Raw genomic sequence first — 111071 nt, 5'->3', positions numbered from 1 at the left:
TGACCCGCAACACGATGATCGACGGATGGTACCCTGTCAGCCTTGCTAGCCAGCTCGATGCGCATGGGCGCAGGACGGCCCTGATGGGCGAACCGATCGCGGTGAGACGCGGCGAAGATGGAAACGCGAAGGTGACGGGCGGTAACGGACGTGACCTGCCGACCTGCATCCGCTATGGCCATGTCTGGTCATCGCTCGGCGATCCACAAAAGCCGCTGTTTGCGATCCCCGAGGCCGATCAGCCGGGCCGCCGGCTCGTCGATGTCGGGGTGGTGCGCGTGCGCTGTTCGCCATTGCGTGCGGTGGAGAACTTCCTGGACATCGCGCATTTTCCTTTCGTACACACCGACATACTGGGGGCCGAACCGCATACGGAGGTGCAGAACTACAAGGTCGAGATCCGCGAGGACGAAGACGAGGTTTGGGCGACCCAGGTTAAGTTCTACCAGCCGCAGGCCGCCAAGTCGGCGGAAGGCGGCATAACCACGGAATACATGTATCGCGTGCCTGCGCCGACCTGCTCGATCCTCTACAAGACCTGTCCGCCGCGCCCGGGTGAATGGGACGTCATCACGCTTTTCGTGCAGCCTCTTGCCGAAGACCTCTGCGACGTCTGGCCATGGATGGCGCTGTTCGACGACGAGACGCCCATGACAGACCTGATCCATTTCCAGCAGACGATCTTCGTCCAGGACCGGTCGATCCTTGAAAACCAGATTCCGGGGCTGCTGCCGCTCGATCCCGGCATGGAGATTCCCACGCGAGCCGACCTGACCTCGGTTGCCTACCGGCGCTGGCTGAAACGCCATGGCTACACCTACGGCGCGCAACTGGTGGCGCAATGAAGCTCTACGACTACGTGCTGTCGCCGAGCTGCTACAAGGCGCGCCTGATGGCTGCGCTGGCCGGGGTGAAGCTCGACATCCGGCCCGTCGACTTCCATCCCGGCGCCGAGCATCGCGGTCCCGAACTTATGGCGCTTAACCCGGCGGGTTCGATCCCGATCCTGGAGGATGGCGACCTCGTCCTGACCGAATCCTCGGCCATGCTTGTCTACCTCGCCGCGAAGGCGGCACCGCAATGGCTGGGCAACGATACGGCCGGAGAGGCGGCGCGCGTCCAGCAATGGCTTTCCTTCTCGCATCGGCTGACCGCCAGCCTGGGCGCGGCGCGCCTGCATGAGATGCTGCTGCGTCCGGGCAATATCGATGTCCTTCAGGGACAGGGGACAACGGCCCTGAGGGAGTTGGAAGCCGGCCTCGTCGAACAGCATATCCGCGGCCAGCGTTTCCTCGCGTCGGACCGGCCGAGTGTCGCCGACATCGCCTGCTTTCCCTATGTGGCGCTGGCGCCGGACGGCGGCGTCTCACTCGATCCCTATCCCGCGATCCGGCTGTGGTCGCGGGCGATCCGCGGACTCGACGGCTTCATCGAGATGCCCGGCATCCACCGGCTGCACGAGCTCAGACCCGAGCCCGTCCCAGGCGAGGCCTGACGTGGCGGGCTATCTGTTGAAGAACTGCGCTGCGGTCATCGTGGACGATGGCAACGGTCCGCGCGTCCGTCGCAATGTCGATGTGTTGACCGACGGCCCGGCAATACGGGCCATCGGCGAAGGCCTCGACAAGGGGGAGCTGCCTGTCGGGACCGTCGTGCAGGATGCCGCCGGCTGGTTCGTCTATCCCGGCCTCGTCAACACCCATCACCACTTCTTTCAGTGCTTCGTGCGCAACCGCGCCGATCTGGACTGGACGAAGCTGTCGGTCATCGAATGGCTCGACCGCATCTATCCCATCTTCTCGCGGTTGACCGAGGAGTGCTTCTACCACGCATCGGTCACGGCCATGGCGGAGTTGATAAAGCACGGCTGCACGACGGCGTTCGACCATCAGTATTGCTTTCCGCGGCATGCCGGCAAAAGGCTGATCGACCGGCAGTTCGAGGCGGCCGAACTGCTCGGCATGCGCTTCCATGCCGGACGTGGCGGCAACACGCTGCCGAAATCGGAAGGCTCGACCATCCCCGACGCCATGCTGGAAACGACGGACGAGTTCATCGCCGACTGCGCCCGGCTGATCGACGCCTACCATGATGCCGGTCGCTTCGGCATGCGTCAGGTCGTCGTCGCGCCCTGCCAGCCGGTCAACTGCTGTCGCGAGACATTCGTGGAATCGGTGGCGCTGGCGCGCGATCGCAAGGTGCGCATGCATACCCATGTCGGCGAGGGCGAAAGCTCGGTCATGCGGGCCCGCCATGGCCTGCGCACGGTGGACTATTGCGCGGAGATAGGCTTCTGCGGGTCGGATGCCTTCTATGCCCATTGCTGGGAACTGACCCACGACGAGCTGCGCAAGATGGCCGCCAGCGACACCGGCGTCGCGCACTGCCCGGAGCCGGTCTATCTCGTCGGCGCCGAAATCACCGACATACCGGCGATGTCGGCCCTCGGGCTCATTGTGGGCTTGGGTTGCGACGGCGCCGCCTCGAACGACAATTCCAACCTGATGCACTGCATCCATTCCGCCTACATGCTGCAATGCCTGTCGGCGTCGACACGTGACCATCCGGTTCCGCCGCCGGCCGATTTCCTCGGCTATGCGACAACCGGGGGCGCGGCGCTGCTCGGGCGCGGCGACATCGGCAGGCTGTCGCCCGGCATGGCCGCCGACCTGTTCGCCATCGACACGCGGCGCATGGACTATGTCGGCACGCGGCACGATCCGCTGAGCCTGCTGGCCAAGGTGGGCATCGGCACGCCGACCGACATGACGATGATCAACGGCCGCATCGTCTGGGCCAGGGGAGAGTTCCCGGGGCTCGACGAGGCCAGGCTGTTCGCACAAGCCGAGGCGGCGCTCGCGACCGTGGAATTCTAGAAGCCAAAACCAAAAGCAAGGGGAACCGACATGCTGACAAATCTTACCCGCAGAACATTGATGAAGGGCGCTGCCGCTACCGGGCTCGTCGCCGCGGTGGGTAGCCGCGCGCTTGCCGCCGACGAACCGCTGGGCATCGTGCTTGTGGTCCCCTCGCCGGTCGGCGACGTCGGCTGGGGCCGTGCGCTGGCCGACGGGCTCGAGCCGGTCAAGGCTGCCTACGGCGACAAGGTGAAGGTCACCATCATCGAGAACATTCAGGAAGGCCCCGACGCCGACCGCATCATGAACAAGGCGGTCGCCGACGGGAACAAGTTCCTGATCGCCGGTTCCTTCGGCTACCAGAACGGCGCCCTGCAGATCGCGCGCCGCAATCCCGACGTCACCGTGCTGCACGCTTCCGGTTTCCAGGTGGCGCCGAACTTCTCGCCCTTTGCTGCCCAATATTCCCAGGGCACCTACCTGATGGGCATGGCGGCGGCCGCGCTTTCGAAGACCGGCAAGCTCGGCTCGGTCTCCGCCTTCGCCATTCCCGAGCTGATCACCTCCGTCAACGCTTTCACGCTGGGGGCGCAGGCGGTGAAGCCCGATGTCGAGGTTTCGGTCGTATGGGTGAACTCCTGGTTCGATCCGGCCAAGGAGCAGGAAGCCGCCAAGGCGCTGCTGGCGCAGAAATGCGACGTCATCTTCTCCAACGCGCAGGACACGCCTTCCGTCGTTGCGGCCTGCGAGGAGGCCGGCATCCCCGCCTTCAACCTCAACTCGTCGATGAAGAAATACGCGCCCAAGACCTATCTCGGCTGCGTGGCGACCGATTGGTCGCCCTTCTTCAAAGCCTCGGTCGACGCCCACCTTGCCGGTACCTTCAAGGGCGCCAACGCCTTCTTGGGTGTCGGCGACAAGGTCGTCGAAGTCGTCGATTGGAACCCGGGCATCCCGGCCGACATCATGACCAAGATCAAGGAGGTTGAAGCCAAGATCGCCGACGGCAGCTTCTCGCCCTTTGCCGGTCCGATCGCCAAGGCCGACGGCAGCGAAGGCGTTCCCGCCGGCAAGACAATGACCGAGGCCGAGATCGTCGCCATGGACTGGCACGTCAAGGGTGTCACCACGCCGCTGCCCAAGTAACCATGACCGCCCCGCTTCTGTCGCTGAGCGGCATCTCCAAGAGCTACGGCCAGATCCATGCCAATCGGGACATCGATCTGGACGTGGCTCCGCGCTCGATCCACGCGATCCTCGGAGAGAACGGGGCGGGCAAATCGACGCTGATGAAGCTGATCTACGGCGTCGAGCAGCCGGACGCCGGAACGGCGAGCTGGAAAGGAGAGCCCCTCGCGCTCGCGTCCCCGGCGGATGCGAGACGCAAGGGGATCGGCATGGTCTTCCAGCATTTCTCGTTGTTCGAGACGTTGACGGTGGTGGAGAACATCCGGCTGGTCGTGCCCGGGAAAAAATCGGATCTTGCGCAAGGCATCCGCAAGCTCGGCCGCGACTTCGGCCTGGAGGTCGATCCGCTCGCTCATGTGCACGCGCTCTCGGTTGGAGAGCGGCAGCGGGTGGAAATCATCCGCTGCCTGATGACCCGACCGCAGCTCCTGATCCTCGACGAGCCGACCTCCGTCCTGCCGCCGCAATCGGTGGACAAGCTTTTCGAGACGTTGCGGCGGCTGCGCGACGGCGGCGTGTCCATTCTGTTCATCTCGCACAAGCTGGAGGAGATCCGCGCGGTCTGCGACCGCGCGACCATCCTGCGCGGCGGGCGCATCACCGGCCATGTGGATCCGCGTGACCACGACGCGCACGACCTCGCCCGCATGATGATCGGCCGCGATATGCCGCAGCCCATGCCGGCGGTTGCGCATTCCGGCGGGGAAAAGCGCCTTGAAATCCTCGGCCTCGAGCATCGGCCGGACGATCCCTTCGCCGTGGCGCTTTCCGACGTCAGCCTGACGGTTCGGGCAGGCGAGATCCTCGGTATCGCCGGCATATCGGGCAATGGGCAGAGCGAACTCGCGGCGCTGATCTCGGGCGAGGCGGTACTGCCGCGCGACAAGTCAGAGCGTATCTTCATGATGGGAAGGGATGTCGGCGCGCTCGACGCGGCGGCCCGCCGCCGACTGGGCTTCGCCTTCGTTCCGGAGGAGCGGCTGGGCCGCGGCGCGGTGCCGGAAATGTCGCTCGTCCTCAACAGCCTTCTGACCGCCCATCCCTCCGGCCTCTTGAAACGCGGCCTCGTCGACACGACCCGCGCCAAGGCTTTCACCGATAACTGCATCCGGCAATACGACGTGCGCACGCCCGGGTCCGAAGCGGAGGCCGGCGCGCTTTCAGGGGGCAATCTGCAAAAGTTCATCGTCGGCCGCGAGATCATGCTGTCCCCGAAATTGCTGTTCGTGGCGCAGCCCACCTGGGGCGTGGACATCGGCGCCGCATCCGCCATCCGCCGGCGCCTTGTCGCGCTGCGCAACGAAGGCATGGGCATCCTCGTCATCTCGGAGGAGCTGGAGGAACTGTTCGAACTCTGCGATTCGATCCAGGTGATCCATCAGGGCCGGCTGAGCCCGCCGCTGGTGACGCGCGACACCAGGCCCGAGGAGATCGGCCGCTACATGATCGGCGCGCATTCAACGGCCAGGAAGGTCCCGGCATGAGCGCTCTCTCCAGGCCGTTCCTTCCCGTTCTGGTTCGCCGGGAGCATGCCTCGCTTACGGTGAAGCTGGTCGCCCCGCCCGTGGCGCTCGGCCTGGCGACAATCCTCAATCTCGGGCTCTACCTCCTGATGGGCCGCGATCCGGTCGCTGTTTTCCACGCGATGCTTCTGGAGCCTTTCCTGTCCTGGGCCTCGTTCTCGGAAGTTCTGCTGAAGACGGGGCCGCTCCTGCTGATCGCGCAGGGGCTTGCTATCGGCTTTCGCGCAAAGGTCTTCAACATCGGCGCCGAGGGTCAGTTCATCCTCGGTGCAATCTTCGCATCCGCCATTCCCATCTGGTTCCCGCAGGCAACCGGCCAATGGATCTGGCCCTCCATGCTGGTGATCGGTGCGCTGGGCGGCGCGCTGTGGGCGTCGCTAACGGCCTTCTGGCGCGTGAGGCTCAACGCAAACGAGATTCTCGTGTCGCTCATGCTGGCGCTCGTTGCCGCGCAATTGCTCAACTATCTGCTTCTCGGCCCCTGGAAGGATCCGAACGGCTTCAACTTCCCGCAATCGGTGATGTTCCAGTTTGACGCGATGGTGCCGATCCTGATCCCCGGCACCCGCGTCAACGTCTCGCTGCTTGTCGCCTTCGCCTTCTCCCTCGCGGCCTGGGTGTTCATGCAGAGGAGTTTCGCGGGTTACAAGCTGCAGGTCGGCGGCCTCGCGCCGCGCGCCGCCGGATACGCCGGCTTCAACGAAGGACGCGCGATCTGGCTTTCGCTCCTCATCGGTGGTTTCGCGGCGGGCCTCGCCGGGGCGGCCGAGGTTGCCGGGCCGCTCGGCCAGCTGCAGCGCTCCATCTCGACCGGCTACGGCTACGCGGCCATCATCGTGGCCTATCTCGGTGGCCTTCACCCGATAGGCATCGTTTTTTCCGCGCTGCTCATGGCGGCCCTCTATATCGGTGGCGACAACGCCATGGTCTCGGCAAATCTGCCAGTCGCCGCGGTCCGGGTCTTCCAGGGCAGCCTGCTGCTCGCCTATCTCATCGCCATCGCCTTCGTCCGCTACCGGCTCGAATGGCGCCATGCCGCCCACGGAAGCGCTCCATGAATGCCCTCGAGTTCATCGTTGCCGGAATGCTGGCGGCGGCCACGCCGTTCCTTTTGGCGGCGCTGGGAGAAATGGTGGCCGAGCGGGCCGGCGTCCTCAATCTCGGCGTGGAGGGACTGATGGCCCTGGGGGCGGTCATCGCCTTCATCATCGTCTATCACGGCGGCGGTCACCTCCTGGGTTTCGTCGCCGCGGGCCTCGCCAGCACGGCTCTTTCCCTTGTCTTTGCCGTCATCGCGCTAGGGTTCCGCGCCAACCAGGTCGCGGTGGGTCTCGCCATCGGCATACTCGGCCAGGGTCTCTCGGCACTGTTCGGCAAGAGCTATGAGAGCCTCACGGTCAAAGGCCTACCGAAGCTTTCATTGCCCTGGCTTTCAGATATCCCGGTCATCGGCGGCCTGTTCGTCGAGGACGTCGTCGTGTGGCTCTCGCTTGCTGCGACCGTCGCCATCTGGGCGATATTCGCCTACACCAAGACCGGCCTTGTCGTGCGCGCCGTCGGCGAGAATCCCAAGGCGGCCCGTGCGCTCGGCTATCCGGTAATCGCCGTGCGTTTCGCCGCGGTCGCTTTCGGCGGCGCGTTCGCGGGTTTCGCCGGTGCCTACGCGGCCGTGGTCTACACTCCGCTCTGGGCCGATGGCATGATCGCCGGGCGCGGCTGGATCGCGATCGCGCTCGTGGTCTTCGGCACTTGGCTTACCAGCCGTATCTTCCTCGGCGCTTGCCTCTTCGGCGCCGTGTCCCTCGCAAGCCTCGCGGCCCAGACAACTGGGCTCGACGTTTCCTCGCAACTTCTATCGAGCCTACCTTATCTCGTGACAATCGTCGTGCTGGGCATCATTTCTTCGAACCGGCGTCTGCTCAAGCTCAACGGCGTGGCTTCGCTGGGAGAGCCTTTCGAACAATAGTGTCGCTCGCCGCCCGGGCGCGCAATAACCCGACATCTGAGCGCAGGTCGCACCATATCTGCCGCATGGTGGGCTGCACGCAATCCTCAAGTCCATGCCTTAAAATGCTGAGCTGATCCCGGGCATTGGCGAACCACTTGTCCGATAATTCTCGCCAGTGAACCGACCTCAATCATCCGGTCTGTCATATGCTGGAGTTGGTGGGGCGTTTTCACGATGCCCTCCGCGAGGAAGAGTCTGGTTCCCACGCTTATTGGCAGCTCCATGCAGTTTGCCCCAGGCTGCTATTTGGCAATCTTCAAGGTTCTAGATCACCGCTTCCTCGAGGAAGGGCTCGTTGCGCGGGATGCGCTCGTAGCAGAATGGTGACAGGTCGAGCGTCTGGAAGGCGCCATGGACGATCAGTTCCGACACCGCCCGGCCGACGGCCGGAGACTGCTGCAGCCCGTGGCCCGAGAAGCCGTTGGCGAACATGAAGTTCTTCACCTCGGGGTGGAAGCCGACGATGCCGTTGTGGTCGAGCATGTTGTATTCGTAGTGGCCGGTCCAGCTCGTCTGGACCTTCAGCGCATCGAAGGCCGGGATGCGGTGCCACAGCGCCGGCCAGATATAGTCGTCGAACTCCTCGAAGTGCATTTCGAAGTCGTCGTAGTCGGCGGGACCATCGCCCTGCGGCGTGTTGCCGGTCAGAAAGAGCTCGCCTTCCGGACGCACGAACGTGCCGGACAAGTCGATAACATTTGGCATCCGGCCCGGGATTGGGTTGGCGCTGGCGAAGACGAAGCTGTAGCGCTTGTAGGGCGCGACCGGAATGGAAAGGCCAGCCATTGCGGCCACCTGCTGCGCTCGCGGACCGGCAGCGTTCACCAGGGTTCCGCAGGCCACCGTCTCGCCCGTCGCGAGGCGGGCCGAGATCACTCGCCCATCGACCACATCCAACGCCGTCACGGCATTGTCGATATATTCCACGCCGCTGGCGCGGGCGGCGCGGCGAAAGCCGTTCAACATGCCCATAGAATCGAACCAACCCTCTTCGCGAGCGCCCCACGAACCGCCGCCGAGATCGTCGACGTTGAGCCACGGGAAGCGTTCCTTCAAAGCGCCTGGCTCGAGAAAGACAGTGTGGGCGCCCAGGCTGCGCTGCAGCTCGACCCGTTCGCGCGCTGCTTCCACGCCCTCGGGCGAGCAGCAATAGAGATATCCATGTTCCTTGAAGCCGAGATCGGGGGCCGTCTCATTGGGGTAGAACGGCGCCATCCGCTCCTGGAAGGTTCGGATGATCTCGATGCCGAACTGGCTGATCTTCACATTGATCGGATTGGAATATTGCTGGCGGATGGCGCTGGTGGACAGCGCCGTCGAGGAGAATTCGTAGCTCGAGTCGCGTTCGACGATGAGGATCGATGCGCCGCTGCCAAGTGCCTGGCTCAGCCAGTAGGCCGTCGACGAGCCGATGACCGCGCCGCCGACAATGACGATGTCGTAGGCCCTGCGCGATGGCGCTTTGTACGGAGGAATTGCCATGGTCTTCTCTCGGTCTACTGGTTGAACGACGCGACCAGGGCATCCGAGCCCCGCGCCAGCAAGCCGAGGTCCGAGCCGACGGCCACCATGGTGAAGCCGTCAGCCAGGTAACGGTCGGCATCGGACTTTGCCGGCGCCAGGATGCCGCTGGCCTTGCCGGCGGCAGTTGCGGCCTTGCGTACTGACGAAATCGCCTCCTGCACATGCGCCGCGCCGGGATTGCCCATTGCGCCCATATTCGTGGAAAGATCGCCCGGCCCGACGAAAAGAACATCGACACCATCCACCGCTGCGATCTCGGCCGCATTGGCGACGCCGGACTCATCCTCGATCTGCACGGCGAGAAGCTGCTGCTCGCGCGCCTTGGCGTGATAGCCGGCGATGCGGCCGAAGGCGTTGGCGCGGTGACTGACCGAGAAACCGCGGAAGCCGGCCGGAGCATAGGTCATCGCGGCGACGATGCTGCGCGCCTGATCCGCCGTGCGTACGTTCGGGATCATCAGGCTGCGGGCGCCGATGTCCATCGCCTGCTTGATGAGGTTCGCGTCGTCCGACGGCAGGCGCACCACCGCCTCGCATGGAAAGGCCGCCGCGACCTGCAGCTGCGCCATGATGCTGCGCAGATCGTTCGGGCTGTGCTCGCCATCGATCAGCAACCAGCCGGCCCCAGAGCCTGCCACCACCTCGGTTGTGAGTGCCGAAGCCAGCGAGCACCAGATGCCGATATGCGGCCGCTCAGCCTGCACGGCAGCCTTCAGCGAATTGACGCGCTCCTGCATTTTGCGATCGGTCTCCCAGCCAGAAGAAGGTGCATTGAAATTTGTATGATGTCCTATATCATATGGCTAGCCTGAGCTGCAAGATGGCTCTAACCGCCGCGGGTGTTGTACATGAAGATTGGTTTCATCGGACTGGGCGTCATGGGAGCGCCGATGGCGAGGCATCTCGCCGATGCCGGATATGAGATCGTCACGGTCCTCAATCGCTCCCCTCTTCCGACGGACCTGAACGCATCGGTCGTCACCTCCGCCGCCGAGGTGGCGCGGATGTCCGAGATCGTCATCACCATGCTGCCCGACACACCTGACGTGGAGCGCGTGCTGCTCGGACAGAACGGCGTGCTGGAAGGAACTTCGGCCGGCAAGCTGGTCATCGACATGAGCTCGATCAGCCCGATCGACACGGCCGAATTCGCAGCGAAGTTCAGGCAAGCGGGAACCGGCTATCTCGATGCGCCGGTTTCTGGCGGCGAGGTCGGCGCCAAGGCGGCCAGCCTCACCATCATGGTCGGCGGACCGGCTTCCGAGTTCGAGCGGGCGCTGCCGATTTTCCAGAAGCTCGGCAAGAACATCAATTTGATCGGCGAAACGAACGGCGCCGGCCAGACCTGCAAGATCGCCAACCAGATCATCGTCGCGCTTAACATCGAAGCCGTCGCCGAAGCGCTTGTCTTTGCAAGCAAGGCCGGCTGCGACCCGGCGAAGGTGCGTGCCGCGTTGATGGGCGGCTTCGCCTCGTCGCGCGTGCTTGAAGTGCACGGTGAGCGCATGATCGCCCGCACCTTCGCGCCGGGCTTCCGGATCCGGCTGCACCAGAAGGATCTCAATCTCGCGCTGGAAAGCGCCCGCGCCCTCGGCGTCGCCCTGCCAGGCACGGCAACGGTGCAGCAACTGATGAATGCCTGTTCGGCGCGAACCGGCGGCGCGGACGCTGACCACTCTTCACTCGTAAAGGCGCTCGAGTTTCTCAGCGCTCATGAACTGTCAAACGGAAAGGAATGAACCGATGCGCGGTACCGGCAAGGCCGACGTTTTCGTCATGCTCGCCCACCCCGTGGGCCATGCGAAGAGCCCCGGCATGTTCAACGAAAAATTCGAGCAGAAGGGGCTCGACAGCCTGATGGTGCCGCTGAGCTGCCGTCCGGAGGATTTCGACACCTTCTGGGCCGGTATCACCGCGGCTGAAAACATCCGCGGCGTGATCATCTCGGTGCCGTACAAAGTCGCGGTCTTTCACAAATGCGCCGCCGCTCATGACCGCGCCGCGCGTGTGCAAAGCGCCAACTCGGTGCGCCGGCAGGCGGACGGCACCTGGTACGCCGACAATTTCGACGGTGTCGGCTTCATCGACGGACTGAAAGCCGGCGGGCACCAGATCGCCGACAAGCGAATTCTCCAGGTCGGCGCCGGCGGCGCCGGTGCATCGCTGACCTATTGCCTGGCCGAGGAAGGCGCGGCAGAGATCCGGCTGACCGACATAGACAAGGATCGCGCGGAAAAACTGGCTTCGCTGGTCCGCAAGACCTTCCCCAAATGCCGCATCGAGGTCGGAGAGCCCGATCCGTCGGGAATGGACATGGCGATCAATGCGACGCCGTCCGGCCTGAAGGCCAGCGATCCGCTACCTATGGATGTGAGCAAGCTGAAGCCGGAGATGACCGTGGTCGACATCATCATGGAACCGGCCGAGACAGCGTTGCTCAAGGCTGCGAAAGAGATCGGCTGCCGCATCCAGCCCGGGCGCCCGATGATGGATTTCCAGGTCGAGGCCATGTCCGAATTCTTCGACATCGAGCGGAAGGATCGCGGCAATGGCTGAGGCGCCGATCGCCGTCGTCATCGGCGGCACGTCCGGCATCGGACGCGCCATCGCGCTGCGCTTTGCCGAGGACGGTTATCAGATGGTTGTCGCCGGCAGGGATGCCGAGCGCGGCAAGGAAACGGCTGGCGCCTGCGAGCGTGAGGGCGCACCCCGGGCGCTTTTTGTCCAGACGGATGTCGGCGATCCCAGCTCTGTCGAAGCGCTGGCGCGGACCGTCGGCGATGATCTCGGCACGCCCCGTGTCGTGGTCAACTGCGCCGGCATCCTGCAGAGCGGCAAGCATGTGCTCGACCAGGACCTGGACGAAGACGAGAAGATGTGGCGGATCAACTATCGCGGCACCCTTCTCGGCTGCCAGGTGTTCGGCCGGCTGATGTCTGCGGCCGGACGCGGCGCGATCCTCAACGTCGGCTCGCTCGCCTCCTTCGCGCCACTGTCGCTGCCGGCCTACACGCCCGGAAAGCATGCGGTTCTGGCATTGACGCAGATGCTGGCCGCCGAACTCGGCCCACGCGGCGTTCGCGTCAACGCCGTGGCGCCGGGGTACACGCTTTCCGACGGGCTCAAGGCGAAGATTGCCAAGGGCGAACGCAACCCGGAAGCCATACAGGCCACCACCGCATTGCGCCGCTTCGTCGAGCCGCGCGACGTCGCCGAGGCGGTTTTGTTCCTCTGCTCCGACCGTGCTGCGTCGATCACCGGCGTCACCCTTCCCGTCGATGCCGGCTGGCTCGTGCAGGCGCCTTACGCGCAATACCTGCAGGGCAATCCTATCCGGCAGACGCGGGCAATCTGACAAGGACAATCCAATGAGCGATATCCAGCGCTTCGATTTCGAAACCCGCATCCATCGCGGCGTCATCCACAACGGCACGCTCTACCTGACCGGCCAGGTCGCCCGGCCTGGCCAGTCCGCGGCCGACCAGATGCGAGAGGTGCTTGGCAAGATCGATGCGCTGCTTGCCAAGGCGGGCACCGACAAGACCCGCATCCTTCATGTCCAGATGTGGCTGGACGACGTGCGCGATTTCGATGAGGTCAACACCGTCTGGGACGCCTGAATGCCGAAGGAGCATGCGCCGGCGCGCTCCTCTGGCGAAGGACGGATGGCCAAGCCCGGCATGCTGGTCGAACTCATCGTCACCGCGGCGGTTTGAATGGTCTTGCCGGTTCGGGCATCATCCCGAATCTGGACTTGAGCGAAAGGACGTCAATGACGAAACGCAAGCCGCTTTCTACCCTTGTGGCGGAGAGCCTGGCCGAAAAGATCCGCTCCGGACAGTTGCAGCCCGGCGCGCAACTGCCGACCGAGGCGGAGCTTTGCGCCGAATACGATGTCAGCCGCACCGTCGTACGCGAAGCCGTGGCGCGGCTGCGCTCGGAGGGTATGGTGGTGCCGGAGCAGGGGCGCGGCATGTTCGTCAGCCAAACGCCTGCGCCGCGCAATTTCTCGATACCGGACGAGACGCTGAGGACCTTGCCGGAAACCATTGCTTTGCTTGAGCTCAGGTTAAGCGTCGAAGTGGAATCCGCAGGGCTCTGCGCGGAGCGCCGGACCGACAAGGACGCACGCGATATCCGCGCCATGATGGAACAGGTTGACGCCCAGCAGGCCGATCCCGCAGCCGTCCAGATCCACTACGACTACGACTTCCATCTCGCGATCGCCAAGGCCGCGCGCAACGAATTCATCCACGGCTTCCTGAGCTATCTCGGGCCGATAATCGTGCCGCGCTTCCAGCTCGGCTATGTGGTCGAGCCTGCCCTGAAGGACAGCTATTACGCGCGCATCCACAACGAACACAAGGCAATCGTCGACGCCATCGAAAGGCAGGACGGCCGCGCTGCCCGTCAGGCCATGCGCAAGCACCTGCACAACAGTCTCGGGCGGGTGCGCGCCCTCGCCCGGGCCTCGGGCGTCGAGGCGACGGACGCCGAGCAGAAGGCGGCAGCGGCCTCGCTTTTCACCGATATCAAGCGGCCCGTGCAGACCGGCGGATAAGGCCTGGGTATCAGGGTCTCCTGGAGCAAATACGGCTACACGTCGCGAAAGCCATGTTTTTGCTCCGCCAGCAGTCGCTAACCGCTTCGCTCACACTGAAAACGTCGATTTCTCATTGTTTCCTTGGCTTTTCGGCTTTGGCGACTGCGTGGAGACTCTCACGGGTTTCGGGAACGACGAGCGCTTTCGAAAGTTTATCTTTCCTTTTTGCTGGTTTTCTTGGTTTCGCGGCACCGGCCCAGGCCGCAAACTGAAACCTAGGCAATCGGGGAAGCCCAAGTGACGACAGCCTTCATCACAGGAGCAACGAGCGGCATAGGGCGGGCCATGGCGGTCGCGTTGAGCGACGCCGGCTATGACGTCTATGCCGTCGGGCGCAGCCAGGCCGCGCTCAAGGAGTTGCAGGCCGAACGGCCCGGCATCGTGCCGATCGCCGTCGACGTCACCGACCGCGAGGCGCTGGAATCGGTCGTGGCGGATCTCACCATCGACGTGCTGATCAACAACGCCGGCATCATGCCGCCGCTCGGCAATTTCGCCGACATGAAGATCGCCGACATCGACACCGCGCTCGAGGTGAACGTCAGCGCGGCGATCCTGCTCACCCGGCTCGTCGTGCCGCAGATGCGCGAGCGGCAGTCGGGGCATATCCTGTTCACCGGCTCTTCCGCCGCCCATGCGGCATTCCCCAACGTCGCCGTTTATTCTGCCACCAAGGCGGCACTCGCCGGCTTCGCCGCCGCGTTACGCGCCGACCTTTCCCCCCATGGCATCCGCGTCACCGAGATAGTGCCCGGGCGCGTCGAAACGCAGCTCTACAAGGACATCCTCGACCCGGAGGCGAGAGCCGCCATGTACGCCGGCAACGTCGCCGTGCAGCCGGACGACGTGGCCAAAATGGTCGTCGCCCTGCTCGGCCTACCGGCATCGGTCGACGTGACCCGCTTCGACATCATGCCGACCCGGCCGACCAGCCCGAGCGGCAGCAAGCAAGGAAAATAGGATGAAAGATCTTTCCGTTCTCATCGTTGGTGGCGGCGCCGGCCTCGGCGCGCTTTTGGCTCGCATGGCGGTAGAGGCCGGGGCGGCAAAGATCGGCATCATCGACATCAACCAGGGCGCCGCCGAATCCGCGCTGGAGCCGGCCAAGGCCAAGGGCCTGCCGACGGCCACCGCGACCTGCGACATCCAGGTCGGTCCTCAGTGCCACACCGCCTTCGAGGCCATCGTTTCGACGCTCGGGCGCGTCGACACGCTGATCAACTGCGCCGCGATCTATCCGCGCCGCCCGCTCCTCGAGATTACCGATGCCGAGTGGGACGCCTCCAACGGCATCAACATCAAGGGCACCTATCACATGATGGTGGCGGCGGTTCGCCACATGCAGTCGCAGGAGCCGAAAGCCCAGGTGCGCGGACGGATCGTGAACCTGACTTCGGTGGATGCTTTCAAGGCGCACCCGCAGAACGCCCACTACGCGGCAACCAAGGCGGCGGTCGTCAGCCTGACGCGTTCCTTCGCCCATCACGTGGCCAAGGACGGTATCCTGGTGAATTCGGTGGCGCCGGCCGGCATGGCCACGGAGAAGGCTAAAGCCCTCGGCTTTCTGGAGGAACTGGCCAAGGCGAGCCCCCTCGGCCGCGGCGCCGAGCCGACCGAGATTGCCGAGTGGGTGCTCATGACCGGCGGCCCCAAGAACACCTATATGACTGGCGAAAACGTTATCATTTCAGGTGGTTACGTCTACGCCTGACGCAACTTCGGCTGCCGACAGGCGGCGGAAGATGCGGCAGTGCATGAATGAGCGGAGTCTCGAACAAACGGAGGCGGAACTTAGATGACCGGCAAGCTTCGCCTTCCCTCGCTGAATGCGCTGCGTGTCTTCCACGCCGTTGCGCAGCACAAGAGCTTCCGGCAGGCGGCCGACGAACTGCTGGTCACGCCGCAGGCGGTCGGCCAGCAGATCAAGCTCCTGGAAGACACGCTCCAGGTGACGCTGTTCGAGCGCAAGGGGCGGTCGATCGAGCTGACGGAGTCGGCGATCCTGCTGTCGCACTACGTCAAGGCCGGCTTCGACGAGTTTTCGGAGGGCGTCCGCCGCGTCACCAAGTCGAACTACCGGGACCGCATCAACCTCAATGCGAGCCCGTATTTCGCCACGCACTATCTGCTGCCAAGGCTCTCGCTGTTCCGCGAAATCCTGCCGGGCGCCGACCTGCGCCTGACGACGATGGTCGACCTGCCCGATTTCGGGCGCGACGACATCGATATGACGGTGCAGTGGGGTTACGGCGGCTGGCCCGAATACGAGACCACGCTGCTGGTGCCGGACCCGAAGATCATCTGCTGCACGCCAGCGATCGGCGAAAAGATCAAATCGGCGCAGGACCTGACACGCTTCACGCTGCTCGACACCGTCAAGTCGAAGCGCCTGTGGCCGGACATATTGCGCCACCTCGCCGTCGAGCAGACCGAGGGCGACCGCAGCATCAGCTTCGATGACGCGGCCACCATGCGCCGCGCGACCCTGCAAGGCATCGGCGTGGGCTTGGTCTCGGTGATCGATGCCGAGGAAGATCTGCGGTCGGGCGCACTGGTGGCGCCGATCGGCCGCGACGCCATTGTCGATATGAGGCCGGAGGAAGTTCCAGGCTTCTACCTCGTCGTCCCGCGCGGGCATCTGCGCGTCAAGGCCGTGGCCGCCTTGCATCGGTGGCTCGTGCAGCAGGATTGGGGAAGCGATCTGAAGCTCTCCTCCTTACCGAAACCGACTCCGCTCTCCGAATAGGAGCGGCTTCGCGACTGAGGTCCGAAAGACGGCTTTCGGATCTCCAACAACAAGAAACGGAACAACCTCAACAGTGGAGACAACAGCATGAAAATGATGCAATGGGGGGCTGTGGCCCTGGCCGTTGGCCTGGTTCATTTCGCGGCGCCGGCCGAGGCCGCGGGCGGCAAGACGCTCGAAGCCGTCAAGGCGCGCGGCGTGCTCAACTGCACCGGCCATGACGGCTCCTATCTCGGCTTTGCCGAGGTGGACGACAAGGGCAACTGGAAGGGCATGGACATCGACCTTTGCAGGGCGGTGGCCACCGCCGTGTTCGGCGACCCGGCAAAGCTGAAAGTGGTTCCGATCAGCTGGGCCCAGCGCTGGCCGTCGCTGCAGTCGGGAGATGTCGACATCATCATCAAGGCCTCGGGCGGCACGCTCAGCCGCGACACCGAGCTCGGTCTGCAGTTCTCCATGTCCTATTATCTCGGCACGACCAAGGTGATGGCGCACAAGGAGCTGAACCTGAAGTCGCTCAAGGACGCCAATGGCGGCACGATCTGCATTCCCGCCGGAACGACCATCGAGCAGCAAGTTGCCGCCTATGCGCAGAAGATCGGGATCAAGCTGGAGCCGGTCGTCATCGAAAAGACCGAAGAGCTCGAGCAGGCATACTTCTCGGGCCGATGCGACATGTACGCCCAATGGGGGCCGGTCCTTGCAATCGCGCGTGTCGCTAAGGGCAAGGTGGACGACCACGTGATCCTGCCCGACGTGCTTGCCGTCGAACCCGAAGTCATGATCGTGCGGCAAGGCGACGACAACTGGGTCGACGTCGCCAACTGGACGCTCAGCGCTCTGCTCTTTGCCGAGCAGGAAGGCATCACCTCCAAGAACGTCGACGAGGTCAAGGCCAAGCCCACGTCGCCGGCGGTCGCCAAGTTCCTCGGTGCCTCGCCAGGCATGGGCAAGGGTCTCGGGCTCGCCGACGACTGGGCCTACAACGTGATCAAGAAGGTCGGAAACTACTCGGAGATCTTCGATCGCGATCTCGGCAAGGAGTCGCCCTACAAGATGGATCGCGACCTGACCAACCTCTGGAACAATGGCGGCGTCCTGTTCCCGCTGGTGATCGACTGATCCGCTTCTAGACGTATCCCGCCATGGGTTCCGCCTGGCTGTCGCCGGGTGGAACCGGCGGCTATTCAGGAAGGACTGGGCAGATGATCAGCCTGCTGAGAAATCAGAAGGTCCGCAACGCGCTGTTGCAGGTCTTCTATGTCGGCTCGCTTGCAGCGCTTGTGCTTGCCGGCGTGGTGATCGCGAGGCGCAACCTTGCCGAGCAAGGGATCACTTCGGGATTCGACTTCCTCTACAAATCGACGGGCTGGGATGTGAGCTTCTCGCTCCTGCCCGTCACGGCCAATGATCCTTATTGGTGGTTCTTCCTCATCGGCATCATCAACACGCTGTTCCTGGGGAGCATCGGCCTGCTCCTGGCAACAGTCGTCGGAACGGTCGTCGGTCTCGCACGGACTTCCTCCAACGAATTGGCGCGGCTGCTCGGCCGCACCTATGTCGACATCTTCCGCAACATCCCGCTGATCCTCCAGGCCTTCTTTTGGTATGCGATCATCACCCACCTGCCGACGCCTCGCGCCGCGCATGAAGCCTGGGGCATGCTGCTGACCAGCCGTGGGCTCTACCTGCCTGCTCCCAATGTCGGCGGCGTGGCAATGGCGCTGGCGATTTTGCCCTTGTTCGCGGCCGTCGCGCTGCCGGTCTGGCTGGGCCGGACCTCGCGGCTCAGCCGGCCGGTCGGCGAACGGCTCGTCATCCAGCTCGCCGGGATTGCGGCAGCGCTTGCCTGCGCGGTTCTCATCCTCATAGTCGGTCGCTTGCCCGATGCACCGCTGCTCGACTTCCCTGCCCTGCAAGGCCTCAACCTCAAAGGGGGCTTGCGCATTCCGCCGGAGTTTTCCGCGCTGGCAGTCGCCATCGCTATCTATGGCGGCTCCTACATCGCCGAGATCGTGCGCGGCGGTTTCAAGGCCGTCGGCAAGGGCCAGGTCGAGGCTGCGCTCTCACTGGGGCTCAGCCCCTGGCGTGTCTTCACTCTGGTCAAGCTGCCGCTTGCGCTGCGGGCCATGCTGCCGATCCTCGCCAACCAGTATGTCTGGCTGATCAAGGCGACCACGATGGGCATCGCGGTCGGTTTCACCGACTTCTTCATGATCGTGGCACTGACCATCAACCACTCCGGCCAGACCCTGGAAGCGATCGGCATCCTGATGGCTGGCTTTCTGACCATCAACCTTAGCCTCGCCGCAGTGTTCAACCGCATCAACAAGGCGATTGCCCTCAAGGGCAATCAACTGAGGGGATGAGAAAATGGAAATGGTCGTTGTCGCACCACCTGCTCCTGGAACGCTCGAGGATCTGAGACGACGCTTTTTTGCGACGCCGCTTCAGGCCTTGTTATCGCTGGTCTCCCTGGCGATCATGGTCCTGCTGGCCTGGAAGCTGCTCAACTGGGCGATCTTCTCGGCCGTGTTCACCGCGAGCGGCGGGCCAGAGGCCTGCCAGGCGGCGGCGGGAGCCTGCTGGTCGGTCATCGCCGCCAGGTGGCGCATCATCCTGTTCGGTCTTTATCCCTTCGAGGAACAGTGGCGCTCGGCGCTGGCCTGCGTCACGGTGGTGGTGATGACGGTGCTGAGCTGCATCCCGGCCTTCTGGACCGGACGCCGCATCGGACTGGTCTGGGCAGCCGGGGCAGCCCTCTATTACGTGCTGATGAAAGGCGGCGTGCTTGGCCTTCCCTATGTCGGCGAGGAAGCCTGGGGCGGTCTGGCGCTCACTCTCTTCATCTTCGTCACCACCTGCCTGATCGGTTTCCCGCTGGCGATCTGCCTGGCTTTGCTGCGCCGCTCCGGGCTGCCCTGGATTTCCCGGATCACCGGCATCATCATCGACTCGGTCCGCTCGCTGCCGCTGATCTCGATCCTGTTCACCTTCGCCATCGTCCTGCCGTTCGCGTTGCCGCAGTGGCTGGTGGGCGACAAGCTCTACCGGGTGATCCTGGGTTCGGCCCTGTTCTTCTCCGCCTACCAGGCCGAGATCGTCAGAGGCGGCATGCAGGGCGTGTCGAACGGACAGGAGGAGGCCGCCATGGCGCTCGGCATGAACTATTGGCAGCGCATCGGCCGCATCCTGCTACCGCAGGCCATGCGCAACGCGCTGCCGGCCACGATCAACCAGTTCGTCATCTCCTTCAAGGAAACCTCGCTGGTGGTGATCGTCGGCTTCTTCGAGATCCTGGCCTCCGGCAACGCCGCCTACGGCACCGGCGAATGGCGCTTCGCCTATGTCGAAGTCTACGCCTTCATCGCCTTCATCTACTTCGTCTTCGTCTTCAGCCTGTCCCGCTACGGCGCCTTCTTGGAACGCCGCATGTCGGTCGGCGAACGATAGGAGGCGGGCATGAATTCGACGCAGTCACCCGGCGCCGCCGTGCGCATCGAAAACCTCGACAAATACTATGGGACATTCCACGCGCTGCGGAATGTGAACCTGTCCGTCGAGCGCGGCGAAAAGATCGTCGTCTGCGGTCCCTCGGGCTCGGGCAAATCTACCATGATCCGCTGCATCAACCGGCTGGAGCAGCACAATGGCGGCCGCATCACCGTGCTCGGCACAGAGCTCAACGACGATGTCGGCAACATCGACGGTATCAGGCGCGAGGTCGGCATGGTTTTCCAGCACTTCAACCTGTTTCCGCACATGACGGTGCTGGAGAATTGCATGATTGCTCCGATGATCGTCCGCAAGCGACCCCGAGCGGAAGCCGAGGCAACCGCCCGGCGCTATCTGGAGAAGGTCCGCATTCCCGAGCAGGCGACGAAGTTTCCCGGTCAGCTCTCCGGCGGCCAGCAGCAGCGCGTCGCGATCGCGCGCGCGCTCTGCATGCAGCCGCAGATCATGCTGTTCGACGAGCCGACCTCGGCGCTCGATCCGGAAATGATCGCCGAGGTGCTGGATGTCATGGTCACGCTTGCCTCTGAAGGCATGACGATGATCTGCGTCACGCATGAGATGGGCTTTGCGCGCCGGGTCGCCGACAGGGTGATCTTCATGGACGGCGGCGAGATCGTCGAGGAAGCGCCGCCTGAGGAGTTCTTCACCTCTTGCCGTAACGAGCGCACCCGGCAATTCCTGTCGCAGGTCCTGGGTCATTGATCCGGGTGCCGCCACTGTCTGTACGCGGCGTGCCGCACATGTCAGGTATCTCAATGACCGACCCCGTCACCACGTTGCGCCAAATTCTCGGCCCGAAAGGCTGGCTTTCGGGCCCTGACGCCGAGCCCTACCAGCGCGACTGGCTCAACCGTTATGGCGTTCGGCCCCTTGGCGTCGCCCGGCCGTCGAATACCGCCGAGGTGGCCGCACTCGTCAAGGCGTGCCGCGAGGCAGGACTTGACGTTGTACCGCAAGGTGGCAACACAGGCCTGTGCGGTGGCGCCGTGGCCCAGCAGCCCAACGCGGTGATCGTATCTCTTTCGCGCATGGCGGCAATCGGCGAACCGGATCCGGACGGCGGATCGATCCTTGTCGAGGCTGGCGTCGTGCTCGCCGCGCTGCACGAGGCGCTCGAGCCGCATGGCCTGATGTTCCCAATGCATCTCGGCGCCGAAGGCAGCGCCAGGATCGGCGGCCTGATCGGCACCAATGCCGGTGGCAGCCAGGCGTTTCGCTTCGGCATGATGCAGGATCTTGTGCTCGGCCTCGAAGTCGTGACCCCGGACGGCGCAATATGGGACGGCCTGCGCGCGGTGCAGAAGGACAATGCCGGCTACCAGCTGCGCAAGCTTTACTGCGGCGCCGAAGGCACTCTGGGCATCGTGACGCGCGCGGTGCTGCGGCTTTATCCCACGCCGCGCCAGCAGGCGGGCGCGCTGCTCGTCATGTCCGACTTCACCGCCGCCGTTTCCTTCGGCGCCTACCTGCGCGGCGAGGCCGGCGAGTTCCTCGCCGGGCTCGAGTTCTTCTCCGATATCGGCCTGGCGCTGGCGCTCAAGCACTTGCCCGATCTCGCCTATCAGTTGGAGACACGCGGCGAAGTCTACCTGCTCGTCGAGCTGGCGTCGGGCTCGACGCGCGTTCCGCTCGACGACATCCTGGCTTCGGCGCTGGAATGGGGCATGGAGCAAGGCCTGGTCGTCGATGGCGCGCTGGCCACGTCGGGCGCGCAGCGGGCGCAATTCTGGCGCCTGCGCGAGGAACAGCCCGAGGGGCAGCGGCTCGAAGGCGAGCAGTTGAAGCACGACATCTCGGTGCCGCCGGGCGCGATCGCCCGCTTCATCGAGGTCGGCGCCAAGATTTGCGACGACATCCTGCCCGGCGTCCGGATCAACCCGTTCGGGCATCTCGGCGACGGCAACATCCACTACAATCTGTCGCCACCGGAGAATCGCGCCGATTTCGACGGCAAGGCGGGACGGTTCGCCGAAGCGCTGGCGTCACTTGCCACGGAAATGGGCGGCAGCTTCGCGGCCGAGCATGGGTTGGGCCGCGCCAAGATCGTCATGGCGGAGCGAAACCGCAGCATTGTGGAGCGGGAACTCATGGCACGGCTGAAGGATGCGCTCGACCCGCACGGCACCATGAATCCCGGTGTGCTGGTGCGCTCACCACTATAAAGAAGAACTTTCGAATGGATCGCATTTCTTGATTTCGCCGCGATCCACCAGAGTGCAGGAATAAATCCGAAAAGGCAGGCTCGGTCCGCTTGCCGCAAGTTCCAAGAGGATTTCGAAGCATGGTCCGCAATGGCGGTCACCTTCTTGTCGAGTGCCTGATTGCGCTGGGCGCGACCAAGAGCTTCGGCGTTCCCGGCGAAAGCTATCTGGCCGTCCTCGACGCGCTTCACGACACCCATGGCAAGTTGGATTACGTGCTCTGCCGCAACGAGGGCGGCGCGTCGTTCATGGCCTCGGCTTATGGCAAGCTGACCGGCACGCCGGGTATCTGCTTCGTGACCCGCGGTCCGGGCGTGACCAATGCCGGCATCGGCGTCCATACGGCCATGCAGGACAGTTCGCCGATGATCCTGTTCGTCGGCCAGGTCGGCACCGACATGAAGGGGCGCGAGGCCTTCCAGGAAATCGACTACCGGGCCGTCTTCGGCACCGTCGCCAAATGGGCGGTCGAGATCGACGACGTCGCGCGCCTGCCCGAAATCGTGGCGCGGGCCTGGACCACAGCCTTGACAGGACGGCCCGGCCCCGTCGTCGTTGCGCTGCCGGAAGACATGCTGACAACCATGACGGAAGCTGCGACGCTCAGCGGTCCGGCTGCCGTTTTCGAAGCCGCGCCAGCGCAGGAAGCGATTGGCGCTGCGCTGAAGATGCTGGCGGCGGCCGAAAAGCCGGTCCTGCTCATGGGCGGCGCCAACTGGACGGCGGACGGACGCGCCGCTCTTCAGGCCTTCGCCGAGGCCTCTGACATTCCCGTCGTCGCGGCGTTCCGCTACCAGGACCAGTTCGACAACCACTCGCCGGTCTTCGTCGGCGAGGCCGGCGTCGGCATGGTGCCCCATGTTAAAAACCTGATCCGCGAGGCCGACGTGATCCTCGCCGTCAATGTCCGCTTCGGCGAGATGACAACAGACGGCTACACGTTGTTGTCCGTGCCCGTGCCGCGCCAGAAGCTGATCCATGTCCACGGCTCCGACCGCGAGATCGGCAAGATCTATGTGCCCGCGATCGGCGTCCATGCCGGCCCGAATGCCTTCGCCAGAGCGCTCGCCCCGATTAAAGGCGCTTGGGCGGAATGGCGCGCAGCGGCGCGCGAGGCCTATGAAGGCACCTTCGCCGCGCCCGTCCAGCCCGGCCCGGTCGACATGGTCGCGGTCAGCGCCTGGCTGCGTGAGAACCTGCCGGCCGATGTCATCCTCACCAACGGCGCCGGAAATTTCACCGTATGGCCGAACAAGTTCTTCAAGTTCGGTCCGCGGGCGCGACTGCTCGCGCCGCAGTCGGGAGCGATGGGCTACGGGCTGCCGGCCGCGGTCGCCGCGAAGGTCGCCTATCCGCAGCGCACGGTCGTCTGCTTTGCCGGCGACGGCGACTTCCAGATGAACTGCCAGGAACTGGGGACCGCCATGCAGGCGGGCGCACAGCCCATCGTGCTGATCGTCAACAACGGCATCTATGGCACGATCCGTGCCCATCAGGAGCGCAACTATCCGGCCCGCGTCTCCGGAACCACGATCGAGAACCCTGACTTCGTGGCGCTGGCAAAGGCTTACGGTTTTCACGCCGAGCGGGTCGAAGCCACGCAGGATTTCGCGGCGGCGTTCGAGCGAGCGCTGCAGTCCGGGACAGGCGCCGTCCTCGACATCGCAGTCTCGCCCGAAGCGCTCACACCCCGGCAGACCCTCTCCCAGATGCGCGACGCCGCGCTCGCTTCCCAGAAGGCCAAGGCATGACCTCCAGAACTGACGACATCCGCCTCGGCGCGGACATCGGCGGCACCTTCACCGACATCGCCCTCGACGTCAGGGGGACGATGTTCTCGACCAAGGTGCTGACCAACTACGCGGCTCCCGAGCAGGCGATCCTCGACGGCATCGCCGTCGTCGTCCGCGATGCCGGCATCTTGCCCGCCGAAATCGGCATCATCATCCACGGCACCACGCTCGCAACCAACGCGCTCATCGAGCGGCGCGGGGCCAAGACCGCGCTGGTCACGACGGAAGGATTCCGCGACGTGATCGAGATGCGCACGGAAAACCGCTTCGAGCAATATGACCTCAGCCTGCAACTGCCGACGCCGCTCATCCCGCGCGAGGATCGTTTCACGGTCAAAGGCCGCATCGGCGCCGAAGGCCAGGAGTTGCAGCCGCTCGACGAAGCCGCTCTTGAAGAGATCGCTGACAAGATTGCCGCCGGCGGCTTCGGCTCGGTGGCGATCGGCTTCATCCATGCCTACGCCAACGCGGAGCACGAGCGCCGCGCCCGCGAGATCCTCTCCACGAAGCTCGGCATTCCGATCTCGATCAGCGCGGAAGTCTCGCCACAGATGCGCGAGTTCGAACGCTTCAACACCGTCTGCGCCAACGCCTATGTGCGCCCGCAGATGGCCAACTATCTGGCGCGCCTGCAGACACGACTGAAGGAGATGGGCGCCGAATGCCCGGTCTTCATGATCCATTCGGGCGGCGGGCTGATCTCGGTGGAGACAGCTTCGGAGTTCCCGGTGCGGCTGGTCGAGTCCGGCCCGGCTGGTGGCGCCATCTTCGCCGCCGATATCGCCCAGCGTTTCGGCCTGGAGAAGGTCGTTTCCTACGACATGGGCGGCACGACCGCAAAAATCTGCCTGATCGAGGACTATGCGCCGCGCACGGCCAGAACCTTCGAAGTGGCGCGCACCTACCGCTTCTCGAAAGGCTCCGGCATGCCGATCTCCATCCCGGTGATCGAGATGATCGAGATCGGCGCGGGCGGCGGCTCCATCGCCTGGGTCGACGCCATGGGCCGCATCCAGACCGGGCCCGAAAGCGCCGGATCGGAACCGGGCCCGGCCTGCTATGGCCGCGGCGGCAAGCGCCCGGCGATCACCGATGCCGACCTGGTGCTCGGCAAGCTCGATCCCGACAATTTTGCCGGCGGCGCAATCAAGCTGGACACCATTGCGTCCGAGCAGGCCATCCTGCGCGACGTCGGCGAGCGCCTGTCGCTCGATGCCATGTCGACGGCCTTCGGCATCTGCGAGGTGGTGGACGAAAACATGGCGAACGCGGCACGCGTCCATGCCGTCGAGAACGGCAAGAACATCTCCGACAATCTGATGATCGCGTTCGGCGGCGCGGCCCCGCTTCACGCCGCAAGGCTCTGCGAGAAGCTCGGCATCGACCAGTGCATCGTTCCCCGGGGCGCGGGTGTCGGCTCGGCGATCGGCTTCCTGAAAGCGCCGTTCGGCTATGAGGCGCTGGCGTCGAAACTGACGCGCCTGTCGCGGTTCAAGCCGGCCGAGGTCAACGCGTTGCTTGCGGACCTCAAGGCCTCCGCCGAAGGCTTCGTGCGCAGCGGCGCCAGCGGCAGGATCGTCTGCGAGATCACCGCCTTCATGCGCTATGCCGGCCAGGGCTGGGAAATTCCCGTGCCGCTGGCGGACGAGCCGTTCGGCGACGATGCGGTCGCAAGGCTCAAGGACCGGTTCGAGGAGAACTACCAGCGCTTCTTCGGCCGCGCCATCGAAGGGCTCGACGGGTTGGAGATCGAGATCGTCACTTGGTCGGTCAAGGCGACGGATGTCCGGCCCGCCGTCACCAGGCATGAACTGGCCACCGGCAAAAAGACCAAACAACCAACGACGACGCGCGAGGTCTTCGATCCGGTCAGCGGCGCGCCGCGCAGCTACGGCATTGTCGAGCGCGACACACTTTGCACCGGCGACCGCGTGGCCGGCCCGGCAGTGATCGTCGAGCGTGAGACCTCGACCGTCGTCACCACCAGCTTCGACGCCGTCATCCAGAGCGACGGCGCAATCCTTCTGACCCGCAAAGGCAGCCAGGCATGAGCGACCCAGGCACGAACAGCATTGGCGAAATCCGCATGCAGGTCATGTGGAACCGCTTGATCTCGGTGGTCGAGGAGCAGGCGCTCACCTTGCTGCGCACCGCCTTCTCGACCTCGGTGCGCGAATCCGGAGATCTGTCGGCCGGCGTGTTCGACCCGCGCGGCCAGATGCTGGCGCAGGCCGTGACCGGCACGCCTGGCCACGTCAACACCATGGCCGAGGCCGTGCTGCATTTCATGAACGAAATCCCGCGCGAGGACATGTTCGAGGGCGACACCTATGTCACCAACGATCCCTGGCAGGGCACGGGCCATCTGCACGACATCACCATGGTGTCGCCGTCGTTCCTCAACGGCGAACTGGTGGCGTTCTTCGCCTGCACGGCGCATGTGGTGGATGTCGGCGGGCGCGGTTTCGGCGCCGACGGCAAGTCGGTCTACGAGGAAGGCATCCAGATTCCGATCATGAAGTTCGCGGAGAAGGGCAAGATCAATCTCGACCTGGTCAGGATCCTGCGCGCCAATGTCCGGGAGCCGAACCAGGTCGTCGGTGATTTCTACTCGCTCGCCGCCTGCAACGAAGTCGGCCACCGCCGCCTCGTCGACATGATGAAGGAGATCGGCCTGACCTCGCTCGACGGGCTCGGCGAGTTCATCTTCTCGCGCACCCGCGACGCCATGCTCGAACGCATCAAGGCGCTGCCCAAGGGCAGCTGGTCGAACGAGCTGGTGACCGACGGTTACGACGAGCCGGTCAAGCTCGCGGCCACGGTTTCGGTCCGCGACGACCATGTCGAAGTCGATTTCACCGGCACCGATCCGATGAGCCGCTGGGGCATCAACTGCCCTATCATCTACAGCAAGGCCTATGCCTGCTACGCGCTGAAATGCGTCGTGGCGCCGGACATTCCCAACAACGCCGCCTCGCTTGCCTTCTTCACCGTGTCCTCACCGGTCAACATCCTGAACGCCGTGCGGCCGGCGCCGGTGGCGCTGAGACACATCTTCGGCCACATGGTTCCCGATCTCGTGCTCGGCGCGATCTCTCAGGCTTTGCCGGGCAAGATCCTCGCCGAGGGCGCAGGCGCGCTATGGAACATCCACATCTCGGTTCGCCCGGTCGCGGGCAGCTCGGGCCGCCGCGCCGAGGTGCTGATGTTCAACTCCGGCGGCATGGGCGCGCGTCCCGGGCTCGACGGCTTGTCGGCGACGGCCTTTCCGTCGGGCGTGCACACGATGCCGATCGAGGCGACGGAGCACACCGGGCCGATCGTCATCTGGCGCAAGGAACTGCGCCCGGACTCAGGCGGCGACGGTGAATTCCGCGGCGGCCTGGGGCAGATCATCGAGATCGCAGCAATCGAGGGGCACGAGTTCGACTTCTCAGCCATGTTCGACCGCGTCAACCATCCGCCGCGGGGACGCAATGGCGGCAAGCCCGGCATCGCCGGCGTGGTCAAGCTCGATGACGGCACGAAGATGCGACCGAAGGGCTGGCAGCATGTGCCGGCCGGGCGTCGGCTGATCCTCGAACTGCCGGGCGGTGGCGGCTATGGCGATCCGTTGAAGCGCAGCGCCGCCGCGCAGGCCAACGACCGATCCAAAGGATACAACTCGGAGAACGACAGATGAGTTATCTTGCCTCGCGCCTGTCGGTGGTGAAGCCTTCGGCCTCGATGGCGGCATCGCAGGCCGCCAAGGCGTTGCGCGCCAAGGGGGTCGACGTGATCGACCTCGGGCTCGGCGAGCCCGATTTCCCGACCCCGCTTCACATCATCGATGCCGCCCATTTCGCCGCGAAAGCGGGACAGACGCTTTACACGGCAGCCGCCGGTACAGCCGAGGTGCGCGAAGCCGTGGCCGGCAAGTTCCGGCGCGAGAACGGACTCGACTATGTGGCCGACGATATCGTCGTCGCCAACGGCGCCAAGCAGATCATCTTCAACGCGCTGATGGCGACGCTGGAGAGCGGCGACGAGGCGATCCTGCCGGCCCCCTACTTCGTTTCCTATCCGGAGATGGTGAAGCTGCTCGGCGGCACCCCGGTCGTCGTCGAATGCCCGGAAACCACCGGTTTCCGATTGACGCCGGCGCTGCTGGAAAAAGCGATCACGCCAAGGACAAAGTGGCTTTTCCTCAACACGCCCGGGAACCCGTCTGGCGCGGTCTATTCCGAGGCCGATCTCAAGGCGCTAGGCACTGTGCTGGCGAAGCATCCGCAGGTGCTGATCCTCTCCGACGAGATCTACGAGCACATTCTCTTCGACGGACGCGAATTCGCGTCCTTCGGCAAGGCCTGTCCCGGGCTCAAGGACCGGACATTGATCGTCAATGGCGTGTCGAAATCCTATGCCATGACCGGCTGGCGCGTCGGCTATGCGGCCGGACCCGCGCCGCTCATCAAAGCGATGTCGACGATCCAAAGCCAGTCCTGCACGTCGGTGTGCTCGATCGCCCAGGCAGCGACCGTCGCCGCGCTCAACGGCCCGCAGGACGAGGTGGCGCGTTTCCGCCAGGCCTTCGAGGCGCGCCGCGACCTGGTCGTCGACGGCATCCGCAAGATCAACGACCTGACGCTGTCGCCACCGGACGGCGCTTTCTACGCCTATATCGGCTGCGCCAGCCTGATCGGCCGCAAGACGCGCAAGGGCGCCGTGCTGGAGGATGATGCGGCCGTGGCAAACTATCTTCTGAACGAAGGCCGGGTGGCGTCGGTGCCCGGCGTCGCCTATGGACTGTCACCCTATTTCCGCATCTCGACCGCGACCAGCGAAGAGGTGCTGACCGAGGCGATCGCGCGGATCAACGCCGCCGTCGCGCAAGTGGAGTAGAGAATGCCGCATTACGAACGTATCCTGATCACCGGCGCCGCCGGCCGCCTCGGCTCGGTGTTGCGCAAGGGGCTGATCCCGCTGGCAAAGACAATTCGAGTAGCGGGGCGCGAACCGTTCTCCGATCTCGCGCCGCACGAGGAAGAAGCGGTGTTCGATCTCGCCGACATGGAGGCGACGATCGCGGCGACCAAGGACTGCGACGCCATCGTGCATTTCGGCGGCGCGCCGCTCGAATGCGAGTGGCAGACCATCCTCGATTCCAGCATCCGCGGCTCCTATCACATCTACGAAGGCGCGCGGAAACACGGTGTGAGGCGCGTCATCTATGCCTCATCGGTGCACGCCATCGGCTTTCACGAGATCGAAGCGCATATCGGGGTCGACGCACCGGTGCGCCCCGACAGCCTCTATGGCGTATCGAAGAATTTCGTCGAAAGCCTCAGCCGGCTCTACTGGGACAAGTTCGGCATCGAGACGGTGTGCCTGCGCATCTTCTCGTCCTTCCCGGAACCCGCCGACCGCCGCATGCTGTGGTCCTATCTCTCCTTCGCCGACTGCGTGCGTCTGGTCGAGGCGTCGCTGACGGCGCCGCGCGTCGGCCACACGATCTCGTTCGGCGTCTCCGACAACAAGCTGAAGATGGTCGACAACAGCGGCGCGGACCATCTCGGCTTCATCCCGCAGGACAGCGCCGAACCGTTCCGCGCCGCCGTCGAGGCGAAGACGCCCGTTCCCGATCCGACAAAGCCGTCGGTGAAATATCTCGGCGGCTGGTTCTGCGAACTTGGGCACCCCGACGACAAGCCGGCGTGACGATCACGTTTGAGGTGCCACGACCAGCACCTTCGGCATGATCTCCCGATGAGCGAATCTACCAATTGTTCTCGTCAGTGTGACAGAGCAAGCCCCGTCGACTCAGTATATAGCTGCCACTGACACGACCAGCGATCGACGCTTCAAGTCACCCTGCGTTCTTGAATTGGAGGTCGCCTAGTACTCGCTCGTTGGGATCGATCGGACCCAGGTTCTTCACGACCCGGAATTGGCCGCCCTGCGCCTGCGCGATATACATATTCATGCGAACGTGATGCTGGCCGGGAACCATCTCGGCCGGGCCGCCTGGGCCTTCGGCGATGCGAGCATGGTCAAGTGCCCGTATAACCGCATCGCGCTCGACACTGCCTGCTTCCTTCACCGCAGCTTCCCACATCTTGATTGCCCGGTAGTGACCGGTGCAGCCGCTGCCCGCGGTCAAGGTGGCGCCGCCAGGGAACCGTTCGCTGTAGCGGCGGAGGAGCGCGCGACCGAACGGTTCGTCGAGTTCCTGGTAATAGTCGAGGCAGCTGTAGAGGCCCTCGATCTGCTCCGACGGCACCAGATTGAAGAAGTTCTCGTCGAAGTAGGTGCAGACGATCCTGCCGCCGCGTTTGCCGAAACCGGCCTTGTGCAGTTCTTCGAGAAACGGCGTCAAGCCCGGCGGGACGATGGTGTTGAATACCACGTCGGTGCCGCTGGCCATGATCTGCTGAACCGTCCGCCGGAAATCGACGGTGTCCAGCGGAAAATACTCCTCGCCGACGATCTCGCCGCCATTGGTGCGCACTGCCCGGCTCGCGGCCTTGTTCAGCAAATGCGGCCAGATGTAATCGGCCGACGGCAAATAGAACCGCTTCGCCCCGGTGTTGTTCATGAGCCATGGTATCAACGGCTCGACCTGCTGAGCGGGAACTGGTCCGGTGCAGAAAATCAGGGGATCGTTTTCCTGTCCCTCATACTGCTCGGTATAGATGTAAATCGTCCTGCCCCTGGTGACCGCCTCGCTCTTGATGGCCAGGCGTGTCGAACTGTAGATACCGCCGACGACCACATCGACCTTGTCGACATCGACCAGTTTCGCAGCCTTCGCCTTGGCAACGCCGTCGGTAGTCTCCCCATCCTCGATGACGAGTTCCAGCGGCCGGCCCAGGAGGCCGCCTTTGGCATTGATATCGTCGACGAGCATGGTGGTGAGGTTCGCGTTGGCGATGCCCATGAAAGACAATGGGCCGGTCAGTTCGGCGATCAGGCCGATCTTGATGGGTTTCGGATCCATCTGATTTCTCCGATTCTAGGGTTTCGTGGGGCGCGCCGCCGCGACGGCAGACGACGCGCGCAATCGCGGACATCAGGCCTCGTAGTGGCCGAGCAGCAGTGCCGCCTGCGGTTTGCCGACATGGCCGGCTTCCTGCAGGATGGCCGGCACCTCCGGATCCGATACGAAATTCTTCCAGCCCTCTGCGTCCCAGTCGAATATCGCCCAGACGCGGTCGGGCTCGCTGGGGTCGCGGAACACGGTTGCGCCGTTCGAACCATGCAGCCGGCGTTTGTCGGCGCCCTTCGTCGAAAAGATACGGATGAAGTGGTCGATGTCCGCCACCTTGGTCGTTGCAAGAAGCATCTGATTACCCTCCTGTCGGTCACGGCCACCATTGGTCCGTCGACAGGAGCACCATGCGCGCTTCGCGGCGGGCGCACATAGGGTGGATTCCCTATGTCTGCATCTCGCCCGGCCTGACAAGGCCGTGCTCGACCGCGTAGAGCGCGGCGGCGGCGCGGGTGGTCACGCCGATCTTGGCATAAACGCCCTGGATATGATGGTCCGCAGTCTTGGGCGAGATATCCAGCTTCCGGGCCACTTCCTTTGCTGTAAGCCCGGCGGCGATCAGCCGCAGCACCTCGATCTCGCGCGGTGTCATGCCGGCCAATGCTCTTGGCAGGGCCCGCCGCGATGGCTGCCCCGCAACCGACAATACGACCTCGGCGGCGTCGGGGCAGATACACCCGTCACGAACAGCCGTGCGCAGCTGGGCTGCCGCCGCCTCGCTGGACAACGCCTTGCGATGCGGACGTTCCTCCCGCGACGTCTGGAAGGCTTCGGCGGCGGCCAGGATCCGGGCCGCCGGAGACAGGTCGGAGGCGCCGACCTTGCGGTGGTATCCCGAGCCGTCCAGGCGTTCGTGATGACGCAGCACGAGCCCGCCCATCGCATCGCCGTCGCGGCCCAAGGAAGCCAGTGCCCGCTCACCGTAATAGGCGTGCAGCTGCGCCGCGTCTCGCTCGCGCACCGACAGCGGACCGTTGCGCATCCAGGTCGCCACCGGCACCACGAGTTCGCCGATATCATGGATACAGCCCGACCAACGCAGCGCGCGGACGTCAGGATCGGGCAACCCGATCCGTTTCCCTGCACCCGCGGCCAGCTCCGACACCATCCGCGAATGGCCCTGCGTGAACGGCATGCGCATGTCGATCATGTCGGCGATCGCGAGGAACGCTTCATCGCAAGCCTGCTCGTCAAGCGTCACCGGCGGATCGGGCTCCAGCGCCAGGATTGTCTCGCGGTCGACCGTCGCGCCGATGCCCTGCATCAACATCGCCGCATTGGCGGAGACGAGCCGGGCCAGATCCGCCTCGTATGGACCGTCGGCGCGACTGGCAATGGTCTCGGCCATCGCCTCGATACCGGCGGCTTCGCTGAGCGCAATCGCATCCTGCGCCAACGTGATCAGGCGTACGGCCGGCAGGACGTCTTCGCCGCTCAGCCCCCGCGGCAGGCCCTTGCCGTCCCAACGTTCGTAGATCTGTCCAAGGTTGCGCCGGATCTCCTCGGACAGGCCAAGCCGCTCGCCGATCCGCTGCGCGACCTCGCAATGCGCTGTCAGCACCGGGCGCGCCACGGCGAGCGCCTGCGACATCGCTACCTCGATGGCCCTGGCCTGCGCGTCAGGGGCGAGATCGTAGTAGACCCGCTTGAATGCCTGCACGAAGACCCTGCCGAGTTCCGCACGGTTGCCCATGTCGAGACCGACGAGGTCCTGGCGGAGCGCGATTTCATCGCCAAAGGTGGCCGAGAGCAGATCGGTGTCGGCGTTACAGCCGACATAGCGCAGCATAGATTGATGATAGGCGTTGCGCCGAACCTGTTCCGCAACGCCAGCAAGCTCAGCGATCCGCATTGCGATCACACAGGATTTGAGCGCGAAGTCACGCGAATGCCCGGTGGCAAGGTCCGAAGCATAGGCCAGGACCATCATGAAGTCCGCCCGGCGTATCGCGACATCCGTCATCGCACACCCCATCAGCTGCATGCTACGCCTGCATGCGGCTATCACCTAGGGGAATCCTTGTTGTTCGAGAGCCGGTGGAGGCGGCTCGTTGTAGTTCGATTGTGGATGCGTCGGAGCGGCCGACGAAGGGCAAGGAGTGAGGCGGCTAGCCTGCTATTACCCGATGGCGGCTCCCGAACTACGCCGCCCAGCGATCGGCGCTGACGAAGTCCAGCGGGCTCGGCGCAAAACCGCGGCAAAGCCAGCGAAGAAGGCGGTCAGGCAGCCGGGCCGCAGGGCTTGATCGTTGCGTATGCTGCAGGACGAGACGCCAGAGAAAGGTTCAACGCGAACATCGACGGCGTCAGCGAACCGGCGCTGCGCGCATGCGGAATTGCCGAAGAGATCGTCGCGGCCGCTTGAAGCCGGTCGCGGCTAACGAGTCCGTCCGGTCAGTCTGAGACTATTTCGTAGTGAAGAACCTGGGCGTCGCTGAGGGACGACCTCAGTCCAGGTGAAACCACGCCGGAGCCAAAGAGGAGAATATCTTCGCGGCGTACGAATACTTCATGGCCGGGTCCCATCGACACAAACGTGCCCGACGAGCTTCGCTCGACAAGCCGGGCCCTGCCATTCGAAATGGTGAAGGTCGCATGGTGCCTTGAAACCCAGGGCCGCTCGACGACAATATCGCATTCCGGAGATCGGCCGATGGTCACGAATTCGTTGTTTCGACAGGATCGCAACTGATCCCCATAGCGGATGACCAGATTGATTTGCCGCAGCGGAGCAGAGCGCCTGTCGGTAAAGGCGCCCCGGATGGTGGTCTGCGTACTGAAGGCCCCGTCGTCGCTCCCCAGGGTGTAGACATCGAAGAGTTCCTGCTTCCCCTTGAAGGCCATTTTGTCGAGGAGCCGCAAGGCACTGCGGCTGCCCGCAGAAAGCGCTTCGAAGAAGCTCTGGCTGATCAGCACTTCCCCGGGGTTGGCTGTAGTGGACAGCCTTGCGGTGACATTGACAACGTCGCCGAATACCGCGCCCCGCGCGCGAATGACCGCCCCGAAATGCAATCCGATCCGGGCGCTCAACGGCCCTTTCGTCAGTTGGCTGCTGATTTGGCAGACGGCCCTCAGCGCCCCCTCCGGCCTCTCGAACAGGCTGAGCACATCATCGCCCTTTGAGTAAATGAAATCACCGCCGTGCCGGGCGACGATATCGCGTATCGCGTCGAGGCAATCCGAGACCTGCTGCAGAGCGGCCGCGTCGCCCATGCGCTCATAGAGGGGCGTGCTGCCCACGACATCAGCTAAGAGGACTGCGGCCAGAAGCCTTTCCTGATCCATCGATCTCGTATCCGCACCGAGAACGCAGTCTATATAACACACCAAGGTTGCCTTTCGCCTATCTACTTACGCGCCTGGGGGCTGGGGCGGTGCTTCGGCGTAATCGCGCTGTGAAAGGGCAGTGGCTGGAGAAAGCCTCGTCGTCAAAAAGAAGCTCATAGTTGTTGGCGACCTTTCTGCGCAGCGCACAACTTTGTCGGGACTATCCACGACCTTGTGCTCGGGCATCACGCCTCGCTCTTCGATATGCACAACCTTGATCCATTGATCGCGGATATCAAAAAGGCCGCCGAGGATCACGGCGGGCCAAAGTCGTATTGATAGGTGAGTCGAAGATCGCCGCCTGGTGCGCGCCACCTATGCCGTCGCGGAAGGCTTCGCGAGCCTCGAGTACCCCGGAATGAGCCCAAAACGTTTCGGGCCAGCGACAATTTTTCTCAATGAAATCAATAGTTATGGCGGGCCCCGAAGGCCGTCGTTTTCTACAGGAAATCAATACGTTAGCGGCTGGCTCGCCAACCCGTTTCCCTCGTATTCTCTCGTATGGTCTGGCGAACCTAAAGATCAAGAAAGGGACTAGCTTTCCGTGCAAGCGGGGTCTCTATCTCATCCACACAAAGGGTCGACGAACGCATGTTGACCACAAAGGGTACGCTTCATCCTGCTGCCCAGCCAGCGCCGCGATAGTATCGGTGCCGAGCCGATCCTGCACAGCATCGACTTCGACGCCTTACTTGCCGACAAGGCTTTCGAAAACAACGCCTTGCCGATCGGCGCGGCGCTCAGGCGGTCATTCCCTCCAAAGCCGATCGAAAACAGCCTATCCCCTGCGACTTCGACATGTACAAGTGGCGCCATCTCATCGAGAACTTCTTCTGCGACCTCAAGCAATTCAGACGCATCGCCACTCGATACGAAAAGACCGACGAGAGCTTCTGCGCCATGATCTATGCCGCCAGCACGCTCCTGGCGTTGCGATGAATGTCCACAAGCCCTAGTCCACTGACCCGTTCGGTGGCAGACTCCTGGAAAGTGCGTCACCACCGCGATGAGCACCACTCCTGCCCCGCAAACCGTTTGATGTCAGCGCCTCTTCCAAGCCTAGGGGGGCGGCACCCTGAGCGACATCTAAGTCTTCCGAGGTAGCTCGGAATTTGAGCCAAAGTGCTGCGCTCCGGCGAATTTAGTGTAGGGCCAAACCACGATAATCTTGAGAAAAATCCGAGATTAGGGCACAATTTACGAACTGAAGAGGACGGCTATCTCAAGTCCGGCCCTGTCGCGTCGAGTGACAGTTCGGTCGGAGGAGCCGCGTCTATGGATCAGGGGTTCTTTCTTCTGTTCGCTTCGGCGTCCGTGGTCACGGCCCTGACCTTGGTCCTGGCGCGCAATCCGGTTCACAGCGCATTGGCGCTGATGGCCTGTTTCCTGCAGATATCGGCGATCTTCGTCCTGCTCGAGGCGCCTCTGCTCGCCGTCATCCAGATTTTCGTCTATGTCGGCGCGATCATGGTCCTGTTCCTGTTCGTGATCATGATGATCGATGTGCGCGAGGCGGTGTTGCAGCGTTTCTTGCCGGGCAGCAACCTGCCGGTTCTGGTGCTGCTCATCGTGCTTGGGGCCGAGATGCTTGTACTGGTGCTGAGGAGCGGCCGCTTTTCGGCCGCTGAGCCCGTCACAACGCGCACCGGCGGTGAGGTCAGGCAGCTCAGCACGACGCTGTTCGCCGACTATCTGCTGCCGTTTGAAGTCGCCTCCATCATCCTGCTGGCGGCCCTGGTCGGCGCCATCGTTCTGGCGCGGAAGGAGCCGGCGTGATGGTGCCGCTCTGGTGGTATATCGTGCTCGGAGTGGTCCTGTTCGTGATCGGAGCGGCGGGCGTGCTGCTCAGGCGAAATATCCTGGTCGTGTTGATGTCGCTGGAACTGCTGCTCAACTCGGTCAACATCAATTTCATCGCTTTCGGACATTACTACGACGACTACCGCGGGCAGATTTTCGCCATCTTCGTCATCGCGATCACTGCAGCGGAGGTTGCCGTTGCCCTCGGCATCTTGGTCGCCTTGGCGAGGAACAAAGCCACCCTCAAGGTCGACGAAGTGAGCATGATGAAAGGATAGCCGGTGATATCGATCCGGCCACTGCTCGCCGTTGCCGTCGCAGTTCTGGCGGCCCTTGCAGTTCTCCTTCTGAACAAGCGCGTGAAGCTCCGCGATGCCGTCTCGCCGGTGGCCTCGATCGCCATGTTCGCAATCGTCGCCTCGATGGCGCCCACGGTGCTGGCGGGCGGGACAGTCGATTTGCGCCTGTTCGAGATTCTGCCTGGGATCGACTTCGCCTTCCGTGTCGATGCGCTGGGCATGGTTTTTGCCACTGTCTCTTCGCTGCTGTGGATCGCGGCGTCGATCTATTCCATCGGCTACATGCGGCATTTGAATGAGCATGCGCAGACCCGGTTCTTCGCCTGCTTCGCCACCAGTCTCGCGGCAGCCGCCGGCGGCGCCTTCGCCGCCAACCTATTCACCTTGGTGATCTTCTACGAGCTGTTGAGCCTCGTTACCTATCCGCTTGTCTACCACCATGAGGACGAGGAGGGATGGGCCGGCAGTCGCAAGTACCTAGTCTATTTGATGGGCGCGTCAAAAAGTGTGCTTCTGGCCGCGCTTGCGTTGACTTACCAGATTGCGGGGTCGCTCGACTTTGTGCCGGGGGGGCTGCTGGCGGGGGTCAACGCCTCGGCGCAGCTGCTGACCGTCGTCTATTTCTGCTACCTCTTCGGCTTCGCCAAGGCCGCTGTGATGCCGATGCACGCGTGGCTGCCTGCCGCGATGGTGGCGCCGACACCGGTCAGCGCGCTCCTGCATGCGGTGGCCGTCGTCAAGATGGGTGTGTTCTGCGTGCTGCGCGTGGTGTTCCATGTCTTCGGCGTAGGGCTGGTGGGCGGACTGGGGCTCGGCATCGCGACTGCCTATGTCGCCTCGTTCACGATCCTGATGGCGTCCATCTACGCCCTGACGCGGGACGACCTGAAGGCACGACTCGCCTATTCGACGGTCAGCCAACTCTCCTACGTCGTGCTGGGCGCGGTTCTGCTGTCGCCCGTCGCGATGGTCGGGGGAATCATTCACATCGCGGCGCATGCGTTCTCGAAGATCACGCTGTTTTTCTGCGCCGGTTCGATCTATTGCGCGTCCGGCAAACGCAACATCAGCGACATGGCCGGCATCGGCCGCAGGCTGCCCTGGACGATGGGAGCATTCTTCGTCGGCTCGCTCAGCATGATCGGCGTGCCGCCCGCGGCGGGCTTCATCAGCAAGTGGTATCTGGTGCTCGGCTCTGCGGAGGCCGGGGAAACCCCGTTCCTGATCGTGCTCTTGATAAGTTCGGTCCTGAACGCCGCCTATTTCCTCCCGGTCAGCTATGCCGCTTTCTTCGGGACGGAGGCGCAGGAGAGCCCGCCGACCGTTCGTGAAATTCCGATGTTGACGATCCCGCTGGTCGCGACCGCCATCCTTTCGGTGGCGATGGGCATCTTCCCGGACTATTTCGTCGCCCTGGCGGAAAGGATCGTCAGATGATCAAGCGCGTCGTCGATTTCTTTGGCGATGAGAGACATGCGAAAACGCGTCGCCGGCTGTTCTATCTGGTGCTCGTGCTGATCGTTATCGCCGATTTTCTGGTCTTCCGCGCACACGCCGAATACTTGTGGGAGCGGCTGCCTGGCTGGTCTGCCGTCTACGGCTTCGGCTCCTGCGTGCTTCTAATCTTCGTGTCCAAGTTTCTTGGCCATCGGTGCGGGCTGATGCGGCGCGAGGACTATTATGACTGACTTCGTCCATCCAGGGCTAATGTTCATTCTCGGCGCTCTTCCGATTCCATTCCTGAAACGGTCTGTCCGTAAGGCCTATGTGCTGCTGATCCCAACGCTGGCGATCCTGGCCGTGCTGACGATGCATCCTGGCGCCTACGGCACTGCGCAGTTCATCGGGCAGCAAATCATTGTTGCGAAAGTCGACAAGCTAAGCATCCTCTTCGCCACCGTTTTCAGCATCATGGCGTTGATCGGCACGGTCTATGCGCTGCATCTGACGCGCGCGGGACAGCATGTGGCGGCGTTCGTCTATGTCGGCAGCGCGCTCGGCGTCGTTTTCGCGGGCGACTACTTGACCCTGTTCCTGTTCTGGGAAGGCATGACGTTTGCCTCCGCCTACCTGGTCTTTGCCCAACGCAGCGACCCGGCATTCCGTGCTGGATTCCGCTACCTCATGGTCCATGTCACCGGTGGCGTTGCCCTGCTCGGCGGCATCATTCTCCGCGGGTTCGCCACCGGTTCGCTGCTCTTCGGCCCGGTCGAGGGCGGGCTGGACTTCGCCACCTGCCTGATCCTTGCCGGGTTCCTGCTCAACGCCGCGGTGCCGCCGCTCAACGCCTGGCTGACCGACGCCTACCCGGAAGCGACCGTCACCGGAGCCGTATTCATGAGCGCCTTCACCACGAAGACCGCTGTCTATGTGCTGGCGCGGGCGTTTCCGGGGACCGATCTTCTTGTCTGGCTCGGCACAGTGATGGCGCTCTACGGCGTCATCTACGCGGTGCTGGAGAACGATTGCCGACGGCTCCTGGCCTATCACATCGTCAGCCAGGTGGGCTACATGGTGGCGGGGATCGGCATCGGGACCGAGATGGCGGTGAACGGTGCCGTCAGCCATGCCTTCGCGCATATCCTCTACAAGGCGCTCCTCTTCATGGGCGCGGGGGCGGTGATCCACGTCACCGGGCGACGCAAGCTCACCGAACTCGGAGGGCTCTACAAAACCATGCCGGTAACCGTTGCGCTCTACATGGTTGGCGCCTTCGCGATCTCGGCATTCCCGTTCTTCTCGGGCTTCGTCACCAAGTCGATGGTGGTGGCCGCCGCCGGACAGGATCATCGCGCACTGGTGGTGCTGGCGCTGACAATGGCGTCGTCAGGCACGTTCCTGCACACCGGGCTCAAGCTCCCGTACTACATGTTCTTCGGCAAGGACCAGGGACTGGAAGCGCGAGAACCGCCGCGCAACATGCTGGTTGCGATGGGCATGGCGGCCGTGCTCTGCATTGCGATCGGCGTATTCCCCCAGATGCTCTACGCGCTTCTGCCCCATCCGGTCGACTTCGAACCCTACACTGCCGTCCACATCACCGAGAGCCTCGGCGTGCTGATGTTCACCGCCTTGGGCTTCGTCATGTTCCTCAAGGCGCTCGAGCCCGAGAATAAAATCAGCATCGATACAGACTGGTTCTACCGCATGGGCGCGCGGCACTTCATGTGGCTCGCCGAAAGACCGCTGGCGCGCTACGAGAAGGCGGTGAGCGACGTCTCCGAAACCGCGGCGCTGCCCTTCCTGCACGGGGCGGCACGGGCAGGCCTGCGGATCGATCTCCACGGCGTGGACGCACTCGTGAATGGCTTCGCCCGCACGATCCTTCGAGGCGGTGGGCTATTGCGGCGGCTCCAGAGCGGCGTCGTCACCCACTACGCGCTGGCGATGATCGCAGGTGTGATCGCGGCCATCGCGGTATTCGCTGTGGCGTGGCAGTAGAGGGCGCCATGGCGGTCCCCCTGCTCAGCCTCATCGTCTTCACGCCAGCCGTCGGGGCAGCGGCGCTGATGTTTATGCGCAACGACGATGTGGTGCGGTGGACGGCACTGGGTGTCACGATCCTCGACTTCGCGCTTTGTATCGCCATGTTGAGCGGCTTTGACACCTCTACCTACGGGATGCAGTTCACAGAGACGCGCCCATGGGTGCCCACGCTGGGCATCACTTACGCACTTGGCATCGACGGGATCAGCGCACTCTTCGTGTTCCTGACCGCGCTGTTGGGCTGGATCTGCGTGCTCGCCTCGTGGACTGCGATCGACCGCAAGGTGAAGGAGTTCATGGTCAGCCTGCTGGCAATGCAGGCGCTGATGCTGGGCGTGTTCTGCGCGCTGGACCTGTTCCTGTTCTACGTTTTCTGGGAGGCGATGCTGATTCCGATGTACGTGATCATCGGCGTCTGGGGTGGCGACGGCCGGGTCTATGCGGCATTCAAGTTCTTCCTCTACACGTTGGCAGGCAGCCTCATGTTCCTGATCGGTGTCATCGTGCTCTATTTCCACGGTGGTGAGACCTTCGACATCCGCACCCTGATGGCGCAGGATTTGCCGTTCCAGGTCCAGTCATGGCTGTTCTTCGCCTTCCTGATCGCCTTCGCGGTCAAGGTGCCGATGGTCCCGGTCCATACGTGGCTGCCGGATGCCCATGTGCAGGCACCGACGGCCGGCAGCATCATCCTCGCCGCCGTGCTCCTGAAGATGGGCGCCTACGGGTTCTTGCGCTTCTCGCTGCCAATGCTGCCCGAGGCGACGGTGCATTATTCGACGCTGATGCTGGTCCTTTCGGCAGTCGCCATTGTCTATGGCGGGTTGCTTGCCTTGGCGCAGGACGACCTGAAGAAGCTGGTGGCCTATTCCAGCATCAGCCACATGGGCCTGGTGACGCTGGGGATTTTCACGCTGAACCTCCGTGGGCTCGAGGGCGGCATTCTGCAAATGTTCAATCACGGCGTAACGACGGGAGCGCTGTTCCTGTTCGTGGGCCTCATCTACGAGCGGACCCATACCCGCAGCATCGCGGACTACGGCGGACTGATGAAGGTAGCGCCGGTCTATACGGCTCTTCTTGCACTGTTTGCCCTGTCGTCGATGGCGCTGCCGGGAACGAATTCTTTCGTAGGCGAGTTGCTGGTGCTGTCGGGCGCGTTTGCCGCCAACCTGGCTGTCGGCGCCGCCGCCGTTCTGGGGGCCTTGCTGGGAGCGGCCTATCTGCTTGGCATGTACAGGAAAGTCGCGCTTGGCCCGGTCAGCGTCGGCTTGCGGTTCAAGGTCCGCGACGTGAACGCCCGCGAGATGGCGGCGATCCTTCCGCTAGCCGTCTTCGTTCTTTGGGTCGGGCTCTATCCCAGGCCCTTTCTCGAAATCATCGACGCTTCGGTGAAGCATCTACTGGCGCAGGTACACAGTCGGGGAGGCGCCCAATGACTGCCGCCGCACTTTTCCAGTCGATTCTGGCGGGCCTGCCCGAGATGGTCGTGGTTACCGGGGCCTGCATCCTGCTGATCCTGGGGCAGTTTGTGCGCAAGGGGCAGGAACATTTCCTCGTCTGGGCCTCAGTCGCAGTCGTGCTGATTGCCGCCTTGGGGACATTGATGCTCGCGGGCGAGGTGCGGCCGGCCTACTCGGGCATGTTCATCGCCGACCGCTTCGCGGTCTTCTTCAAGATCGTGTTCTACATAGCTACAGTCCTGACATTCCTTCTTTCGCAAAAATATGCCGAGATCGAAGGGATCGGGCGCAGTGAATACTATGTACTGCTGCTCCTGGCGCTTTCGGGAATGATGATCATGGCCTCGGCGACCGACCTCCTGTCGATCTATGTGGGCCTCGAACTGATGGTGCTCTGCACCTATGTGCTGACCGGCTTCCTGCGGCAGCAGCGGCGGTCGAACGAAGCGGCGCTGAAATACGTGATCCTTGGCGGGGTCTCGACCGCAATTTTCCTGTACGGCGTTTCGCTGGTCTACGGGCTCATCGGCACCACGCAGTTGGACAAGATGGCAGCGGCGGCCACCGGTGGTCCGCTCGATCCCGGATTGCTCCTCGCCGTGGTCTTTATCGTCGCCGGGCTGGCATTCAAGGTCGGCGCTGTGCCGTTCCACATGTGGGTGCCGGACGTCTATGAAGGCGCGCCGACGACGATCACCGCCTTCATGTCGGTGGGCCCAAAGGCAGCGGGATTCGCCGTGATCCTGCGGGTGTTCCTCAACCCGCTTGTCGCCGCCTCGAATGTCTGGATCATCGTCGCCGTCATTGCAGCAGTGACGATGGCGCTCGGCAGTTTCGTGGCGCTGGTGCAGGACAATTTCAAGCGCCTTCTGGCCTATTCCAGCATCGCCCATGCCGGGTTCGCCATGTTCGGCGTGGCGGCCGGCGGTGCGGACGGGGTGGCCAGCGTGATGCTCTATTTGCTGATCTATACGTTCATGAACCTCGGTATATTCGGCACCGTCATCATGATGCGGAACGGCAATTTCTCGGGCGAGATCATCGAAGACTACGCTGGTTTCGCCAAGTCGCATCGCAGGCTGGCGCTTCTGATGCTGCTTTATCTGTTCTCTTTGGCCGGCATTCCGCCGACGGCCGGGTTCTTCGCCAAGTTCTATGTGCTGGTCGCGCTCGTCGAGCGGGGTTTCGTCATGCTGGCGGTGATCGCGGTTCTGCTGAGCGCCGTTGCCGCCTACTTCTACATCCGCGTCGTGATGGTGATCTACATGCGCGAGCCGGAGGGCGCGTTCGACCCCGCTCTGACGCCCGCGGTCGGCGCCACCCTCGTCTTCACCGCTGCCGGCACCATCGGCATCGGCCTGTTTCCAGCGGTTTTTCTGAGACTTGCTCAACATGCCGCAGTTGGCGGTTGACCGATTGGATTTGCAATGATCGGGCTGACGGAATACTCTGGCGGTACCAAGAAAGGAATGCCCTAGTCGCTTCCAAAGGGCGCCCGCATCACCGATCCCAAAGGCGTCGGTGGCGGTTTGAGTAAAGCCCTCGGCGGGTGACCGGGGCTGTGTGACGTGACCGGAATGGAGTTCCTGCCGGTACTTTTCATGGTCGCCGGAATTGTTCTGGTGGCGGGAGCTACGCTTTTTGTCTCCTCGCTCCTGCGCCCATCCAATCCTTATCCCGCAAAGAACATGCCCTATGAATGCGGCATGGATCCGTCGGGCGAAGCCGCCGGGGGGCGCTTCAGGGTGCAGTTCTTCATCATCGCGATCCTGTTCGTGGTCTTCGATGTCGAGACGATGTTCCTCTTCCCGTGGGCCGTCGTCCTGAAGGAGATCGGGCTGGTCGGCTATGTCGAGATGTTCGTCTTCATTTTGCTGCTTCTCGTGGGCTTCGCCTACGCCTGGCTGAAGGGGGCGCTGGAATGGGAGGTGTAAACGACACCATCCGCGACAGCGTGCTGTTCACCACGGCCGACAGCCTGATCAGTTGGAGCCGAAGGTCGGCGCTGTGGCCAGAAACCTTCGGCATTGCCTGCTGCGCCATCGAGATGATCTCGGCGGGGTGTGCTCGCTACGATCTCGACCGCTTTGGCGTGGTGTTCCGGCCTTCGCCGCGCCAATCCGACGTGATGATCATCGCCGGCACCATAACGCGGAAATTCGCGCCCGTGGTGCGCCGGCTCTATGACCAGATGCCGGAGCCGCGCTGGGTCATCGCCATGGGCACCTGCGCCATCTCTGGCGGGGTCTACAATACCTATGCGGTTGTGCAAGGGGCCGAGACCTTCGTGCCGGTGGACGTGCATGTGCCCGGCTGCCCGCCGCGGCCCGAAGCGCTGATGCACGGCTTCCTTCTGCTTCAGGAGAAGATCAAGAAATCCAGGGCGCTGGCCGGGACGCCTCTGGACCGGGTCACAGTGCCATGAGCGCGGAGACGTCCCTCATCCGCACCCTGATCGCGGAGCGTTTCGGGGAGGCAATCGAGGAGCTTGGCTTCTCGCATGGGGTTCACGCTTTCGCCGCGCCGCCTGACATGGTCGTCGAGCTTTGCCGGTTCCTGAAGGACGACCCGGCGCTGCGGTTCGATTTCCTGTCCGACATCTGCGGAGTCGATCACTACCCCGAAATGCCGCGCTACGAGGCGGTGTACCACCTCAGTTCGCTGCCGAACAAATGGCGCGTGCGGATCAAGTGCCGCCTCGGTGATCCGCCCCGGGTCCCGTCGGTGACGCGGGTCTGGCGCACTGCCAACTGGCATGAGCGCGAGACGTGGGACATGTACGGGATCAGATTCGAGGGCCACCCCGACCTGCGCCGGATCTATATGTGGGAAGGGTTCGAGGGCTTCCCGCAACGCAAGGACTTTCCGCTGCGGGGCTACAAGGACAAGCTGAACCCGTTCGGCGCCGAAGGCTCGCCGCCGACGCAGCCCGATCTTGCCACCAAGGACATTCCGCAGGGAGGCCGCTCCACACCGGGGACGTGAGATGACCGAAGTCACGGAACTGAGCCGGCTGGAATCCGATGCGCCCCGCACCAAGGAGGTGCTCCTCAACCTCGGGCCGCAGCATCCCAGCACGCATGGAGTGCTGCGGCTCGTCCTCGAGTTGGACGGCGAATATGTTAAGCGCGTGGACCCGCATATCGGCTACCTTCACCGCGGCACCGAAAAGCTGGCCGAAAGCTTCACCTACACCCAGATCTTTCCGCTGACCGACCGGCTCGATTACCTCTGCCCGCCCTCGAACAACCTGGCCTTCGCGCTTGCGGTGGAGAAGCTGCTCGGCATCGAAGCGCCGATCCGCGCTCAATACATCCGCGTGATGATGGCAGAACTGGCGCGGATTTCCGGCCATCTCCTGATCACCGGCGCGCTGCCGATGGACCTCGGCGCCATGACCGCGCTCCTCTACGCTATGCGCGAGCGCGAAATGATCATGGACCTGCTGGAGATGATCAGCGGGGCGCGGATGCACACCTCCTTCTGCCGGGTCGGCGGTGTGCGCGAGGATCTACCCGACGAGTTCTTCCCCAAGATCCGGGAGTTCTGCGACATCTTCCCGAACCGGATCCGCGACTATGAACGGCTGCTGGACGGCAATCGGGTGTTCTTGAAACGCACGCAGGGGATCGGTGTGATTTCGGCCGAAGACGGCATCGATCTCGGCCTGAGCGGCCCGAACCTGCGCGCCTCGGGCGTCGACTGGGATATCCGCCGCGACGAGCCTTACGAGATTTACGACCGGCTCGATTTCGATGTCATCACCAGCCAGGAGGGCGATTGCTACGCACGCTGGCGATGCCGGGTCGAGGAAATGCGCGAGAGCGTCCGGATCATCGAGCAATGCCTCGACCAGATGCCCGATGGACCGTTCCAGATCGACATGCCGACGATCGCCTTCCCGGTGGACAAGGACCGGGTGCACTGCTCGATGGAGGCGCTGATCCAGCATTTCGACCTGTCGGCCTATGGCTTCAAGGTGCCGAAGGGCGAGGTCTATTCGGCGATCGAGGCGCCGAAGGGCGAGCTCGGCTTCTACATCGTCAGCGACGGGTCGCCGAAGCCGTTCCGCATGAAGGTGCGGTCACCCTCGTTCGTCAACCTTCAGGGACTCTTCGGGGTCACCAATGCGCACTATCTGGCGGATATGATCGCAGTGCTCGGCAGCCTCGATCCAGTGATGGCGGAGGTGGACAAGTAGCAGGGGATTTGGACGCGATGACCATGCGCGAAAAGATCGAGGAGGCAGCCTCGCGATATCCCGACCAGCGCTCGGCGATCATGCCCGCGCTTCTGATCGCGCAAAGGGAACATGGCCATCTGCCCGGCCCGGTGCTGGCAGAGGTCGCCGACATCCTCGGCGTCGAGCGTATCTGGGTCTACGAACTGGCGACCTTCTACACCCTCTTCCACACCGAGCCGGTCGGCATTTTTCACCTGCAGCTCTGTGACAACGTCTCCTGCATGCTGCGCCGATCCGAGGATCTGCTGAGGCATCTGGAGGAGGTGCTCGGCATCAAGAAAGGCGGCACGACCCCGGACGGGCTGTTCACACTTTCAACCGTCGAATGCCTCGGCGCTTGCGAGATGGCCCCGGTGATGCAGGTCGGCGACGACTATCATGGCGACCTCGACATCGCGCGGATCGACGCGCTCCTGGACAGGTTGCGCGCAACGGTGCGGCGACCGACTGGCGCCGATCTCGCGGCCGCAGGGCCGCCGGGAGAATAGCGCCATGTTCGAACCGGTCCTTCTCAGGAACGTGGACGTGCCGGATGGCTATCTGCTGTCGACCTATGAGGCCGGCGGCGGCTACAGGGCGCTAGCCAAGGCCCTGCGGGAGCACACGCCCGACGAGATCATCGACCTCGTCAAGAAATCCAACCTGCGCGGTCGCGGCGGAGCCGGATTTCCTACGGGACTGAAATGGAGCTTCGTGCCTAAGCGTGCCGGCAAGCCGAAATACCTGTGTTGCAATGCCGATGAAGGCGAGCCGGGCACCTTCAAGGACCGGATCATCATGGAACGTGACCCGCACCAACTGATCGAGGGTATGGCGATCTCCGCTTACGCGATCGGGGCGGAAACCGCCTATGTCTACATTCGCGGGGAATACACACTGGCGATCGCACGGCTGGAGCAGGCGATCGCCGAGGCCCATGCGAAGGGTTATCTGGGAACACGGATTTTGGGCTCGGATTTCAACTTCGTCGTGCACATCCATTGCGGCGCCGGCGCCTATATCTGCGGCGAGGAGACCGCGATGCTCGACTCGCTCGAAGGCAAGCGGGCGCAGCCGCGCCTGAAACCGCCGTTTCCGGCGGTCGAAGGGCTCTACGCCAGCCCGACCGTGATCAACAATGTCGAGACACTGGCCTGCGTCCCGCATATCGTGGCGCGGGGGGCGGACTGGTTCCGTGGCATCGGCCCGGACAAGAGCCCCGGCCCGAAGCTCTATTGCCTCAGCGGACAGGTGCGGAAACCGGGCCTCTACGAGCTGCCGATGGGGATACCGCTGCGCGATCTGGTCTGTGACCATGCCGGCGGGCCGCTCCCGGGGCGCAAGCTCAAGGCGGTGATCCCGGGCGGGGTCTCGGCGCCGCTGATCCCGGAGCGCGGGTTGGACGTCGGAATGGACTTCGACTCGCTGGCCGCAGCCGGCTCGATGCTCGGCTCGGCCGGAGTGATCGTGATCGACGACTCGACCTGCATCGTCAAAGTCGCCACGCGGATCATCGAGTTCTTCCATCACGAGTCCTGCGGCAAGTGCACGCCGTGCCGCGAAGGGCTGAACTGGGTCGTCAAAGTGCTACGCCGGGTCGAGGCGGGCCGAGGAGCGCCTGGCGACATGGAACAGCTGGGAGCACTCTGCAAGGGCATTTTCGGCAACACGTTCTGCGCCCTGGGCGACGGCGCGGCGATGGGCCTGCGGGCGGCACTGGCGCATTTCGAGCATGAATTCGTCGTGCATATCGAGGAGCGGAGGTGCCCGTTTCACTGACGAGGGCGCAGTGAGAGGATCACGAGGAAACCATGGTTCGCGTCACAATCGATGAACGAACGCTGGAAGTGGAGGCGGGCTCGACGGTGCTCCAGGCCGCCGAGCGTCTGGGCATCGACATCCCGACCTTCTGCTACTTGAAGCGCCTCCCCCCGCTGGCCTCCTGCCGCATGTGCCTTGTGGAGATTGAGGGGCAGCGGCGGCTGCAGCCTGCCTGCGCCACCGCGGCCACCGACGGCATGGTGGTGCACACGAACACGCAGCTGATCGATGAAACGCGCTCTTCCATGCTCGACATGCTGCTTGCCAACCACCCCCTCGACTGCCCGATCTGCGACAAGGGCGGCGAGTGCGAGCTTCAAGATATGGTGATGGCATACGGCCCCCGCACAAGCCGCTTCCGCGATGCCAAGCGTGTGTTCCACTCCGAGGACATCCGTCTCAGCCCGGTCATCATCATGAACGTCAACCGCTGCATCCAGTGCCAGCGCTGCGTCCGGATGTGCGAAGAAGTCGTCGGCGCGGTCGCCCTGGGCACCGTCGAAAAAGGCATGGATACCGCTGTCACCGGCTTCGAGGGCAGTCTCGCGAGTTGCGATCAATGCGGCAATTGCGTCGAGGTCTGCCCGGTCGGCGCACTGATGAGCTTCCCCTATCGTTATAAGGCGCGGCCCTGGGATCTGGTCGAGACCGACACGGTCTGCCCGCATTGCGGCACCGGCTGCCAACTTACCGTCGGCGCGCGCAAGGGCGAGTTCATGCGGGTCCGCTCGAAGATGGAGTACGGCGTCAACCGCGAAACGCTCTGTGTGCGCGGGCGCTTTGGCCTCGACTTCGTCGGCAGCCAGGACCGGATCGAGCGGCCGATGATCCGTCGTGACGGAGTCCTGGTTCCAGTTTCCTGGGATGATGCCGGCGACTACCTCGGCAGGCGGCTGTCGGCCGTCGCCGGCAAGGCTGCGGGCGGGCTGGCCTCGCCGCGCCTGCCCAGCGAGGTGCTCTATCAGTTCCAGAAGCTGATGCGCACGGAATTCCGGACCAACAATATCGACTGCTCCTCGCGCTGGTCCACGCCTTTCGATGCGCTCCGCCCGCTGGTGACCGGCTTCTACACGCGCGCGCCGCTGGAGGAGGTAATCGGCAAAGACTGCGTGCTTGTCGTCGGCGGCAATGTGACGGACGAAAATCCGGTCACGGAATATTTGCTGCGCGACGGTGCGCGGCGGCGCAAGACCCGGTTGCTCATGCTCTCGGCACGGCCTTCGCGTCTGGACGCCGATGCCCACGTGGTCGTTCGGGTGCCGCCGGGCGGTGAGGCTCAGGGCCTTGCCGCGGTGGTGAGGGGCCTGGGGGCGGCTGGTCAGGCAGTGCCGGGCGACGTTACGGACATCAGCGCGACAACCGGCGGGCCAGCAGCAGCCACTGACGGTGACGATCCGACCCGTCTGGCCACGGCGCTGCTGGAAGGCCGCAGCGTGACCGTGTTCGTCAGCGCCGACCTCCTGAGATCGCCGCTGGCGCGCGCGACCCTACAGCAGCTCAGCAACCTTTTGCAGGTTCTCCGCGCACTCGGTAAGGGCCTGGCGATGCAGTTCCTCTTCGACCGTGCCAACCAACTGGGCGCCTGGGACATGGGCGTTCTGCCGACGGCGCTGCCAGGGCTGCGCGCGCTCGCCGACGATGCGGCGCGCGCAGCTTTCGAACGAGCCTGGGGCGCCGAAATCCCATCTGAACCCGGCGTGGATTTCGACGCCATGCTGGAGCTTTGCGACAGGAAGCGAATGGGTGCGCTCTATATCGCCGGAGGCGATCCCCTGATGTCCTACCCCGACCGGAAATTCGTGCAGAAGGCACTTCGTGCCGCCGATCTCCTGATCGTGCAGGACGCCTTCCTCACGGATACTGCGGGCCTGGCGGATGTCGTGCTGCCCGCGGCAAGCCATGGCGAGGAATCCGGCACGTTCACCAACAACGAAGGCCGGACCCAGAAGGTCTGTAAGTTCCGCGAACCGGCCCTCGAGACACGGGACAATCTGGCGATATTCGACTTCGTTGCCACGCTTCGCGGCCGGCCGTTGCGGCCGTCGGTCCAACGCGAAATCTTCGGCGAGATTGCCCGGCTGGTTCCGGCCTACCAAGGGTTGACGCAGGACGGACTTGGTCCCGACGGAGCATTCACGAAGGCGGCCCTCGTGCCGCCGGCAAGCGAGTTCTTTGCCCCTCCGCCAGCCCCCATTGCCGCCGGCGGGCTCATGCTGGTCACCGGCAACTGCCTGTTCCACAACGGATATCTTTCCGAGCGCTCGGATATCCTGAACACGGTCGCCGATGATCCATATGTCGAGATAAGCGCGGGCGATACGGCGCAGCTTGGCCTTGCGGATGGCGATCAGGTGGTCGTGCGATCCGCCCATGGCGAACTGACGGCGAAGCTCAAGGTCAACAAGCGTTTTCCCAAGGGCCTCGTGTTCGTTCCCGAGAACTACAGATCCCTGCGTCTCAACAGCCTGATGCGGCGGGGCGAATATCCATGTCCGGTGGAAGTTGAAATGGCGCACCCGGCTTTCGAGATCGCCACTCTCGCCGGCGTCGGGGCGTGGCCTGGCAATCCGGGCTGAGGCACCACGGGTCCCCGGCAGCCTGCCCCCTGCGCCTTGAGCCCGCGGTCAGTGATAACCGGTCCCGGCAATGTAATCGTACAGCACCTGCTCGTTGCTCATCAATTCTTCGAGGCGGTGCTTGACCACGTCGCCGATGCTCACCACGCCCATAATTGTGCGGCCATCCACGACCAGCACATGGCGTGTGCGCCGTTCGGTCATGATCGCCATCACCGAGGGCAGCAAATCCTGTGTCGAACAGGTCGCCACACTGCGGTTCATGATCTCGGCGACCCGCATCAAGGGGGCCTTGGTTCCGTGTTCGGCCACGGCATTGCAGCAGTCCCGCTCCGACAGCGTGCCCATGCAATCGCCGGGGAAGCGGCTGACGACCACGAAGCCGATGTTGTTCTCCCTAAACAGCCGTAGCACTTCCACCATCGTCTGACTTGGAGTGACCGAGACAACCTCGGGAGCCTTGATCTTCAAGATTTGGCAGACCAGCATATGAGCCTCCTGTCTGCGCGCTCCGGCTTGCCAGCTGGCGCGCCTTCACGTTCGTCGAATATTCCGCCACCAGTTGTACCCCTGCGGCTCGCTCGTCTCGACCAGCACGTCCTGCTCGGTGTTCAGTCGTGCGGCGACCACGCCGCCGCCGGTCGTCGCCTTGCCCGGCTTGCCGAGCAGATCGTCACGCCCGATCACAAGGTCACGCGAGGAGAAACTCGAGAATTCGTACTGTTGGCCGAGCGCGACCGCGTCCGCCGGACAGGCGTCCTCGCATAGCCCGCAAAATAGGCACCGGGCCATGTCGATCTCGAATTTTGCCGGGTGTCGGTTGCCTTTCTCGTCCTCGTAGGGGATGACCTCGATGCAATCGCAGGGACAGATCCGCGCGCAGAGTTCGCAGGCTACGCACTTGATCTCACCCTCGTCGTCGCGCTTCAGGAAGTGATGCCCGCGATAACGCGAGTAGGGCAACCATTTTTCCTTGTCTGGATATTGCATGGTCACGGATCTGGAAAACATGTAGCCGAACGTCAGCGCCAAGGCGTTCGTCAGATCGGCGAAGAACGCCCAGCCGATCCATGTCCCAGTTCTGTCCAGTACGCGCGACATCGTCGCCTCGTTGCAACCCCTAAAGGAAAGCAACACCGGTTATGATTATGTTCGCCATCGACAAAGGAAGCAAGACTTTCCACCCGATCGCCATCAGCTGGTCGTAGCGGTAGCGCGGAAAAGTGAAGCGAAACCAGATAAACACATAGACGAAGAACGCGACCTTGAGCAGGAACCAGAGGAGCGGAGGCAACGGGACCAGCACGCCGTTCCAGCCGCCGAAGAACAGGATCACCGCCAGGACCGACGTCAGAAGCATGACGGCGTATTCACTGACCATGAAGAATGCGAAGCGGATCCCGCTGTATTCGGTATGGAACCCGGCCCCCAGATCGCCTTCCGCTTCCGCCAAGTCAAAGGGAATGCGCTGCGATTCAGCCAGCCCTGCGACGAAGAACACGAAGAACCCAACCGGTTGGTAGACGATGTTCCAGACATTGGCTTGCGCTCGCACGATGTCGAGCAGGCTCATGGATTGCGCCAGCATGACCACGCCGATGACCGCGAACCCCATCGGGATCTCGTAGCTGATCATCTGCGCGCAGGTCCTGAGACTGCCCAGGACGGCATATTTGCTGTTCGCCGCCCAGCCGCCGAAGATGACGCCATAGACCTCGATCCCGATCACTGCAAAGACGAAAAGCAGCGCTACATTCATGTTGGAGATGTAGAGAGTGATCTTGGTGCCGAGCACCGAGACGGATTCGCCGAAGGGGACCGCGGCGAACACCACGAAGGGCGGAGCGAGCGCCAGGATTGGCGCCAATTTGAACAGGAAGCGGTCGGCCTCGGCCGGGATGTGGTCCTCCTTGGTCAAGAGCTTGACCCCATCCGCCACCGGCTGCAGCAGCCCATGCCATCCCACACGCATCGGCCCCATCCTCTGCTGGATGTGCCCCGCGATCTTGCGTTCCAGCCAGGTCAGCGGCAGGGGCAACAGCAGCAGGATCGCAATCAGCAACGCGACCTTGAAGACGATCAGCCCAAGAGCAACGACGAGTTCCATGATCCGAGGCCACTCGTTCGACGGGACGAGACCCGCGACCCGATTAGCACTGCATAGTGGTGCGCGGGCATGACAATGCCAAGCGCGACGCAACTTGAGCAATAATATCACAGCCTTGCCATCACTGGCTACGATGCGCGCGGCGTGGCGTTTAGACGGGGCGGCAGGCCGAAACGAACTGCCGTTCAATATTGTCTCGTACATTTTCGACAGAGCGCCTATCCTTGCGTCAGATCAACCGTGAAGCTCGTGTCGCAACGCAGCCTCAAGGCGACGCCCGCGCTTCCTACCAGTTTTGCCTGGCACCTAGCGTTTGGGACTGAGTGTTGCACAGCGTGGCAACAGCGTTGGGAGCGACCCATGCAGCTCAGTTCAGGCAGCTTTGCGAACGGTACAACGATCCCGCGGCGCTTCACCTGCGACGGTGAGGATCTTTCCCCTCCCCTCGGCTGGACCGGCGCTCCGGCCGGAACCGGCAGCTTTGTCCTTCTCTGCGATGATCCGGACGCTCCGGCGGGGATCTGGCATCACTGGGCGGCCTATGACATTGCGGCCGATTGTGTAGGGTTGGCCGAAGGCGCCGCCCAGCACGCCGCCAAGCAAGACTTCAGGCAGGCTACCAACGATTTCCGGCGACCAGGTTACGGTGGTCCCTGCCCACCGCATCGCCACGGCCGACACCGCTATCACTTCCGGTTGCTTGCGCTGTCGATCGATCGCCTGCCGCTCGGCGACAACCCATCGTGTCAGGCGGTCGAACGAGAAGCGCGCAAGCATCTCCTCGCCGAGGCGGTTCTCGTCGGAGTGTATGAGCGATGATGGTCTTCGCTCCTGTGAACTCCGGCAATTGAGGAAGGCCTGCGGGTCATGAGCGACATGACTGATCGTGATGGGCCCGGCTGGTGCGCGTCATGCGGATATTTCTCTGTGGCGATGTGATGACGGGGCGAGGCATAGACCAGGCGCTTCCGCATCCGTGTGACCCTCGTCTTCACGAGCGCTATGTGCAATCGGCCATAGACTATGTCCGGATGGCGGAGGTCGCGAACCAACCGATACCGATGCCGGTCGACTTCCCCTACATCTGGGGCGCAGCGCTGCAGGGATTGGAGCGGGCGCGGCCGGACGCCAGCATCATAAATCTTGAAACCAGCATTACGCGCTGCGATGCCTATGTCGCCAAAGGCATCAACTACAGGATGAGCCCCGAGAACGCCGAATGCCTCGTCGCCGCGGGGGTCGACTGCTGCGTGCTCGGTAACAATCACGTTCTCGATTGGGGGCGCGCTGGACTGCTGGAGACCCTGGCGACGCTCGAGCGCTTGCAAATCAAGACCGCCGGAGCGGGGCGCAATGCCGCCCAGGCAAGCGCTCCGGCGATTTTGGCAGACACCGACGCGAGGCGTGTACTTGTTTTTTCGTTCGCCTCCAAGACGAGCGGCGTCCCTCGACATTGGGCAGCGACGCATGACCGGGCCGGAGTGAACTTTCTGCCAGCGCTTTCCGATGCGACTGTCGCGGCGATCGCCGATCAGGTGGCTGCTGTCCGACGAGAAAATGATGCGGTTGTGGTCTCCCTTCATTGGGGACCAAACTGGGGCTATGACATCCCGGAGGAGCAAAGGTGGTTCGCCCACGAGCTGATCGACAGAGCGGGCATATCGATCGTTCACGGCCATTCATCGCATCATGCCAAATCCATCGAAGTGTACAAGAACCGCCTTATTCTCTATGGCTGCGGCGACTTCCTGAATGACTATGAAGGCATCAAAGGCCACGGGGAATTTCGGCCCGACCTTGCCCTGATGTACATCGCTGACCTTGGTCCTGGGAGCGATCTCGTCGCGCTCAAACTGGTGCCGTTCCAGATCCGCCGTTTCCAGCTCGTCCAGGCGGCGAACAGCGACATTGCCTGGTTGCGGCAGACCCTGGACCGAGAAAGTCGGCAGTTTGCTACGTGCGTTGGCACTGCGCCAGGCGGAAGGCTTGCGCTGTCCTGGCCGACAATGTGAACTGGCGGTGGGGTGAACTGGCGGTGGGCGCTGTCTGCCAATTGAGCTACAATGCGCGACCGAGCCCTGCAGAAGGTGGCCGGAGTGCGTCCAGCGGCTCAACTGCGCTGTTCGGAAGCACGCGTTTCTTGTGAATGGCTCTCGTTGCCATGACCACACCGATCGTCCTGCCTTGGCCGTTGCAGAGCCTCCTGGAGGCGGTAGCGCGGGCGGTGCTGCAACCTGGCGACCTGCCTCACATCGATTTCTCGCGACCGATCGGCGAGGCCGGACTGGTATCGCCGGACTCCGTGTCATGGTGCGTGTTCAAGAACCCGCTTTCGCTGTTCATCGGCGGCGTCACCGCCGTGATCATGGAGCTTGCAGAACCACGCGTGCGCACTGGCGTTTGGGAGCATACGTCTTTCCGTCTGAATCCAATACGGCGACTACACAGCACGGGGCTCGCCGCCATGGTGACGATCTACGGTTCCCGCACCACGGCCGAGGCCATGATCGCCCGCGTTCGGCGGATACACGACCGGGTCGCAGGCGTGACATCGTCGGGCGAAGCGTACTGCGCCAATGACCCCGACCTTCTGAACTGGGTTCAGGGCACGGCCGCATACGGCTTTGTCCAAGCTTATCACGTCTATGTGCGGCAGCTCTCCGCATCGGAGCGCGACCGCTATTACACCGAGGGCGTTCCGGCTGCGCGCCTTTTCGGCGCCACAGGCGCGCCGGGATCGGAAGCCGAGCTTGAAGCGCTGTTCCATGCGACCGCCAGACGGCTGGAGCGCTCGGCCATAGTGTTCGAATTCCTCGCCATCATGCGGTCAGCGCCTATCCTGCCGCTGCCGCTGAGGCCGGCACAGCACCTGCTGGTGGCGGCAGCCGTTGATTTGGTGCCCGATTGGATGCAGGCCCAGTTGGGGCTCACCGGGCACGGCTTGCGCCGTTGGGAAGCTGAGGCAGTCCGGCAGGCAGGGGCATTGGCGGATCGCCTCGTTATGGAAACCAGCCCAGCCGTTCAGGCCTGCCGGCGGATGCGCCTTCCGGCCGACTATTTATATGTCGATCGCAGCGCAGTCGGCGCCCGTCCATGATTGTCTTGTTCACCGATTTCGGCTTGCACGGCCCCTACACGGGCCAGATGAAGGCTGTGTTGCACCAGATGGCACCGGGCATCCCCGCGATCGACCTCTTCTCCGATGCACCAGTTGGCAATCCCAAGGCCTCGGCCTACCTGCTGGCGGCCTACGCGGAGTGGTTTCCTGCGGGAACCGTCTTCCTCTGTGTCGTCGATCCAGGCGTCGGAGGGACGCGCCCGTCGGTCATTGTCGAGGCCGACGGTCGCTTGTATGTCGGCCCCGGCAACGGCCTGTTCGAACTGATCCAGCGCCGCGCGGCTGAGACGTTCCGCTGGGATATCGACTGGAAGCCAAAGCGCTTGTCTGCCAGCTTCCACGGGCGTGACCTGTTTGCCCCGGTCGCGGCCATGCTGGCACGCCGCGAGCCGCCGCCCGGAAGGCCGCGCCTGGATGAAGCAGATCGCCGTAGAGACTGGCCGGAGGACCTCGCCGAGATCGTCTATATCGACCATTTCGGCAATGCCATGACCGGCCTGAGGGCGGCCAGGCTGCCGGCAGGCGCAAGGCTCGCCGCAGCAGATCGCGTGCTGGAGGCCGCGACGACCTTCAGCGATCGTCCGCCGGGCACGGCCTTTTGGTACGAGAACTCGAACGGGCTTGTCGAGATTGCTGTCAATCAAGGGCGCGCGGACGGCGAGCTCGATCTCGCGATCGGTAGTCCTGTGGAGATCGTCTTTTGAACGAAACCGGTTGTCGGTCACGGCGTTGATCTATTGCGATGCGCAAATCAACGAAACGAGGCCCGGGCGCCAATCCGCCGAAGCCGCAAAAAGGCGATGACAAGGCGCGGGCGAAGACCGGCAACAGGCGCCTCGCCGAGCAGATTCGCAAGGTTCTCGCCAAGCACTATGCGAGCAAATACCGCGCAAGGTGAAAAACGCGATCGCCGCACCAGGAATGAGCACGAAGGGAGGTTGTCATGACCGATGGTATTGCTCAGAAAACCTGCACGCCCTGTCGCGGCGGCGTTGCGCCGCTAACGCAGGAAGCAGCCGAGGGCTATCTGTCCCAGACCCCCGGCTGGGAACTGGAGGAGGAGGCGCAACTGCTGCGCCGCAAATTCAAATTTACGGATTTCCGTCAATCGCCTCGACTTCGTCGACAAAGTTGCCCGATTGGCGGAACAAGAACGGCATCATCCCGACATCTGCTTCGGCTGGGGTTATGCGGCAGTCTCGCTTCAGACACACAAGATCAAGGGGTTGCACGAGAATGACTTCATCATGGCCGCCAAGATCAACCTCATCGCCGGTTCGTAGAGAGGTGCTCGGCACCCCAACCACCGGAGCGGGTCCAGAAGTTCGCATTCATGATCGGCCGGCTAGCGCGATTTCCTGACACTCAATCATGGCGCCCGAGTACGGAAGAATGCTCGTTGATCAGTGATCGCGCAACATCTCCTGGAGTATTTCCTCGACCGGATGTGGCGAAATGCCAAGTTCTTCGAAACCGGGCATCTGCGGCGACGACACGTTGTCGACCTGCATCAGTTCCACTTGATTGCGAGTGACGGGCGGACTCGCAAGCATTTCCGCGGCCCATGCCAGTGCGTGCCAAGCGACAAATGGCACTGGGACCAGTATCGGTCTAAGGCCGGCCTGGTGTGCAACGGCTCTGAGGAATTCCTCGTAAGAGTAGACGCGGGGACCGCCGCACTCATACGTGATCGCATGCGTTTGCGTCCCCTGCAGCACTCTTGCGGTCGCCTGCGCCACATCGCCCACATAGGCCGGCTGCAATCGCGTCAGGCCGCGACCGAACATCGGATAGATTGGAAGCCGGCGCAGAAGCTTGAGGATAGTGGTGAGAAACGCGTCATCCGGTCCGAACATCACCGCCGGACGGATGATGATGGCGTCAGCAAACGCGGCACGCACCGCCTGTTCGCCTTCGCCACGCTTGCGGATGTAGAGCGACGGCGAGGCAACATCAGAGCCAATTCCTGAAACGTGAGCGAACCGTTCGACGCCGGCTCGGTGTGCTTCAGCTGCGACCCGCCGGGCCGACTCGACATGCACCGAGTGAAAGGTCTCCCGTCCCTGCTCGACGTAAAGACTGACGGCATTTACAACGCCGTAAGCACCTGCAAGTGCATGGGCGATCGCCCGCTCATCATGGATATCGGCTTCGACCGGTTGAAGTTGCGGATCATCGGAACCGAACAACCTCTTGGCCCGCTCCGGATGTCTTGATGCAATCCGAACGAACAACCCACCGTCGCGGAGATGCGGAACAACGCGGCGGCCGAGAAAGCCGGTTCCACCGAACACGGTGACGACGCGATGGTTCATGGCAGCCATAGCTTGGACTTTGTCCGCTCATGTCGGCCGTCTCGACCCGGCGGTCCAGGTCATGCGGACAGCACGCCTGCTGACCAATATCTGCCATCTGGGCTGCCTCGTACAGATCGGGATCGATCGTCTCCGTAACTGATCGAGACTGACCCACCCCTTTGGGAATCCGGCGATTGATGAGCCGACTGCAGCAGATCGCGATTCTGCCATTGGACGTCGGTGACAGTGCGCCGCACGTCATCGCTGCGATGCGGCAACGAAGAAGTGCTATATGGTCGACACGCCATCAAGCGCCGTTGTCGTTTCTTGACCGCTTGTGGTTCGCGCACCCGGCTCGTGTTATCGTGGTTCCGGGAAACGGCGGACGCGCCGTGAGCGCCCCGCCGGTTCCCCATTGTGGGAGGAACCAATGGCTCATTACGTATTACTGTCGAATTTCACCGATCAAGGTATCAGGACTATAAAGGATACTCAGAAGCGGGCTGAGGCCTTCAAGGCGATGGCCAGCAAAAGCGGGGTCAAGGTTCACACCCTGTTGTGGACGCTTGGCAAACATGATGTCGTAGTGATTGTCGAAGCAGAAGACGACATTGCTGCGACCGCACTAGCCTTATCAATCGCATCAATGGGCAATATCAGGACTGAGACGCTGAGGGCATTCGACACGGCAGATATGACCAAGATATTGGCAAAGATGGCCTGACAGCCGCCTTGCTGACGTGCGCGGGTAATCGAAGCCGGCGCCGAGCTTGGGTGCTCGGCGCCCAAGTCGTTCAGCTATGTCTCGTCTCGCCAGATCACCCGCCTCTCCCCGGTGGATCTTCACCAGGCGCCGGAACCGGTTCGTGTGCGCCTGCTCTCCTGTTGCGTGGAATGGCTGGACGCTCATGCACTCACGGTTCTTTTGTTGCTGGCAACGCCGCGGGTCCGGTTATGGCTTGAATGTTGAAGATCAACCGCGCGCTCATACCTGCCTCCCGCAAATGACCCTGCGCGTCACCGGAGTTCATTGGGTTCCTCGCCAATAAGCTTTTCCAGCTTTTGACGGAACGCCATCATCCCCGTGCGCGCGACCGCGACCTCGCTCGCAGAGAGTCCGGCCGCAAGCTCCTCGACCAGAGGGCTCCACAGCCGCAAGACCGCGTCGTAAGCCGCTCTGCCGCGAGCGGTCAGGACGACGAGTTGCGCGCGACGGTGATGCGGGTTCGGTATCGAACGCGACGATGCCTTCGTCGTGCAGATCGTCGACGATCCGCTGCCCGTTCTGACTGTTCCCCCATACGGGATAGGAACCACGGTGGCGGTCCGCGTGCCCGCCGCGCCTTCTACGACGTTTGATGGGCCTTGGTGACCCACCGTAAATCAACAAAATCAAAGCGATGCGCGAAGGTTCGCCCACCTTGGACTTGGCTAGCCGAGAGAATAATGGGCACTAAGTAATTGATAAATAACAACAATGATGGGCCGGAGGGTCAACGTTTTCGACAGGAAATCAATATGTTAGTGGCTGGTTCGCCAACCCGTTTCCTTCGTATGATCTCGTTTGGTCTGGCGAACCTAGTGGCGAGGAAGAGGACTAGTTTTCTGTGCGAGCGGGTTCTCTATCTAGCCTACACAAAGGCTCGACAGCGCCCTCGGTCCGGCTCCCTCGCATGTTCCGCCACCTGCTTCAATTGCTCGGCTTATCCGCGCTGCAATGCTGCCGGATGAAATCCGACAGGAAGGTTGAAGCATGCGCGCACCTCCGATGCACAGCGATCGCCTGAGGCACTTTCGAGAATGTCCCCTCAACAACGCGGAAACCTGGATTCTCTTCGCAGAAACGTGACAGGGACTCGGTCAAGCCCGCAGCCGCATCGCACTGGGAGGATATAAGCATGTCCAGGGCGGAGGCGGGATTTTCGGTATGGAGGAGGATGGCATTTCTAACCTGTCGCTCAAGCTGCTTTGTATACGCGGCGGTTTTGGCGGCGGCGATGCGCACCCCTTCGACGTCGACATGCCCCACGCTGCCTAGCGGGCTACTGTCTGGCACCAGAAAGCTGGCGGTCACCGTGGTATAGGGGGGCGAGAAGGAGAACCTGTCGGCACGTGACGGATCGGGAGCAATGAATGCAACGTCCCACTCGTCGCCTTTGGCAGCCGCAAGAATGTCAGCGGCCGATCCGTATCGAACCAGTGACAAAGGGCAGTCGAGTTCTGCCGCAAGTTCGATCGCGATCTGCACGCTCGGTCCTGTTAGAACGCCTGTCACCGGATCGAGTTGGACAAGTGCTGCATTCGACATGTTGACCGCCGCTCTGATAACTCCCGTCGCTGCGATTTCAGTGAGGAGTTCATCACGTTCCGGCATCGTGGACCGCTCCTTGCGATGCAAAGCGTGCCGCGAGTGCTTCCGATCCCCTCGCCAGTAAAGCGACATCGACACCAACGGCAGTGAACAGTGTTCCCAGTGCGATGCACCGTGCCGCGAACTTCTCATCCGAGGTAAGAATGCCCGCAGGCTTGCCCAACGCTTTCAGGCGTTCAATCGCGTCGACAATTGCATCGACCACCTCCGGGTGGGCCGGTTGGCCCCTGTGTCCGAAACTCGCTGCAAGGTCTGCCGGTCCTAGGAACACGCCATCCACCCCGTCTACCGAGGCAATCGACTCGAGGTTGCCAAGCGCTTCCCGCGTCTCAACTTGCAGCAACAGGCAAATTTCCCGCTCCGCATTTTGCGCATACTGCGCAACTCGGCCGAAACGGGTGGCGCGCGTCAGGGCAGAAACACCACGGATTCCATCCGGGGGATATCGCACGCCTGCGACTGCGGCTTTCGCCTCTTCCGCGTTCTGAACGTAGGGAACGAGCAGTGTCTGAACGCCAATATCCAGGAAACGTTTGATGAGAACTGGGTCGTTGATGGCCGGGCGGACGACTGGTGAAACGTCGTACGGTGCGACCGCTTGCAATTGTGGCAGGACGGTCAGAACGTCACCCGGAGAATGTTCCGTGTCGAACAGGAGCCAATCGAAACCTGAAGGCGCGACGATTTCCGCGGCGTAGGTTCCCGGCAGGCCACACCACAGGCCGATCTGACTTTGACCAGCAAAGAGCTTCCGCTTGAACCGATTGACAGGATGATCCAACTGGCACCTCACACGAGCGACACGCCGATGGAGCCAACAGGGCCATAGTCGGCCTGGATGACATCACCTTTCGCGATATCGACAGGACGCGTGAAGGAGCCGGCCAGGACTATTTGTCCCTTCTTCAGGCCACCGCCCACAACATGAAGTTTGTTGACCAGCCACGCGATGCCGGCTGCCGGATGTCCCATGATCGCCGCCGACACGCCCGACTCCTCGATGATGCCGTTCTTGGAAAGAGTCGCTCCGACCCAACGGATATCGATGTCCATCGGGCGAATTATACGGCCGCCAACGACGAGGGCGCCGAAAGCCGCGTTGTCCGCAATGGTATCCGTGATCGCTCGAGGGACTTCGGTCCGGTAGTCGATAATCTCGAGCGCCGGGACAACGAATTCGGTCGCACGCATGACGTCATAGATCCTGGTGCCGGGCCCGACGAGATCCTCACCCATAACAAAGGCCAGCTCGACCTCAAGGCGCGGCTTGATAAACAAGTCAGCCCTGATCTGCGCTCCGTCGTTGTAAAGCGCATCGTCAAGAATGCAGCCATAGTCCGGCTCCGTCATCTTCGAAGCCATCTGCATTGCGCGTGACGTCAGGCCAATCTTATGCCCGACGATCCGTGCGCCCTTGGCTACCCTCGCCTCCGCCCACAAAGCCTGAATTCGGTAGGCGTCCTCGAGCTCGAGGTTCGGGTAGGTCTCGCTAGGCTGTATGATCGGCTTGCGCTCGATTTCAGCTTTGAGCAGCGCGTCTGCCGCGGCCCGGCGTTCTTCTTCGGTGATCATATCGTTTGCTCTGCTGATCGTGATTTATTTGATCGGGGGACGCGGCAAAACGGCTTCGCCGGGCTCCATGGCATAGGTGTAGTCGAGCGAGAACCATGGACCAGGAATATCCGCTTCGGTCGGATGGGGCTCCTCATGACGAATGAAGTCGCCGGTCAGCGCTGCCGTGACACCGAACTGAACATCGGAGTCGATGTTCGGGTCGCTGGGGTCGAAGACCTGGGAAATCAGCGTCTTGTATCCATGCTTGAAGATCAGTGCGTGCAGGTGCGCTGGTCGGTACGGATGGCGTCCCTGAGCTCTGAGCAGGCGTCCGACCACGCCATCGACCGGTATCGGATACCCGACCATCTTGACGGTCCTGAACCAGAATCGACCTTGCTCGTCGGTCGTGAATTTGCCGCGCAAGTTCATCTCGGCCTGGTCCGGGTCCTGGTTTTCATAAAGACCCACGGGAGATGCATGCCAGACATCCACTTCAGCGCCGGCAATTGGCTTACCGTCGCGGTCAACGACCTTGGCATGCACGAACAAGGGAGTGCCCGGCGTCTCGGATCGGATGATCGAGCCGCCATTTTCGACTCGCGGAGAGTTGAGGCGCCAGAATGGGCCCAACAGCGACTGGGAGGTCTCAGTCTGTCCTCTGTCGCCATTGTTCAGCAGGCAGACAAGTGAAGACACGCCAAGAGAACCGGCCATCAGCACAAACTCGTTGTGGTGATCAGTATGCAGCTGCCCGATCTCGTTCAGCATGGCTGTCGCCTCCCGAAACTCGACCTCAGTCAGTCGAACCTCACGCACGAACGCATGAAGATGCGTGACCATCGACACGAGGATCTCTCGCAGGCGGGGGTCTTCAGTGCGATTCATCACAGCGAGGACGGCTGGCGTCAGATCGCTTTCAGTTTTGATCACCATGTGGGCTACCTCCCGATTTGCCCGAATATCCAAATAATCGATTATCTGTCAAGGCCGCCGCCGCGCAATATCGCCACACCGAGATGCCGAAGAGATCGGGATGGAAACGCCTATCTACTTGATTTAATTATATTTTATTGCAATAAACGAAATTATCGCTTGGCTTTTTTGCAAATTTCGGCGCGCCGAAGTTGACAGGAATAATCGTTTATAATACCGATCATCGACGATCAATTTCGGGAGCCGGGCAATGGTACCGCATGACGGCGCATCTGCTCCGCCGGCAGAAGATGCTCCATCGTCTTCTGGCTTTCTCGATGACGGCAAAAACACGATTGGGAGCCAGCTTGCATCCCGTCTTCGTGAGGCGATCATCTCCGGCGAGCTTCAGGCCGGCAGCAAGATCAATCTCGACAAGGCGCGCAAGACGTTCAACGTAAGTCTCAGTCCGCTGCGTGAAGGGTTGGCGCGGCTGATATCGGACGGTCTAGTGGAGTTCGAGGACAATCGCGGCTACCGCGTTTCATCAATCTCCTTGGCCAATCTGGAAGAGATAACCATCCTGCGCGAAGAACTCGAAGTCTTTGCGCTTCGCGAGTCCATGCGGATCGGCGATGTGGAGTGGGAAAGCAACGTTATGAGAGCGCTGCATCGCCTTAACCGCACTGAGCGTGACGCGGCCCGCCCCGAGACACTCGAGCGCTGGGAAGAGCTCCACCGCGAATTCCATCTGACACTTATATCCGGCTGCGGGAAGCCGATCCTGCTCCATTTCTGCAGCCTGCTGCTTAATCTCAACGACCGTTATCGCCGGGTGTTTCTGACCCGCACGTCGGGTGACCGCAACGTCAGCCAGGAGCACAGTGAGATCGCTCAGGGAGCCGTCGCCAGGGATCTGGACTATGCGTGCGATATGTTGCGTCAGCATATTCACCGCACGGGAACCAATCTGCGCAATCACCTTGCGACAAAGGGGACCTTGTGATGACCGTCGCGACCCCAGGGCCGCGCCTTGAACTGGGCGTGGCGCATTTTTCATCGATCGGGCTGCCGCCCAAGGAATTCGCGCTGATAGCTGCTCGGGCGGGTTTTGCGTCGATAGGGCTTCGTCTTCACCCCGCCTTTCCCGGAGCCCCTTTCTACGAGTTACCGGTGGGCAGCCACAGTGCCCAGGAATTCAAGGCAATTGCCGATGGCGAAGGCATCAAGATATTCGATATCGAGTTCTTCGTGATCGACGAGACCTTCGTTGCGGCCTCCCATGAGGCGACCGTGGCAGCCGCTGCGAACATAGGTGCGCGCCGGCTGAGTGTTTGCGGGGATGATCGAGACGGCGGCCGTCTTGCCACAAACCTTGCAGAGTTTTGCGGCGTCGCGGCGCGATATGGCATGTCAGTCGACATCGAAAACATGGGCTGGCGGACGGTAAGGACCTTTCGGGACAGCGTGGAGGTCTTGAATGCCTGTGGAGCAGAGAATGCCGGTGCCCTCGTTGACGGGGTTCACTTCTTCCGAAACGGAGCCTCGATCGACGAGCTTCGCGCAAATGCAGGGAAGGTAAAACACATCCAGCTTTGCGACGCCCGCGGTCCTGCGCCCAAAACATCAGACGCAATGATCGCCGAGGCGAGAAGCGGTAGGTTCGCTCCTGGAGAAGGCGAACTGCCATTGGAGGAGCTTTGTGCGGCAACTGAATACGGCGCTGCTATCTCGGTCGAAGTGCCACTCGTCGGGTCGGTCGACCCGGAGGCACACCTAAAACATCTGCATGCCAGCGCACTGGGAATTTTGAAACCGGATCATTGATCCGGCGCCGACGCGGCCTAGGCCGGTCAGGAGGAGGAAGTCTTAAATGCGGTATACGTTCGATTTCGGTGCGGTCCTCGACCGCGCCCCGGAATTGCTATGGGGTTCGCTTGGAACGGTTGGCCTTGCGTTAGCTGGGATGCTCCTCGCACTCGTCATCGGGCTCCTCGGCGTCGTTGCAAGGAGTTCCAAGAGCGAGATCACGCGGGCTGCCGTGATCGTGTTCGTCGAGGTTGTGCGTAATACGCCATTCCTGGTGCAGATCTTCTTCATATATTTTGCCCTTCCTCTCATGGGCATCCGCCTCAATCCGACCGTCACGGCGATCATTGCCCTCGGCATCAATGGTGGGGCCTACGCAATCGAGATCATCCGAGGCGGGATCGAGAGCGTGTCGCGCGGCCAGATCGAGGCAGGTTTCGCACTTGGTCTTCACAAGGCGGACGTCTTCCGGCTCATCGTGCTCAAGCCGGCGCTGCGGGCGATTTATCCCTCGCTCACAAGCCAGTTCATCATGCTGACACTGACAACGTCTGTCTGCACGTCGATCGCCGCCTACGAGCTGACCTCGGCCGCTCAGCGCATTGAGTCTGACACCTTCCGCAGCTTCGAAGTGTATTTCACGGTGACCGCTATCTACCTGGTCATCTCAAGCCTGATGATGGGCCTCTTTGCGCTCATTTCTCGCCACTACTTCAACTACCCGACGCGATAGGAAGCAGCCATGGGTCCCATCGGAGAAGATCAATTTCTCTTTTTGATGCAGGGTTTGAAATGGACCGTGCTGCTGGCGATCGTGGGCTTCATCGGTGGGGGGATATTCGGAATCCTGATCGCGCTCCTGCGCACCTCGAAGAACAAGGTCGCCCGGACGATCACCGCAGGGTATATCGGCGTCTTCCAGGGCACGCCCCTTCTGATGCAGCTCTTCGTTGTCTATTACGGCGTTGCGCTGTTGGGCATCGACGTTAACGCGTGGATCGCGGTCGCAGTCGCCTTCACGCTCCATGCCAGCGCCTTCCTGGGCGAGATCTGGCGTGGCTCCATCGAGGCTGTGCCGAAGGGCCAGACGGAAGCCGCCAACGCCCTCGGTCTGCATTATGTCTCGCGGATGAAGGACGTCATTCTGCCGCAGGCCCTGAAAATTTCGATGCCGGCCACGATCGGCTTCCTTGTCCAGCTCACCAAGGGCACGTCGCTGGCAGCAATCGTCGGCTTCATTGAACTGACTCGCGCCGGTCAGATCATTTCAAACCAGACCTATCGTCCGCTGCTCGTCTTCGGGATCGTCGGCGCAATCTACTTCATCATTTGCTGGCCGCTCTCCCATGCGGGAAGTCGCCTTGAAAAACGGATGGCGAAAGCTGCCCGCTAACCGCTTCGCTCGAAGCAAAACCCTTAAGGAGGAGAATAAGCATGCATAACAGCCGTAGAAATTTTCTCGGACTTGCACTGGCAACTATTGCCTTCGCAACCCTTGGCACTGCCGCCGCCTCTGCGGCAACTGTAGAGGAAATCAAGGCAAAGGGCACGCTCGTGGTCGGCATCCAGGGCGACAATGCGCCATGGGGGTTCGTTAACACAAGCGGCGTGCAGGACGGCTTCGACGCTGACGTCGCCAACCTTTTTGCCAAGGAATTAGGCGTGAAGGTTCAATTCCAGCCGCTCGCCGTTGCCAACCGAATTCCGGCGCTTACGACCGGCAAAGTCGACATCCTATTCGCAACGATGGCGATGACGGAAGAACGCGCGAAAGCAATTCAATACAGCAAGCCTTACGCTGCCAACACGATTTCGCTTTATGCCGCCAAGTCCGACACGGTTACGAAGCCTGAAGACCTTGCCGGATGGGAGATCGGCGTTCCGAAATCCAGTTCGCAGGACAAGGCGGTAACGAACGCCGTCGGATCCACCGCAACGGTTCGCCGCTTTGATGACGACGCCGCAACCATCCAGGCACTGGTCTCCGGACAGGTAAAGGCGGTTGGCGGCAACCAGTTCTATGGTCAGCGTCTGGATGCGGCCAGTGCCGGCACGTACGAGCGCAAGATTAACTTTTTGACAACCTACAACGGCGTCGGTACCCGTCTCGGCGAGAAGGACTGGAACGAAGCCGTCAACGCCTTCATCGACAAGATCAAGGCCAATGGTGAGCTTGCCGCCATCACGAAGAAGTGGATGGCGATCGATCTGCCGAAGTTCCCGGAATCCATTCCGAACATCCCGTTCACCGTGAAGTAAGGCCCAAATGGAGGGTTCCGTGCTCAATTCCGCAAAAGATCAATCGATGCTGATTTCCCTTGAGGACGTGCAGAAGTGGTACGGCACTTTCCATGCCTTGAAATCCATCAGTTTGTCGGTCCGCAAAGGCGAAAAAATCGTCCTTTGCGGGCCGTCAGGCTCTGGGAAATCAACGTTAATCCGTTGCATCAATGCCCTCGAGACGATCGAGGAAGGCAAAATCGTCGTCGAGGGTCACGTACTGGACGGAAGCACCAAATCCATCGACGCTGTACGCCGCGAAGTGGGAATGGTCTTCCAGAGCTTCAATCTCTTCCCCCATATAACCGCACTTCAGAACTGTACCCTCGCCCCAATGCGTGTTCGAGGCGTAAGCCACGCTGACGCAGAGCGACTGGGTCGAAAATATCTCGAGCGCGTTCGAATCCTTGACCAGGCGGACAAATATCCGGCGCAGCTATCGGGCGGACAACAACAACGCGTCGCCATCGCCCGCGCGCTCTGCATGGAGCCGAAGGTCATGCTCTTCGACGAACCGACCTCTGCCCTCGATCCCGAAATGGTGAAAGAGGTGCTCGACACCATGATCGGGCTCGCCCGTGACGGCATGACGATGATCTGTGTCACGCACGAAATGGGGTTTGCCCGTCAGGTCGCTGACCGCGTCATCTTCATGGACTCCGGAGAAATCGTCGAAGAGGCCGAACCGGAGGTCTTCTTCAAGTCTCCCGAGCACCAGCGCACGAAAACCTTCCTCGGTGAAATCCTGGCCCATCACTGACTTTCGAAAGCGATGCCAATGCACGACAAGAAATTCCTCGTGGGGCTGATCGGTGCCGACATCCAAATGTCAAAGTCCCCGGCCCTCCACGAAATGGAGGGGCGACGCCAGGGCCTCGATTACCGTTACGAGCTTCTCGACTTCGCCGAGCGAGGCCTTCCCGCCTCCGCGCTGCCGGACCTCCTGGACGAGGAAGAGCAGCGCGGTTTTGCCGGCAGCAACATTACACATCCGTGCAAGCAGACAGTGATCGCCCACCTCAGTCGCCTTTCCGAGGATGCAAAGATGCTCGGTGCGGTCAATACCGTGGTCTTCCGCAACAGCGAGAGGATCGGCCACAACACGGATTGGTACGGTTTCTACGAGAATTTCCAGCGCGGCCTTCCGGATGTCGCGAAGTCGCATGTCGTCCTGCTTGGCGCCGGCGGCGCCGGTGTCGCCGTGGCGCATGCCGCCATCAAGCTCGGATTTGACAGACTATCGATCTTTGACCAGGAATCAAAACGGGCAGAAACCTTGGCCCAGCAGTTGAACGATCGGTTCTCGTGGGATTGCGCGCGTGCCACGACGGATGTCGGCAGCGCCCTGCGTTCCGCGGACGGCCTCATCCACGCGACGCCGACGGGTATGAAGAGCCATCCTGGTTTGCCGATCGATGCGGAATGGCTTCTGCCACGGCATTGGGTGGCCGACATTGTCTATATGCCACTCGTCACAGAGCTCCTTGCTCTCGCCGAAGGAAAAGGCTGCCGGACCCTTCGGGGCGGCGGCATGACCGTCTACCAGGCAGCAGCGGCTTTCGAATTGTTCACCGGGATAGCACCGGACGTAGAGCGCATGTCCCTTCACTTTACGGACCTGTGCCGCCTGTCGGCTTGATGGGGATATCCTAAATGCCGCATATCATCATCGATTATAGCCGGGGCGCAGGCGAGCATGTAGCCATGGACCGACTGACGCTGTCCGTGCATCGCTGCGTTCGCGATGGCGGCCTTGTGAAACCTTCCGCCGTGCGCACGTTTGCGCGGGAGGCGACATACTCCTGCGTGGGCGATGAGCATGTCGATCATCATTTCATTCAAATCATCGTGCGGATGGCACCGGGTCGTACTGCAGAGGCCAAGCAGAAGCTTCTCACTGCCGTTCTAGAGGCCGCGCGGACGATCGCCGCGCCTGCTCTCGAAGCTGGAAAGCTCGGTTTGCGCGCGGATCTCTACGAGTCGGACCCTGATTTTGCAGTTCAAGCAATCGCGTTCGCCTGACCAGAACAGCGTGCTCAAGAAGGACACTATGCTATGAGCCTGATCTACGTTCTCAATGGACCAAACCTCAATCTGCTTGGCAAACGCCAGCCGCATATCTACGGGCATGAAACGCTCGCAGACGTAGAGGCGGACTGCCGCAAGCTGGCGGCAGAACTCGGCCATGAAATCCGCTTCCATCAGAGCAACCGGGAATACGAGATCATCGATTGGATTCATGAGGCGCGCGAGGACGGTGCAGGCATCGTCATCAATCCGGCAGCCTTCACCCATACCTCACTTGCCATCCTCGACGCTCTGAACACATTTGAGGGGCCTGTGATCGAGATTCACATATCCAATGTGCACAAGCGCGAAAGCTTCCGACACCATTCGTTCGTTTCGCACCGCGCGGATGGTGTGATCTGCGGCCTTGGAACGGAAGGATACCAGCTTGCCATCCGACGCGCGGCGACAATGATCAAGGCGGCGGGCAAGGGCTGAGGTGACCATGACCCAACAGGTTAAGCTGGCCGTGGTTGGGGCCGGCCTCATCGGTAAGCGCCATATTCAGCACGTCCTGGCCGAGCCCTCGGCGCAACTCAGCGCCGTGGTCGATCCCACGCCGGCTGGCGAGACCATTGCCAGCGAAGCCGGCGTGAAGTGGTTTCCAAGCTTGGCAGAAATGATTGCCGCAGACCTACCTGATGGGATCATCGTGGCTACGCCCAACCCGGCTCACGTTCAGAACGGGTTGGAAGCCGTTGAAGCCGGCATTCCTGCACTCATCGAGAAGCCTATCGCCGACGACATTATATCCGGGGAAAGGCTGATCGCAGCGGCTGAGGCAAAAGGTGTTCCTCTTTTGACCGGTCATCACCGCCGACACAATCCGGTGATGCAAAAGGCAAAGGAAATCATCGAAAGCGGAAAGCTCGGCCGCGTTCTTGTTGTCAATGCAATGTTCTGGCTATTCAAACCCGACGACTACTTCGACATCTCGTGGCGTCGTGAGCGCGGTGCGGGGCCGGTTTTCCTCAATCTCATCCACGATGTCGATAATCTGCGCTACCTTTTCGGCGATGTGGCTGCGGTTCAGGCACGCGAGTCCAACGCGGTGCGCGGCAACGCAGTTGAGGAAACGGCAGCGATCCTGATTGAGTTCAAGAACGGAGTGTTGGGAACTGCGACAGTCTCGGACGCGGTGGTCGCACCGTGGAGCTGGGAGATGACAACCGGAGAGAATCCGGCTTACCCCAAAACCGAGCAATCCTGTTACTTGATCGGAGGAACGCACGGGTCGCTGGCTGTTCCGTCACTCGAGGTCTGGCGCAATCCTGGTAAACGGAGTTGGTGGGAACCCTTTGACCAAACGCGTATCGACGTCGACAACCAGGACCCACTCGTTCTGCAGATCAGGCAATTCTGCAAGGTGATCCGCGGAGACGAACCGCCGCTTGTCAGCGGGCGAGAGGGGCTCAAAACCTTGAGGGTAGTCGATGCGGTAAAACGCTCGGCGGCAACGGGAGAACGTATCGAGTTGAACTGACGCCTGAGTAACGTGACCGCCTGCTCGCCCTTCGCGTCTCGTTGCATCCGATGCGATGAGAACGCCGGCTCAATTCCGATGCTAGGCATGCGCTTCTGGCGGAGGAAATCGTCGCCGCCGCTCTGTCTTCGCCGCCATCGAAACGCCCTGCTTCGGCAAGACGCAACGCTTCATCGAATTTCTGGGTGACTGCTCGAAGCCGACTTAAGGGAGAGATCAACGTTCGCCTTGACGTGCCTTTTTGTCATTCGGTACTTGGAGCCGGGTGTCCGAAACGGTCGCACCATGCCGTCTACTAGGTGCCCGTCCAACCACCGTTGTATGGCGGAAACCGGCCATATCCCCGTCATGTGAACGTTTCCCGCTGGCGGTCGCCGCTTGGATCGACCCCTGGCCAATGCGCATGGCGCGCTGCCGCCGCCGCGCCTGAACCCAGCAGCAATGCATCAATGCTGGAAAAGGAAATCCCGAGCGGCTTGTTGGTCGGCTGCACGGCGGGCCGGACGGCCTCGCCTTCGGCAATCAGGGTCAAAGTCTCGCCGAGCCACAGATCGACATAGGGCTCCAGCCCGACAATGAAGACGCCAAGGTAGTCCTGCACTCGCTCGGGTTCGAAGCGTTGTGGTTCGTAAGACCCGAAAATCGGAGGAAGGCAGCCGGCCACCGACACCTTCATCCCGGAATTGACCACCGCCATCCTCGCAAGTTGTCCGGAACAGGCGATCAGTTCAGCGCCTTCGGCATCGAGCGGGCCATTTTTTCTCTGTTGCGGGCCAGAGCCCGAGCCCTTGACGATCAAAATCCACAAACCCATATCGCCCGTTGGGCGGGCCGCTGTCGGTCCCGCCCATTCAAAATTCAATTGTTCGTTCGACTTGGAGGATCTTATGAACGATCGGATGTTCGACAGCCCTGTTTTCGTGAAAAATGGGAACAGCCTCATCCAGGAAATCGGGTGTATCGAGGACGCCCTGGAATTTCTCTACGAGTGGCCAAAAAACAGACGCGGCCCCATTTATGAAACCGCGCTGCGCGCCTGCCAGTGCGCTTTCGACAGCGACTATCCGCTGTCGGCCGCCAGGGAAGCCTTCTGCGGCTTCGCAAAGTCGGCCAGAATCCATGAGGAAGTGACCACTGCCTTGCCTTGGATGGTCAGCGGCAATCGCGGCCAAGGCGGCGGAGCGGTCGCTTAAGCTGCCGTAAGGGAGGTCACCATGCTGTCCAGACCCTTCGAAAAGCCGGTCCGCGTCTGGGTCGGACTGGGTTTTCCGCGTCAACTGAACACTGTCGCCGACGCCTACCAGTTCGCCGCCGATTGGTGCGGCAACAGCCCGGAACAGAAAGCGGCTATTCGCGCTTGCAAGGCTGCATTTGGTGGAAGATGTCGATTGTGAAACGGCAAGAGGGATTTTCGTAGCCTTTGCCCGCAAGAAGGACATCCTTATCGAGGATGAAACAATGCCTCTTGCGATTCCCAAAGTTCCATCAAGGCACGTCTGATTGGGCAGAGGCGGCGCGTCGTGCCGCCTCATCCACATGAGTTGGTTGAGCTATCTAGCGCCAATTTCGACGAGCACCATGGCAAAGGAAACACTGATTAGAACACCCGTGCATAAGGTCAACGCCGCACGATACGATAGCGATTGCCAGGACGCGTTGGCAGCGCATCTTGACGATCTGCTTGATCAAGCCGAAACCGCCGGCTGGGAGCGGAGCCGCGCAGCCTCTGCGTTGATGTATCTGCGGATTCCGACGTGAAGCCGGCCGCCATTCCGATCAAACACCGGCCGCCATTCCGGTATGAAGCCGGCCACCATTCCAACCAAAGACCGGCCGGTTTTCGGCACTGAAGATTACCTCCTGGGTCAGCAACTTTGGCATCAATTACCTCGCGATGAACGAGGACATTTTGATGCCGGCAAAGAGAAGGCTGACCATGAGACAGTTGAGACAAATGCTTCGGCTTGCCGGAAGCGGGACCAGCTCCCGCGAGATTGCGGTCGTGCTGGGAATAGCACGCAGTACGGTGCAGGATAATCTGCGGCGCGCAGCGGCAATCGGGTTGAGCTGGCCCCTGCCAGGCGAGCTGACCGATGACGCACTTGAGAACAAACTCTTCGCTCGCAATGCGTCAAACAAGGCACGCGGCGGCGCGCAGAGCCGAACTGGGCCGATCTTGCCGTCGAGCTCAAGAAGCCGGGCGTCACGCTCCTCATCTTGTGGGAGGAGTATCGAGGAAGTCATCCCGACGGATATGGCTATAGCCGGTTCTGCGAGCTCTTTCGCAGCTTCGAACAGCGGCTTTCGCCGACGATGCGCCAAGAACACGCCGCCGGCGACAAGGTCTTCGTGGACTATTCCGGCAAGAAGATCCCGATCGTTGATCGCGACACCGGCGAGCTCCGTGAGGCGGAGATCTTCGTGGCAGTGCTGGGTGCCTCCAGCTTCACCTATGCCGAAGCAACATGGACCCAGACACTGCCTGATTGGATTGGTTCACACGTCAGGATGTTTCGTTTCTTTGATGGCGTTCCCCGACTGATCGTCCCCGACAATCTGAAGTCGGGTGTCAGCCGCGCCAGCTTCTACGATCCCGAGATCAATCGCAGCTACGGCATGATGGCATCCCATTATGGCGTCGGCGTCCTTCCGGCACGGCCGCGACGACCGAAGGACAAATCGAAAGTCGAGAACGGCGTGCGTTTCGCCCAGTCATGCATTCTGGGGCGGCTGCGCAACCAAACCTTCTTCTCGCTGGCCGAGGCCAATGCCGCCATTCGCCAGGCACTCGATCGCATCAATGATCACGTCATGCGTCGGCTGGGCGTCAGTCGCCGGCAATTGTTTGAGAGCGTCGAGCGTGCCGCGCTCGCAAGCCTTCCGAGCAAAGACTACGAATTCGCCGAGTGGCGTTTGGCCCGCGTCTCGACGGATTACCACGTCGAGTTCAAGACCTTCTTTTATTCCGTACCGCACAGCCTCATTCGCCAGCAAGTCGATCTGAGAGCAACGGCACGCACCATCGAGATCTTTCACCGCGGCAAGCGCATTGCCGTCCATCAGCGCCGCTATGGCGGCCCTCGTCATGGGACGGATCCAGATCATATGCCCAGCTCCCACCGGCGATATGCCGAGTGGACGCCGGATCGTTTCCGTCGCTGGGCCGCATCCGTCGGGCCCGAGACGGAAGGCTTGGTTGTCGCAATCCTCGCCAGCCGCCCACATCCTGAACAAGGCTTTCGGACATGCCTGGGTGTCCTTCGCCTGTTTCGCGATATCCCACGCGATCGCGCCGAGGTCGTGTCAGCCCGTGCTGTCGAGATCGGTGGGCTGAACTGCAAGAGCATCGCCTCGCTTATCGCCAATCACAAGGCCGCAAGGCATTCCACCGAACCGACCGCCATCGTCGATCACGCCAATCTGCGTGGCCCTGATTACTTCCATTGAGGAGACACACCAATGCTCATCCATCCAACCATCGACATGCTGCGCGAACTCGGCCTTCATGGCATGGCCAGCGCCTTCCAGGAGCTCGACGCACAATCCGAAGCACGCGGCCTCGAGCATGGAGAATGGCTTGCCGTGCTGCTCGAGCGCGAGGCCACCATGCGCCGCCAGAAGCGTTTCGAAGCCCGCGCCAGGGCTGCCAAACTTCGCCATGACGCACAGATCGAGAATGCCGACTTTCGTGCCGCACGCGGTCTTGATCGCAATCTGTTCATGACGCTCGCCGGCTGCGACTGGATCAGAAAGCATCACAGTCTTCTCATCACCGGGCCGGCGGGCGTCGGCAAGAGCTGGCTGGCCTGTGCGCTTGGCCACAAAGCTTGCCGAGAGGATTTCTCCGTCGCCTATCACCGCGTTCCCCGGCTGTTTGCAACACTTGCCCTCGCGAGAGGCGACGGACGTTATGGCCGGATCCTCAAGCAACTCGCCAAAACCGACCTGCTCGTTCTCGATGACTGGGGACCGGAAAAACTCAATGATGACCAGCGGCGTGATGTGCTTGAGATCATTGAAGACCGCTACGAACGCCGATCGACAATCGTCACCAGTCAGTTGCCCCTGGATCGCTGGTACGAGATCATTGCAAACCCAACTCTGGCCGATGCCATCCTGGACCGCCTCGTTCACAACGCCTATCGCATCGATCTCACCGGTGAAAGCATGCGAAAACAGCGCTCGCCAAGAGCCTCTGAAACAGCGCAAGCTTGACCTGAAACGAAACCCAACCCAAACATCAACGAGACCCAGGATCAGTCCGAAAAATGGCCGGCTTCAAATCGGAACACCGGCCGGAATGAAATCGGAATGACTGGCCGGCTTCAAATCGGAATCGATGGCCGGCTTCGTCGGAATACGCAATGTATCTGGCTGCAAAGAGACTCCGCGTCCCCTGATCACCGAGCGGCAGCTTTACGTGGCGGGTCGGCCGGCGCGGCATGCGAGCACAGCCGGGTAGAGCCAACGGAACCATTTTCTGTTGCGTCCGTTGGGGCGTTTGAAGGGAACATTCCACAGATGGTTGATGACCAGGGGAGGCCACAGGCTGCGACCGACGGCCTCGTTGGCCGTCTGGTCAGAGAATCCGGCATAACGGAAGCACAAGCCCTCGATCTCATCACTCTTTTGGGGCGCGACTGGGCATCGCTCATTCGCGAAGCCCGCTTTCTGACTGCAAAACTGTAGACGTGCGCTGGCCGCACACTCCAGCCGGCGGATGAGAGACAACTCGCTTAGGCCGACAGATCACAAGTGGCTAACCTCGGGCAGTTGGACGTTCGCCTCATCGCGAGCGATGCGCCACGGCCTGAAAAGTCGGGCCCAGCGAATGGCTGAGTATCAACTCAAGTCTGAAAGCAGGACGAGGCCCCGCGCGGTGCGCGAGTTCTTGGCTTCTCTTGCCACATTTTTAGCTCGGGCTTCCATTGCGGTGCCCTGCGCGAAGCGGAACGTCGGTGACGAGCTCGATCGAAATCTACAATTGCCTCGCTATCCATGTGGCAATGCCTTATGGACAACAATGCAAAATCCCAAATTCACTCAGCCCGTGAGCGTTCGGGCTGGCACCCAAGACCTCGAGACAGTCATCACCGACGTCTATGAATGCTCGTCATTTCTGCTTCGGAAGTGGCCGGGCAAGCGTGGGCCGTCGCATCGCGCCGCGCTCCAGGCTTGCCACGACGCCAGCGCGAACAAAAAGCCCATATCGAGCGTTCGGCGGGCGTTCGCCTTGGCGGCGCGCGAGGCTGGTATTCTGGTCGGGCAGTAACGGACCGGTTTGCCGAGCAATAAGGTTACCGGGCCAAAGGACATGAAAAGAACGACCGTCTTCGTCAGGTCGTTGGCAGACAGGTCAAAGGACGTCCCCATGTCACACTCGTCACGGGCATTCTACACAAGTTCGAACGGCGACCGCTGGCTGGTCGTCAAGGTCGGCGAACGCGACGAGATTTTCGTAAGGCATGAGCCAAACCGGGCCTCGGGCGGTCAACCTTCGGTGGTTGACATCGAGACGTTCATGGCCTGCAGACCTGGCTCACCTGAAGGCAAAGCCTTGATCGATCTGCTCGACCAACTGCGCAGCGAACAGGACCGGGAGGGCATGGATAGGCTAGGCGATCGATAGATAGCCAACCTACTAGGGCGTCGGCATACCTGCGCCGTACCGATCACGTCTTCCGCCCACCCCTTCGCGCCGCCTCCGGCTTGATTCTGATACGCAACGTTCCGCCCTCCGGGCGGTCGATTTCGAACGCGTTCGTCTTGCGGACGAGATCGCTCAGCTTGCGAAAGCCGAAGGTGCGCGGATCGAAGTCGGAAGCCAGATTAGCAAGCTGCGTGCCGACCGCACCGAGCGGAACCCAGCCATCCTCGCTTTCCATCTGCGCGATGATCTTCCGGATGATCGGCACGGACGCTGAGGGCGGCTGCAATGGCTTCATGCTCGATGGGGCCTCGGGCTCGTTCGCGGGCGCGGACGGCAGCAGGTTCTCGGCATAGACAAATCGCCGGCATGCCTGGCGGAAACTCTCGGGTGTCTTCTGCTCGCCAAAGCCGAACACGTCGATGCCCTGCTCGCGGATACGGGCGGCCAGTCGGGTAAAATCGCTGTCGGAGGAAACCAGGCAGAAACCGTCGAACCGACCACTATGGAGCAGATCCATCGCGTCGATGACAAGCGTGATGTCGGAGGCGTTCTTGCCTGTCGTGTAGGCGAACTGCTGCTGGGGTATGATTGCGTGCTTCGAAAGAACCTCGGCCCACGCTTTCGAGCGCGAACTCGAAAAATCGCCGTAGATGCGACGCACGCTGGCCTCGCCAATCTTGGCGATCTCCTCGAACAGCCCATCGGCGATCTTGGCCGAGGCATTGTCGGCATCGATCAGAACGGCAAGTCGTGGCGAGCGCGGTTCGGACGGCATCATAGTCTTTCCTTTAGCGCTGTTCGCGCCACCTGAAGTTCTTGCTCTCAATGTCAATGATATCGCCGCAGCTCGGGCATTCCATCTCGGTGTGGGTTCGAATCCAGCCGACGAGGATCTTTGCCTGATGATGGCACCGGGGGCATTCTACGTCGATTTCGAAGCTGTCGGTCTCGCGCTGCGTCATCGCCATGCCTAAGCTTTCGTCAGCAGCGGGCTCTCGCTGTTCTTTCCGCTCTATGGATAAAGGTTTCTCCTTCGCAGCTTTCCCGGCAAGCTTGGCTTCTTTCTTGGCCGCTTTGGCCTTGTCTCGTTGACTGCGCTCGTATCGATAGTTCGGCTTCATCGCCATTCGAACTCTCCTATCTGGTAGCTCCGCAGGCCGAATGCTGGCTGGAGGATCGCTACCCGGCCAGCGCGCGGATTCAAACCGCGCACCCGCTGTCGCCAGTTCAGTAGATTTCTACCATGCGGTTGTAGCTGATCCCGCCCCCGCAAGCGCGGCGAGGAATGCGGCACTCGCGTCATCGGCAGCACCATCTTCGGCGCAGCGCTTCATTGCGTCGGTCCAAGCGAAGCTGTCGTTTCCTGGCCAATGGTCAAACAGGAAATCCGAGGCCTGTGCAACGGACTCAATCAGAGTGAAACCGATCGGACCGGCGATATAGACAACCACGGGAACCCGGAATTTTTTGCCAGCCATCGCGCACCCTACGCCCGGTTGCATGGAAAGACGAGCATGGCAGGGGCGTATTGTTTCACCTGCCTCGAGCGCTGCTACCTGAAATCGGCGGCGGTCAAAGTGTAGGAGTCGCGGCGGTGGCGGGCATAGACCTTGCCTGCCACCTGCTGGATGGAGGTACGCAAGCCATCGAATGCCGAAAGATAGGCCGTCTCTACGCTAGCCTTCCCACCCAGGACAATGCCGTCTTTGGCCAGAGCCGCGGCCTCGATGAAGAAACGGATTTGAAACATGCCGTCATGACCGATGAAGTAGACGCCGTTGCGCTCCTGATCAAAGTTTCGGCTGGGGTTCGGGAATGCGAGCGTCATGACTGGTCTGCCGGTTTCTCGGGCGCAACGAAGAACCGCGCGGCGATCCTCTCCTTGCGGCGCTCACTGCTGCAAAAGTTGAGGCACAGCATGCTTTTCGTCGCCTCCGAACGGCTGAGCCCGATCATGGAGGCGCCGTTCACATGGGCTGGAATGCCCGTGAAGACGTGATAGACGGTCCAGGAACGATCGGCTTCGACGCGACGGCCATATTGGTGGTCCCCAAAGCAGCATGCCTGCGCGCCGCCTGCATTTTCCTCGCGGGGATAAGGCCAGGCGTCGCGAGCGGCATCGGTGCGATGGTCGCTGGCGTTCATGATGTCGGCCCTTTGTCTATGTCCGCCTGCGCGGCGATGATGCTGGAATAGATCGTCGCGCCGTCGGCGTCGGCGATGGCGACGGCATCCGGCCACTGCGGCATGTTCAGCGTTCTTGCCAGAAGCCGCGCAATCTCGATCGCCGCGTCGAGGTCGGCGGCGTCCACGGTCTCACGGCCGAGGACGGCGTGCGCGTCGTCGGCAACGCGCGTGCGATAGAATTCGATCATGACCTTCATAGGAGTCCGTCTCGCGCAAACATCTGCCGTCAGCCCTTGCTCTTGCTTTGAGCGTGGGGGCCGCCGGTACCTTTGATTTGGCCGAACGCACTCTCAGACTTGACCGGAATCTTTTCCTGCTTCGGCTTCCTGATCTCTCGGTTCGGGTGCTTCTGTCCCTTGACCATGTCCGAACGTCCTTTCGATGAGCATTATGCCGCCGTCCGACACCTCGTCGACCGGTTCCAGCCTGTCCTCCGTCACCATCCGCTCGTGTGGTTCGGCGTCGCTGCGGATGCGGTTTTGCGGCGAGTTTCCCCTCGGCGGCAGGGTACGGTTGACATGGTAGATTTCACCGGTCTTCGGACCAACGCCGGGACCGCCTTTAAGCCGGACCGCCTGTCCGATGTCAAAAAGCCGTGTCGGGGCTCCGTGCTGGATTGGTCGTGCATTGCGTTGCATGAGGGTTGTCATGATTGCCTCCCGTCCTTGTCGAGCGCGGCCTCGAGCGAGACCGCTTCGATCGGCACCATTTGCTGCGTGGATCCCCTCGCGGAGATCGCAGGCAGGTAAATGAAAGTTGCCACGCGGCGCCATGCGGTGCGGGAAGCCCCTTCGAGAGATTCCTCGTCGAGATCGACGCGATACTCTCCGGCTGGCTGCGGCGCATCGAAGCCCGGCAGCATAAACGCCACATTGAAGCGAACGACGGTCGGCGTGGTGCGAGCGGTCACTTTGCGGCTTTCTGCGGAAATGCGCGCATGCGCCTTCGCTTAGCGAACCGGCAAAACAGTGTTCGGATACCGCCAGCACATCCGTGGTCAGCGCCGGCATCATTTCAGGGTTCGAACGAAGCGAGATGCCGCGCCGGGAGCGGCGCAATGCATTCACTGTCGAAAATTCGGAGGCGGATGGCGAGGCTTCATGATCACGAAAGCCACCTCGACCAAATCAACGAATTTTATATATGCGCCCCAATTGCGCTGCGAACAAGACGGCGATGGCGTTTTTTATTGGTTAAATAAAAATTCGAACACCGAGGTCAAAAAAAAAATCAGCAAAAATTCTCCTCATCCAACGCGATATTTTACACGCCTCGCAATTATTGAGGCAGACAATTTTGCCGACCTGGCGAATAATTTCGGTTCTCCTATCTATCGCGAGGCAAGCAGTCTATAGAAGGATATGCGCACCCGTTCAGCTACACGAAAGAAGCTGCCGTCGAAGCTTGGTCGCCCGACGGTCGCGCCAACCGTGAAGCCTGGCATTTTGGGCACATCCGGAGTCTCGTCCAAGCGCGAACCGCATCGCGCTTTCGGCAAGCTTGGCACCAAGACGCCGCTCGCTGTCGCGACGGGGCTCATTAGCGCGAACGCGATAATGGGGACGCGCGTGAGGTCGGCGCTCCCTTCATATGGTCCACTCGCCTTGAAGGTGTGTGTCGCGTTCTGGATTGCCGCTGTGCTGGCCTCGGTTTTTGTCATCATAAAAGCCTGAGGCGGTCGACATTCGTCGAGACGCGAAAACGAGAAGGATGCGAACATGGCAAACCGCTACGCGCTTCGGATGGACGAGCCGAACAGCTGGACCGTTTTCGACGTCTTCACCGGCCAACCTGCCGAGTTTGAGAAAAAGATGATGATCGGCATCAAGACGCGCCGGGCGGAAAAGATCGTTGGTGAACTGAACACTCAGGACGCCAAGCGGCGGGAAGAGACCGGCCGGGAAACCTGATTGCGGCAAGGCCGATTTTGCGGGTCAGCGCTCCTGGCCCGATCATGTGGAGCAATCGCCGAATGTCGACTGCCTCCTGCAGTCATTTCACTTGAAGGGATAAGACCCATGAGAACCATGAAAACACCTGATGCCCCGCCCGTCGTGATCGTGGCGGTCGCGAAGTCATCCAAGATTATCTCAGCTCGGCTCACGATCAGAACCGACGAAGCAGCCAGGCGCAGGATCGCTGACACCGACGGCACTCTAAGGCGGGCACGCGAACTCGCGGAACGCAACCGCCTGATTTGAACCCAACCGTCCGTTGCTAAGCGTCTCGAGGACGTCGTTGCCACGCTTCTAGCTGGGGAGTGAAAAGGCGACGGCCACATAGGATCCGACCGTTTGTCCATTCAGACGATGGCTGCCGGCCAAGCAGTGCTTCAGCTTGAAATTTGATCGGCGCATCCCCAGGCTCGGACTGCTGGCGCTACCTGCGGGGATCAACCAGCAATTCGGTCTCGACCAGCATCCGCTCACCGTGCTCTATGCATGCTCTCGTGTGAGTGGGCACCTGCCCATCGCTTGCGGGCGGATGCGGGTAGCTTTCTGCAATGGCACGGTCTTGTCTTGGGGCATGATGGCGCTCCGATCTTTGCATGACGGGAGCCCGCTACAGTCTCTCAGCCGCCAACGTCCTTGGTAAGTTGTCGGCGATAGCCGAGTTATACGGCGACGTGCAGATTGGGCAAGGAGACTGCTGCTAGCCAAGCCATGGATATTGGCGAAAGGCATGGCGGCGGGGCCGCCGGTCTGGAGGAACATCTGTCCCGTAGGGGCGCGCCTATTGGGATCGAATTGATCGTCGCTACCGGCAGCTACGGTTCGCGATTGGCACCCCCCATTCTTTCCTTGCAGCGTTGGGTCCAGAAGCCTACGCTCTACCAATCGTCAGCAGCGATCTAAGGGACGTCGGCGGCTGAGAGACTGTAGCGGGCTCCCGTCTGCAAAAGATCGGAGTCGGCGAGTGCCTTCCGAGGACAATGACCTTCTCCCGACCCGATGCGGTGACGAGCAACTCCTCGGAGCACTGCGTATAATAGCCCGCCAATATCGAGGCGGATCAGCCAAATTAGGGCAAATGTTGGTTGGGGTGACGCTTCAGACCGCGATAGAGGAATATGATCGCCGTCCAGTAGACATGAACCTTTTTCAATGGCTACAGGCCATAATGCAGCAGCATTTGAATTGATCGAAGGGCAAGGCGGACTAAGCGGTCGAAAACCGCGGCTACCATATGATACTGTGACGCACGGCTTGGCGTTCGGGATATCCGCTTCCAGACCGCAGCGACGCCGGCTTCAATGACCGACATCTGCCATTCAGAGAAGCTAGATGCGATCGTCGAGTGGCTGGATCAGATTCTTGAATCAACTTTGGCGAACAGCTTCGCAACCCATTGGAGAATAACGATTATGTTAGTCGCTGAGGACGTATCAAGACCGTTGATTTTGTTGAGTTTTTCTTGCATCAAGATCAAATAACTCCCGCACCGTTCCGCATGGCTTCCGCGACCGACCTCGTCCAGTCGAATTTCACTGGCCTACGCGCGCCCAGGAGAAGCCCTGAACTGAAGTCAGGGACCGCGCCCAGAAACAGGCAGCTTTTGATCAGCCCCGGCCAGTGGCGAAAAATCGGACTTGGCCAGCACAAATGCCTGCCGCGCCTGTTCGGTTGTCATCTGGCCGGCGATCGCGGCGTTGCAGCTTCTCACCGCGCAACTGTCTACCGGTCCCCGACGGGCCTTAGGCCATTGATTCAAGAACACGAGCGCCTCCCGTACCGAGTTGATGTCGTGGATCACGTCGTTGGTCTTAACCTGGACGGGGGCAAGGAAAGCCAGAACCGTCATTGTTACCTCCCTGTGATTGCAGGTTGATTCAGCTCCCATGAGGCGGCTCTTTTGTTTGGGTCTGTCGGACGGCTAGCTAGCCGTTCACGGAAAGCTTTCGAACGTTGGGTCGAGGCCGCACGGGTGGATCGGCCTGCACGACATAGTCCAGTTGCTGTTTCTCAGCGAAGGCCACTGCTCCTTCGCGGGTGGGAAAATCCAGTTGCACGTGGGTAAGTGTGTCGCCCCCGCCGCAATAGCCCATCAGATGATCGATGACGGTCGGAGTTCGGCGTTCGAACTCAAGGCGCCAGGGCCGGCACGTAACCCGCGCCGATGTGGTGACTGGGCGGCTAGGCCGAAATATCCGTGCCGATTTGTGGGCCGCTGGAGCCGGGGTGTTGAGACCGCCATCGAACAGTTGGATTTCCTCGCCCTGCCAGGACCTTAAGGCGATGCGGCTCGATTGTGTGGTTCCTGTGAGTATCTCCGTCATTTGACGTTCCTCGCCATCTGCGAGGACCGGGGCTCATCGAGCCCCGGTCTTGCTTCGCGACCGTCATTTGTTGCCGTTGATTGCAATGCGCTTGGCGTTTGCCTGCGCCTTTTTGGTCTTCGGCAGTGTCACAGTGAGCACACCGTTCTTGAACGTCGCCGCCACCTTGTCGTCTTCAACCTCACGACCGAGACTAAAGCGCCGCTCAAAACGCCCATAATAGCGTTCGCTGAACTGGCGGTCCTTGTCCTCGGTCTCTGCTTTCTTCTCGCCGCGAAGCGTCAGAACACCATCATCCAGCATGACCTCGACGTCGTTTTCATCGAGGCCCGGGATTTCGGCTGTCACCCGGATTTCCTTGTCGGTTTCCGAGAACTCCACGCTTGGCCAAGTGCCGTTGAGAGGTGCCATGCGGCCCAGGACCGAAGGCGTATCAAAACCGCGGAACACCTCGTCGAATAGCCGGTTGACATTGCGGTGCAACGACAGGAACGGATCCATGTCGTCACCGCGATAAATGCTCGGTGCCTGCTGGCTGCCGCCGCGGCTCCAGGGAATCAAGTCACGTACGCTCATTTGTCCTTCTCCTTTCCGTTTTATGGTCGCACCCAGACCCCACCCACGACAGGACGGGGCGTCTGCTGCAGGCCGACCGCCAAAGATCAGGCCGCCGCGCTTTCAATGCGCTTGGACGCCGCCTTCTTGTCGGTCTCGACATTGATCGCGATGCGGCGCGGCTTCATCTCCTCGGGAATTTCTTTCTTGAGGTCGATGATCAGCAGACCGTTTTCGAGCTTTGCCCCGACAATGGTCACATGATCGGCTAGTTCGAAGCGGCGCGCGAACGACCTCAACGCCAGGCCATGATGGAGGTACTGAACCTCGTCGTTCTCTGTCTTGGCGCCCTCGATCACGAGCATATTTGGCTCATGCGTGATCGTAAGCTCGTCTTCACCGAAACCGGCGACCGCGAGGACAATGCGGTAGGAATCTTCGCCGAGCTTGGCGATATCGTAGGGCGGCCAGTTGTCCGCGTTCTGCGGCGGGCTGGCGTTTTCGAGCAGGTTGAAGATGCGGTCAAAGCCGATGCTCGACCGATAGAAGGGGGAAAAGTCCAGGTTCGTTCTCATAACTACATCCTCCTTGGAGCAACATAGATACGAGGGAACGCCAAGAAGCATGGCGCTCCCTGACACATCAGCCCCTTATGCGGCGACCGACGAGAATGAGTTGGGAATTGACTTCCGCAGCGTCAAGAGGAACCACCAAGGCAGTTTCTCGACCGCCTTCGAATGGCCGGTGGCAAGCGCTCCATCGAATACCCATCTGCTTCGCTGGTATTTCGAACGGAGGAAAAAGGATGACCATGACACGCCAAGACGTTGTCTCGGTCCTCGGACTCGTGGACAACGCGACGATTGCGGAAATCATCGCGTCCGGTGCCACGCTTGAGGAGTTGAGAGAGGCATGGGCCTGGGCCTTTGGTGATGAGCCGTTGATGAGCCAGGGACGACCGCTGCCGGGGAACACGGGTGGCAACGCTAATCGACCTGATCGAGCCCGACGACGAAGCCGACCTGGTGGATCCGGCCCAAGGGGACTCGGGCGCCGGCTATTGAATGGTGAAGATGCCGTCTATGACTTGCCATTCAGGCAGGCGCACTCATTAGTGCGATCCGCTTGGTAAATTGTCTGTGCCGAAGAAGTCATCCGAAATGTATGAACAGGCAATGATAAGGGGCTGGGCTTTCCCGCGCCCGTTGCCCCGGTGACGCGCCGCTCTGATGCTGCGGCAGTAGATTACCGCCGCAGTGAATTTAGCCGTCCAATTGGCGCGATCACAGTTTCCAGGAAATTGGACGCCTCGTTTCTGGGAGAACCCGTCGCGCGAAATCCAGAATGGCGCCGCGACCCCTGCAATGCTCGTTCGTCTGTTCCCCAAATCCAGTGGAACTGACCGATCCGGGCGCATCGTTTTTTGGCGTTTTGGCTGCTGCACAACGCCATCAGCATCAACAAAGAGGGCTTTGCTGCAACCGTCTTGGCCACTAGCCTGATGGCGGTGACCTGGCGGACCCGGCCTGGGCCCGGCTATTGAATGGTGAAGATGCCGTCCGCCGCCTTCCAGTCGGAAGGCCGGATCAAGCGGTGATGGGCGACGCGCACGGAATGGAGCGCGCCTTCGAGTTCGCGCTCCCAGTAATCCAGAAACCCCTTAAGGGTCGGGAATTCCGGTGCAAGATCGTATTCCTGCCAGACGTAGAGCTGCAAAAGGCTTGGATGATCGGGAAGGTGGTAGTGGATCTCCGCGGTTGTGAGACCGTAGCCCTCCATCTGCAGCTGGAATTCCCTGCTGACCATGCTTCTCTCCTATCGCGCGCGTTCAGGCATCAAGTCTTTGCGGGCGATCCCGGGCCTGCTGTTCCTTGAAGTCACAGCCTACCTCGCCGCGACTATCGTCCAGGCAGCGAAGTGCATCCATGACCGCGTCAAACGTCACGGAGCTCGCGGCACCCGGTGGCTTACGCAGCGCAGGCATGGATTCGACAGCACAGGCATCCGACGCCCATGAGGCAAGAATGGCGCGCTTTTCCTGAATGTCGAGCGTACGGTGGCCCACCACCTCATCGGGGTGATTAAAGTGCCGCGCCGGGAACAGCAGGCGGTCAAGCGAAGGATCAGAGGTTTCAGGGGCGATCGAGGGGATGTTTTTCGACAAGGTTCGTTCCATCGATGGTCTCCGTTTCCTGACAATCTCCTTGGCATGGTTGTCTACTTGGGACTCCAATCGCAAAAAATTTCGTGGAGTTCGGATCGAATTTCAAGACCTGCAAATCGCGCGCCCCAGCGAAAATAGCTTCATGAATTCATGTCCCTAGCACTCTTGAATGCAGAGTGCCAAAATTTTTCCAGCGACCCCTTGAAACTCGAAAATTCCAAAACTAGCTCGATATGCGCGCGATGCCTGAACAAGGGTCGCGGCGCCCCGCACCGGCCCGACATTGCCGGTCCGGTGTGGAGGAACCTCAAAAATCTGTTTGTCCTGAAGGAGAACGATATGACGTTCCGTCCATTGCATGACCGTATCCTGGTCCGCCGCATCGAAGCCGAGGAGAAGACGGCCGGCGGCATCATCATTCCCGACACTGCCAGGGAGAAGCCGCAGCAGGGCGAGGTGATTGCCGTTGGCCCGGGCGCCCGCGACGAGAGCGGCAGGCTCACCCCGCTCGACGTCAAGATCGGCGACCGCATCCTGTTTGGCAAGTGGTCCGGCACTGAGATCAAGCTCAACGGCGAGGACCTGGTCATCATGAAGGAAAGCGACGTGATGGGCGTGATCGAGGAGACCGCGGCGGTCAAGAAGGCCGCCTGACCGAGGCTGTGGTCCAACCGCAATCCGGTCAAAGAAACTGCCTATTGAAGGAGTGATCCAATGGCTGCCAAGGAAGTGAAATTCCATTCCGACGCCCGCGATAAGATGCTGCGCGGCGTCAACATCCTCGCCGATGCGGTGAAGGTCACGCTCGGCCCCAAAGGCCGCAACGTCGTCATCGACAAGTCGTTCGGCGCCCCGCGCATCACCAAGGACGGCGTCACCGTCGCCAAGGAGATCGAACTCGAGGACAAGTTCGAGAACATGGGCGCGCTGATGGTGCGCGAGGTTGCCTCGAAAACCAGCGACATCGCCGGCGACGGCACCACGACTGCGACCGTTCTCGCCCAGGCCATCGTCAAGGAAGGGGCCAAGGCCGTTGCCTCGGGCATGAATCCGATGGATCTGAAACGCGGCATCGACAAAGCCGTCGAGGCTGTCGTCCAGGAGTTGAAGACCAACGCCCGCAAGGTGACCAGGAATGACGAGATTGCCCAGGTCGGCACGATTTCGGCCAATGGCGATGCCGAAATCGGCCGATTCCTGGCCGAAGCGATGCAGAAGGTTGGCAACGAAGGCGTCATCACGGTCGAGGAAGCAAAGACCGCCGAAACCGAGTTGGAAGTCGTCGAAGGCATGCAGTTCGACCGCGGCTATCTCAGCCCGTATTTCATCACCAACCAGGACAAGATGCGCGTCGAGCTGGAAGAGCCTTATGTTCTGATCCACGAGAAGAAGCTCTCAAATCTGCAGGCTCTGCTCCCGGTGCTGGAAGCCGTAGTGCAGTCCAGCAAACCCCTGCTGATCATCGCGGAAGATGTCGAGGGCGAGGCGCTGGCGACGCTTGTGGTCAACAAGCTGCGCGGCGGCTTGAAGGTTGCGGCCGTCAAGGCGCCGGGCTTCGGCGACCGCCGCAAGGCGATGCTGGAGGATATTGCCATCCTCACTGGCGGCACCGCGATCTCGGAAGATCTCGGCATCAAGTTGGAGAACGTGACGCTGCAGATGCTCGGTCGCGCCAAGAAGGTGGTGATCGAAAAGGAGAACACTACCATCGTCGACGGCGCCGGCTCGAAGAGCGAGATCCAGGGGCGGGTCACGCAGATCAAAGCGCAGATCGAGGAAACCGCGTCCGACTACGATCGCGAGAAGTTGCAGGAGCGGCTGGCCAAACTCGCCGGCGGCGTCGCGGTGATCCGCGTCGGTGGCTCGACCGAGGTCGAGGTCAAGGAACGCAAGGACCGCGTCGACGATGCCATGCACGCGACCCGCGCTGCGGTCGAGGAAGGCGTCTTGCCAGGTGGCGGCGTGGCCCTGCTGCGGGCCGCCAAGGCTCTGGACAGGTTGCAGGCCGAGAATGAGGACCAGAAGCACGGTATCGAGATCGTGCGTCGCGCAATCGAGGCCCCGGTGCGGCAGATCGCCGAGAACGCCGGTGCAGAAGGCTCGATCATCGTCGGCAAGCTTCGCGAGAAACCGGAATTCGGTTACGGCTGGAATGCACAGACTAATGCCTTCGGCGACCTATACAAGGAAGGCGTCATCGATCCGGTGAAGGTGGTGCGGACCGCGCTCCAGGACGCGGCATCGGTTGCCGGCCTGCTGGTGACAACGGAAGCGATGGTTGCCGAGAAGCCGAAGAAGGAACCCGCGGCTCCGGCGATGCCGGGTGGCGGCATGGACTTCTGATGGGTAACGACACTCCTGACAGATGGGCACAGCAATGAATATGTTGAACTTAAACGCAATCCCTTCGCCGTCACGCGCGGCCACCGATCTGAGCTACGAAGCCGACCTGAAGGTCGCGCTCGACCCGGTGCTGGACGATTTGCTCGACAGAACCGAGGCTGCGGGTTGGGACCGGCGCAAAGCGGCATATACGATAATGTTTCTGGCCGCTCGCAAGCTCACGGACACCAAACCGAGCCCAGAAATCGCACCTTCAGTGAGTTGATGCCCGCCGCGCCCTGAAGGGGCCCGGCGGCTCTGGCATTCGAACTGGTTCAGGCCGGCACGAAATGACGGATCGGACAACGGGGTCCGGTCCACCAAGGCAGACCCGATAGCCAGCCGGCCGCGCCGAGAGGAGCAATCTACGTTTCGGGGCCGAAAAATGACTGTGCGATCGTCAAGTTACATCGGCGTGCTCGCCGCATTCTATCTCGCGCTTACACCAATGCCGGCGTACCCGGCCGCAGCCGAGCCCGTCGTCAACGCCACTACCCAACGACCGCTGCCGGACGTCCTTGAACAGGTGACGCCTGCGGTGGTCAATATTGCCGTAACCTCGAAATCGCCTGGGCAAACCAATCCGCTCTACAACGATCCCTTCTTCCGGCGCTACTTCAACACGCCTGAAGCACGGCCCAGGCTGAGCGCCGGTTCCGGCGTCATTGTCGATGCCGAAAAGGGTCTTATCCTGACCAACCATCACGTCGTCGCCGATGCCAGTGAGATTTCGGTAACGCTCAAGGATCGCCGCCATTTTAAAGCGGAACTTGTCGGCAGCGATCAGGCGACCGACATCGCCGTGCTCAGAATCAAGGCAAGCAGGCTAGCGGCGCTTCCTTTCGGTAACTCCGATACACTTCGCGTGGGCGACACTGTTGTGGCGATCGGCAATCCCTTCGGCCTTGGCCAGACAGTGACCTCAGGAATTGTCAGCGCGCTCGGCCGCAGCGGCATCAACATCGAAGGCTATGAGGATTTTATCCAGACCGATGCCTCGATCAACCCCGGCAATTCCGGCGGGGCGCTTGTAACTGCCGATGGAAAGCTGGTCGGCATAAACACTGCGATCATAGCGCCGGCCGGCGGCAATGTTGGCATAGGCTTTGCAGTTCCGATCGCGATGGTGTCATCGGTGATGAGGCAACTGATCGACCGTGGCGAAGTGCGCCGCGGCCGCATCGGCGTTGCTGTACAGGACCTCACGCCAGACCTCGCGGATGCACTCAACCTCACCGACAGTTCGGGCGCCGTCGTCGGTAGCGTCGAAGACGGTTCTCCAGCCGCCAGTGCTGGCCTCCAGGCCGGCGATGTGATTGTGAGCGTCGACAGGCACCCGATCTCCGGCTCAGCCGATCTGAGAAACCGAATCGGTTTGACACCGGTCGGATCCGACGTGGCCGTCGAATATCTGCGCGATGGCGCACGCAAGAGCCTGACTATCCGTGTCGCGCCAGAGAACGCGGCACTGTCCGCGCCAGCGCTGCCGGATCGTCTGGAAGGCGCGCAATTCGCGGACGCGGCCGGCAACGTGGTTGTCTCGCGCGTCGAGGAGGGCAGCGCCGCGGCCAGGGCAGGATTGCGCGCCGGCGACGTCATCGTTGCGATCAACCGGAAACCGGTTGCCACCGTGGCCGAGTTAACAGCCGCGTTGCGCGAGGCTAGCGGAACGATCGCCCTGGATCTGTTTCGCGGTGGAGAAAAGCTGTTCCTGGTGCTTCGCTAGGAGCCCTGTTGCTAGAGCACTTTAACACTAGGAGAAGGAGATGAGGAAATCTGTTCGATGGATCCTTGTCGCTGGGATCAAAGAGTCACTCGTCGTGTGTTCATCGAGGGCGTCGAGCGTCACTTCGACGGATTTGATATCATTCAGGCCAAGAACAAGGGACGAACAGGTGGCAAACGGCTTTTTGTGCCGATCACACCGATGCTGTCTGAGATCCTGGATGCGGCCGACAGGCGGGGCGAGACTGTCCTGGTCAACGGCTACGGGGACCCATTCTCCGGCAAGTCGCTGACTGGAATGATGGCACATTCGTGCAAGCTTGCCGGCCTGCCCAAGGGCCCGACCTTGCACGGGCTGAGGAAGTCGCTCGGCATTTATCTCGCCGAGGCAGAGGCGTCGACGAGACAGCTCATGGACGTACTGGGCACGACGACATCGATCATGCGGAACTCTATTCGCTCGAGGCATCACAGGTTCGGCTGGCGGTACAGGGTATGGATCGAGTCGTGCGTCTGGTCACGCGCAAGCCGATGCTTGGCGAACCTGTTGGCGAACCTCCCTATAAATCCTTGATAAATAACGATAATGGTGGGCCCGGAGGACGCGCTCAAATTGTTGATTTAATTTAGCTTTTCGCGGGCGAAAATCGAGAGCTTTCCCGTATCGTTTCGTATGGTTCCGCGGCTCATTTAGTTCGAACATCAGATTCTCTAACCAATCTGTCAGACGCCCTCTTGCCTCCATCGTGTCACCAACTGGCGCATTGGCGAACGGCCGAAATGGGGCCGCAAGCAGAATGGCAGCATTCCGCCTTCGCGACGGCGCATTCAGAAGTTCACACCTGCCTCCGCAAAATACCACCGTTGCCGCCAAATCACTTTAGATTCAAGCGGGAACGCGATCCGACAGAAAGCGGCGCCAGCCGCCGAATGACGAGATGTCAGAAGCGCCCAGCAAACCCACGGATTCCACCAGAAAGCCTTTGGCGGTGCTGCCGTCGTCAAGCTCTATACTGCCAATGCCCAGCGGCGGCGGGATGGCGGCTACAAAGTGGCCGAAAGCGTCGGCAGGCAGCCGCCAGACCTCTACCTCGATCGCAGTGCCGCCGTTCCCCACACGGACGAGTCCCGGCTTGGGCGTGGCCTGGCCCGCAAGCTCATAAAGCTTGTATGAAGGGGCCGTCCTCATCGCCCGGCAGAACTGGGCGCCGGCATCTTTGAGCTGGCCATTGAGCGGCATTCCCGAGAGGTGAGCGCCGACCACCACCAATTCGATCGTGCCGTCTTCGGCCGATGCGCCGACAGGTCGGGCGTTCGGTTGCCGCCAGCCGGTCGCGCCGAGGGCGAGACCGCTCGCGGCATGGAGATCGCGCGCGACGGACGCCACAAGGCCGTCCATTCCGGCGGTCGCGAGCAGCGTCACGCTCATCGGCAGGCCGTCATCGCGCGTGCCGGCCGGCACGGCGATGCCGCACATGTCGAGCAGGTTGACGAAATTGGTGTAGGTGCCGAGCCGGCTGTTGGTCTCGACCGGATCGGCGAGCACCGCGGCGGTGGTGTAATGCGTCGGAGCGGTCGGCACGCAGAACAGGTCGACCGAGGCGACGACCGGGGCGAGCTTCGCCTTGTAGGCCTGCAAGGCATAGAGGCCGCGAAAGGCGTCCGCCGCCGACAGACTTCTGGCGCCGCCGATGATCGTGCGCGTCACCGAATGCATGGCGGTTTCGTTGGCTTCCATGAAATCGCGGATCGCGGCATAGCGTTCGGCCACCCAGGCGCCCTCGTAGAGCAGGTTGGCGGTGGCGTAGAAATCGCCGAACGGGATTTCGACCAGCCGGCAGCCGAGCCGCGACAGCATGGCAAGCGAGGCCTCGAAGCCGGCCTGCATCGCCGCATCGCCGAAGAATTTCAGGTCGGCTTTCGCCGGAACGCCTACGCTCAGCACCGGCGGGCGCGCGGCGAGCGGCTGGACAGCGACGCCGCGCGAATAGGCATCGGCGGCATCGCGCGCCGCTGCGACCGAGAATACCGCATAGGCGTCATCGACGGTCAGCGCGAACACCGACACGCAGTCCAGCGTGCGGCAGGCCGGCACGACGCCGGCCGTCGACAACGCACCGACGGTCGGCTTCAGCCCGACGATGTTGTTGAGGCCGGCCGGAATGCGGCCGGAGCCGGCGGTGTCGGTGCCGAGCGCGAAAGAGATGATGCCGCGCGCCGTTGCCACCGCCGACCCCGAGGAGGAACCGCCCGGCACCAGCTCAGCGTCGATGGCGTTACGCGGGATCGGCCAGGGCGTGCGCACGCCGACGAGGCCGGTGGCGAACTGGTCGAGATTGGTCTTGCCGACGACGAGCGCGCCGGCGGCCTTGAGCCGCGCCACCACCGTGGCGTCCCTGTCGGGCCAGTAGGTGTATTCGGCGCAGGCCGCCGTCGTCGGCATGCCGGCGACGTCGATGTTGTCCTTGACGGCGAAGGGAACACCCCACAGCGGTTTTGCTATTGCGTCGAACGGGCCGAGCGCTTCGGCCGCGGCAAGCAGATCCGCTCTGGCGGCGAGATGGATGAAGATGCCCGGATCATCAGCCGTCTCGATGCGGGTATGAATCGTCGCGACCACATCGCCAACGCCGACGCCGTCCCGGTAAGCGGCGTGCAGGCTTGCTATGTCGAAGTGGACATCACTCATTTCGTCTCCCCCAGAATGATCACCGGCAGGTCCCATTGGATCAGCACGACACAGCCGTCCTTCGTCCACACCGAATGCTCGGTCCCGACCGGATTGAGGATCACGCTGCCGGCAGGATAGTCGCCGTTCTCGTCGCTCTGGGTGCCTTCCAGCACGACGATGGTCTCCAGCCCGACATGGCGGTGGCGCGGCACGCCTGCGCCGGGCCGGTATTTCAGGATCGCGACCGACGGCTCGACCGGCCCGCTCTTGAGGAGCCAGTGCACGCTGATGCCGTCGCGAAAATGCTCGAACGCCAGATCGCGCCAGCCACCATCGAGCAGGCCGGCAAAAGCGAGATTAGGCATTGGCAATTCCCTCGAGCACCTGGTCGGTTGTCGCCGTCCAGCCGACGATGGCGCCCTGCGCCCTGATCATAGCGATCGCCGCCGCCTTGAACTCGGGAAAATAACTTTCCGTCGCGTCCTCGGCGAGCAGGCACTCATAGCCGCGATCGTTGGCCTCGCGCATCGTCGTCTGCACGCAGACCTCGGTGGTGACGCCGGCAAAGACCAGCTGCTCGGCGCCGAGCCTTTTCAGGTCATCGCCGAAGGAGGTTGCATAGAAGGCGCCCTTGCCCGGCTTCTCGATGACGATCTCGCCGGGCAGCGGCGCAAGTTCGTCGAGGATCGCCGTGCCCGGCTCGCCGGCTATCAGCACCCGACCCATCGGGCCGACATCGCCGATACGGATCGACGGATTGCCGCGATTGCGCTTGGCCGGCGGCAGGTCGGAAAGGTCCGGCCGGTGGCACTCCATGGTGTGGATCACCGGCAGGCCGGCGGCGCGAAAGCCCTCGATCAGCTTCTTCACTGTCGGCACGATCGCCACCACCCGGCTGACGTCGTTGCCGAGACTGGCGCCGAAGCCGCCGGGCTCGGCGAAGTCTCGCTGCATGTCGATGACGACCAGCGCCATGGTCCGCGGCTTGAAGGCGAACGGAAATGGCTGCGCTGCGATTTCCGCCATCAGTGATGTCCCGCCATGTGCTCGCCGATGGTCTGGACACTGGCCTGCGCGATCGGCGTCTCGTAGACTAGGACGCCGTCCGACATGACGAAGATGCGGTCTGAAAGCTCGAGCAGTTCGTCGAGATCCTCCGACATCAGAAGCACGGCGGCACCCGCATTGCGCGCCTTCATGATGCGGGCGCGGATCTCGGCCACGGCCGAGAAGTCGAGGCCGAAGCACGGGTTGGAGACGATCAGCAGATCGACTTCGCCGGTGAGCTCGCGGGCAAGCACGGCGCGCTGCACATTGCCGCCCGACAGCGAGGCGATGGGCGACGATAGCGATGCGGTCTTGACCTTGAACTGCTCGACCAGCCTGGCGCTGAAGGATTTGATGGTGCCTGCGCTGATCCAGCTAACCGGCTTGCCGTTGCTGTCGATGTCGAAGGTGCGGAACGAGATGTTCTCGGCCACCGTCATCTTCGGCGCGCAGGCGTTCTTCAGCGGCTCTTCCGGGATAAGGCGGACGTTGAGCGCACGCGCCTCGGCGCGCGTCGCCGCATAGGCGGTGCCGCGCACCATGACGTCGCCGGCATCGCGGGGGCGCTGCCCGGCCAGCACTTCGAGGAATTCCTTCTGGCCGTTGCCGGAAATGCCGGCGATCCCGACGATCTCGCCGGAGCGCACGCCGAGATCCTCGATCCGGATCGACTTCAGCCCGGTGCGGTCAGGCGCCTTCAGCGACCTGATCTTCAGAACCGTCTCGGCATCGGCCCTGGGCGCTGCGCGGCTGTCGAGCGCTGCGATCGGCTGATCACCGATCATCATCGCCGCCATGACTTTGCGGTCGAGGTCGGCGACTCGGCCGGTGCCGGTCAGCCGACCCTTGCGCAGCAGACTGACGTCGTCGGCAAAGGCCGTGACCTCATGGAATTTATGCGAGATCATCAGCACGGTCAGGTCGCCCGCTTTTGTCATGGCACGCACAAGGCCAAGCACCTCCTGCGCCTCGCCGGGGGTGAGCACTGAGGTCGGCTCGTCCAGAACCAAGAAGGAGCGGCCGAGATAGAGCTGCTTGATGATCTCCAGCTTCTGCTTCTCGCCGGCCGCAAGCTCGGCCACCTTGACGTCGAGCGGCAGTTTGAACGGCATGCGATCCATGAACACGGCAAGGTCGCCGCGCTCCTTGCGCCAGTCGATCACGCCGGGCACCGTCTCGCGCGAAATAACCAGGTTTTCCGCGCCGGTCAGCGACGGCACGAGGGTGAAGTGCTGGTAGACCATGCCGAGGCCGAGCGCCGATGCGTCCCTGGGGCTGGCGATCGCCACCTCGCGGCCGTCGACCAGGATCTCGCCGCCGGTCGGGCGATAAAAGCCCATCATGCATTTGACCAGCGTCGACTTGCCGGCGCCGTTCTCGCCGAGCAGTGCGTGGAACGATCCGGCCGGCATCTTGATGGAGACATCGCCCAGCGCCGTGAAGGCGCCGAAACGCATGGTCATGCCAATGGTCTCGACCCCGACGGCCTTGCCAGTGATCGCGCTCATCCTGGTTTCCTCACGGCAGCTGAGCGACGAAGGACGCCGCGTTCGACACCGCGCCGAAGACGCCGCCCTGCATCTTGATCATCTTGATCGCGGCGAGATGATTGCCGTGGTCGGTCGCACCGCAGCAATCCTCCAGCATCACGCATTCGAAGCCGCGGTCGTTGGCCTCGCGCATGGTGGTGTGGACGCAGACATCGGTGGTGATGCCGGTGAGCACGATATTTTCGATACCGCGCTGGTTGAGGATCAGTTCCAGGTCGGTGGCGCAGAACGAGCCCTTGCCCGGCTTGTCGATGATCGGCTCGCCCTCGGCCGGATAGAGGTCGGGAATGATATCCCAGCCCGGCTCGCCGCGCACCAGGATGCGTCCGCATGGGCCGGGGTCGCCAATGCCGGCATTGATGCGGCGCGAGCGCCAGCGTTTGTTGGCGGGCAGGTCGGCGAGGTCGGGACGATGCCCTTCGCGCGTGTGGATGATGGTGTAGCCTTTCGCGCGCATAGCCGACAGCACCGCCTTGATCGGCTCGATCGGCGCGCGCACCAGCGAGAGGTCATAGCCCATATGGTCGACATAGCCGCCCGGTCCGCAGAAATCCGTCTGCATGTCGATGATGATCAACGCCGTGTTGTCGGGGCGAAGTTCGCCATTGTAGGGCCATGGATACGGGTCGGCGTCGATATAGCGCTGGGTGATTTCGGCTCTGGCGTTCATGGGCAGAAACTCCAGTTATTTGGTGATCGACAATTCGCCCGGCGCACCGGTAAGCGAACGGGTCGGCGACGAGGTGGCGATCATGATGATCAAGGTGAGGATGTAGGGCGCGGCGTAGAACAGGTAGTAGCCTTGCGTGACGCCGACCGACTGCAGCGCCGGCCCGAGCGCTCCGGCGCCGCCGAACAAAAGGGCGGCGGCAAAGCAGCCGAGAGGATTCCAGCGTGCGAAAATAACCAGCGCCACCGCCATCAGCCCCTGCCCCGACGAGATGCGCTCGGTCCAGCTGCCGGGATAGTAGAGCGACAGATAGGCGCCGCCGATGCCAGCCAGCGCGCCGCCGACGCCGGTGGCCACGAGGCGCACCGTATTCGGGTTGAGGCCCATGGCGCGCGCGGCGTCGGAACTGTCGCCGACGACGCGCACGATGAGGCCGGCGCGGGTGTTGCGGAAGGCCCACCACAGGACGAGCGAAAGTGCCGCCCCGATCAGGAACAGCACGTTGACGTCGAGTGCCGCCTGCACCTGCGGAATGTCGGACCAGGCGCCGAAGGCAATGGCCGGAAGGTTGGGCGCCTTCGGCTTGATGAACGGCTTGCCGAAGAAGAAGGCGAGCCCCGAACCGAACAGCATCAGCGCGATGCCGATGGCGATATCGTTGACCTTCGGGAATTTGCAGATCCAGCCATGGAACAGGCCGAAGCAAAGGCCGGCAGCCGCGGCGGCCAATAGACCGAGCCACGGCGAGCCGGTCATGACCGCGACCGCATATGCGGTCATGGCGCCGAAGACGAGCGTGCCTTCCAAGCCCAGATTGATGCGGCCTGACCGCTCGGTGATGGCCTCGCCGAGCGAAACGAAGATGAAGGGCGTCGACACGCGGATGGCGCCGCCGAGGATGGCAAGCGGCACGCCCCAGAGGCCGATGTCGGTGGCGCCCATCAGGAGGTCCTCTGCCAAAGGTCGGGATTGAAGGCCTTGAAGCGACCGTAGAAAGTTTCGCTGAACAGGATGACGATGAACAGCATGCCTTGCAGCACCAGCACGGTGGCGTCGGGCAGGTCCATGCGGCGCTGGATCAGCCCGCCGGACGCGTCGATACCGCCAAGCAGGATGGCGACGGGGATGATGGCCAGCGGATTGTGGCGGGCGAGGAAGGCGACGAGGATGCCGGTGTAGCCATAGCCGGCGGCGAGCGAGCTGTTGGCGCTGCCTTGCACGGCAGCAACTTCCAGCATGCCGGCAAGACCGGCAAAGCCGCCGGCAAGCGCGGTAAAGCCGACGATGAGCGGTCCGACAGCCAATCCCTGCACCTGCGCTGCCCTGACATTGCCGCCGGCGATGCGGGCGGCAAAGCCCCAGCGGGTCTTTTCGATTAGCACCCAGGAGAGCACGCAGGCCACGACGCCGACGGCGAGCCCCCAATGCACCTCCATGCCCGGAATGTTGCCGATGCGGTAAATGTTGGCCAGCGGCTGCGTCGAGGGCTTGTTGAGCGAGGCCGGGTCGCGCAGCGGCCCTTCCACCAGCTGGTTCATCAGGGCGATGGCGATATAGGCCATCAGCAGGCTGGAGATGGTTTCGTTGACAGCCCGGTAGTGGCGCAGCGCGCCGACGGCACCGATCCAGATGCCGCCGGCGGCCAGGCCCGCCACGCCCATGGCAAGAATGACGATGAAGGAAGGTGCGCCGCCCAGCGCCACGCCGATGGCAGCGGCGGCGACGCCACCGAGCACGATGGCGCCCTCGCCGCCGATGACGACGAGGCCGAGCCGCGCCGGCAGTGCCACGCAGAGCGCCGCGAGCAAGAGCGGTGCAGCGCGCGACAGCGAGTTCTGGATGGAGAACCACGAGCCGAAGCCGCCGCGCCACATTGTCTCATAGAGCTGGACCGGCGACTTGCCGACGAGCGCAATGAACAGGCTGAACAGGAGCATGCCGACGACCAGCGCCGCGAGCGGAATAACGAAAGCCTCTGCCCGCCTGGCGATCCATTCCAGCGCCGCCGGATATCCCCTGGCGCCGAGCATCGCCGGCGTGCCGGCACCTGCCACCGTGTCTGTCATCTTGCCGCCTCCGTCCGGGTCAGGCGGTCGAGCCGACTACGCCCTCGACGAGATAATCCATGCTTTCGAGCTCGATGGCGGTCTCCACGAAGGCCTGGCCTTCCGTCGCCACGACCGCGCCCTTGTTGCTTTTCAGCGGGCCCTTGATGACGGAGAAGCCGCCCTTCATCATTTCGGCCAGGGTGGCGTCGAATTGCTTGCGGGCCGCCTCGTTGACGGCGGGACCGAGCGGGCTCATCTTGACGAAGGCGTCGGCCAGGCCGCCGCGGGTGAAGTTGGGCAGCGGCTTGCCGGCGATGAGATCGTCGACAAACATCTTGTAGACCTTGGCCCAGTTCCACTCCGCGCCGGTCAGGTATTTTTCCGGCGCCAGCGGACTCTGGTTGGCGTGATAGCCGCAGACGAAGGCGCCGCGTCCGGCGGCCGTCTCGACCACCACCTTGGGGCTGTCGACATGGCAGGTGACGACGTCGGCGCCCTGGTCGACCAGCGCGTTGGTGGCCTCAGCCTCCTTCACCGCCAGTGACCATTCGCCGGTGAAGATGACCTGGCAGGTGATCGCCGGGTCGACCGAGCGCGCGCCGAGCAGGAAGGAATTGATGTTGAGCAGGACCTGCGGGATCGGCTTGGCGGCGACGAAGCCGAGTTTCTTCGACTTGGTGGTGTGGCCGGCGACGACGCCGTTGAGGTACTGGCCCATGCCGATATAGCCGAAATAGGAGCCGGCATTCATCGGGTGCTTGTCCTTGTTCCACATGCCGCCGCAATGGCGGAACTGCACGTCGGGGAATTTCGCGCACATGGCCAGCATGTGCGGATCGAAATAGCCGAACGAGGTCGGGAAGATCAGCGAGGCGCCGTCGAGATTGATCATCGATTCCATCGTCTTTTGCACGTCGACCGTCTCGGGAACGTTTTCTTCCTCGACGATGGAAATGCCTTCGATGGATTTCAGGGTCGCCGCGCCTTCGGCATGCGCCTGGTTGTAGCCGTAGTCGTCCTTCGGGCCGACATAGATGAAGCCGACGGTCGCGGCGGCGGCGCGCGCCGCGCGGATCGGAAACGCTGCTGAGGCCAGGCCGAGCGCCGCTCCGGCGGCGGAGGTCTTGAGCAGGTCGCGGCGGCTAAGCATGAATCTCTCGGTCATCGAATGCTCCCCTTTCTTGGACCCTGGCAGGGTCGGTTAACATGTTGTCAAGAAAGTGCATGCAATCGCTGTGCCAGTTCCTTTTTCTGATTTTCTGTAATAAAATCAACAGATGAATTTAGCAGGCCTGCATAAACCAAAGGCAAGTGCATGCACTTTTTGCCTGAAAAGCGATCAATTTGACACTGAGGTCAAAATCTAGGCATACAGGGATACGGCCTTGAGTCGAAATAGCCCGTGGGCCGTCCACCTTGCGGGTCGCCCGCAATAAACTGGGCGGGAGGAGACGTGTCGGGAAAGCGCAGCTTGGTCAGGTCGGGCACGACCGTGGATCAGATGGTGCGGGCGATCGCGGACCGCATCGTCACGGGCTATCTGCACCCCGGCGAAAAGCTCGACGAGGGCTCGCTCGCCGCCCGCTTCGACGTCTCGCGCACGCCGGTCCGGGAGGCGCTCGGCCAGCTGAGCGCCATGGGACTGGTCGAAAGGCGGCCCAATAGAGGCGCCATCGTCGCCGTCATCACGCAGGAGCATCTCGCCTCGATGTTCGAGAGCATGGCCGAGCTAGAAGCGATCTGCGCCCGCTTCTCGGCCGAACGCATGACCGGCGCAGAGCGTCGCTCGCTGGAGATGGAGCATCAGGCGTCGGCGCGACTGGTGCAGCTCGGCGCCGAGGAGGACTACGAGTATTTCAACACCGACTTCCACAGCCGGCTTTATCGTGGTGCCCACAACACGCATATCCATGATTTGACGGTGACGACCCGCAGCCGGCTGGCGCCGTTCCGGCGCGCGCAATTCATGCTGCCGGGCCGACTGGCCAAGTCCTGGCAGGAGCATGACATGATCGTCACCGCGATCATGCGCGGCGACGGCGTGGGCGCGGGTAAGGCCGCGCGAGATCATGTCTCTATCGTCAGCGAGGCGAGCGCGGTGTTCGCGGCCGATGATCGCAAGCCAACTCGGCGGGACGTGGCCTGAAAATTTCCGGACAGTCCGAGTCTCCGCGAACGATGTCTGCTTCCAGGCGGTGATCACTCCAACGACCGTGGTGGGGCGCAAAGCTGCCGACGGCGCGATTCGGAACGATCGCCCGCTTCAGGTCAAGGTCCGCCGAATTGCACGCCATTTTCGCCGATTACCGTACAGATTGCCCAAAGGTCTTTCGAAGCCCATGCTGTTGGGCTACGTCTGACGGCGTCATCAACTAGATCGAGGAATTGACGAACGGGCCAAAACCCATTCACCCAGAAGACAAACATTTACTCGACAACGCTCAATTCAAACTCAAAGAATTTGGCGTAACGTATTGATATTTAGTAGCTGGTGGGCCCGGAGGGTCATCGTTTTCTATAGGAAATCAAGAGGTTAGCGGACGGTTCGCCAACCCATTTTCCTCGTATTCTCTCGTATGGCCTGGCGAACCTAAAGACCGGGAGGACGACTAGAAGGATGTCGATGAATGCGTGTTAATCGAGCGTCTGAGCGCGGCTGCTTGGGGGCCGAATTCGACGTTTCGATTGGTAGATCGGCACATCTCGTCCAAAATAGTCTCCCAGCGCTGTGTGGTCGTGCCGAAGATGACGGCGGCTATTCTCGGCTCAGACTCAATTTGAGAACCGAAACACCCTGCCCATTTTGTTAGGCATCATGAAAATCTCCTCCGCCCGGGAGAAGCCGGCGTCCGTGCCCATGCCGAGCCATGTGCCGACCGTCTCCGGGAAATCGGCAAGAAGCATGTGCCTTTCCATCGAAGCAAATTCCTCATCTGAAACTGCCGACCATTCGTCACGCAGCAAAGAAAATCGTGCCAGCCAGGATAAGCGCTCCTCTCCTTCGAACAGCGCCGGCTCCCAAATGATAAACAGGCCCTTCCCGCCCAGAGAGCGGCGGGCGTCCCGCATCAGCTGTGCCTTGCCCGTGGCAGGTAGGTGGTGCAGCGACATGCCGATCCAGATTACATCGACAGGCTCAGACCATTCCGCCATGGCCTGGGCGAAATCATTGCACCGCAACTCGACCGGACATGGCAGACCGTCGAGCTCTTGTGCCGCCATTCGCAGAGATGCCTCAGACAAGTCGATGCCGACATAATTTCCGATCGCCGTCGTCTTCAGCATTGCGGCGGAGGCGCTGGCATCTCCACAGGCAATGTCGAGAAACCGGAATGACGCCGGTGCATGCTCGACAAGCAGATCGCGAAGGACGCCGTAGACCTCGCGATGGAACATGAGATTCGCGCCTACGATCTTGCGATAGGTTTGCAGTTCCTTGTTGAACATGTCCTGGGAGCCAAAAGCGTCGTCGCCTGCCCTGACCAGCATTGTGTCGTTCGAGGAACCTGCCATGACGTCCTCCCAATAGATGCGGCTATGACCGTGACTCAGAGATTGGAATTCTGGCGCTGCGTCCCCAGTGCATGCAGATGCAGCGCGCGAAACACCGCCGTGTGGCCTGGCGTGACGACACCCAACTGCATTCCCAGTTGATGCATGCGCCCGGAAAGCCACGCGACCTCGATGGGTCTCCCACGTTCGAGGTCATTTGCCATTGAGGATTTCACATGCGGAGGAAACGCGGACCACCTGGTCTCGACGCGGCCCGGGAACCCGTCGGCCATTGGGTGGCCGGCCGCTGCGGCTACCGCCATCCCCTCATCCCTCAACTGTTCAATGAATATGCGTGCTTCCGGATCGGCCAGGATCGGACCGATGCCGGAGCGCATCAGCGATGTTCCTCCCGAGAAGGCGCAAAGCGTTACAAACTTCTCCCAAAGCACTTCGTCGATGTCTGCGACTGGTTTGAGCTCGAGCCCGATGGCGCGATCACACAACTCCCGCAATTGCTCGATGACGGGATCATTTTGGCCGCCGACCAGGATTTGCGGCAGCCCGCCGGAATGAACGACCTCGCCCGGCTTGCTGATGAAGCCGGAAAGGTAGGTGGCGCCGCCGATCACGCGGTCGCGCGGCAGGTGACGACAAAGAATTTCGACGCTGTCGATGCCGTTTTGCAGCGTAACGATGCGCGTGTTGGCGCCTACGAGGGGTGCGATGGATGCAGCCGCCTCCTCGCTGTCGTAGAGCTTGACAGCGAAAATCACCAGATCGACGGGTCCGATATCAACCGCCGCTTTGCTAGCGGACACAGGCGCAAGAACAAAGCTGCCGAGGTCGCTCTGGATACTCAGACCAGTCTGGAGCATTGCCGCGAGGTGCGCTCCGCGAGCAATGAAGCTCACGTTGCCCCCAACCTGGGCTAGCCTGGCGCCAATATATCCGCCAATGCCGCCCGCTCCCATCATTGCGATCCGCATGCCGTCCCCTCGACGTCAGCTGTCGCCATCAACCCGCCAAGCGTTGCTGACCGATTGGTGAGCCCAAAACGAATATTAGCAGTTTCTTCAGTGACGAACCAGTTGGCAGGTGATTATTCCAGGCCTGCATTTCGTAGGCCTTCGATATATCTGGCACGGTCCTCTGACCGTATCAATGGGTGGTATTTCTCGACCCAGTCGATGCTGAGATTCGGCTGCAGCCGTTTGCATTCGACTAGTCCTTGACGTGCGATTTCCAGATCACCGGCCAGTCCTGCGGCTGCTGTGAGTGTGCGCCAAGCGGTTCCAAAATTTGGTCTCATCAGTACAGCCCGACGTTCAGCTCTTACCGCTTCGGCGTAGCGGCCGGCGACCAGATGGCAAAGACCCTCCACCGAAAGATTCGCTGCTTGGGTTTGATCAAGGGGACTCAGTCGTCGTGCGATTTCGAGCTGGCGGAGGCCATCTTCGGCAAGCCCCGCATAGCCGTAGGCTACCCCCAAGATTATGTGGACGAATGCAAAGTTCGGGTTGCGCTGCAGTGCCTCGTTCAGTTCCTCCACTGCCGGCCCAAATCGTCTCGAAAACGCGGATATGTAACCTGCCGCGAAATGGGCCCATGGGTCGTCGGGATCGAGGTCTATCGCACCTTGGGCAAGCGCGAGGGCACTAGATATGCCCGACTCAAACTCCAAATTGCCGGAAATTACACGGGTGGCGAAGGCCCACGCGAGTAGGCTGCGGGCGCGAGCGTAGTGGGGATCAAGCTCAATCGCTCGCTTCAGGAGGTTGATGCCAGTGTCCTCGTCCTGAATAACCCATGTCCAGATATAAGGCATTGCTCGGACAACGCAGCCCCACGCATCGAGACTCTCCGGCGTCTTACTTTGAAGGCGAAGGCGTTCAGCTGCGTAAATCTGCGGCTCTATCGCGGCGACAACGCTGTGAGTGATCTCGTCCTGCACTGCGAAAATATCAGAGGCGGGGCGGTCGTAGCGCTCTGCCCAGATGTGATTGCCGCTGGCCGCGTCAATAAGCTGGCCAGTTACCCGCAATCGCTCACCCGCCTTGCGAACGCTGCCTTCCAGTACATAGCGAACATTCAGCTCGCGCGCGACCTGACGGATATCTGGCGCCTTGCCTTTGTACGCGAAGGACGAATTGCGCGCGATAACGAAGAAGCCCCGCAGCTTGGATAAGGCGGTAATGATGTCCTCCGCGATCCCGTCGCCGAAGTATTCCTGTTCGGTGTCGCCGCTCATGTTCTGGAACGGGAGGACAGCAATCGACGGCTTGTCGGGCAGCGCCAGTTTTCCACCGGAGACGTCGGGCACTGTCGGCTCTTTTTCGGTGCCACTGTTTAAGGCCACGCGATAGGCTCGCACCGGCCGTGCAATGTTTTTGAGTTCCTGGTCGCCGATATCCTCGAAATCAACTTTGAGCTTATCGCGTACCTGTTCATACGCCGCACCCGACAGGCAAATACCGTTAGGTTGGGCGATACCTTGCAGACGGGCAGCAATGTTGACGCCGTCGCCCATCAGGTCGCCGTCGCTCTCCTCGACTACATCGCCAACATGTATTCCTATGCGAAACTCGATACGTCGATCAGGCGGCACCCCGGCGTTGCGTTCGAGCATGGCGTTCTGCACTTCGATAGCGCATCGGAGGGCATCGACCACGCTACGGAACTCGACAAGGGCTCCGTCACCGGTACGTTTCACCACGCGTCCGATGTGTACCGCGATGGTAGGATCAACCAGATCGCTGCGGAGCGCCCGCAGGCGCGCGAGAGTCCGATCTTCGTCCACGCCAGCCAGTCGGCTGTATCCGACGACGTCGGCGGCCAGGATCGCCGCAAGCTTGCGGGTCTCGCTCATTTGCCCCTCCTTCCCTATCCGACATATCACAGACTCAGGAGGGCTGCTCCATTTAGATCCGTTCGGCCTGGGGCCGCTTCGGGTCTGAAGTGCGACACAACCGGCGATGTGTGCTTCCAGGAGGGCCAAGGCCGGGCTGCCTGAGTGACAAGTATGCCGATCGTCTATACGCAACGGCGGCTGTCTGGCTAAACGCGACCACTAGCGAGGTCGCCCGTTATTGGCGCCGGCACTGCACGCTCGCATTCGAGGTAGGACTAGCTACGCTCGCCAGTCGAAGCGACCTATGGGAGAGCCGGGACACAAGCATGGAGCGACGCCTCACCGCAATCCTTGCCGCCGACGTCGTCGGCTACAGCCGCCTGATGGGAGCCGACGAGGTTGGCACGCTTGCCATCTGAAGAGGCTTCGCGCTGAAGTCATAGAGCCCAAGATCACAGAGTCGCACAGCATGCCAGCCAGGCTCGACGGGAGCATGATCGATATAGTGAACTGAAGCGGCCATGAATGACATGACGGCGAAATGATGCGCCTGTTTCAAGTGTCCCAGCTAAGTGTCTGATTGCCCGATGCGTAGAAAGCGCGCCCCACAGCTGACAACACCGCCTCCTCTGGAAGCGACCAAATTGCCGCGGCTCCAAACGATACGTTGGCCAGGAAGCCAAAATTCAACCTGGCGTGCTGGTCTTCAGAGGAAGCGGCTGATCGCCCAGGAGCACTCTGACAACGAAATCACGAGCATCTTGGGGGTCGAGGGAATGCTTTGCTATGAGGTCCCGACACTCGTTGACGATCTGATCGGCGTCTTGCATGACCTTGAGCTCTTTGTAGCGATCGTGCCGATGCAGCCCCAGCTTTCACCAACCACTTCGAGGATATTGATGATGCGGAATGGCCAATCGCGCTCGTGGGCACACAGTTCGCGATGATCGGAATGATAAACCGCAACCAACGCGTCGACACCCGCAGCACGCGCCGCTTCAAGTTCTCTCAGCTGCAACTCGCGTTTGAACTTTGGAAGCACACCGACATGTACGCTCTGCAGACCCACAGCCGGCTGGTTCAGATCGACAAGCGAGATTCCGGGAACCATCTTAAGGATTTCGGTGGCGGCCTCCACGATGCCCGCTACGCCAGGATGCTTGTGCAGCGCGACGCGCATCTCGAGCCTGTGCTGGAGATGCGGCTTTAACTGCGCCAGCCGCTGGCCGAGGAATCTTAGGAATGGGTTCATCTCGAACGGGCGGGAGCCGCGCTGTCGTTCTACGGTCGGCAGGATGGTTTCCGTGAATTGAACGTAGCAGGTCGGACACCAGGTGATTACCTGTCCCAACCTGGAGTGCGACAACTTCTCCATCGAGCTCGACCCCATGCGACCGCTCATCTCGGCATCACCGGACTTGAGCTGCACGATGCCGCAACAATGGCTGGGACCGCCCATGACCCGGTAACTGACGCCGAGCACATCCATGATATCGAGCGCAAGCAAGGCAATGTGCGGCGTCTTCAGCACATTGCAGCCGGTGTAAAACACGAAATCCGCCGGCTCGGCGGGCATGGATACCGACGCTGATTTTTGGCCGAGCCGTTCCAGGACTTCCGTCTCGAGTTGCAAGCGCGACAGCATCGTCACACCGCGGCTGACCTCGCGGTACCTCTCGACGGCTGTGATGCGTCTCTCAGTAAGCTCTTTGTCGGACTTCGCAACACCGAGGCGTGCCATTGCGAGGAGAAAGCGCGGATTGACGCCGTAATCGCACGCCTTGATACATTCTCCACTGAGCATGCAAGCGGCTGCCCATTTGCGGGACGCTTCCGGACCGCTGCCGTTTCGCACAAGATCGAGAACACCGCCGATGAGGTCTCCGCGCCTCGCATCCGAGATGCCGGCGGGCGCTACGCTTGGACAAACCTCAACGCACTTGCCACATCGCGTGCAAGCGTCAACCATATCCTGGACACGTTCGCCCAGAGCCGTCTCGAAGGATGTCTCGTTCACCGGGGGCATCGCGGGCTCCGAGCCTGCTGAAGAATGGGCCGTACGCGAGCATTGGCGGCTCGCAAATTAGCATAAGAACCGGCAATCTTGAAGGACAGGCTTTCGTCCTCCGCCGCACTCGCTCGACCGTGCAAAGTGAGGCCCGCGGCCTAATGGAAAGAACTTAAAGTACTCCAGCATGAAGTGCTGGATTCCACGACCGGCGTACGGGCAGAATAAAGATCACAATCACCTGAAGGAGGGCTTGCGTCGGCGGGCTTGCCGGAATGACGGGAGCCGGGTGGCAATCGCGGCCGCGTCATTATCCTTCAATCCGCAATGTCTGCTTTCCGGCGTCGTGCGTCTCACTCCTCGTTCCATTACAGTTAGTCTAGACGGGGCGCTTGCGTAGCATTTGACACAGCAAGTCCAGCGCCCTTTGCGCTGCGATGAGGTCCACGACTGGATATCTGGTTTCAAACGCGTCGATCACGGATCGTAGCCGCGTCTCGGCGTCGTTGACGCGACCTTGTCGCGCGAGAACTGGTGCTAGTTGCGTTGTGGCGCGAAGCTCGAAGAATCTCGCTTGCTGGCCGACGGGCAGTAGCAATCGCTGTTTCGAATAGGCGCGCGGCACCAGCTAAGTCACCATTGTCCGCGGCGATTTGGCCACGGAGCCGCATGCATTCTGGCCTAGACCGCACCTTTCACGCAGGGCGACCCGGCCAGCCTCTTCCCCTTAACAGCGACAGCCTGAGAGGTGCACCCCGAGTTTGTCTTCGCTGACCGCGAGATCGATGCCTTTTTTGGGGCGAGTTTAACGATTTGCATGCACTTGTTCTCCGCAGCGTCCTACCGGATCGGCGTCGCCTGGAACGCCTCTCGGAGCCACCGCCCGTGGCCCCACACCCACACTTGAGTAAATCGGATGGTCATCCGATACTCCTCTTGCCCCATGGAGAGCCTATTGCATTGGCTGCGGACGTGCTCGCGGAGAGCGCTTTCGCGGAGTGCATCCTGCTCTCCCTCAACAAGCAGTTCAGCCGTCGTCGTTGATGGTCGATGCCGAATGAGCAGTCGTCCTAGTGACTATATTAGTATTTGCTAATGGTGTATACCAAGAACTTCATCGACGGGTTTGAGGGCCGTCTGGTGCATCAGGGAGCAACCTACCGTAAGGCTTGTCTAGTAGGAGTGATCATCATGGTCACTGCGTTCGAGGCCAGCGCCGCTCTAGCCCACAGCCCCAACGGGAACTGGACGTATCCACCTGCCTGCTGCCATGGCGACCAAGTTAGCGGAGAGTGCGAAAAAATCCCAAGCCTGGCGGTGACGCCACGACCAGACGGCTACGTCATCATCCTGCGACCGGGCGACCACCGAAAAGTAACCCACCAGAACCGCTACTTCGTGCCTTACGACGCTGTTATCCCGTCAGGCGACGATAATTTCCACATCTGCCTGCATCCGACCGAAGAGGATGAGAATTGCTTCTTTGCGCCGGCAGATGCGATCTGAGCGTTTCTTCATCTTTGTCCTATTGAGCTTGTGCCGGGTGGCGCGAAAAAGCACGTCCATCTAAATCTCTGATAGGCTTGGTACTGCATGCGGGGAGTGATCGATCTGTAGAACGTCATCAGACGCTCACAAATGTGGTAGCGATCATCCGGTGAGGTCTGGACACGCTCTCTGGGTATAAACCACTCCGGCTCCTGTGGCTCGTTTAAGTAGAAGGGGCGTGGCCGCCGCACGAAATAGCCATCTTTTGTCATCCTGACTTCGCTCGGATCAATCGGGTGACAGTCCTTGCCTCCACAGCAGTCATACTGGAGAACTGGGTCCGTCTTACCAGTATACCAATCATGGGCCTCGGCATTGCCGAGCAGAGCGAGCCAGGCCGTTGCGAGATAGCAGTTTGACCGCGCCATGGAAAATCCCCTCGCAGCCGGCATATCACATTAGAGGTTTCTAATCTTCAGGCTGGAGGTCGCATCAGTCGCCGCAGAGGTCCGGCGGCGCCCTTACCAATTGCCTGATCGCTTCTGCCCTACGCTCATGAGCGCGCGAGAGGCGGATCGATCGAAGCTGTCGGCGCAGGCCGCTTCGACGTCAAATTTTGTCAAGCCAACGTCGCGTAAGTGGAAATTGGACAGCCGGCCAATCGAACGCTCAATCTCGCGGCGGGTTCGCCACTCATCAGTAAGGGCAAGCAGGCGTTCGAACGGATGGAGCACAGTCCCCCGCGAGCGCCGTGCGGTCTGGGCTAGCGGCGCTTGTGCCGCATTCTGCCTGATGGTCATGGTATCCTCCGTTGGTCGAGGTTGCGCGAAAGAAGATCACCATGACGGCAGAAGAGGGTAAGTCGCCAGCACAGCTTCGGAAGCGTTCAGCTTCAGATTGTGAACTGGCCTTAACCCTTCTGGAGGCCTAACTTGCGGCAGAGGAGCGTTCAGCCATGACGCGACGGCCTTACGGATTGCTCTGTCCGATCTCGCGCGCCTGCGAGTTCCTGGAGCCGCGCTGGACGATCCAAATCCTGACAGAGCTTTGGAACGGCTCGACCCGCTTCAACGACATTCGCAAGGGCGTAGGCAACATCTCGTCCGCCCTCTTGTCGAGGCGGCTCAAGGAGATGGAAGCGTTGGGCCTAGTCGAGCGCATCGAGGACGAGGCGTCGGGCACCATCGCCTATTTCCGCACCGAGAAGTCGATCAAGCTCGAGCCCGCGATGAACGCGCTGGCGGAATGGGCGCAATGCAACATCGAGGCGGAGGTCGCGCTCGCCGACGTGGATGTTTCCACCCTGATGTGGTTTGTGCGTCGAAAGATCGACCTCGCTGAGCTGCCGAGGCGACGTGCCGTCATCCGCTTCCATTTCCGCGACGATCCCCCGCCGAAGTACCCTCATTACTGGCTTGTGGTCGAGCCGGGCGCCAATGTGCCCGAGCTATGCTCGGCCGACCCGCGCCGGGACGTCGACCTTTACGTCGAGACCGGCGTTGTTTCGCTGGGGGCCATCCTGGAGGGCCGCTCAAGCATCGAGCGCGAGAAAGAAAGGGGCGGCCTTTTCCTGAGCGGCGACCCCGGCCTTGCCCGAAGCATGGACCGTTGGCTGCGAACCTCGGTCTATGCAGCACTCGAAGGAATCATCCCGCTTTCTTGAACCATACTGAGGTTGGGTGGTTTCGGCCCGGCACAAATCAAGCCGTCGAGTGTCATGTCAGAGTGGGTCACTGATCCCGCCTCGTCGACTGGACTCAATTCGTCTGCCATGGCGCAACCGCGACCTCCATAATCGCCGGCAAGGTCCGCTTTCAGGAAGCTGCGAAGTCGACCTCTACGGCCGAGATGAGGCGGCCGTCGAAATCAGATTTGCGGGCCTCGATCCGAGATCACGTGGATCAGCCATACTGACATTATGGCTAATTAAACGTCGTCTCCGGCCCAGTCCACAAAGCTCCCGCTAAGCGCCAATCCAGGATTGGCCCATAGCGCTCGATAGCCCAAGCCGGGCGACGAGTATGGCGAGTTCGGCCTGGCGGTGGGTGTTGGTCTTGGAAAATACCGCGCTGAGCTGGGTGCGGACCGTTTCGCGGCTAATACCAAGTGCAATTGCCGCGGCATTGATGCCGTCGCCCGAGGCGATCCGAGCGGCCAATCTGGCTTCGGCCGCAGTCAGGCCGAATGCAGCACTCAGGCGCAGTGCATCCGGGCGCGCCAGAGACCTCAGATCTGTCAGCAGGAGGATGGCGCAGCCGGTCGTGAACAGATCGCTGCCGAATGCGGTCAGCGGCATCACCTCCGCCAGAAGCCAAGGCCTTTCGCCGCGACAGATGACCACTGGTGCGGTAGGAGGAGATGCCTATCGCCGGCTACGCAGGCCGAGCGAGAGCTGCCGAAGCCGATTGTCGCTCGCTGGGTCTTTGGTCGCCGGGCGACCTCTGACAAGGTAGAAGTCCTCGCCAATCAGCTTCTATGCCATAAGATTCATGTCCTTTGCGCGACCCTCGGCGTTGAGCACCAGCGCGGCGCTTGCTCGTTCAAGCGACGAGAGTCCCGACGCGAGCTGAAACGCCGCGAACCGCTTCGCGAGCCTTACGATCCTGCCAAGATGCGGACCAACTGCTGCGAAACAGCGGGTTTCCTCAGGAACGAACCCGCCACGGCGCGCGCCACGATAAAGCGGCAGGCTCCAGCGATGCGCATCGACCATGAAGGGCGTTGACGCATACCAATCCCTTGCTCCCGGACGAGCAATTTCCTGGTAGTAGGGCAGCGTCCTGCGTTCCTCCTCCGTCGAGATCTGATTTTCGACTAGCGTGGTGTAGCCTGCCCGGCGAAATGCCGGTGCTCTCCTGGTGTGAGGATCCGGAGCATCGGCCTCATTGCGCAGCCACAATTCGTGGAATTCGGCGTGCTCGGAAGAGATAGGCATCTTCGGTAGCACCTCTTCGTCGTCTGAGAAGAAGGTGCAGCTTTCGGCTCCTAGCGACTCAGCAAGCAATTGCAGCGCGCGAGGCCACTTGGCTGGTGCCAGGACCGCATCGTAACAGGCCTCGATGGCCCGTTCAGTTCGCTCCGCCAATAGCATCGACCCATCTCGCGGTCGGGTAGGCAAGTTCAATAGCACGTCGCGCCCCGGAGCGACAGCATGCTGGATATCTGCCCATCCTGCCAGCAGAGACGCGCCCCCGGTTCACCCGTACAGGTGATGCGAGGCAAAGTCGCCTAGAGCATCCTCCTGTTCGACCGCCTATTGGAGGCCCAGGAACATGCCCCTTACCCCATGCATCGCTGACCGGGCGGAACCCGGACGGGCGAAAGGCAAGCTGTTTGCTGTATTGTTGAGTCTGGCAATGCCAACGCCGTCCACGGCGGGGCGGATTTCTTCTGTGGATCTAGAACTGATTCTTTGCGCGGATGTTTCGTCCTCAATGAGCGAGGGGGAACTGCATCTGCAGCGGGAAGGATATGTCAGCGCGCTGCGCGATCCCGTCGTGCTACGGTCAATCAAGTCCGGCCGACATGGCAAAATCGCCATAGCTTACGTCGAGTGGGCAGGCCCAAACTATCAGCGTGTCCTCGTGCCGTGGACCGTTCTCGACACGCCCGACGATGCGGCCGGCTTCGCCGGGGCCCTCCGGGTTCAGCCGATCGTCCGAGGACATGGCACCTCTATCACGGGAGCATTACTGGCGGCGGGCAAGCTGTTGGCAGGCTCGCCGATAGCTGACCGCATGGTCATCGATGTCTCCGGGGATGGAGCTAACAATTCAGGTTTGCCCCTTCAGCCGGTGCGCGACGCACTCATTGACTCCGGCGTCACCATCAACGGACTGCCGATTTCGTTGCACTCAGCAGACATACTCGACAGTTTCGGTCCCGGCTACGTCGAGCTGTATTATGAAAACTGCGTGATCGGCGGTTCGGGAGCCTTCATCGTCACTGTCGAAAAGACAGCCGACTTCGCAAAAGCGATCCGGAACAAGCTCGTGAATGGAATCGCCGGTTTTTCCGTCAGCGTGCAACCTGCAGCCTTTCAGATTCACTCGCGACGGAGCGTCGATTGCGTCTCAATCGGAGAAGCCCCTGGACGATAGGGAGCAACGTAAGATCGGCACCATTGCCGGTTGGCACGTTATGCTGACATTGTACGCCGCGCGACTATCGGGCACGGAAGGGCCGCTAAGGGGCCGCTGAACGAAACCCGCTGCGCGGGAGGGCGCGAACGGTTGAGGTAGAGGTCAAGAACCGGACGTCGCGCTCGCATTGAGGGTGGTTCGGCAGCGGCAGAGCATCACGGGCTTCTTCAACAAGGAGCCCGA

General features: G+C 61.9%; 117 protein-coding genes and 6 pseudogenes (2 of these 123 only partly in view). 79 read left to right on the top strand and 44 right to left on the bottom strand.

What is annotated here, in order from left to right; genetic code table 11:
- Window positions 1-3: the 3' end of a Rieske (2Fe-2S) protein gene (locus EN853_RS14865; protein WP_127860510.1), read on the top strand. The gene continues 648 nt to the left of window position 1, outside the view; only the last 3 of its 651 coding nucleotides appear in the window; its start codon lies beyond the left edge, outside the window; its stop codon occupies window positions 1-3.
- Window positions 1-845, top strand: the 3' portion of a protein-coding gene (locus EN853_RS14860; protein WP_127860509.1) for an aromatic ring-hydroxylating dioxygenase subunit alpha. It extends 1 nt beyond the left edge of the window; 845 of the gene's 846 nt are visible here — the last part of the coding sequence; the start codon is cut by the window's left edge — 2 of its three bases fall inside, at window positions 1-2; it ends in the stop codon at window positions 843-845. Before EN853_RS14865 ends, EN853_RS14860 begins: the two co-directional genes overlap by 4 nt.
- Entirely contained in the window at window positions 842-1495 is a 654-nt protein-coding gene (locus EN853_RS14855; RefSeq protein ID WP_127860508.1) for a glutathione S-transferase family protein, read from the top strand. Before EN853_RS14860 ends, EN853_RS14855 begins: the two co-directional genes overlap by 4 nt.
- A gap of 1 nt (window position 1496) precedes the next feature.
- Window positions 1497-2876: an amidohydrolase gene (locus tag EN853_RS14850; protein WP_127860507.1), complete on the top strand. Its 1380-nt coding sequence runs from the start codon at window positions 1497-1499 to the stop codon at window positions 2874-2876.
- A gap of 33 nt (window positions 2877-2909) precedes the next feature.
- Complete coding sequence (locus EN853_RS14845; RefSeq protein WP_189343883.1) at window positions 2910-4004, top strand: BMP family ABC transporter substrate-binding protein; 1095 nt, start codon at window positions 2910-2912, stop codon at window positions 4002-4004.
- A 2-nt stretch (window positions 4005-4006) separates the two neighbouring features.
- Entirely contained in the window at window positions 4007-5530 is a 1524-nt protein-coding gene (locus tag EN853_RS14840; RefSeq protein ID WP_127860505.1) for an ABC transporter ATP-binding protein, read from the top strand.
- Window positions 5527-6627, top strand: a complete 1101-nt coding sequence (locus EN853_RS14835; protein ID WP_127860504.1) for an ABC transporter permease — start codon at window positions 5527-5529, stop codon at window positions 6625-6627. The genes EN853_RS14840 and EN853_RS14835 overlap by 4 nt, the downstream gene beginning before the upstream one ends.
- Window positions 6624-7535 carry an ABC transporter permease gene (locus EN853_RS14830; RefSeq protein WP_127860503.1) on the top strand — a complete coding sequence of 304 codons (912 nt, stop codon included), beginning with the start codon at window positions 6624-6626 and terminating at the stop codon, window positions 7533-7535. The genes EN853_RS14835 and EN853_RS14830 overlap by 4 nt, the downstream gene beginning before the upstream one ends.
- Window positions 7536-7841: 306 nt before the next feature.
- On the opposite strand, the gene EN853_RS14825 is transcribed toward EN853_RS14830, so the two are convergent.
- Both EN853_RS14825 and EN853_RS14820 read right to left on the bottom strand, forming a co-directional pair.
- Complete coding sequence (locus EN853_RS14825; RefSeq protein ID WP_127860502.1) at window positions 7842-9059, bottom strand: FAD-dependent oxidoreductase; 1218 nt, start codon at window positions 9057-9059, stop codon at window positions 7842-7844.
- Window positions 9060-9073: 14 nt separating this feature from the next.
- A complete protein-coding gene (locus EN853_RS14820; protein WP_127860501.1) occupies window positions 9074-9838 on the bottom strand; it encodes an HpcH/HpaI aldolase/citrate lyase family protein in 765 nt (254 codons plus the stop codon).
- Between the two features lie 111 nt (window positions 9839-9949).
- Between EN853_RS14820 and EN853_RS14815 the strand changes: the two genes are divergently transcribed.
- From EN853_RS14815 to EN853_RS14730, 18 genes and pseudogenes are all read left to right on the top strand, one after another.
- Complete coding sequence (locus tag EN853_RS14815; protein ID WP_127860500.1) at window positions 9950-10840, top strand: 2-hydroxy-3-oxopropionate reductase; 891 nt, start codon at window positions 9950-9952, stop codon at window positions 10838-10840.
- Between the two features lie 4 nt (window positions 10841-10844).
- A complete protein-coding gene (locus tag EN853_RS14810; RefSeq protein ID WP_127860499.1) occupies window positions 10845-11657 on the top strand; it encodes a shikimate dehydrogenase in 813 nt (270 codons plus the stop codon).
- Window positions 11650-12456, top strand: a complete 807-nt coding sequence (locus tag EN853_RS14805; protein ID WP_127860498.1) for an SDR family oxidoreductase — start codon at window positions 11650-11652, stop codon at window positions 12454-12456. The genes EN853_RS14810 and EN853_RS14805 overlap by 8 nt, the downstream gene beginning before the upstream one ends.
- 13 nt (window positions 12457-12469) lie before the next feature.
- Window positions 12470-12817 (top strand): annotated as a pseudogene (locus tag EN853_RS14800) (RidA family protein).
- 56 nt (window positions 12818-12873) lie between these two features.
- The gene (locus EN853_RS14795) at window positions 12874-13662 is read left to right on the top strand and encodes a FadR/GntR family transcriptional regulator (protein WP_167524480.1); all 789 of its coding nucleotides are present in this window, start codon (window positions 12874-12876) and stop codon (window positions 13660-13662) included.
- Between the two features lie 279 nt (window positions 13663-13941).
- Window positions 13942-14664, top strand: a complete 723-nt coding sequence (locus EN853_RS14790) for an SDR family oxidoreductase (RefSeq protein WP_126088252.1) — start codon at window positions 13942-13944, stop codon at window positions 14662-14664.
- Window position 14665: 1 nt separating this feature from the next.
- Entirely contained in the window at window positions 14666-15415 is a 750-nt protein-coding gene (locus tag EN853_RS14785) for an SDR family oxidoreductase (protein WP_127860496.1), read from the top strand.
- 84 nt (window positions 15416-15499) lie between these two features.
- Complete coding sequence (locus EN853_RS14780) at window positions 15500-16450, top strand: LysR substrate-binding domain-containing protein (protein WP_127860495.1); 951 nt, start codon at window positions 15500-15502, stop codon at window positions 16448-16450.
- Window positions 16451-16537: 87 nt separating this feature from the next.
- Window positions 16538-17572, top strand: a complete 1035-nt coding sequence (locus EN853_RS14775; protein WP_127860494.1) for an amino acid ABC transporter substrate-binding protein — start codon at window positions 16538-16540, stop codon at window positions 17570-17572.
- Window positions 17573-17655: 83 nt separating this feature from the next.
- Window positions 17656-18819 (top strand): ABC transporter permease subunit, encoded by a 1164-nt coding sequence (locus tag EN853_RS14770; RefSeq protein ID WP_127860493.1) that lies wholly within the window; start codon window positions 17656-17658, stop codon window positions 18817-18819.
- Window positions 18820-18823: 4 nt separating this feature from the next.
- Entirely contained in the window at window positions 18824-19903 is a 1080-nt protein-coding gene (locus EN853_RS14765; protein WP_127860492.1) for an amino acid ABC transporter permease, read from the top strand.
- A 9-nt stretch (window positions 19904-19912) separates the two neighbouring features.
- The gene (locus tag EN853_RS14760) at window positions 19913-20668 is read left to right on the top strand and encodes an amino acid ABC transporter ATP-binding protein (protein ID WP_127860491.1); all 756 of its coding nucleotides are present in this window, start codon (window positions 19913-19915) and stop codon (window positions 20666-20668) included.
- A gap of 38 nt (window positions 20669-20706) precedes the next feature.
- On the top strand, window positions 20707-22128 hold the full coding sequence (locus EN853_RS14755; protein ID WP_245516989.1) for an FAD-binding oxidoreductase: 1422 nt from the start codon (window positions 20707-20709) through the stop codon (window positions 22126-22128).
- A gap of 119 nt (window positions 22129-22247) precedes the next feature.
- Entirely contained in the window at window positions 22248-23918 is a 1671-nt protein-coding gene (locus EN853_RS14750) for a thiamine pyrophosphate-binding protein (RefSeq protein WP_127860490.1), read from the top strand.
- Complete coding sequence (locus tag EN853_RS14745) at window positions 23915-26011, top strand: hydantoinase/oxoprolinase family protein (RefSeq protein ID WP_127860489.1); 2097 nt, start codon at window positions 23915-23917, stop codon at window positions 26009-26011. Before EN853_RS14750 ends, EN853_RS14745 begins: the two co-directional genes overlap by 4 nt.
- Window positions 26008-27642 (top strand): hydantoinase B/oxoprolinase family protein, encoded by a 1635-nt coding sequence (locus tag EN853_RS14740; protein WP_127860488.1) that lies wholly within the window; start codon window positions 26008-26010, stop codon window positions 27640-27642. The genes EN853_RS14745 and EN853_RS14740 overlap by 4 nt, the downstream gene beginning before the upstream one ends.
- Window positions 27639-28841, top strand: coding sequence for a pyridoxal phosphate-dependent aminotransferase (locus EN853_RS14735; RefSeq protein WP_127860487.1), 1203 nt, complete (start codon window positions 27639-27641; stop codon window positions 28839-28841). Before EN853_RS14740 ends, EN853_RS14735 begins: the two co-directional genes overlap by 4 nt.
- A 3-nt stretch (window positions 28842-28844) precedes the next feature.
- Window positions 28845-29657: an NAD(P)-dependent oxidoreductase gene (locus EN853_RS14730; RefSeq protein WP_127860486.1), complete on the top strand. Its 813-nt coding sequence runs from the start codon at window positions 28845-28847 to the stop codon at window positions 29655-29657.
- A 148-nt stretch (window positions 29658-29805) separates the two neighbouring features.
- Here EN853_RS14730 and EN853_RS14725 read toward each other — a convergent pair whose 3' ends face one another.
- The 4 genes from EN853_RS14725 to EN853_RS14710 form a co-directional block, all read right to left on the bottom strand.
- Window positions 29806-30936 (bottom strand): substrate-binding protein, encoded by a 1131-nt coding sequence (locus EN853_RS14725; protein ID WP_127860485.1) that lies wholly within the window; start codon window positions 30934-30936, stop codon window positions 29806-29808.
- Between the two features lie 72 nt (window positions 30937-31008).
- Window positions 31009-31281 carry a hypothetical protein gene (locus tag EN853_RS14720; protein ID WP_010910579.1) on the bottom strand — a complete coding sequence of 91 codons (273 nt, stop codon included), beginning with the start codon at window positions 31279-31281 and terminating at the stop codon, window positions 31009-31011.
- A gap of 91 nt (window positions 31282-31372) precedes the next feature.
- On the bottom strand, window positions 31373-32950 hold the full coding sequence (locus EN853_RS14715) for an HD domain-containing phosphohydrolase (RefSeq protein WP_127860484.1): 1578 nt from the start codon (window positions 32948-32950) through the stop codon (window positions 31373-31375).
- A gap of 431 nt (window positions 32951-33381) precedes the next feature.
- Window positions 33382-34272 carry an FHA domain-containing protein gene (locus EN853_RS14710; protein ID WP_127860483.1) on the bottom strand — a complete coding sequence of 297 codons (891 nt, stop codon included), beginning with the start codon at window positions 34270-34272 and terminating at the stop codon, window positions 33382-33384.
- A gap of 652 nt (window positions 34273-34924) precedes the next feature.
- On the opposite strand from EN853_RS14710, the pseudogene EN853_RS34590 reads away from it, so the two are divergent.
- The 15 genes and pseudogenes from EN853_RS34590 to nuoG form a co-directional block, all read left to right on the top strand.
- Window positions 34925-35253, top strand: a pseudogene (locus EN853_RS34590) (transposase); the annotation flags it as partial.
- A 336-nt stretch (window positions 35254-35589) separates the two neighbouring features.
- On the top strand, window positions 35590-36090 hold the full coding sequence (locus tag EN853_RS14700; protein ID WP_127860481.1) for an NADH-quinone oxidoreductase subunit J: 501 nt from the start codon (window positions 35590-35592) through the stop codon (window positions 36088-36090).
- Window positions 36090-36392 carry an NADH-quinone oxidoreductase subunit NuoK gene (gene nuoK, locus EN853_RS14695; protein ID WP_127860480.1) on the top strand — a complete coding sequence of 101 codons (303 nt, stop codon included), beginning with the start codon at window positions 36090-36092 and terminating at the stop codon, window positions 36390-36392. The genes EN853_RS14700 and nuoK overlap by 1 nt, the downstream gene beginning before the upstream one ends.
- 3 nt (window positions 36393-36395) lie before the next feature.
- Complete coding sequence (locus EN853_RS14690; RefSeq protein ID WP_127860479.1) at window positions 36396-37850, top strand: monovalent cation/H+ antiporter subunit D family protein; 1455 nt, start codon at window positions 36396-36398, stop codon at window positions 37848-37850.
- On the top strand, window positions 37847-38101 hold the full coding sequence (locus EN853_RS14685; protein ID WP_127860478.1) for a hypothetical protein: 255 nt from the start codon (window positions 37847-37849) through the stop codon (window positions 38099-38101). The genes EN853_RS14690 and EN853_RS14685 overlap by 4 nt, the downstream gene beginning before the upstream one ends.
- Window positions 38094-39854 carry a Na(+)/H(+) antiporter subunit D gene (locus EN853_RS14680; protein WP_127860477.1) on the top strand — a complete coding sequence of 587 codons (1761 nt, stop codon included), beginning with the start codon at window positions 38094-38096 and terminating at the stop codon, window positions 39852-39854. The genes EN853_RS14685 and EN853_RS14680 overlap by 8 nt, the downstream gene beginning before the upstream one ends.
- An 8-nt stretch (window positions 39855-39862) precedes the next feature.
- Window positions 39863-41338: an NADH-quinone oxidoreductase subunit M gene (locus tag EN853_RS14675; RefSeq protein ID WP_127860476.1), complete on the top strand. Its 1476-nt coding sequence runs from the start codon at window positions 39863-39865 to the stop codon at window positions 41336-41338.
- Complete coding sequence (locus tag EN853_RS14670) at window positions 41335-42774, top strand: NADH-quinone oxidoreductase subunit N (RefSeq protein WP_127860475.1); 1440 nt, start codon at window positions 41335-41337, stop codon at window positions 42772-42774. Before EN853_RS14675 ends, EN853_RS14670 begins: the two co-directional genes overlap by 4 nt.
- 156 nt (window positions 42775-42930) lie before the next feature.
- The gene (locus EN853_RS14665; RefSeq protein ID WP_127860474.1) at window positions 42931-43296 is read left to right on the top strand and encodes an NADH-quinone oxidoreductase subunit A; all 366 of its coding nucleotides are present in this window, start codon (window positions 42931-42933) and stop codon (window positions 43294-43296) included.
- Window positions 43284-43787, top strand: coding sequence for an NADH-quinone oxidoreductase subunit B (locus EN853_RS14660; RefSeq protein ID WP_127860473.1), 504 nt, complete (start codon window positions 43284-43286; stop codon window positions 43785-43787). Before EN853_RS14665 ends, EN853_RS14660 begins: the two co-directional genes overlap by 13 nt.
- Window positions 43784-44347, top strand: a complete 564-nt coding sequence (locus EN853_RS14655) for an NADH-quinone oxidoreductase subunit C (protein ID WP_127860472.1) — start codon at window positions 43784-43786, stop codon at window positions 44345-44347. Before EN853_RS14660 ends, EN853_RS14655 begins: the two co-directional genes overlap by 4 nt.
- Window position 44348: 1 nt before the next feature.
- Window positions 44349-45563 carry an NADH dehydrogenase (quinone) subunit D gene (nuoD, locus tag EN853_RS14650; RefSeq protein WP_127860471.1) on the top strand — a complete coding sequence of 405 codons (1215 nt, stop codon included), beginning with the start codon at window positions 44349-44351 and terminating at the stop codon, window positions 45561-45563.
- 17 nt (window positions 45564-45580) lie between these two features.
- Window positions 45581-46093 carry an NADH-quinone oxidoreductase subunit NuoE gene (gene nuoE / locus EN853_RS14645; protein WP_127860470.1) on the top strand — a complete coding sequence of 171 codons (513 nt, stop codon included), beginning with the start codon at window positions 45581-45583 and terminating at the stop codon, window positions 46091-46093.
- A 4-nt stretch (window positions 46094-46097) separates the two neighbouring features.
- A complete protein-coding gene (gene nuoF, locus EN853_RS14640) occupies window positions 46098-47363 on the top strand; it encodes an NADH-quinone oxidoreductase subunit NuoF (RefSeq protein ID WP_127860469.1) in 1266 nt (421 codons plus the stop codon).
- 32 nt (window positions 47364-47395) lie between these two features.
- Complete coding sequence (gene nuoG / locus EN853_RS14635) at window positions 47396-49981, top strand: NADH-quinone oxidoreductase subunit NuoG (RefSeq protein ID WP_127860468.1); 2586 nt, start codon at window positions 47396-47398, stop codon at window positions 49979-49981.
- A gap of 48 nt (window positions 49982-50029) precedes the next feature.
- Here the strand turns inward: nuoG and EN853_RS14630 are convergent, their stop codons facing one another.
- From EN853_RS14630 to nuoH, 3 genes are read right to left on the bottom strand one after another with little or no spacing between them, the layout of a single operon-like run.
- On the bottom strand, window positions 50030-50470 hold the full coding sequence (locus EN853_RS14630; RefSeq protein ID WP_127860467.1) for a CBS domain-containing protein: 441 nt from the start codon (window positions 50468-50470) through the stop codon (window positions 50030-50032).
- Window positions 50471-50515: 45 nt separating this feature from the next.
- Window positions 50516-51082 carry an NADH-quinone oxidoreductase subunit I gene (locus EN853_RS14625; RefSeq protein ID WP_127860466.1) on the bottom strand — a complete coding sequence of 189 codons (567 nt, stop codon included), beginning with the start codon at window positions 51080-51082 and terminating at the stop codon, window positions 50516-50518.
- 19 nt (window positions 51083-51101) lie between these two features.
- Window positions 51102-52088, bottom strand: a complete 987-nt coding sequence (nuoH, locus tag EN853_RS14620) for an NADH-quinone oxidoreductase subunit NuoH (RefSeq protein WP_127860592.1) — start codon at window positions 52086-52088, stop codon at window positions 51102-51104.
- 360 nt (window positions 52089-52448) lie between these two features.
- Between nuoH and EN853_RS14615 the strand changes: the two genes are divergently transcribed.
- The 6 genes from EN853_RS14615 (at window position 52449) to EN853_RS34580 (ending at window position 56489) form a co-directional block, all read left to right on the top strand.
- The gene (locus EN853_RS14615; protein ID WP_127860465.1) at window positions 52449-52907 is read left to right on the top strand and encodes a YbhB/YbcL family Raf kinase inhibitor-like protein; all 459 of its coding nucleotides are present in this window, start codon (window positions 52449-52451) and stop codon (window positions 52905-52907) included.
- A gap of 92 nt (window positions 52908-52999) precedes the next feature.
- Complete coding sequence (locus EN853_RS14610; RefSeq protein WP_127860464.1) at window positions 53000-54100, top strand: CapA family protein; 1101 nt, start codon at window positions 53000-53002, stop codon at window positions 54098-54100.
- Between the two features lie 149 nt (window positions 54101-54249).
- The gene (locus EN853_RS14605) at window positions 54250-55185 is read left to right on the top strand and encodes an oxygenase MpaB family protein (RefSeq protein ID WP_245516983.1); all 936 of its coding nucleotides are present in this window, start codon (window positions 54250-54252) and stop codon (window positions 55183-55185) included.
- A gap of 5 nt (window positions 55186-55190) precedes the next feature.
- A complete protein-coding gene (locus tag EN853_RS14600; protein ID WP_210234793.1) occupies window positions 55191-55910 on the top strand; it encodes an SAM-dependent chlorinase/fluorinase in 720 nt (239 codons plus the stop codon).
- 38 nt (window positions 55911-55948) lie between these two features.
- Window positions 55949-56104: a hypothetical protein gene (locus EN853_RS33955; RefSeq protein ID WP_168247751.1), complete on the top strand. Its 156-nt coding sequence runs from the start codon at window positions 55949-55951 to the stop codon at window positions 56102-56104.
- A 127-nt stretch (window positions 56105-56231) separates the two neighbouring features.
- Window positions 56232-56489 carry a 4a-hydroxytetrahydrobiopterin dehydratase gene (locus EN853_RS34580; protein WP_348631577.1) on the top strand — a complete coding sequence of 86 codons (258 nt, stop codon included), beginning with the start codon at window positions 56232-56234 and terminating at the stop codon, window positions 56487-56489.
- 120 nt (window positions 56490-56609) lie between these two features.
- Here EN853_RS34580 and EN853_RS14590 read toward each other — a convergent pair whose 3' ends face one another.
- A complete protein-coding gene (locus EN853_RS14590) occupies window positions 56610-57530 on the bottom strand; it encodes a complex I NDUFA9 subunit family protein (protein ID WP_127860461.1) in 921 nt (306 codons plus the stop codon).
- 403 nt (window positions 57531-57933) lie between these two features.
- Here EN853_RS14590 and EN853_RS14585 point away from each other — a divergent pair, with 403 nt between their 5' ends.
- On the top strand, window positions 57934-58227 hold the full coding sequence (locus EN853_RS14585; RefSeq protein WP_127860460.1) for a GYD domain-containing protein: 294 nt from the start codon (window positions 57934-57936) through the stop codon (window positions 58225-58227).
- A 966-nt stretch (window positions 58228-59193) separates the two neighbouring features.
- Here EN853_RS14585 and EN853_RS14580 read toward each other — a convergent pair.
- The 4 genes from EN853_RS14580 to EN853_RS14565 are packed head-to-tail and all read right to left on the bottom strand — an operon-like array spanning window position 59194 to window position 62364.
- On the bottom strand, window positions 59194-59877 hold the full coding sequence (locus tag EN853_RS14580; protein ID WP_127860459.1) for a transporter substrate-binding domain-containing protein: 684 nt from the start codon (window positions 59875-59877) through the stop codon (window positions 59194-59196).
- Window positions 59864-60655, bottom strand: a complete 792-nt coding sequence (gene hpaI / locus EN853_RS14575) for a 4-hydroxy-2-oxoheptanedioate aldolase (RefSeq protein ID WP_127860458.1) — start codon at window positions 60653-60655, stop codon at window positions 59864-59866. The genes EN853_RS14580 and hpaI overlap by 14 nt, the downstream gene beginning before the upstream one ends.
- Window positions 60656-60663: 8 nt before the next feature.
- Window positions 60664-61446 carry a fumarylacetoacetate hydrolase family protein gene (locus EN853_RS14570; RefSeq protein ID WP_127860457.1) on the bottom strand — a complete coding sequence of 261 codons (783 nt, stop codon included), beginning with the start codon at window positions 61444-61446 and terminating at the stop codon, window positions 60664-60666.
- A 24-nt stretch (window positions 61447-61470) separates the two neighbouring features.
- Window positions 61471-62364 (bottom strand): intradiol ring-cleavage dioxygenase, encoded by an 894-nt coding sequence (locus tag EN853_RS14565; RefSeq protein ID WP_127860456.1) that lies wholly within the window; start codon window positions 62362-62364, stop codon window positions 61471-61473.
- Window positions 62365-62614: 250 nt separating this feature from the next.
- On the opposite strand from EN853_RS14565, the gene EN853_RS14560 reads away from it, so the two are divergent.
- From EN853_RS14560 to EN853_RS14515, 10 genes are read left to right on the top strand one after another with little or no spacing between them, the layout of a single operon-like run.
- The gene (locus EN853_RS14560) at window positions 62615-63349 is read left to right on the top strand and encodes a GntR family transcriptional regulator (protein WP_127860455.1); all 735 of its coding nucleotides are present in this window, start codon (window positions 62615-62617) and stop codon (window positions 63347-63349) included.
- Entirely contained in the window at window positions 63349-64170 is an 822-nt protein-coding gene (locus EN853_RS14555; protein ID WP_127860454.1) for a sugar phosphate isomerase/epimerase, read from the top strand. Before EN853_RS14560 ends, EN853_RS14555 begins: the two co-directional genes overlap by 1 nt.
- Before the next feature lie 46 nt (window positions 64171-64216).
- Window positions 64217-64885, top strand: a complete 669-nt coding sequence (locus EN853_RS14550) for an amino acid ABC transporter permease (RefSeq protein ID WP_127860453.1) — start codon at window positions 64217-64219, stop codon at window positions 64883-64885.
- 9 nt (window positions 64886-64894) lie between these two features.
- On the top strand, window positions 64895-65545 hold the full coding sequence (locus tag EN853_RS14545; RefSeq protein ID WP_127860452.1) for an amino acid ABC transporter permease: 651 nt from the start codon (window positions 64895-64897) through the stop codon (window positions 65543-65545).
- Between the two features lie 41 nt (window positions 65546-65586).
- Complete coding sequence (locus EN853_RS14540; RefSeq protein WP_127860451.1) at window positions 65587-66411, top strand: transporter substrate-binding domain-containing protein; 825 nt, start codon at window positions 65587-65589, stop codon at window positions 66409-66411.
- A 7-nt stretch (window positions 66412-66418) separates the two neighbouring features.
- Complete coding sequence (locus EN853_RS14535; protein WP_167524479.1) at window positions 66419-67192, top strand: amino acid ABC transporter ATP-binding protein; 774 nt, start codon at window positions 66419-66421, stop codon at window positions 67190-67192.
- 18 nt (window positions 67193-67210) lie between these two features.
- Window positions 67211-68071, top strand: a complete 861-nt coding sequence (locus EN853_RS14530; RefSeq protein ID WP_167524478.1) for a shikimate dehydrogenase — start codon at window positions 67211-67213, stop codon at window positions 68069-68071.
- 14 nt (window positions 68072-68085) lie between these two features.
- Window positions 68086-68454 carry a 5-carboxymethyl-2-hydroxymuconate Delta-isomerase gene (locus tag EN853_RS14525; RefSeq protein ID WP_127860448.1) on the top strand — a complete coding sequence of 123 codons (369 nt, stop codon included), beginning with the start codon at window positions 68086-68088 and terminating at the stop codon, window positions 68452-68454.
- A 33-nt stretch (window positions 68455-68487) separates the two neighbouring features.
- Window positions 68488-68937: a type II 3-dehydroquinate dehydratase gene (gene aroQ / locus EN853_RS14520; protein WP_126088218.1), complete on the top strand. Its 450-nt coding sequence runs from the start codon at window positions 68488-68490 to the stop codon at window positions 68935-68937.
- A gap of 7 nt (window positions 68938-68944) precedes the next feature.
- Window positions 68945-69982 carry a Gfo/Idh/MocA family oxidoreductase gene (locus EN853_RS14515; RefSeq protein WP_127860447.1) on the top strand — a complete coding sequence of 346 codons (1038 nt, stop codon included), beginning with the start codon at window positions 68945-68947 and terminating at the stop codon, window positions 69980-69982.
- Between the two features lie 346 nt (window positions 69983-70328).
- On the opposite strand, the pseudogene EN853_RS34575 reads toward EN853_RS14515, so the two are convergent.
- Window positions 70329-70724: pseudogene (locus tag EN853_RS34575) on the bottom strand (homocysteine S-methyltransferase family protein); the annotation flags it as partial.
- Window positions 70725-70869: 145 nt separating this feature from the next.
- Here EN853_RS34575 and EN853_RS14505 point away from each other — a divergent pair.
- From EN853_RS14505 to EN853_RS14475, 8 genes and pseudogenes are all read left to right on the top strand, one after another.
- A complete protein-coding gene (locus tag EN853_RS14505) occupies window positions 70870-71175 on the top strand; it encodes a DUF982 domain-containing protein (protein WP_127860445.1) in 306 nt (101 codons plus the stop codon).
- 21 nt (window positions 71176-71196) lie between these two features.
- Window positions 71197-71376, top strand: a complete 180-nt coding sequence (locus tag EN853_RS34570; protein WP_245516981.1) for a hypothetical protein — start codon at window positions 71197-71199, stop codon at window positions 71374-71376.
- A 184-nt stretch (window positions 71377-71560) separates the two neighbouring features.
- Window positions 71561-71740 (top strand): hypothetical protein, encoded by a 180-nt coding sequence (locus tag EN853_RS14495; protein WP_127860444.1) that lies wholly within the window; start codon window positions 71561-71563, stop codon window positions 71738-71740.
- Window positions 71741-71894: 154 nt separating this feature from the next.
- Window positions 71895-73429 (top strand): annotated as a pseudogene (gene istA / locus EN853_RS14490) (IS21 family transposase).
- A 12-nt stretch (window positions 73430-73441) separates the two neighbouring features.
- A complete protein-coding gene (istB, locus tag EN853_RS14485; RefSeq protein WP_127860443.1) occupies window positions 73442-74197 on the top strand; it encodes an IS21-like element helper ATPase IstB in 756 nt (251 codons plus the stop codon).
- Between the two features lie 306 nt (window positions 74198-74503).
- Window positions 74504-74671 carry a hypothetical protein gene (locus tag EN853_RS33950; RefSeq protein ID WP_167524477.1) on the top strand — a complete coding sequence of 56 codons (168 nt, stop codon included), beginning with the start codon at window positions 74504-74506 and terminating at the stop codon, window positions 74669-74671.
- 31 nt (window positions 74672-74702) lie between these two features.
- The gene (locus EN853_RS35295) at window positions 74703-75254 is read left to right on the top strand and encodes a DUF982 domain-containing protein (RefSeq protein WP_348631576.1); all 552 of its coding nucleotides are present in this window, start codon (window positions 74703-74705) and stop codon (window positions 75252-75254) included.
- Between the two features lie 99 nt (window positions 75255-75353).
- Window positions 75354-75611 (top strand): hypothetical protein, encoded by a 258-nt coding sequence (locus EN853_RS14475; protein WP_127860442.1) that lies wholly within the window; start codon window positions 75354-75356, stop codon window positions 75609-75611.
- Between the two features lie 43 nt (window positions 75612-75654).
- Here the strand turns inward: EN853_RS14475 and EN853_RS14470 are convergent, their stop codons facing one another.
- From EN853_RS14470 to EN853_RS14435, 8 genes are all read right to left on the bottom strand, one after another.
- Window positions 75655-76407 (bottom strand): NYN domain-containing protein, encoded by a 753-nt coding sequence (locus EN853_RS14470; protein ID WP_127860590.1) that lies wholly within the window; start codon window positions 76405-76407, stop codon window positions 75655-75657.
- Between the two features lie 13 nt (window positions 76408-76420).
- On the bottom strand, window positions 76421-76759 hold the full coding sequence (locus tag EN853_RS14465; RefSeq protein ID WP_127860441.1) for a hypothetical protein: 339 nt from the start codon (window positions 76757-76759) through the stop codon (window positions 76421-76423).
- A 111-nt stretch (window positions 76760-76870) separates the two neighbouring features.
- Window positions 76871-77110, bottom strand: a complete 240-nt coding sequence (locus tag EN853_RS14460) for a DUF982 domain-containing protein (protein ID WP_127860440.1) — start codon at window positions 77108-77110, stop codon at window positions 76871-76873.
- 74 nt (window positions 77111-77184) lie between these two features.
- The gene (locus tag EN853_RS14455) at window positions 77185-77460 is read right to left on the bottom strand and encodes a DUF1488 domain-containing protein (RefSeq protein WP_127860439.1); all 276 of its coding nucleotides are present in this window, start codon (window positions 77458-77460) and stop codon (window positions 77185-77187) included.
- Window positions 77457-77777: a hypothetical protein gene (locus EN853_RS14450; RefSeq protein ID WP_127860438.1), complete on the bottom strand. Its 321-nt coding sequence runs from the start codon at window positions 77775-77777 to the stop codon at window positions 77457-77459. Before EN853_RS14450 ends, EN853_RS14455 begins: the two co-directional genes overlap by 4 nt.
- Window positions 77774-78016 carry a hypothetical protein gene (locus tag EN853_RS14445; protein ID WP_127860437.1) on the bottom strand — a complete coding sequence of 81 codons (243 nt, stop codon included), beginning with the start codon at window positions 78014-78016 and terminating at the stop codon, window positions 77774-77776. Before EN853_RS14445 ends, EN853_RS14450 begins: the two co-directional genes overlap by 4 nt.
- A gap of 93 nt (window positions 78017-78109) precedes the next feature.
- On the bottom strand, window positions 78110-78469 hold the full coding sequence (locus EN853_RS14440; RefSeq protein WP_127860436.1) for a hypothetical protein: 360 nt from the start codon (window positions 78467-78469) through the stop codon (window positions 78110-78112).
- Window positions 78466-78729, bottom strand: a complete 264-nt coding sequence (locus tag EN853_RS14435; protein ID WP_127860435.1) for a hypothetical protein — start codon at window positions 78727-78729, stop codon at window positions 78466-78468. Before EN853_RS14435 ends, EN853_RS14440 begins: the two co-directional genes overlap by 4 nt.
- Window positions 78730-78919: 190 nt before the next feature.
- On the opposite strand from EN853_RS14435, the gene EN853_RS14430 reads away from it, so the two are divergent.
- The 3 genes from EN853_RS14430 (at window position 78920) to EN853_RS14420 (ending at window position 80020) form a co-directional block, all read left to right on the top strand.
- Window positions 78920-79174, top strand: coding sequence for a hypothetical protein (locus EN853_RS14430; protein ID WP_127860434.1), 255 nt, complete (start codon window positions 78920-78922; stop codon window positions 79172-79174).
- Window positions 79175-79537: 363 nt separating this feature from the next.
- Window positions 79538-79729: a hypothetical protein gene (locus EN853_RS14425; protein ID WP_127860433.1), complete on the top strand. Its 192-nt coding sequence runs from the start codon at window positions 79538-79540 to the stop codon at window positions 79727-79729.
- Between the two features lie 108 nt (window positions 79730-79837).
- Complete coding sequence (locus EN853_RS14420) at window positions 79838-80020, top strand: hypothetical protein (protein ID WP_127395197.1); 183 nt, start codon at window positions 79838-79840, stop codon at window positions 80018-80020.
- A 1324-nt stretch (window positions 80021-81344) separates the two neighbouring features.
- Here the strand turns inward: EN853_RS14420 and EN853_RS14415 are convergent.
- The 4 genes from EN853_RS14415 to EN853_RS14400 all read right to left on the bottom strand — a co-directional run bounded on the left by EN853_RS14415 (window position 81345) and on the right by EN853_RS14400 (window position 83225).
- Complete coding sequence (locus EN853_RS14415) at window positions 81345-81620, bottom strand: DUF982 domain-containing protein (RefSeq protein WP_127860432.1); 276 nt, start codon at window positions 81618-81620, stop codon at window positions 81345-81347.
- A gap of 76 nt (window positions 81621-81696) precedes the next feature.
- Window positions 81697-82095 (bottom strand): NADH dehydrogenase ubiquinone Fe-S protein 4, encoded by a 399-nt coding sequence (locus EN853_RS14410; RefSeq protein ID WP_127860431.1) that lies wholly within the window; start codon window positions 82093-82095, stop codon window positions 81697-81699.
- Between the two features lie 63 nt (window positions 82096-82158).
- On the bottom strand, window positions 82159-82671 hold the full coding sequence (locus EN853_RS14405; RefSeq protein WP_127860430.1) for an Hsp20/alpha crystallin family protein: 513 nt from the start codon (window positions 82669-82671) through the stop codon (window positions 82159-82161).
- A gap of 86 nt (window positions 82672-82757) precedes the next feature.
- Window positions 82758-83225, bottom strand: a complete 468-nt coding sequence (locus tag EN853_RS14400; protein ID WP_127860429.1) for an Hsp20 family protein — start codon at window positions 83223-83225, stop codon at window positions 82758-82760.
- 230 nt (window positions 83226-83455) lie between these two features.
- Here EN853_RS14400 and EN853_RS34565 point away from each other — a divergent pair.
- Window positions 83456-83714 (top strand): annotated as a pseudogene (locus EN853_RS34565) (hypothetical protein).
- A gap of 472 nt (window positions 83715-84186) precedes the next feature.
- Here EN853_RS34565 and EN853_RS14390 read toward each other — a convergent pair.
- Window positions 84187-84456, bottom strand: a complete 270-nt coding sequence (locus tag EN853_RS14390) for an usg protein (protein ID WP_127860428.1) — start codon at window positions 84454-84456, stop codon at window positions 84187-84189.
- Between the two features lie 22 nt (window positions 84457-84478).
- On the bottom strand, window positions 84479-84826 hold the full coding sequence (locus EN853_RS14385; protein WP_127860427.1) for a hypothetical protein: 348 nt from the start codon (window positions 84824-84826) through the stop codon (window positions 84479-84481).
- 327 nt (window positions 84827-85153) lie between these two features.
- Here EN853_RS14385 and EN853_RS14380 point away from each other — a divergent pair, with 327 nt between their 5' ends.
- From EN853_RS14380 to EN853_RS14360, 5 genes and pseudogenes are all read left to right on the top strand, one after another.
- Window positions 85154-85468 carry a co-chaperone GroES gene (locus tag EN853_RS14380; protein WP_127860426.1) on the top strand — a complete coding sequence of 105 codons (315 nt, stop codon included), beginning with the start codon at window positions 85154-85156 and terminating at the stop codon, window positions 85466-85468.
- A 60-nt stretch (window positions 85469-85528) separates the two neighbouring features.
- Window positions 85529-87157 carry a chaperonin GroEL gene (gene groL, locus EN853_RS14375; protein ID WP_127860425.1) on the top strand — a complete coding sequence of 543 codons (1629 nt, stop codon included), beginning with the start codon at window positions 85529-85531 and terminating at the stop codon, window positions 87155-87157.
- Window positions 87158-87191: 34 nt separating this feature from the next.
- Window positions 87192-87422, top strand: a complete 231-nt coding sequence (locus EN853_RS14370) for a hypothetical protein (RefSeq protein WP_127860424.1) — start codon at window positions 87192-87194, stop codon at window positions 87420-87422.
- 159 nt (window positions 87423-87581) lie between these two features.
- Window positions 87582-88922: a Do family serine endopeptidase gene (locus EN853_RS14365; protein ID WP_127860423.1), complete on the top strand. Its 1341-nt coding sequence runs from the start codon at window positions 87582-87584 to the stop codon at window positions 88920-88922.
- A gap of 57 nt (window positions 88923-88979) precedes the next feature.
- A pseudogene (locus EN853_RS14360) lies at window positions 88980-89437 on the top strand (tyrosine-type recombinase/integrase); the annotation flags it as partial.
- A gap of 370 nt (window positions 89438-89807) precedes the next feature.
- Here EN853_RS14360 and atzF read toward each other — a convergent pair.
- The 8 genes from atzF to EN853_RS14320 are packed head-to-tail and all read right to left on the bottom strand — an operon-like array spanning window position 89808 to window position 98072.
- Window positions 89808-91610, bottom strand: coding sequence for an allophanate hydrolase (gene atzF / locus EN853_RS14355; protein ID WP_127860422.1), 1803 nt, complete (start codon window positions 91608-91610; stop codon window positions 89808-89810).
- The gene (locus EN853_RS14350) at window positions 91607-91957 is read right to left on the bottom strand and encodes a cupin domain-containing protein (RefSeq protein ID WP_127860421.1); all 351 of its coding nucleotides are present in this window, start codon (window positions 91955-91957) and stop codon (window positions 91607-91609) included. The genes atzF and EN853_RS14350 overlap by 4 nt, the downstream gene beginning before the upstream one ends.
- Window positions 91950-92618: an isochorismatase family cysteine hydrolase gene (locus EN853_RS14345; RefSeq protein WP_127860420.1), complete on the bottom strand. Its 669-nt coding sequence runs from the start codon at window positions 92616-92618 to the stop codon at window positions 91950-91952. Before EN853_RS14345 ends, EN853_RS14350 begins: the two co-directional genes overlap by 8 nt.
- Window positions 92618-94147, bottom strand: a complete 1530-nt coding sequence (locus EN853_RS14340; RefSeq protein ID WP_127860419.1) for an ABC transporter ATP-binding protein — start codon at window positions 94145-94147, stop codon at window positions 92618-92620. The genes EN853_RS14345 and EN853_RS14340 overlap by 1 nt, the downstream gene beginning before the upstream one ends.
- A 10-nt stretch (window positions 94148-94157) precedes the next feature.
- Window positions 94158-94859: an isochorismatase family cysteine hydrolase gene (locus EN853_RS14335; RefSeq protein ID WP_127860418.1), complete on the bottom strand. Its 702-nt coding sequence runs from the start codon at window positions 94857-94859 to the stop codon at window positions 94158-94160.
- Between the two features lie 15 nt (window positions 94860-94874).
- Window positions 94875-95801, bottom strand: coding sequence for an ABC transporter permease (locus tag EN853_RS14330; RefSeq protein ID WP_127860417.1), 927 nt, complete (start codon window positions 95799-95801; stop codon window positions 94875-94877).
- Window positions 95801-96889, bottom strand: a complete 1089-nt coding sequence (locus EN853_RS14325) for an ABC transporter permease (RefSeq protein ID WP_245517002.1) — start codon at window positions 96887-96889, stop codon at window positions 95801-95803. The genes EN853_RS14330 and EN853_RS14325 overlap by 1 nt, the downstream gene beginning before the upstream one ends.
- Window positions 96890-96944: 55 nt before the next feature.
- The gene (locus EN853_RS14320; RefSeq protein ID WP_127860415.1) at window positions 96945-98072 is read right to left on the bottom strand and encodes a BMP family ABC transporter substrate-binding protein; all 1128 of its coding nucleotides are present in this window, start codon (window positions 98070-98072) and stop codon (window positions 96945-96947) included.
- A 306-nt stretch (window positions 98073-98378) separates the two neighbouring features.
- On the opposite strand from EN853_RS14320, the gene EN853_RS14315 reads away from it, so the two are divergent.
- Entirely contained in the window at window positions 98379-99053 is a 675-nt protein-coding gene (locus EN853_RS14315; protein ID WP_127860589.1) for a GntR family transcriptional regulator, read from the top strand.
- Between the two features lie 626 nt (window positions 99054-99679).
- Here the strand turns inward: EN853_RS14315 and EN853_RS14310 are convergent.
- From EN853_RS14310 to EN853_RS14295, 4 genes are all read right to left on the bottom strand, one after another.
- Window positions 99680-100420 carry a class I SAM-dependent methyltransferase gene (locus tag EN853_RS14310; RefSeq protein ID WP_127860414.1) on the bottom strand — a complete coding sequence of 247 codons (741 nt, stop codon included), beginning with the start codon at window positions 100418-100420 and terminating at the stop codon, window positions 99680-99682.
- Between the two features lie 35 nt (window positions 100421-100455).
- Window positions 100456-101388, bottom strand: coding sequence for a 2-dehydropantoate 2-reductase (locus EN853_RS14305; protein ID WP_245516979.1), 933 nt, complete (start codon window positions 101386-101388; stop codon window positions 100456-100458).
- 113 nt (window positions 101389-101501) lie between these two features.
- Entirely contained in the window at window positions 101502-103268 is a 1767-nt protein-coding gene (locus EN853_RS14300) for an adenylate/guanylate cyclase domain-containing protein (protein ID WP_127860413.1), read from the bottom strand.
- Window positions 103269-104034: 766 nt separating this feature from the next.
- Entirely contained in the window at window positions 104035-105267 is a 1233-nt protein-coding gene (locus tag EN853_RS14295) for a (Fe-S)-binding protein (RefSeq protein ID WP_245516977.1), read from the bottom strand.
- 1182 nt (window positions 105268-106449) lie between these two features.
- Here EN853_RS14295 and EN853_RS14290 point away from each other — a divergent pair.
- Window positions 106450-106764, top strand: a complete 315-nt coding sequence (locus EN853_RS14290; protein ID WP_127860412.1) for a hypothetical protein — start codon at window positions 106450-106452, stop codon at window positions 106762-106764.
- 503 nt (window positions 106765-107267) lie between these two features.
- Here EN853_RS14290 and EN853_RS14285 read toward each other — a convergent pair.
- A complete protein-coding gene (locus EN853_RS14285) occupies window positions 107268-107546 on the bottom strand; it encodes a hypothetical protein (protein WP_127860411.1) in 279 nt (92 codons plus the stop codon).
- Window positions 107547-107701: 155 nt separating this feature from the next.
- On the opposite strand from EN853_RS14285, the gene EN853_RS14280 reads away from it, so the two are divergent.
- The gene (locus EN853_RS14280) at window positions 107702-108409 is read left to right on the top strand and encodes a helix-turn-helix domain-containing protein (RefSeq protein ID WP_127860410.1); all 708 of its coding nucleotides are present in this window, start codon (window positions 107702-107704) and stop codon (window positions 108407-108409) included.
- 300 nt (window positions 108410-108709) lie between these two features.
- On the opposite strand, the gene EN853_RS14275 is transcribed toward EN853_RS14280, so the two are convergent.
- Window positions 108710-109042, bottom strand: coding sequence for a helix-turn-helix transcriptional regulator (locus EN853_RS14275; protein ID WP_127860409.1), 333 nt, complete (start codon window positions 109040-109042; stop codon window positions 108710-108712).
- A 177-nt stretch (window positions 109043-109219) separates the two neighbouring features.
- Window positions 109220-109837 (bottom strand): hypothetical protein, encoded by a 618-nt coding sequence (locus tag EN853_RS14270; RefSeq protein WP_127860408.1) that lies wholly within the window; start codon window positions 109835-109837, stop codon window positions 109220-109222.
- A 181-nt stretch (window positions 109838-110018) separates the two neighbouring features.
- Between EN853_RS14270 and EN853_RS14265 the strand changes: the two genes are divergently transcribed.
- Window positions 110019-110846 (top strand): DUF1194 domain-containing protein, encoded by an 828-nt coding sequence (locus tag EN853_RS14265; RefSeq protein ID WP_127860407.1) that lies wholly within the window; start codon window positions 110019-110021, stop codon window positions 110844-110846.
- The last annotated feature ends 225 nt before the right edge of the window (window positions 110847-111071 follow it).

Source organism: Mesorhizobium sp. M1C.F.Ca.ET.210.01.1.1 (genome assembly GCF_004791585.1).
Classification (GTDB): domain Bacteria; phylum Pseudomonadota; class Alphaproteobacteria; order Rhizobiales; family Rhizobiaceae; genus Mesorhizobium.
The sequence above is the reverse complement of the archived record's forward strand: the minus strand, read 5'-3'. Positions and strand labels throughout refer to the sequence as shown.

What these genes read in the sequence shown, in the direction of transcription:
- EN853_RS14855 (WP_127860508.1), top strand. Translation starts at nt 842, where the DNA reads ATGAAGCTCTACGACTACGTGCTGTCGCCGAGCTGCTACAAGGCGCGC.
- EN853_RS14840 (WP_127860505.1), top strand. Translation starts at nt 4,007, where the DNA reads ATGACCGCCCCGCTTCTGTCGCTGAGCGGCATCTCCAAGAGCTACGGC.
- EN853_RS14835 (WP_127860504.1), top strand. Translation starts at nt 5,527, where the DNA reads ATGAGCGCTCTCTCCAGGCCGTTCCTTCCCGTTCTGGTTCGCCGGGAG.
- EN853_RS14830 (WP_127860503.1), top strand. Translation starts at nt 6,624, where the DNA reads ATGAATGCCCTCGAGTTCATCGTTGCCGGAATGCTGGCGGCGGCCACG.
- EN853_RS14825 (WP_127860502.1), bottom strand. Translation starts at nt 9,059, where the DNA reads ATGGCAATTCCTCCGTACAAAGCGCCATCGCGCAGGGCCTACGACATC.
- EN853_RS14820 (WP_127860501.1), bottom strand. Translation starts at nt 9,838, where the DNA reads ATGCAGGAGCGCGTCAATTCGCTGAAGGCTGCCGTGCAGGCTGAGCGG.
- EN853_RS14815 (WP_127860500.1), top strand. Translation starts at nt 9,950, where the DNA reads ATGAAGATTGGTTTCATCGGACTGGGCGTCATGGGAGCGCCGATGGCG.
- EN853_RS14810 (WP_127860499.1), top strand. Translation starts at nt 10,845, where the DNA reads ATGCGCGGTACCGGCAAGGCCGACGTTTTCGTCATGCTCGCCCACCCC.
- EN853_RS14805 (WP_127860498.1), top strand. Translation starts at nt 11,650, where the DNA reads ATGGCTGAGGCGCCGATCGCCGTCGTCATCGGCGGCACGTCCGGCATC.
- EN853_RS14795 (WP_167524480.1), top strand. Translation starts at nt 12,874, where the DNA reads ATGACGAAACGCAAGCCGCTTTCTACCCTTGTGGCGGAGAGCCTGGCC.
- EN853_RS14785 (WP_127860496.1), top strand. Translation starts at nt 14,666, where the DNA reads ATGAAAGATCTTTCCGTTCTCATCGTTGGTGGCGGCGCCGGCCTCGGC.
- EN853_RS14780 (WP_127860495.1), top strand. Translation starts at nt 15,500, where the DNA reads ATGACCGGCAAGCTTCGCCTTCCCTCGCTGAATGCGCTGCGTGTCTTC.
- EN853_RS14775 (WP_127860494.1), top strand. Translation starts at nt 16,538, where the DNA reads ATGAAAATGATGCAATGGGGGGCTGTGGCCCTGGCCGTTGGCCTGGTT.
- EN853_RS14770 (WP_127860493.1), top strand. Translation starts at nt 17,656, where the DNA reads ATGATCAGCCTGCTGAGAAATCAGAAGGTCCGCAACGCGCTGTTGCAG.
- EN853_RS14765 (WP_127860492.1), top strand. Translation starts at nt 18,824, where the DNA reads ATGGAAATGGTCGTTGTCGCACCACCTGCTCCTGGAACGCTCGAGGAT.
- EN853_RS14760 (WP_127860491.1), top strand. Translation starts at nt 19,913, where the DNA reads ATGAATTCGACGCAGTCACCCGGCGCCGCCGTGCGCATCGAAAACCTC.
- EN853_RS14755 (WP_245516989.1), top strand. Translation starts at nt 20,707, where the DNA reads ATGTCAGGTATCTCAATGACCGACCCCGTCACCACGTTGCGCCAAATT.
- EN853_RS14750 (WP_127860490.1), top strand. Translation starts at nt 22,248, where the DNA reads ATGGTCCGCAATGGCGGTCACCTTCTTGTCGAGTGCCTGATTGCGCTG.
- EN853_RS14745 (WP_127860489.1), top strand. Translation starts at nt 23,915, where the DNA reads ATGACCTCCAGAACTGACGACATCCGCCTCGGCGCGGACATCGGCGGC.
- EN853_RS14740 (WP_127860488.1), top strand. Translation starts at nt 26,008, where the DNA reads ATGAGCGACCCAGGCACGAACAGCATTGGCGAAATCCGCATGCAGGTC.
- EN853_RS14735 (WP_127860487.1), top strand. Translation starts at nt 27,639, where the DNA reads ATGAGTTATCTTGCCTCGCGCCTGTCGGTGGTGAAGCCTTCGGCCTCG.
- EN853_RS14730 (WP_127860486.1), top strand. Translation starts at nt 28,845, where the DNA reads ATGCCGCATTACGAACGTATCCTGATCACCGGCGCCGCCGGCCGCCTC.
- EN853_RS14725 (WP_127860485.1), bottom strand. Translation starts at nt 30,936, where the DNA reads ATGGATCCGAAACCCATCAAGATCGGCCTGATCGCCGAACTGACCGGC.
- EN853_RS14720 (WP_010910579.1), bottom strand. Translation starts at nt 31,281, where the DNA reads ATGCTTCTTGCAACGACCAAGGTGGCGGACATCGACCACTTCATCCGT.
- EN853_RS14715 (WP_127860484.1), bottom strand. Translation starts at nt 32,950, where the DNA reads ATGACGGATGTCGCGATACGCCGGGCGGACTTCATGATGGTCCTGGCC.
- EN853_RS14710 (WP_127860483.1), bottom strand. Translation starts at nt 34,272, where the DNA reads ATGGATCAGGAAAGGCTTCTGGCCGCAGTCCTCTTAGCTGATGTCGTG.
- EN853_RS14700 (WP_127860481.1), top strand. Translation starts at nt 35,590, where the DNA reads ATGGATCAGGGGTTCTTTCTTCTGTTCGCTTCGGCGTCCGTGGTCACG.
- nuoK (WP_127860480.1), top strand. Translation starts at nt 36,090, where the DNA reads ATGGTGCCGCTCTGGTGGTATATCGTGCTCGGAGTGGTCCTGTTCGTG.
- EN853_RS14685 (WP_127860478.1), top strand. Translation starts at nt 37,847, where the DNA reads ATGATCAAGCGCGTCGTCGATTTCTTTGGCGATGAGAGACATGCGAAA.
- EN853_RS14680 (WP_127860477.1), top strand. Translation starts at nt 38,094, where the DNA reads ATGACTGACTTCGTCCATCCAGGGCTAATGTTCATTCTCGGCGCTCTT.
- EN853_RS14675 (WP_127860476.1), top strand. Translation starts at nt 39,863, where the DNA reads ATGGCGGTCCCCCTGCTCAGCCTCATCGTCTTCACGCCAGCCGTCGGG.
- EN853_RS14670 (WP_127860475.1), top strand. Translation starts at nt 41,335, where the DNA reads ATGACTGCCGCCGCACTTTTCCAGTCGATTCTGGCGGGCCTGCCCGAG.
- EN853_RS14660 (WP_127860473.1), top strand. Translation starts at nt 43,284, where the DNA reads ATGGGAGGTGTAAACGACACCATCCGCGACAGCGTGCTGTTCACCACG.
- EN853_RS14655 (WP_127860472.1), top strand. Translation starts at nt 43,784, where the DNA reads ATGAGCGCGGAGACGTCCCTCATCCGCACCCTGATCGCGGAGCGTTTC.
- nuoD (WP_127860471.1), top strand. Translation starts at nt 44,349, where the DNA reads ATGACCGAAGTCACGGAACTGAGCCGGCTGGAATCCGATGCGCCCCGC.
- nuoE (WP_127860470.1), top strand. Translation starts at nt 45,581, where the DNA reads ATGACCATGCGCGAAAAGATCGAGGAGGCAGCCTCGCGATATCCCGAC.
- nuoF (WP_127860469.1), top strand. Translation starts at nt 46,098, where the DNA reads ATGTTCGAACCGGTCCTTCTCAGGAACGTGGACGTGCCGGATGGCTAT.
- nuoG (WP_127860468.1), top strand. Translation starts at nt 47,396, where the DNA reads ATGGTTCGCGTCACAATCGATGAACGAACGCTGGAAGTGGAGGCGGGC.
- EN853_RS14630 (WP_127860467.1), bottom strand. Translation starts at nt 50,470, where the DNA reads ATGCTGGTCTGCCAAATCTTGAAGATCAAGGCTCCCGAGGTTGTCTCG.
- EN853_RS14625 (WP_127860466.1), bottom strand. Translation starts at nt 51,082, where the DNA reads ATGTCGCGCGTACTGGACAGAACTGGGACATGGATCGGCTGGGCGTTC.
- nuoH (WP_127860592.1), bottom strand. Translation starts at nt 52,088, where the DNA reads ATGGAACTCGTCGTTGCTCTTGGGCTGATCGTCTTCAAGGTCGCGTTG.
- EN853_RS14615 (WP_127860465.1), top strand. Translation starts at nt 52,449, where the DNA reads ATGCAGCTCAGTTCAGGCAGCTTTGCGAACGGTACAACGATCCCGCGG.
- EN853_RS14610 (WP_127860464.1), top strand. Translation starts at nt 53,000, where the DNA reads ATGCGGATATTTCTCTGTGGCGATGTGATGACGGGGCGAGGCATAGAC.
- EN853_RS14605 (WP_245516983.1), top strand. Translation starts at nt 54,250, where the DNA reads ATGACCACACCGATCGTCCTGCCTTGGCCGTTGCAGAGCCTCCTGGAG.
- EN853_RS33955 (WP_168247751.1), top strand. Translation starts at nt 55,949, where the DNA reads ATGCGCAAATCAACGAAACGAGGCCCGGGCGCCAATCCGCCGAAGCCG.
- EN853_RS14590 (WP_127860461.1), bottom strand. Translation starts at nt 57,530, where the DNA reads ATGGCTGCCATGAACCATCGCGTCGTCACCGTGTTCGGTGGAACCGGC.
- EN853_RS14585 (WP_127860460.1), top strand. Translation starts at nt 57,934, where the DNA reads ATGGCTCATTACGTATTACTGTCGAATTTCACCGATCAAGGTATCAGG.
- EN853_RS14580 (WP_127860459.1), bottom strand. Translation starts at nt 59,877, where the DNA reads ATGCCGGAACGTGATGAACTCCTCACTGAAATCGCAGCGACGGGAGTT.
- EN853_RS14570 (WP_127860457.1), bottom strand. Translation starts at nt 61,446, where the DNA reads ATGATCACCGAAGAAGAACGCCGGGCCGCGGCAGACGCGCTGCTCAAA.
- EN853_RS14565 (WP_127860456.1), bottom strand. Translation starts at nt 62,364, where the DNA reads ATGGTGATCAAAACTGAAAGCGATCTGACGCCAGCCGTCCTCGCTGTG.
- EN853_RS14560 (WP_127860455.1), top strand. Translation starts at nt 62,615, where the DNA reads ATGGTACCGCATGACGGCGCATCTGCTCCGCCGGCAGAAGATGCTCCA.
- EN853_RS14555 (WP_127860454.1), top strand. Translation starts at nt 63,349, where the DNA reads ATGACCGTCGCGACCCCAGGGCCGCGCCTTGAACTGGGCGTGGCGCAT.
- EN853_RS14550 (WP_127860453.1), top strand. Translation starts at nt 64,217, where the DNA reads ATGCGGTATACGTTCGATTTCGGTGCGGTCCTCGACCGCGCCCCGGAA.
- EN853_RS14545 (WP_127860452.1), top strand. Translation starts at nt 64,895, where the DNA reads ATGGGTCCCATCGGAGAAGATCAATTTCTCTTTTTGATGCAGGGTTTG.
- EN853_RS14540 (WP_127860451.1), top strand. Translation starts at nt 65,587, where the DNA reads ATGCATAACAGCCGTAGAAATTTTCTCGGACTTGCACTGGCAACTATT.
- EN853_RS14535 (WP_167524479.1), top strand. Translation starts at nt 66,419, where the DNA reads ATGGAGGGTTCCGTGCTCAATTCCGCAAAAGATCAATCGATGCTGATT.
- EN853_RS14530 (WP_167524478.1), top strand. Translation starts at nt 67,211, where the DNA reads ATGCACGACAAGAAATTCCTCGTGGGGCTGATCGGTGCCGACATCCAA.
- EN853_RS14525 (WP_127860448.1), top strand. Translation starts at nt 68,086, where the DNA reads ATGCCGCATATCATCATCGATTATAGCCGGGGCGCAGGCGAGCATGTA.
- aroQ (WP_126088218.1), top strand. Translation starts at nt 68,488, where the DNA reads ATGAGCCTGATCTACGTTCTCAATGGACCAAACCTCAATCTGCTTGGC.
- EN853_RS14515 (WP_127860447.1), top strand. Translation starts at nt 68,945, where the DNA reads ATGACCCAACAGGTTAAGCTGGCCGTGGTTGGGGCCGGCCTCATCGGT.
- EN853_RS14505 (WP_127860445.1), top strand. Translation starts at nt 70,870, where the DNA reads ATGAACGATCGGATGTTCGACAGCCCTGTTTTCGTGAAAAATGGGAAC.
- EN853_RS34570 (WP_245516981.1), top strand. Translation starts at nt 71,197, where the DNA reads ATGCTGTCCAGACCCTTCGAAAAGCCGGTCCGCGTCTGGGTCGGACTG.
- EN853_RS14495 (WP_127860444.1), top strand. Translation starts at nt 71,561, where the DNA reads ATGGCAAAGGAAACACTGATTAGAACACCCGTGCATAAGGTCAACGCC.
- istB (WP_127860443.1), top strand. Translation starts at nt 73,442, where the DNA reads ATGCTCATCCATCCAACCATCGACATGCTGCGCGAACTCGGCCTTCAT.
- EN853_RS33950 (WP_167524477.1), top strand. Translation starts at nt 74,504, where the DNA reads ATGGTTGATGACCAGGGGAGGCCACAGGCTGCGACCGACGGCCTCGTT.
- EN853_RS35295 (WP_348631576.1), top strand. Translation starts at nt 74,703, where the DNA reads ATGAGAGACAACTCGCTTAGGCCGACAGATCACAAGTGGCTAACCTCG.
- EN853_RS14475 (WP_127860442.1), top strand. Translation starts at nt 75,354, where the DNA reads ATGTCACACTCGTCACGGGCATTCTACACAAGTTCGAACGGCGACCGC.
- EN853_RS14470 (WP_127860590.1), bottom strand. Translation starts at nt 76,407, where the DNA reads ATGCCGTCCGAACCGCGCTCGCCACGACTTGCCGTTCTGATCGATGCC.
- EN853_RS14465 (WP_127860441.1), bottom strand. Translation starts at nt 76,759, where the DNA reads ATGGCGATGAAGCCGAACTATCGATACGAGCGCAGTCAACGAGACAAG.
- EN853_RS14460 (WP_127860440.1), bottom strand. Translation starts at nt 77,110, where the DNA reads ATGGCTGGCAAAAAATTCCGGGTTCCCGTGGTTGTCTATATCGCCGGT.
- EN853_RS14455 (WP_127860439.1), bottom strand. Translation starts at nt 77,460, where the DNA reads ATGACGCTCGCATTCCCGAACCCCAGCCGAAACTTTGATCAGGAGCGC.
- EN853_RS14450 (WP_127860438.1), bottom strand. Translation starts at nt 77,777, where the DNA reads ATGAACGCCAGCGACCATCGCACCGATGCCGCTCGCGACGCCTGGCCT.
- EN853_RS14445 (WP_127860437.1), bottom strand. Translation starts at nt 78,016, where the DNA reads ATGAAGGTCATGATCGAATTCTATCGCACGCGCGTTGCCGACGACGCG.
- EN853_RS14440 (WP_127860436.1), bottom strand. Translation starts at nt 78,469, where the DNA reads ATGACAACCCTCATGCAACGCAATGCACGACCAATCCAGCACGGAGCC.
- EN853_RS14430 (WP_127860434.1), top strand. Translation starts at nt 78,920, where the DNA reads ATGATCACGAAAGCCACCTCGACCAAATCAACGAATTTTATATATGCG.
- EN853_RS14425 (WP_127860433.1), top strand. Translation starts at nt 79,538, where the DNA reads ATGGCAAACCGCTACGCGCTTCGGATGGACGAGCCGAACAGCTGGACC.
- EN853_RS14420 (WP_127395197.1), top strand. Translation starts at nt 79,838, where the DNA reads ATGAGAACCATGAAAACACCTGATGCCCCGCCCGTCGTGATCGTGGCG.
- EN853_RS14415 (WP_127860432.1), bottom strand. Translation starts at nt 81,620, where the DNA reads ATGACGGTTCTGGCTTTCCTTGCCCCCGTCCAGGTTAAGACCAACGAC.
- EN853_RS14410 (WP_127860431.1), bottom strand. Translation starts at nt 82,095, where the DNA reads ATGACGGAGATACTCACAGGAACCACACAATCGAGCCGCATCGCCTTA.
- EN853_RS14405 (WP_127860430.1), bottom strand. Translation starts at nt 82,671, where the DNA reads ATGAGCGTACGTGACTTGATTCCCTGGAGCCGCGGCGGCAGCCAGCAG.
- EN853_RS14400 (WP_127860429.1), bottom strand. Translation starts at nt 83,225, where the DNA reads ATGAGAACGAACCTGGACTTTTCCCCCTTCTATCGGTCGAGCATCGGC.
- EN853_RS14390 (WP_127860428.1), bottom strand. Translation starts at nt 84,456, where the DNA reads ATGGTCAGCAGGGAATTCCAGCTGCAGATGGAGGGCTACGGTCTCACA.
- EN853_RS14385 (WP_127860427.1), bottom strand. Translation starts at nt 84,826, where the DNA reads ATGGAACGAACCTTGTCGAAAAACATCCCCTCGATCGCCCCTGAAACC.
- EN853_RS14380 (WP_127860426.1), top strand. Translation starts at nt 85,154, where the DNA reads ATGACGTTCCGTCCATTGCATGACCGTATCCTGGTCCGCCGCATCGAA.
- groL (WP_127860425.1), top strand. Translation starts at nt 85,529, where the DNA reads ATGGCTGCCAAGGAAGTGAAATTCCATTCCGACGCCCGCGATAAGATG.
- EN853_RS14370 (WP_127860424.1), top strand. Translation starts at nt 87,192, where the DNA reads ATGAATATGTTGAACTTAAACGCAATCCCTTCGCCGTCACGCGCGGCC.
- EN853_RS14365 (WP_127860423.1), top strand. Translation starts at nt 87,582, where the DNA reads ATGACTGTGCGATCGTCAAGTTACATCGGCGTGCTCGCCGCATTCTAT.
- atzF (WP_127860422.1), bottom strand. Translation starts at nt 91,610, where the DNA reads ATGAGTGATGTCCACTTCGACATAGCAAGCCTGCACGCCGCTTACCGG.
- EN853_RS14350 (WP_127860421.1), bottom strand. Translation starts at nt 91,957, where the DNA reads ATGCCTAATCTCGCTTTTGCCGGCCTGCTCGATGGTGGCTGGCGCGAT.
- EN853_RS14345 (WP_127860420.1), bottom strand. Translation starts at nt 92,618, where the DNA reads ATGGCGGAAATCGCAGCGCAGCCATTTCCGTTCGCCTTCAAGCCGCGG.
- EN853_RS14340 (WP_127860419.1), bottom strand. Translation starts at nt 94,147, where the DNA reads ATGAGCGCGATCACTGGCAAGGCCGTCGGGGTCGAGACCATTGGCATG.
- EN853_RS14335 (WP_127860418.1), bottom strand. Translation starts at nt 94,859, where the DNA reads ATGAACGCCAGAGCCGAAATCACCCAGCGCTATATCGACGCCGACCCG.
- EN853_RS14330 (WP_127860417.1), bottom strand. Translation starts at nt 95,801, where the DNA reads ATGGGCGCCACCGACATCGGCCTCTGGGGCGTGCCGCTTGCCATCCTC.
- EN853_RS14325 (WP_245517002.1), bottom strand. Translation starts at nt 96,889, where the DNA reads ATGCTCGGCGCCAGGGGATATCCGGCGGCGCTGGAATGGATCGCCAGG.
- EN853_RS14320 (WP_127860415.1), bottom strand. Translation starts at nt 98,072, where the DNA reads ATGACCGAGAGATTCATGCTTAGCCGCCGCGACCTGCTCAAGACCTCC.
- EN853_RS14310 (WP_127860414.1), bottom strand. Translation starts at nt 100,420, where the DNA reads ATGGCAGGTTCCTCGAACGACACAATGCTGGTCAGGGCAGGCGACGAC.
- EN853_RS14305 (WP_245516979.1), bottom strand. Translation starts at nt 101,388, where the DNA reads ATGCGGATCGCAATGATGGGAGCGGGCGGCATTGGCGGATATATTGGC.
- EN853_RS14300 (WP_127860413.1), bottom strand. Translation starts at nt 103,268, where the DNA reads ATGAGCGAGACCCGCAAGCTTGCGGCGATCCTGGCCGCCGACGTCGTC.
- EN853_RS14290 (WP_127860412.1), top strand. Translation starts at nt 106,450, where the DNA reads ATGGTCACTGCGTTCGAGGCCAGCGCCGCTCTAGCCCACAGCCCCAAC.
- EN853_RS14285 (WP_127860411.1), bottom strand. Translation starts at nt 107,546, where the DNA reads ATGACCATCAGGCAGAATGCGGCACAAGCGCCGCTAGCCCAGACCGCA.
- EN853_RS14280 (WP_127860410.1), top strand. Translation starts at nt 107,702, where the DNA reads ATGACGCGACGGCCTTACGGATTGCTCTGTCCGATCTCGCGCGCCTGC.
- EN853_RS14275 (WP_127860409.1), bottom strand. Translation starts at nt 109,042, where the DNA reads ATGCCGCTGACCGCATTCGGCAGCGATCTGTTCACGACCGGCTGCGCC.
- EN853_RS14270 (WP_127860408.1), bottom strand. Translation starts at nt 109,837, where the DNA reads ATGCTATTGGCGGAGCGAACTGAACGGGCCATCGAGGCCTGTTACGAT.
- EN853_RS14265 (WP_127860407.1), top strand. Translation starts at nt 110,019, where the DNA reads ATGCCCCTTACCCCATGCATCGCTGACCGGGCGGAACCCGGACGGGCG.